Raw genomic sequence first — 115,343 nt, 5'->3', positions numbered from 1 at the left:
GATCATTATCGCCAGTACTTGGGCGTCTACCGGTTTTTATATGCTGATTTACATTGGTGCTTTATCGGGGATCGATGAAGAAATCGATGAGGCAGCTTTGTTGGATGGAGCGACTGGCTGGAAGAAATTTTTCCATATCACCGTTCCATTGATTAAGCCTACTACATTTTTGGTTTCACTCTTAAGTATCATTAGTTTATTGAAGGAATATGCGCTGATTCAAGGGATCACCCAGGGGGGACCAGGGACTTCCACTACGTATATCGTTCAGTACATTTTGTCTGAAGGATTCGATAAGGCAAGATATGGGTATGCGAGTGCTGCCTCTGTGATCGTCATGATTATTTTCGCAGCTATCGCCTTTGTTCAATTTCGATTTAGTCGAGGAGGAGAAGTGAATGGATAAACAAGTGAAGCATCAAAAATGGTCTTTCCTTCAGACCACTGTCAGTTTAGCTGCAGGGATCTTGATCTTTTTCCCAGTACTATGGTTAATCATGAGCTCATTTAAGTCTTCTGGTGAATTGTTTTCCTATCCGTTAAGCTTTTTCCCAGAACAATTCTCGTTAGAAAATTACCAAAATGTGATTGAAAATGGTTTTTTTCAATATATCTACAATAGTTTCTTCATAGCGGTAGTTGGCACCTTGATCACTGTTGTGATTAATTCAATGTGCGGGTATGCTTTAGCGATCTATCGTAAGCAGTTGGGATATACCGGAATCGTATTTGGTGTTTTTTTACTAGGAACCTTAATTCCAAGCGAAGCTTTGATTATTTCTCAATTTACCGTTATTTCCTTTTTGGGCCTATACAATAGCTTGTTAGGGGTTATTTTACCTGTCGTCACCACAACAACTGGTATTTTTATGTATCGTCAATTCTTCATTGGTATCCCAGATTCCTTTTTAGAGGCAGCACGAATGGACGGGGCATCTGAGTTTCGCATTTTCATGAGTATCATGATTCCACTTGCTAAGCCTACGACGATCACCTTGATTATTTTTAGCTTTATGTGGCGTTGGAATGACTATATCTTGCCATTGCTCGTTTTGTCACGGCAAAATCGCTACACGATCCAGATTGCTATCAGAAATTATATTGGTGCTTGGAATACGGATTGGCAATCCATTTTAGCCGCTTCAGTGATTTCGATTATTCCTGTAGCGATCTTATACATTTTTTTACAAAAATATATTGTTGGAACGAATGTTTCATCAGGTAATAAATAGAAAAGGAAGAGATTATGACAGACAAAGATTATGAAAAAATTGATGAACACACAACAAGAAAGGTTCTTGCCTACGGCGAACAGTTGATGGTCGTTGCTATTGCGTTTAACGGTTCACCTGAAACACTGGAACTACATGATCATCCTCATGAGCAGATCACCTATGTACAGGAGGGGAGCTTTGAGTATGTGATTGAAGAAACGACCCAGATACTTCATGCAGGTGAAAGTATTTATGTGCGCCCTCATGCGAGACATGGTGCGCGGTGTATCTCAGGAAAAGGACATTTGATCGATGCGTTTAGCCCAATCAGGGAAGATTATTTGACAAAAGGAGAATGAAGATGAAAAAAATTGTTTCAATGTTGATGTTGACTAGTGCTTTATTAGGACTCGCCGCTTGTGGGAGCCAATCAGATGATTCGGCAAATGAGGGAACGATTACGGTCATGTTAGATTCAGAACCTGGTCAAGACGATCCTGTCGTTCATACAATGGAGAAGTGGAAACAAGAAACAGGAAATGATTATGAAATTTTAGTCGTGGGATATGATGATCAATTAACGAAATTTCCGCTAATGATCAAAAATGATGATCTGCCAGATTTACTAATTACGACGCGGCTGCATAAAGAGTATCCTGAAGACTTTGTTGATTTATCACAAGAAGTCGATATGGATTATTTTGACCCAGATCTCTTGAGAGTCGCATTAGGAAATTACAACGAAGGTATCCAAATTTTACCTACGCAAATTACGGTCACTAATTATTTTTACAATAAGGAAGCTTTTGAAGAAGCAGGGATCACACCTCCGACACCAGACAATCTATGGACGCTTGAGGAACTATATGAAAACGCAGAAAAACTTGTTGAGTCTGGCGCGGTAAACTTTGGATTAGCAGTTGATTATTCTCGTGCAAGATACGATAACTTAATGTATTCTAATGGTGGAAGTATTACTGAAACAATTGATGGTCAACCCGTAGTTGCTGTCAATTCACCTGAAAATATCGCCACGCTTCAAAAGTTTATCGAAGCAAACGATGAGGGGATTGCTCCTAAAAATATTTGGGCTGGGGGCTCGCCGGATAATCCAATGAATTATTTCGAAAATGGGGATGTAGGGATCTATTTATCAGGTAGCTTTAATTATGCGAATATTGCTAGAGATGCCAAAATCGAATTTGGTGTTATGCCTTCTCCAATTGGAACCAAACAACAATCGGCATTAAATGGTGGACGTGGCTGGGGCGTTCCGAAAAATAGCCCAAATGCAGCATTAGCAACTGAATTTGTTAAGTGGTTTTATAACTCTGAGTCCACGTATCAGGAGTTCTTAGACTTAGATTTTGGCTTGCCGTTTATGGAAAATTATACGTATGAGCCAACTTCAACTTTCCAAGCGGATGATTATCAATTGTACGTACAAGAGTTAGCAAATATTCCAGAAGAGTTCTTAGTTGATGAAGCCAATCAATGGGGCTTGTATTTGGAAGATGACTATCGTCAAGCGATGTCACAGGCTGTTAGTGGAGAACTTTCGGCAGAAGAAGCATTGAATAGAGTTGCGGAAAGAATTGCACAAAATGCGGGTTGGGCTATGAAATATCAAAATGAATAAAGAAAACGGTAGGTGATCATAAGATGGGAAAAGTGACCATTATGGACGTGGCGAAATCTGCTGGAGTGTCTAAAAGTACTGTTTCTCAATATTTAAATGGACGTTACTCTTTTATGAGTAAGGCGACACAAAAGAAAATTCAGGCGGCAATAGAGGAGCTCAATTACATTCCAAATGAGATTGCTAGAAGTCTTACGTTTAAAAAGAGTAATACAGTAGGGGTTATTGTTTCGAATATTGCGTCTCAATTTACGATTGATCTTGTAAGAGCAATTGAAAGGAAGTTTGCACAGGAGAATATTCAATTGCTTCTGTGCAATACGGATAATAACCCTGAGCGAGAGCAGCAATATCTGTCTTCACTAAGCGCTCGCCAAGTCGACGGGGTCATTTTATTTCCCAATTCCGAAAATAGGAGTTACTACCAAGCACTCAACGAATCGGAGTTTCCTTTAGTTTTTGTCGATCGAACGATCCCAGACCTAGAGGTTTTATCTGTGACTTTGGATAATGAATGTGCAACTCGACTTGCCACGCAACATCTCATAGATAATGGTCATCAAGCAATCGCTTTAGTCACTTATCCCTATAGCAAAAGTGGGGTATCAAACCGAAAAGGTCGGGTGATCGGCTATCTCGAGACGCTTAAAGAAAATGGGATCGATGAATCGCAAGTGAATGTATTTGAGATTGAGGAGTATCAAAGTGAGTCAGCATTTAAACAAATACTGATGGAGCCATCAATTACCGGGTTAGTTTTAACGAGTGATGTCCTCTTGGAAGCGTTTTTGATTTTCGCTAAAAAAGAAGGGACCAGGATTCCAGAAGAGCTCTCCATCGTTTCAATCGACGATGCAACATTTGCGATTTTTCACAACCCAATGATTACCACCATCAAACAACCAGCTAGTCAAATTGGTGAGTTAAGCGCTGAGTTATTATTGGATTTGATGAATGGAACCGACAAAGAAATGCTTTTAAAAGAATCACCTTATCAATTTCAACCAGAGATTTGCTTGCGCGAATCCGTGTACCGGCTAAGGGAGCAATAGAATGTAAAGGAGAAAATCATGTTTAACGCAGAATTCTTAAGGAATCCTCAAGCGCTTTCTGAAGGGAAGGCCTCAGCCAGAGCTTATTATGTCCCTTATGGACTAGACGATCAATTGAACGCCTCATCACGTAAAATCTCCTTGAATGGTTCTTGGGGCTTTCGTTATAACGAAAAATTACATGTGTTTACGAAGGAAGAAGTGGCGGCGCTTTCCTCAAAGGATTTTCAGCAAACGATAACTGTACCAAGCAACTGGCAGATGGAGGGGTATGGAAGGCCTTGGTACACGAATATCCAATATCCGTTTATTTGTGATCCTCCGTATACGTTCTCTGAGATCCCGTCTGCGGTTTACCAAAAGACGTTTGAGGTAGATGCCATAAACATGCGTAAGTTTTTGCGCTTTGAGGGGGTAGACAATTGTTTTGTCGTCTATCTTAATGGGGAATACATCGGTTTTAGTAAAGGGAGTCGGAATGCTTCTGAATTTGATATTACAAAACAGGTACTTGTTGGAAAAAATACAGTAGTCGTGCAAGTATTTCAATGGTCGGATAGCTCTTATATTGAAGACCAGGATATGTGGTGGTTGAGTGGTATTTTTCGCGAGGTGAGCTTGCTTTATAGACCGCACAAAGCTATCTGGGATTTTAAAGTTGAAACACACTTTGACTCGCATTACCAAGATGCACAACTAAAACTTTCTTTTCTTGCTATTCAAGGGGAAGATTTACCATGTGAGATTCATTTAGAACGCAATGGAATGAAAATTTTTGAAGAGCATGGCTGTTTTACATCAGGGGATGTATTTAAGAAAACGATCGTTCACCCGGATCATTGGACTGCTGAGACGCCGAATCTTTATAGGTTAACGATCAAAACTGCTGAAGAAGTGATTTATCAATCAGTCGGCTTTCGTGAAATTGAAGTGATCAACGGCGAGATTTGTGTGAATGGTACGCAGATCCTTCTTAAAGGAATCAACCATCATGAGTTTCATACCGAAAAAGGACGTGCGGTGACACCAGAATTCCTTGAAACAGAAATACGTATGATTAAGGACGCGCACTTTAATGCGATACGAGCTGCCCACTATCCGCATATCCCAGAGTTCTATCAATTGTGTGATACGTATGGCTTGTATGTTATGGATGAAGCTGATTTGGAATGCCATGGTATGCTACAGGCAAAAAATAAAAATCATATAAGTGATTCAAAAGAATGGCAGCAAGCCTATCTAGATCGTATGGAGCAAATGGTCAGCCGCAATAAAAACCATTGTTCAATCTTATTTTGGTCTGTCGGCAACGAGTCAGGGAACGGCTTGAATCATCAAGCGATGATCCGATGGTGTCGCCAAGCAGATCAAACCCGTCTGATCCACCATGAAGGGGAGTCCAGAGATTGCTTATCCGCCGATGCAAGTTCTTATGAAAAAGATGTTGTCTATGCTGATTTTAATTCACGTATGTATGCACCATTAGATGAATTGATCGACGTCGCAACAAATAGGGAAATAAAAAAACCATATATTCTTTGTGAGTATGGGCATGCTATGGGGAATGGTCCAGGTTCTTTAAAAGAATATTGGGAACTTTTTGAGAAATACCCTAAGCTGCAAGGGGGATTTTTGTGGGAATGGAAGGACCAAGGGATCAAAGCAGAGCGTGATGGACGAGAGACGTATTTATATGGAGGGGACTTTGGCGATCAACCGAATGACTATAATTTCGTTTTAGATGGGTTAGTCCAAGCCGATTTAACCCCATCCCCGAGTTATTTTGATATTCAACGATGGCAAGCACCGTTGCAGTTGGCGCTGGACTTTACTACTGGAGAAATAAAAGTCACGAATACGAATCGTTTTCTCTCATATCAAAAGGTTACAATCGAATGGGCGTATAAGGTGATGGAGACTGTTTTAGAAAAAGGAACACTTGTGCTTTCCGTTCCCGCTAATGAAACAGTGGTGAGCCGTGTAACCTTTGACCGCACAGCTTGCCAAAAAGCTAATTTATTTAAAGCAACGATCACGGACGATGCTTTAAATGAAGGGGATTCATTGCCCTTGTTCGTGCAATCGGTAGAAAGACCTTTAGCAGTCGTGAGCGAAGCTGATCATTCGTTGCCATTTGATCACTTTGAAGAAAACGACGAAAGGATCCTGGTAAACTTCGGTGCCTATACGTTGCGAGTGAATAGAATAAATGGTCAATGGACACTAAACCATGCAGAAAAACTACTCGTGAAAAGTCCTAAAAGTGTGTTTTGGCGTCCGGTGACAGACAACGATTTTGTATCCGCAAAAAACTGGCGCAAATTCGGTGTCGATCGGATACAAACAAACCTCGTCGCTATAGAATGGTTCTTAGAAAGTTCGAATCATTTTAAGCTTTTGATCGAGGAGAAGCATGGTTCTGCTGGGAATTACTGGCACATTCACGAGAAAAAAGAATTGGTGTTTTATTCTGACGGTCGGATCGAGTATCGAGTTAGTGGTTTACCGAAGCACCAATATCCAGAAACATTGCCGAGGATTGGGTTAGAATGGGCGCTATCAAAGGAGTTCGTAAGAACCCGATGGTTAGGAAGAGGACCGATCGAGTCATATCCAGATGCTGAGAATGGCACCTATGTTGATGTGTTTGAACAAGCAAGTGATAAAATGAGTTTCCTCTATCATTTTCCTCAAGAGAGCGGCAATCATATGCAGACAAGTTGGGTAGAAGTGAGTGCTGAGAATCAGTTAAAGCTTCGATGGGCAAGTCACCTACCGTTTCATTTTAGTCAACATCAACAAGCGTTAGCAACGATCGATACGGCACAACATATTCATGAACTCGTCGATTCAGAGTGTATCTGGTTTTATACGGATCATAAGCAGCATGGCGTAGGCTCAAGAAGCTGTGGTCCCGATGTATTGGACAACTATCAGTTAAAGCTCGAAGAATATCATTATGAACTGACATTTTTCTTTGAAGGAGAGTAAGGAGGAACAAAGCGCGGATTCAAGGAGCGCGTATTATTTTCAGCAATCAGCTTCAGTTGATTCAAATGATGGATGTTGAACCGACGCCCAAAAGGTTAGTTTTCGATCTAACCTTCTGGGCGTCGGTTTTTGGTGAAAATGGCGGTTCATTAAAGGAAACGAGGACCGCTTCTTTATTCGTAGAGTTCAAAAAGATACTTGGGTAACTTCATTTTTAACCCTCTTTTCCCGAAAATCATTAAAGTTTCTAAATTTTTTGTGAATGCTCATGGACAATCCTTTCTTTTCTCCTCAATTATCACTATAATGGATAAAGATTCTACAGAAGAGAGTGTGGACATGGAAAATTCACGAATAAAAACGAACGATAATCGAATTGACTACGGTGTGATTCTACCCGTATTTTTATTATGTCTGATTGGTTTGGCGTCCCTGTATGTGGCGCTGACACACGATCCGAATAATCCGAATATGCTGCGAATGTTAGGGTTTCAAGCTTTATGGTATGTGTTAGGCGTTGTTGCCGTGATCATTATCATGCAGATCAAATCAAAATGGCTCTGGAAATTGACGCCCTATATTTATGGGGCTGGGCTAGCCGTTATGCTGGCGCTGCTGAAATTTTACAACCGGACGATGGCTGCCTCGACAGGGTCGAAAAACTGGTTTAGTTTTGGTCCCTTTACCTTGCAACCTTCAGAATTGATGAAGATCGCCTATATCATGATGTTGGCGTTAGTCGTCACGCAGCACAATGTCAAGCATCGGGAACGGGATCTGAAAACAGATGGGTTACTGATTGCAAAAATGTTAGCCGTCACGATCCCAGTCCTGATCCTGATCACCTTACAAAATGACTTTGGTACGATGTTGGTCTTTCTAGCGATTTTCGGTGGGGTCTTCTTGATGTCAGGAATCTCATGGCGAATCATCGTGCCAGTGATTGCGGCATTTGTGATTCTCGGCGGTGGAACGATTTTCTTAGTGACTACCGATGTTGGTCGCGAGTTTCTGTACAATACAGGAATCTTTAAAGAATACCAATTCGCCCGTATCGATTCGTGGCTAGATCCTTTTCATGATACCCAAGGGCAATCCTTCCAATTGGCGTATGCTCTGATGGCGATCGCCTCTGGTGGGATGTTCGGGAAAGGATTTAATGTCAGCGATGTGTATGTACCAGTCCGAGAATCCGATATGATTTTTTCGGTGATCGGTGAGAATTTTGGGTTTATTGGCAGCGCGTTTGTCATTTTATTGTATTTTATTTTAATCTATCGAATGATCCGCGTATGTTTCGATACCAACAATGAATTTTATGCCTACTTGGCAACTGGGATCATTATGATGATTCTCTTCCATGTGTTTGAAAACATTGGCGCAAACATCGGTCTCTTACCGTTGACGGGGATTCCACTGCCGTTTATCAGCCAAGGAGGATCTGCCCTATTAAGCAATATGATTGGGATCGGTTTGATTTTATCGATGCGCTATCAAGCTGAGACCGCACCAAAAACACTTTAAGGAGTTCACATGATTACATTTTATTGGTACCCAAAATGCAGTACATGCCGAAATGCGAAGCGTTGGTTAGAAGAGCACGAGATTCCCTTTGAAGCGATCGATATGGTAGCTACACCGCCTCAACCGGAACAATTGCTGGCTTGGATCCAATCAAGCGAAGCACCGTTAACCCGTTTCTTTAACACAAGCGGCATGAAATACCGTGAATTGCAATTAAAAGAAAAAGTGCCGACCATGACTGCCCAAAACGCAGCCGATGTGCTGGCAACCGATGGTATGTTGATCAAGCGCCCACTGCTGGTTAGCGGCGACCGCTTTTTGATTAATGGATTTAAAGAAAATGAATATGAAGGAGTCTTACTAGAATCATGGAAAAGAAATGCTTAAGAAAAAAAGATAATTTGTGGGTTTTGTTTAACGGGAAAGAATATTGTGTCGGTTTAACAAAAGAAGCGCAAGAAGAACTTGGTGCGGTCACGTTTGCTTCGATTCAAAAAGCAGGAACTGCTTTAAAACAAGGAGAGACCCTTGTTGAGCTGGAAGCGGAAAAAGCAGTCAGTGAATTTCCAAGTCCATTGACGGGCGTGATTTCTTCCGTAAATGAAAAAATCGATCAATCGATTGATACCTTAAATGATGAAGACGAAATGAACGCTTGGCTGGTCAGCTTCAAAGAGGTTGACCCAAGTCAATTTGAAGCCTTGTAAGTCAAATCTGTAAAAACGACTATTTTTTCAAAAAGAATTGACAGTCGGATAAGACGTTGCTATAATTTGCTCAATAAATGAATGCTTTGAAAAGAAGAGTACATGTTCTTAACGTACACAGAGAGCCCTGTTTGGTGCAAATGGGCAACGGAGAGAGGATGGAAGATGGTCTTTGAGCATGATAGGTGAGTGGAAACAAGCCTATCACGGGAGGCACCCGTTACAGTGCAGCAGTATGCGAAGCAATTCAAGTACTGAGCGAGGCTGTTGATGCGAATCGACAGTAAATCAAGGTGGTAACGCGGAAGTTGTGCTTTCGTCCTTTGTAACAGTATAATGTACAGAGGATGAAAGCTTTTTTTGTGTTTAACCAACCAAAGAGGAAAGATGGGAATAACATGGCATTAATCGAATTGTCGCATGTAAAAAAGTCATTCGGCAAAAAGCAAACGGCTGTCCACGCCGTCAATGATGTTTCACTGCAAGTGGAAAAAGGCGATATCTACGGAATCGTCGGTTACTCTGGTGCTGGGAAAAGTACATTAGTACGTTTGTTGAACGGCTTAGAATTGCCGACAGCAGGAGATGTAGTCATTAACGGTCAAAACATTTTGGCATTGAAAAACAAAGAATTGAGAAACTTCCGCAAAAAAATCGGCATGATTTTTCAGCACTTTAATCTTTTATGGTCTCGAACGGTGGCGGAAAACATTGAATTGCCATTGGAGTTGGCTGGCGTTGAAAAAGCAAAACGCCGTCAACGAGCGCAAGAGCTGATTAAATTAGTTGGGTTGGAAGGACGGGAGAATGCCTATCCGGCACAATTGTCTGGCGGACAAAAGCAAAGAGTCGGGATTGCTCGTGCATTAGCGAATGAACCAGAAATTTTGCTGTGTGATGAAGCAACGAGTGCGTTAGATCCACAAACAACAGAAGAAGTGTTGGATCTCTTGCTTTCCATCAATAAAAAATTGCATTTGACAATCGTCCTGATTACCCATGAAATGAACGTCATTCGCAAAATCTGTAATAAGGTCGCGGTGATGGAGCATGGGCAGATCGTGGAAGAAGGGTCAGTACAATCGGTTTTCCGTAACCCACAGCAGGAAGTGACCAAACGTTTTGTTCAGCAAGATTTGGAGCCAGAAGAAGATGCTGAAGAATTACGGCAAGCCTTCCTACGAGAAAATCCGCAAGGACATTTAGTGACCTTGACTTTTACACAGGACAACGCCAATGAACCAGTGATTTCACAAGCAATCCGTCGCTTCCAGATCGATGTCAATGTCGTTTACGGAAAGATCCAACAAACCAATGAGGGATCCTTTGGCGGCTTGACGGTTTTATTGACAGGTGAAGCAAGTGAGATCGAAAAAGCGATCGCCTTTTTCAAAGAGCAGCAAGTAGGCGTGGAGGTGATTGAACGTGGATAAGTCATTTGTAGAAACCTATTTTAATTTTGAAAAGGTCGACTGGACCAATATGCAGCAAGCAACCCTAGACACCTTGTTTATGACTTTCTTCTCCATGGTTTTAGTGGTTGTGATCGGTTTGCTTCTAGGATTGGCGCTTTATTCACTAGGGCGTAAACAAACAGCGGGAGCCAACATTTTCTATAACGTGGTTTCCATCATCAGTAACGCCTTTCGTTCAACGCCATTCATGATTTTGATGGTCTTGATCATTCCGTTTACAACATTATTAGTCGGTTCATTCCTAGGGGCAAAAGCAGCGATCCCAGCATTAGTTTTATCGGCGGCACCGTTTTATGCTCGGATGGTGGAAATTGCTTTTCGTGAAGTCAATCCTGGTGTGATTGAAGCAGCGGAAGCGATGGGTGCTAGTTACTGGGAGATCATCTACAAGATCGTGATTCCCGAAAGTGTTCCAGCATTGATTTCAGGACTGACGGTCACAACGATTTCAATGATTGGTTATACTGCCATGGCAGGCGCGATCGGTGCCGGCGGGCTAGGCGCTTTGGCTTGGCAAGAAGGATTTCAACGTGGAAATTACACTGTTACGCTTGTTGCAACAGTGATTATTTTAATTATCGTTTTCATTATCCAAGGAATCGGCGATTTCCTTGCGAAAGCCACCGATAAACGGTAAATGAAACGAAGAACAAAAAGTGGAAAATATGGGAGGAAATGGATATGAAAAAGATTTTTGGTATTGCAACAACCTTATTGTTAACTGCCGCTTTAGCTGCTTGTGGCACAGGCTCAAATTCAGGAAGCTCTGACTCATCTGCGGCTGAGGGAGAATCAACAAAATTAGTGATCGGTGCATCAGTTACGCCTCATGCGGAAATTTTAGAACAAGCCAAACCTTTACTAGCAGAAGAAGGCATTGATCTTGAAATCAAAACCTTCGATGATTATGTGTTGCCAAACAAAGCATTGGAAAATGGCGATATCGATGCCAATTACTTCCAACACATTCCTTACTTGAACAAACAAATCGCAGACAATGGCTATGATTTTGTCAATGCTGGTGCGATCCATATCGAGCCAATGGGTCTTTACTCAAAACGAATCTCTGATATTTCAGAACTAGAAGATGGTGCAACGGTTCTTACTTCCACTTCTGAATCTGACTGGGGTCGTATTCTAACGATTTTACAAGATGCTGACTTGATCACTTTAAAAGACGGCGTTGATACAGAAACGGCAACCTTTGATGATATTGCTGAAAATCCGAAAAACTTAGAATTTAAACATGACGTTGATCCATCTCTTTTGGCAACTGCTTATCAAAACGACGAAGCAGACCTAATTGCCATCAATGCGAACTTCGCATTCGGGATCGATTTGAACCCAGCGGATGATTCTGTTTTATTAGAAGCGGATAATTCGCCTTATGTCAACGTGATCGCTGTCCGCAGTGGTGACGAAGATAGCGACAAAATCAAGAAATTGATCGAAGTGCTGCATTCAGACGAAATCAAAGACTTTGTGGAAGAACAATGGCAAGGTTCAGTGAAAATCGTTGATGCTGACGCAAAATAATTCACTGATAGTAAAATGATTTTAAAAAGAGCGTGTCGCTACTTAAGCGGACGCTCTTTTTTTTGCGGAAAGGCAATGATGGGTTGGAAGAAAGAGACGTCTTGCCAAATGCATTCATAGAGCAAGGGCAACTCGGGATGCTTCTTTAAAAGTTTTTCGTAGTGGGGAAGCTGTGTCAAGAAAACACGGACCAAGCATTGTGACCGTTCAGATAAGCGAGGATTTAATGGCGGATAGACAAATAAATTGCCCTCCAATAATGCCCCCAGCAGATGGGCTTGGAAAATTTTCGGCAAAAGAACCTCTAACGGCTGCTCGATTGGATACTGCCTCAAAACTGGGGTGATGATTTGGCATAAGAGGACAGATTCTTCTGCAGGTACATAGAAAGGCTCCAATGTTAGAAGCTGTTTCCATAAAAACAAATAGCTGCGTTCACCGACTAAGTAGAAACTTGGAACAAAGTGTTTGGGAAAAACTTGTTGAGTAAACGTGATTGATGTGTTGGGATAAAAAGCAGTTTTCCGTAACTGATGGATTTGTGTCAGCTCCTGAAACGCTTGATTGGGGGAGATAAGCGCTGGGTTTGCTAAGAGGGTAAGGCGAAAAAGCACATAGCGCAATTGTCGTTCGTTGCCAGTGATTAAAGGATAACTGCGGCGATCGATAGCTAGTTGATAAGGTGCTAAAAAGTTAGAAAAGGATGAAAAGCGCCGATGCAAACTGGATGGGCTGAGATAATAGCGTTTGTAGAGATCTGCAAAGGAAATAGTCGGCATTTTTAACAAGAGCAAGAGTAGCTGATAATTTGCACTTTTATTGAATAATGCAGCAATCATTTCCATATGGGGGAGGGAGCAACTGGCTGATTGCTGCAAATGACGGTCTGCACGAATGTGTCCTTGTTGTACATCATAGTGGAAGAATGGGTCCTCGTTTAAATAGCTTGACAGCAGCCGACGGATCGTTTTGACAGAGATTTTTTGGGCGGCAGCAGCTTTATTCAAAGGCAGGGGATTTTCGGTTAAAAGTGTTGTGGAGAGTCGCAGCATTTGCATAATATCTTTTTCAAGGATATTTTTCAACATCATGCACCTCTTTCAGCTAAATTTTGCAACTGTCCTTATTATAAGGGAACTTCATTCGTTATTTTCACTCACAAAAAATAGTCAATAAAACGTAATAAAAAACGATGTTTTTGTCGAGTATTTATTTGAAATTGCTGCTAGACAGAATTAAATGAAAGGAGGTATGCAAAAAAAAACCACCTTCTAAAATAAAAAGGGTGGTTTTTTATATAGGTGTCGTTATAAAAAGAGAAGGGCGAATGGGCGTTAACGAGTCTCGCTAGGCAATAAAATCGTTTGCCGCTGCCCATCGTCATACACATAGACTTTTTGGGGATAGAGGTCGGAATAACGGTAAGGCAGATCAACGCCGAGTTCGATTTGACTTTGTACTTGAGAAAAAAGCAGTGTGACACGACCGTGATTGTTTTGGACTTCAAAGGTGAGCAGATTTGTCAACGGAATAAACCCTTTTAAATCGAGATCGATGATTAACCAAATACTATCGATCAGTTCGCCAGGCAGTGTTTGAACAATCCCGCCAGAAGCGTAGCGGCTGCGGTGATCATCAAATGTTTCAAACATAAAAACCCCTCCTTCAAGTAGGCTTGCCAATAACATCAAATTTGTCTATTTATCATAATGAAGAACCGTCAAAAATGCAACTACTTCTGCTTTTCTTTTTGGGCAGCGACGCATTTTAACTATTTTCTTAAAAATTTGTTGGGTTGGCTGGACCAAGCTTTCCCATGGCGTCTTTCAGTGGAAAATAGTCAGTTGCAGCTCACCAGCTCTTCGTAAGAATGAAAAAGACTCTTAAAGGAAAAGCCCTTCAAGAGTCTTGCATTTCTTAGAAGTGTCTGTTGATTGAAGACGCGATCTTAAGAACGATGTTCTATGATTATTCTTCGTCTTCACCGATAACTGCTGGTTCAGCAGCTTCGCCAGCTTCTTCATCTTCAGAGATTTCTTGTGGTTCAGTAACCGCAACGATTTGTTCTTCTGGATCGGTCACGATCGTGTACTCGTCGTTCTTAGGCAGATCAGCCACTGTTAATGAATCGCCGATCTCTAATGACGTTACATCGATTTCAACACGTTCAGGCAATTTGTCTGGTGTTGCTGATACAACGACTGTATACAAGTTTTGTGCTAGAACACCACCAGCTTTGACACCAGCAGATTCGCCAATTAAGGTTACTTCTGCTTCTACTTCTGTTTCTTCATTCATATCGACAGATAGGAATTCAACGTGGGTTAAATTGCGTGTGAAGGTATCTGATTGATACTCTTTGATCAGTGTATTGACTTTTTTGCCTTCTAAGCTGATCGTGATTACGGTATTCAATCCATTTTCACGCAAGATTTTTTCTAATTCTGCTGCATTGACAGCAATCGGTGTGCTTTCTACTTTGTACCCATTGACAATTGCAGGTACTTTTCCTTCGTGGCGCAACTTGTTCCGTAAAGAACGTGGGCGAACTTCTCTTTTCGTAACTTCTAATGATACTGACATAACTCAATTCCTCCTAAAATTTTCTCGTTAATAACGAGATTTTTTAAGCAAATTTTGTTAACTCTGCACATTAAGTGGTACGTGAGTGAAAACACGCAAAAGGGCAGTTGTGTACACAACTGCCCCAGAAAGTTTTGGTTCAACTTTTCTCCACCAGGTCATAACGCTGTGTATGAGAAACTATATTTACTTTACTCTTTAACCTTACGCAAAAAGACAAAGAAAGTCAAATCATTTGAAATCCTGGCAGTTTCCTTTCACTAGATCCTGAGCTATAATAGCCACTATGGAGAAAAATTTATGCGTTTAGATAAAGTGATCGAGCAACAATTGAATACTTCTCGTAAAGAGATGAAACGGTTGTTTCAGCAAGGAAAAGTCCTCGTGGACCAAAGGATTGAAGGGCGACCTGAGCGCAATGTCGATAGCGCCATCCATCAAATCATCGTTGCGGGTCGTCAGTTGGAGACGCAGGAACGCTATTATATCGTCAACAAACCCAATGGTGTTGTTACAGCGAATGTTGATCAACAGCACCAGACAGTGATCGATTTGATTGCACCAAAGGACCAGCACCCAGATCTTTATGCCGTCGGTCGATTGGATCGGGACACGGAAGGGTTGGTATTAGTTACGACGAATGGTCAGTTAGGCTATGACTTGCTGCATCCCACTAAAAAGGTGACCAAGCGATATGAAGTGGTGGTCAATGACTTGGTGACTCCTGAAGATGTGGCGGCATTTGCCACAGGGATCACCTTTCATGGTGGTGTCACTTGCAAACCAGCTGCCCTAACGATCATCGATGCCCGAGCGGCTCGTTCCTTTGTTTCGTTAGAAATTGCTGAAGGCAAGTTCCATCAAGTGAAAAAGATGTTTTTAGCCCGAGGGAAAAAAGTCATTCAGCTGAAACGAACAGCGATGGGTTCGCTAGTTCTACCAGATGATTTAGCAGTGGGGAGTTATCGCTCGCTGACGCAAGAAGAATTAAGAGGACTGGCGGCGCATTTCCGCTGAGAAAGAGGGAGAAAATGAAGTATAAAACATTATTATTTGATGTCGATGACACGATCCTCGACTTTCAAGATACCGAAGATCAAGCCTTAAAAGCACTATTTGAAGCTCATGGCTTGGAAATGACCCCAGAGCGCAAACAAAGCTATCAAACGATCAATCATGATTTGTGGCAGCAGTTTGAGCAAGGGAAAATTACGAGAGACCAAGTCATCAATGAGCGTTTCGGTTTGTTTTTTGAAACGCAAGGCATTCAGGTCGATAGTCCAGCAGTTGAATTGGCCTATCGGGAATTTCTAAATGAAGGACATAAACTGTTAGACAACAGTGATGAGATCTTAGCGGAGTTGGCGCAGCATTTTGACCTATACGTGGTGACGAACGGGATTTCTGAAACCCAATATCGCCGCTTGGAAGATGCCAAATTAAAGCCGTATTTCCGTGATATTTTTGTTTCAGAAGATACAGGGTATCAAAAACCAATGAAAGAATATTTTGACTATGTGTTTGCTCGCATACCAAACGTTAAAAAACAAGAAACAGTCATCATTGGCGATTCACTGACTTCAGATATCTTAGGCGGACAACTGGCAGGGATCGATACGATTTGGTTCAATCCAAAGAAAAAAAACAGTGGTGAGATTCAGCCTACTTATGAGATCGAACGTTTGCAGCAATTACTTCCTTTATTGCAGCACTGATTCTACAGAAACAGTAGTAATTTGCCGAATTTTCGCTATAATAGAACCAGTGTGAATTTTTTAAGATGAAAGAGGTTAATTGAATGACGAATGGCAAGCCCATTATTATTGGTGTGACAGGTGGATCAGGTAGTGGAAAAACAAGCGTGAGTCGGGCGATCTTTAATCATTTCCCCAACCATTCTATTATGATGCTTGAACAAGATTCCTACTATAAAGACCAAAGTGATCTGAGCTTTGAAGAACGGTTGAACACCAACTATGACCATCCTTTTGCATTTGATACTGATTTGTTGATCGATCACTTGCAACAGCTGCTTGCATATCAAACGATCGAAAAACCCGTCTATGATTATGTTGCGCATACCCGCAGCGAAGCAACGATCATTCAAGAACCCAAAGAAGTCATTATCTTGGAAGGGATCTTGATTCTAGAAGATGAGCGATTGCGTAATTTAATGGATATTAAACTTTATGTTGATACAGACGATGATATTCGGATCATTCGCCGAATCAAACGTGACATGGAAGAACGTGGCCGGACATTGGATTCTGTGATCGAACAATACTTGACGGTGGTAAAACCGATGTATCATCAATTCATCGAACCGACCAAACGGTATGCCGATGTCATCGTACCAGAAGGCGGCGAAAACCACGTAGCCATCGATTTGATTACGACCAAAGTAGCGACCTTCTTATCCTAAGTTTTTTTATCCATCAATTGGAATGTTTCTATTTGAAAAGTAACAATTGATTCATGAAAAACTGCTGATAGGCACTCTTTCTTGAGAAATGCTTATCAGCAGTTTTAATTTTATAAAAAACAGTAGTATTCCGACTAAATTTATGGTAAAGTAATCCTCATGCGACGAGTCGAGAAGGTCTAGCATTAGCTGACCAGATTGATAGCAGAGGCACACCGCGTAAGCAACCTACCGGATTTGTAGGGTGTCGGAATATTCCTTTTGTGGAGATAGGGTATTCTACTAGCAATAGTACTGTGAGTAAAGAAAGCTGTGAACATTTTTGTTCACAGCTTTTTTTTGTTCATTTAGGTGAGAGAACAGCGATAGATGGTGGAAGACTCTCCCCAAGGATGGTAGCCCGTTCCGATCGGTTCAAAAGCAAACTTCTCATAAAAAGTAGAAAGATCCGTACATAGATACAGAGAATCAAAACCAGCTCCAGCAGCACGTTGCTTGGCTGTTTCGATCAAAAGGGGGGCACCGCCTTGGCCACGCCACAAAGGGTCCACATACAAGGCGCAAAGCCAAGGGGTTAAATCCATCCGACTGATGAAGTCGTTGGGGATCAAGCCACCGCAGCCGATGATTTGATAACGTCCGTCTGCTGCGATTTCTTCGTTGACCAGCAGTAGCCATTGCGGCAAAATGCTTGTTGAAAAACTATGGGTCAGGCTGTCTTCATAAACCATGAGGGAGTCGGGACCAGCCCACTGTTTTTGGAAGTAACGAATGGCTTCTGCTAAGTAGTCAGGGTGTTCTTTAAGGGTGATGACCTGCATTTGTTTTTCTCCTTTATCCTTCTTTAGGTAAACGAATCTGAAAAATAACCCCTCGTGGCTGCAAATCTTTGACCTGGATTTGGCCCTTGTGCTCTTCAACGATTTGCTTGGCGATCGCTAAGCCTAAACCATAGCCGCCGGTCTCTTTGGAACGGGAACGATCCTCGCGGTAGAAGCGATCAAAGATACGGGCTTTTTCTTCATCGGAAATGGCTGGTCCCGTGTTTTTGACCTCGATCAGCCATTGCTTGTTAGAAATCTCCGATAAGAGGGTGATTTTATCACCGCTGCTGGTATATTTTAAGGCATTATCTAGGAGGATCACGAGGACCTGATGGATTTTCTTTTGGTCAAAGCAAGCGGTCGTTTTGGCAAAGTTTTCGACAACAAAGTGTTTTTGATCCAATTCGGCAATTTCTTTGAAAGGTTTGACTAAGTCATCGATAAAAGGAGCTAGCTCGATGGTTTCTTTTGTCAAAAGCAATTGATTGGAATCACTGCGGGCGATCGTCAGCAAATCCGCCGTTAATCCAGTCAGTCGCCGAGTTTCCGCTAACGCTTGGGCAATGCTTTCAGATTCTTCAATGATCGTATGATTGGGCTTGGTAAACAGGCGTTCCAGACTGTTTTGAATGATCGTCAATGGTGTGCGCAGCTCATGGGATGCATTTTCGACAAATTCCTGCTGTTTTTTCCAGGAGGCTAAAATGGGGCGCATGTTCAAGCTGGAAAGCAAATAGCTGATCCCGATCGAAAGAATCCAGAAAAAGATCATCGATAAAATTAAAATCGTTTGGAAATTGTTCATCGCATTTTTGATTTGGTTAGTGTTCGCCAAGACTTGGATATAGCCGACACCAGCATCATTTGTTGGTGCTTTGGTGGTGATCGAACGAAACAAAAGGGTCTCTTCTTCCTCTGACAAGGACTGATCCACCACTGAAAAAGATGTGATACTGTCTAAGTGGCTTGTATCTAAAGATAAACTTGCCAGTTGTGAAAAGCGGCCGCCCAAGGTCTGCTTGTTTAATATCTCACCGTCTTCAGACCAGAGAATCAACTGGGTATTGAAGCGATTGGTCCCAGGGATCTTTGGCATGGCACTATCTGGTGGCAATACCTCTAGATTGGATTGCGAAGCGCTGATCTCTGCTTGGATCAAGCGGGTATCTTTGACTGCTTGTTCCAAAGAAATGTCGGTTTGCCGATAAGCCGACTGGTTGAACAATTGGAGGACGATGGTTCCTAAAAGTAAGAAAACCAACGCAAAGGCACTGACATTTAGGAGAAAGGAGTGCAGCCGTTGTCTCTTAGAGCGTTCTTTATTCATAGACTAGGCTCCTTGCATAATATAGCCGACATTTCGCAACGTACGGATCTCTTTGTCGATCCCTGTCTGGCGCAAGTGTTTCCGCAGATTGCTCATATAGACTTCGACGACAGTCAAGGTCGTTTCTGAATCAAATCCCCAGATGCGATCAAAAATCTGTTCCTTAGTCAAAATAATGTTTCTATTTTGTAGAAAATAAAGCAGCAGCTCAAATTCTTTCCCTTGGATCGGCAAAAGCTGCCCTTGGTAACTGACCTCATTGGTGCCAAGGTTGCACAGCAATCCGTTATATTCCAAGGTATTTTCATTGAACAAACCTAAGGAGCGTTTTAGCAACGCTTTGATCCGCATCAATAATTCTTCCCGATAAAAAGGCTTGGTCAAATAATCATCTGCCCCTTTTTGAAAACCGGTCACTTTGTCTTCTAAGCCGTCTTTGGCTGTTAAAATCAGGACGGGTGTTTGGAGTCCTTTTTTTCTTAGGGCAGAAAGCACCTCATAACCGTTCATCTCTGGCATCATCAAGTCGAGAATAATCAAATCATAGATCCCCGTTTCTGCCTCGTATAAGCCTTCACTGCCATCATAGGCTTGTGTGACGTCACCGATCTCGCTGACGATTTCTTTCATATTATCAGATAATGTTTTGTCATCTTCGATCACTAATAGTTTAATCATGTTCCCACCTCTTTAAGGATAAGAATAGTACGAATAGCATAAAAAATGCTTAAAAAAACTGTTTTGCCTTAAGCTGCATTTAAGATAGCTGCCGTAAATTCAGTGCATGGATTTCAAGGGAGGAACATTTTTATGAAATTGAAAAAAGTCTTTCAAAGAAAAGAGACAAAATATTTAATAGCCAAGGAACAATTTCCTGCATTTCTTGCTGAGCTGCAGCAAAGAATGGCGATCGATGAATATGGGCAGCACACGATTATGTCCTTGTATTACGATACCCACGATTACCGCTTTATTCGTCATTCGATGGACAAACCGAAATACAAAGAAAAATTTCGGGTCCGCAGCTATGGCATACCGACAGAGCAGCAGTTAATTTTTTTAGAGATCAAAAAGAAAGTCAATGGCGTGGTCTACAAACGCCGAGTCCCGATGCCCTATGCTGACTATTGCGGCTGGTTGCAAACAGGGGTCTTGCCGTCAATGGCAGAAGCACCGCAAATCGCTGCAGAGATTCACTGGCTATTTAAGCAAAACCCAGACTTGCTGCCGAAAGTGTTGATTGCCTATGATCGCTTGTCGCTGTTTATTGATGATGATAGTGAATTTCGCGTGACATTTGACCAAAACATTCGCTTTCGCACCTATGATCTTATGTTCGGTTCTGGCAGTGAGGGGGCGCTGGTAGCACCTGAAATCGTGGTGTTGATGGAAGTGAAAGCCCTCGGCGCTTATCCATTATGGTTTGTGGAGCTGTTGAACAAATACAGCGTACGCAAAGGCAGCTTTTCAAAATATGCCCAAACGTATCAACGGCATTTGTTCAAGAAGGAGGAATGGTTACATGTTATCTAGTCTGTTTTCTGGCGATACGAGCACCTTGGAATGGCGTAGCTTATTGATCTGTATCGCCGCCTCATTGCTTTTAGGAATATTGGTAGCTGCGATCCATATGATCCGCAATGTCTACACAAAAAACTTCGTCATTACCTTGGCTGTTTTACCGATCCTCGTTCAATCCGTGATCATGCTAGTCAACGGCAATCTTGGCACAGGTGTGGCGATCTTAGGCGCCTTCAGTTTGATTCGTTTCCGCTCGGTTCCAGGAGGGTCTAGAGAGATCACCAGCGTCTTTTGGTCGATGGGGATCGGTCTGGCAACTGGGATGGGCTATGTCGGCTATGTCGTGATTTTTTCCATCATCGTGGCGCTTTTCTTGACCCTTTTATACACGGTACCCTTTGGCGATCGACAAGCCATGAGTGAACGAGAACTGAAAGTCACGATTCCAGAAGATTTGGATTATCCGCAACTATTCGATGATCTCTTTGAAAAATATACGCATTCTGCCAAACTGACATCGGTTCGAACGACCACGATGGGGAGCTTATATGAGTTGCGTTATCAGTTGCTGTTAAAAGACCAAGCGCAAGAAAAGCAAATCATTGATGAAGTTCGGGTTCGTAATGGCAATTTACCTGTTGTTTTAGGCAAGCTCACCGCTAACCGCGATGAGCTGTAGAAGGAGGAACCTTTTATGAAAAAACTCATTTATCCACTCTTGCTCTCTTCGCTGCTCTTAGGCGCTTGCGGGCAAACCGATAAAACCGATAGTACTAGCACGAGCAGCAGTTCCAGTTCCGCAGCAGCTGTTTCCGGTTCGGCCGCAGTGACCAACGTTGCAACGACTCTTGATGATGCTACGGACTATTATGGCAGTTACGAAGAAGAAGACGTGGATGCCTCCTACGATGAGGCGACCGCCACGCAACTTGAATTGAATGACGGCGATACGACGGCTGTTGATGGCGTTGCAGTGGAAGACCAAACGGTGACGATCACGCAAGCTGGTAACTATGTCGTCAGCGGTTCCTTAAGTAATGGTCAACTGGTTGTCAACGTCAATAAAGAAGAAAAAGTCCATCTGATCTTTGCGGGTGTCACGATCACCAATGAAGACGGGGCGGCAGTCGTCATCGAACAAGCAGAAAAAGTCATCACGACCTTAGCCAGTGATACGACAAATACTCTGATAGATGGCAGCAGCTACACCTTGGCGGAAGGTGAGACGGAACCAGATGCCGCTTTTTATAGTAAAGAAGATTTGTCCATCAACGGTGATGGAACGTTGGTGATCACAGGAAATTACAGCAACGGGCTGCGCAGCAAAGATGATTTGGTTTTAGCTGGTGGCACGATTGAGATCACAGCGAAAAACAATGCCATCAAAGGAAAAGATTCCGTGTCGATCTTGGCAGGGAACTACACACTGAACACCACTGAAGGAGATGGCATCCAAGCGAATAATTCGGAAGATGCGGAAAAAGGCTACGTTGCGATCGATGGCGGTACCTTTACGATCCAAAGTGGGCGTGATGGCATCCAAGCAGAAACAAATTTAAGCATCCAATCAGCCGATCTCACGATCAAAACGGCTGACGGGGCACAAAGTCAGTCGCTAGTGACGGATGAAAGCTACAAAGGATTGAAAGCTGGCGGTGTGATGACCATCAGCAGCGGTACCTTTGCGATCGATAGTGCAGATGATAGCCTGCATGCTAACGATACCATCAACATCACAGGTGGTACGATCACTGCCAGCAGTGGTGACGACGGCATACATGCGGACAATGAATTGACGATCTCCGATGGGACGACTGCTATCGAAGAATCCTATGAAGGACTAGAAGCAAGTGTGATCACGATTGCTGGTGGTACGACACACGTCGTGGCTAGCGATGACGGGATCAATGCCGGTGGTGGCAGTGATACGGAGGAAACCACTGGCCAATTTGGGCAAGACAGCTTTGGTGGCGGTCCTGGCGGTGGCGATACCGCAGATGACAGCAAACAAATCATAATCACTGGCGGGACGTTGGTGGTCGATGCCGAAGGGGATGGATTAGACAGTAACGGCAATGTCACCATGAGTGATGGGGTCGTCATCGTAAATGGTCCAACGACCGGTGGCAATGGCGCTTTGGATTATAACGGGACGTTTGAAATCACTGGCGGTGTCTTGTTGGCTGCTGGTACGACCGATATGGCCATGAATGTCAGTGGAGGAAGTCAACAGTCGATCGGGATCAGTTTCGATCAAACCCAAGCAGCAGAGACCCTTGTGACCTTAAAGGATAGTCAAGGACAGACGATCTTGTCCTATGCACCAAGTAAAAGCTACCAACATGTGGTTCTTTCTAGCCCAGATTTGACGGATAGCAGCTATACATTGGTCAGTGGGGGAACGAATGATGCGCAAGCTGTTTCTGGTTATTATGCTGGTGGGACCCTTAGTGATGGGACGGAATTAGGAACGTTGCCCGTCACGGAAACGATCGCCAACTTGACCCAATCAGGAGCGACAGCGACAACCAATCAAATGGGCGGCGGCTTTGGCCGTTAGTTGAAGGTTCATCGATCATTCCCTGGGGGTCATCAATAAAACGTGCAGATCGCAGAAGACAGCTGCGGTCTGTTCCAACGTTTTGAAAAATCTGGGGAAGATTTAAGTTCAATTTAAGCTAAGGTTCTTATAGTCGAAATACAATAATTTGCCATTCAGGAGGAACAAAGATGAATTTTTTGAAACGAGGGCTCCAAAGTTTATGGGCGAAAAAAGGCCGGAGTCTGCTGCTGATCGCCGTATTTTCTGCAATCTTGATTTTTGTATTGGCGGGTTTGACGATTCGCAGTGCAGCGCTAGTAGCGACTGAAAATGCTCAGAAAAGTGTCGGCGCAACCGTGACGTTGCAAGCCAACCGTGAGCAGGCTTTTCAGCAAAGAAGTTCTTCATCTGACAGCGATGACCAGAGCACACGTCCAGATCCAGGGAGTTTTCAATCGACACCCGTAGCGATCACAGATGCCCAAGCAATCGCTGATTTAGACGGGGTTGCTTCATATAGTTTTGAAGTCAGTACCTCGGCTGATGCCGTCAGCGGGATCGAACCGATCTCTAGCAGTGACTCCTCGACAGAGTCAGAAGCAACCGATAGCAGTGAGTCGGGGCAAATGGGCGGTATGCCAGGAGGTATGCCTGGTGGGAGTATGAGTACAGGTGATTTCCAAATCACTGGCGTATCAACCAGTGCGGCGTATACGACTTTTTCGGAAGGAACAGCGACGATCACGGATGGAGAAGGAATTACTTCTGAGGACGAAGGCACAAACCAAGTCTTGATTGAATCCTCACTAGCTGAAGCGAATGATTTAGCGGTCGGAGATACGTTTTCAATCACTGATGCAGAGGACAATGAAGTAGAAGTGACGGTCAAAGGAATCTATGAAACGAGTGAAGTTGGCAACAGCATGAGCCAAATGTTTAACTTTCTCAACCCAGCCAACACGATCATTGCCTCTTATACCCTTGCCAATACGTTGAGCGGCAATGAGGACACCATTGATTCAGCAACCTATACCTTGAGTGATCCGTCTGAAATGACGGCATTCGTGGAAGAAGCAGAAGGATTGATCGATACAGAAACCTATAGCATCCAAACCAATGATCAGATGTATCAATCGATGCTGACACCGTTGAATAATGTCGCGAGCTTTGCCAAAAATATTATTGTGTTAGTTGCTGCTGCCGGTATCATTATTTTGACGTTGATCGTGATGATGTCGATTCGGGAACGTCGCTATGAGATTGGCGTATTGCTCTCTTTAGGCGAGTCACGAGCCAAAGTGATCCTACAGTTTTTCACAGAGATTTTTGTCTGCATGGTATTTGCTTTAGGGATCGCGGCCGCTAGCGGCAATCTTGTCGGTAATGCCGTCGGAGAGCAATTATTGGCACAGCAAACCGAAACGACGACGGATCAGGCAGCTGCTGAAAACGCTGGACCTGGAGGCGGAGAGATGCCGCAAATGGGCGGTAACCGTGGCGGTTCTTTCCCATCCTTCACCCAATCAGCAGAAGTGGAGTCCTTAGAAATTACCGTTTCCCCTCAACAAATTGGTCTATTGGCATTACTCGGTCTAGGGATCAGCTTTGGCTCGATCTTACTCTCGTCGGCGGGCATTTTGCGGCTGAACCCGAAAAAAATCTTGGTTTCTTAGGAGGAACGACATGACATTACGAACAGAACAATTAGGCTATTGGTATCAAAGCGAAGCAGAAGCCCTGTTTCGTGGCGTTGACTTGACCTTCGAGCCTGGCAAGATGTATGCGATCTTAGGTTCCAGCGGATCGGGGAAAACGACCTTCCTGTCGCTGATCACAGGCCTAGATACCCCGAAAGAAGGAAAGATTTTCTACAACGAAGAAACGTTAGCAAAAATCGGGCTGCGGGAGTACCGCCGCAAAGATGTGTCCATCGTGTTCCAAGCCTATAATCTATTGCCTTATCTGTCGGCATTGGACAATGTGGTGACAGCGATGGCGATCGCGAAGTCGCAGCAAGCCGATAAAAAGGCCTACGCTTTAGCAAACTTAGCCAAAGTTGGCATCACGGAAGAGCTGGCACTGAAAAAAGTGACCCAATTATCGGGTGGGCAGCAGCAGCGGGTGGCGATCGTTCGCGCATTGTGCTGTGAGCATGAGCTGATCGTAGCCGATGAACCGACTGGAAACTTGGATGAAACGACGTCCAAAGAGATCGTCAAACTGTTTCAAGAAATTGCTCATGAGCAAAAAAAATGTATTATCTTAGTGACCCATGAGCAAGAAGTAGCCAAGGCTTGCGATGTCGTTTATGAGCTAAAAGAGCGAGCCTTTTCTAAAGTTGAAGGATAAGCTTTGCTTAGGGTAGCTGCTAGTTATTAGGGCGGAGGCAGTTGCTCTTCTTGAGGCTTTAAATACATCCTCAAGGAAACGGCTGTAAAGTCTGCTTGCATCTTCGCCTTGCTCCTCTTACAATAGAAGTAATTGTAAACGAAGAAACTTGTGAGGGGAGTGTGGAGATGCGACTTTTTATTGACGGCGATGGATCGCCAGTGAAAAACGAAGTGATCGAGCTGGCTCAGCAATATCAGCTGCCGGTGGTGATCGTCACCAGTGTCGATCATTACACGACCAAAGATTATCCTGCCCATGTTCACTTTGTCTATGTCGACAAAGGCTCGGATCGTGCGGATTATGAAATCGTGAAGGAAATAGAGCCCGGTGATTTTCTCGTTACCCAAGATTATGGGTTAGCCTCTTTGGTCTTGCCGAAAAAAGCGCGGGTTTTTCACCATAACGGCACAGAGTATTTGCCAGAAACGATCGATTTTTTACTTGGACAACGCTACTTAGGTGCGCAGATGCGTAAAGCAGGCAAGCGTACAAAAGGACCGAAGCCCTTTACGAAAGAGGATCGGGAAGCCTTCAAACGAATCTTTGAAAACGAATTGCGACAGACTCTTGCAAAATAAGCACCCTCAAGACCCAGCTTCTGCATGAACCACGGGAATTGAAGGTGCTTATTTATTTCTTGCGAAAACGATCATAGAAGTATTTGCTGACTAAAGCCACGATCGCGAAAAATGCTAAGGTATATCCGAAGATTCCCATCTGATGGACGAAGGCTCCTTGTTGCGGGCTGGCGACCACCAATAAGGAAGAGCCAAGGATGACCGCAGCTAGAATAATACCGATCACCAGTCGATTGACCATCTGATCAAAGCGGTCCAATAGCTGCTTTTGTTCGCGGATCTCTAGATTCAATCGGTGTTTACCAGTCGCAAAAGTGTCTAAGACAGCCAAGGTCCGATCGGGAATATGGCTAAGTGCCCGCAAGCTTTTTGCGGTTGCCAAGGCGCTTTTTTTCACCTCGTCTTCAATACTCAGCTGCTGCAGGAAATATTTTTGTGCAAAAGGCTGAGTGACTTCCATCATTGATAATTCGGGATCTAAGGCTTTGATCACACCTTCCAAGGTACCAAAAGCCTTGATCAGCAAGGTGATGTCTCGATGCATCTGCAGTTGGTTATCATGGCAGATCGTGATGACTTCCGCCATCACTTTTTGCAAGTCGATATCCTTTAGCGGCATATTATAGTAGTTTTCAACAAATTTTTGCAGGTCTTGGTAGAAGGCGACTTCGTCAAAGGAACTGCCGCTGCTGTTGCACAACCGCAAGACGGCTTTACCGACTTCTTGGGTGTCTTGGGTATAAAGAGCAATCAACGCATCGGCTAAACGGCTGCGTAAAGACTGATCCAAATGACCCATCATCCCAAAGTCCAAGAAAATCACTTGGTAAGGCGGCATGACAGCTTCTTCTTGCCATTTCAACGAATAATCGACCCCGCCGAGGACACCGACGCGCTGCTTGACTTGAAATGGTTGTGGGCGGTTGGCTTGATCCGTGAAGACATGCAAGAAAAGATTGCCAGGATGTGGATCAGCGTGAAAGAAGCCATCTTCAAAGACTTGTTTCATAAAGTTTTCGACTAATAGCGTCCCCACTTGTTTTTTCACGGCTTTCACGGACTGATTGTCATAAACGATGTCTTGATTTTTGCGGGTCAGTAAGCAATTCAAGCTTTCACCTGCCATGTAATCCATGACTAATACTTTTTGGGTACACCATTCGGGATAAACTTTTGGCAATGCCAACTGCGGGTCTTGGTGATTGTTGCGGTAGAATTCCTGTGCATTTTTCATCTCTTGCAAAAAATTCGTTTCATTGGCAAGTGATCGTCGGACTTCGCTTAGCACGCTTTTTAAATCCACCACATTGGCTTCTGGAATTGCGCGAACCAACGGCAGGGCTTTTTCAAAAAGATCGAGATCCACTTGAATTGCCGCAATGATCCCTGGATGCTGTACTTTGACGATCACTTCTTTGCCGCTGAGCAAGTTTGCTCGATGAGCTTGTCCGATAGAAGCTGAGGCGACTGGAATTTCATCAAAAGCGGAAAAAACTTCCGTTAGCGGTTGCTGCAGTTCTGTTTCCAGCAGTGCTTTGACCTTGGGAAATGGATCGCTTTTGACATTGTCCTGCAGCTGCTTGAATTCATCGACAAAGGTGCTGGAAAGCAGATCATTGCGGACCGAAAGCATCTGCCCGATTTTGATAAATGTTGGTCCTAATTCTTCAAACGCTTGACGCACCATTTCGGGGTGCTGCTGTTTGCTGATATTTTGAACGACTTTGTATTTCAAAAAGACTTGAACGATTTGTTTTAATCGTCCTTTTCTAGAAGGAGCGGTTTGTTCTGTCATAGGTCCCACCTCTTTAAACGTGCCGTGATATATTCATAGTACTGACAAAATGAAAAACATTCAACTAACGACTGTGTAAGCTTAAAGAAATTTCTGCAAGATTTAATGCCGGTTGGTCGATTTTGTGCTAAAATGTGGAAGACTTAGTTTGGTAGAATCAATGAATACAGGAGGAAATTCTTTTGAAAATCATTTTATTATACGGGGGACGCAGTGCAGAACATGAGGTATCACTGTTATCCGCTTTTTCAGTTGTTAATGCTGTATATTATAATTACTACCAAGTTCAATTAGTAATGATCACCAAAGAAGGACGCTGGTTAAAAGGCCCATTATTGACTGAGGCACCAACGTCTCCAGATACTTTGGCATTGACCAATGAAGAAACCAAAGGGGAAGAAATTTCACCTGGGGCAATCTACGAAGAAGACGCGATCGTCTTTCCTTTACTTCACGGACCAAATGGCGAAGACGGCACGATCCAAGGATTTTTAGAAACCATCGGAATGCCTTATGTCGGAGCCGGTGTCTTGACTAGTGCCTGTGGGATGGACAAAATCATGACCAAGTATATCTTGCAAGCTGCAGGGATTCCACAAGTTCCCTATGTACCAGTCTTGAAAAATGCGTGGAAAGAAAATCCGAAAAAGATTTTCGATCAATGTGAAGGCAGTCTGCTTTATCCAATGTTTGTCAAACCTGCCAACATGGGCTCAAGTGTCGGTATCTCGAAAGCCGAGAACCGTGAAGAACTGCAAAATGCGCTACAAGAAGCGTATCGCTACGATACCCGAGCGATCGTTGAACAAGGAATCGAAGCCCGTGAGATCGAAGTAGCCGTTCTTGGAAACGAAGACGTTCGGACCACAATGCCGGGAGAAATCGTAAAAGATGTTGCCTTTTATGATTACAATTCCAAATACATTGACAACCGAATCGAGATGCAGATTCCTGCACAAATTCCAGAAGAAACACAAGCCAAAGCTCAAGAGTTTGCGAAAAAAGCCTATACGATGTTAGGCGGCAGCGGATTGAGCCGTTGTGATTTCTTTTTGACCAATAAAAATGAGCTCTTTTTAAATGAGCTGAACACGATGCCAGGGTTCACTGAATTCAGCATGTATCCACTGCTATGGGAGAAGACCGGCTTGCCTTATGGGGATTTGATTGAAGAATTGATCCAATTAGGGATGAATCGTTTCAATCAACGACGTTCGTTCTTGACCAATGTAGAAGCAACAGAAAAAGAAGCAGAAAACGAAGCAGAATAAATAGCAGGAAGAAAGCCAGCTCAACTCAAGGAAAATACTTGAAGCGATCTTGTGCTTTCTTTTTTTAGGAAAAAGGAGCGAACCTGATGAATTTTACTGTAAAAGAAGCCGCTGCCGTATTTGGTCAGCAAATTGAAAATGAAACACCACTTGCCTCTGTGGAATTCGACAGCTGTCTGATCAAAGAAAACAGTCTTTTTGTTCCCTTAGCGGGGACCCGTGACGGCCATGAATTTGCCCAACAAGCCAAAGACAATGGTGCGATCGCCACACTGTGGAGCCATCCTACGATCGAACCGCCGCAAGACATCCTTGTGATTCCTGTCACGGATACCGTCAAAGCGTTCCAACAATTGGCACGAGCGTATAAAGAAAAGCTTGCACCGAAAATCATCGGTATTACTGGAAGTAACGGGAAAACGACCACCAAAGATATGGTGGAAGCGGTCATGGCCCAAAAGTACCAGACCTATAAAACCCAAGGCAACCACAACAATGAACTAGGCGTGCCTTTGACTATCTTGCATGCGCCAGAAGATACCCAAGTGTTGATTTTAGAAATGGGAATGGATCATGCAGGAGAAATCGAAGTCCTTTCGCGCTTAGCAGAACCTGACGCTGCCGCTATCACGTTGATTGGCGAAGCCCACATTGAAAACTTAGGGTCTAGAGAAGGGATCGCCAAAGCGAAAATGGAGATCACCGCAGGATTGAAAAAAGACGGCTTCTTTATGCTGCCAGCTGATGAACCATTGTTAGAGCCCTTTGTTCCCAATTTAACGCAGACCATTGAAACTTTTGGCTTAACTGAGGGAGATCTACAAGGAGATATCGTGGAGGAATCGCAAGATCAGACGATTTTTACGGTTGCAGGTACCACCTTTACCTTACCGGTCTTAGGCGGCTATAATGTCAAAAATGCCTTGATCGCGATTGGGATAGGACGTCATTTTGGTGTAGCAGATGAAGCGATCAAGGAAGGCTTGGCGCATTTTCAATTGACGAAAAATCGGACCCAATGGGTGACTGCTGGTAATGGGGCAGCGATTTTGAGCGATATTTACAATGCCAATCCGACGGCCATGGGTCTTGTATTGGATAGCTTCCGCAAATTGCCTTTAGCAGGACGACGGATCGCCGTATTGGCAGATATGCTTGAATTAGGACCAGATTCTGCACAAATGCATGAGCAGATGGCCGCACACTTAGACGACTCGTTCCAGCTAGTTTTCCTTTATGGCAAAGAAATGCAGGCATTGCAAAAACGACTAGCGAACACTGCCCTTGCTGATAAGGTGCGCTATTTTGCGATTGATGAAAAACCACAGCTGATCGCCTCCTTAATGGAAACTTTAGAACCTTCCGATAGCCTAGTGATCAAAGGCAGCAATGGCATGGGCCTGAGTGAAGTCGTTGATGCACTAAAAGGAATGTAAAAGGGAGTTGAAATCTTGCTGAAACTTTCAAAGCGTGTTATACTTATCTAACGCCGAAAGATGAAGCACAGAATGATTACTGTAAAAAACATTGACGTTTTGAGATAAAATGATGGCTGAGACAAACAACACTTGTTTTAGCCTTTTATAATGCCTTCGTGAAGCGGTTTTTCGGTACCGAGAGAAAGATAAGAGTAAATGGGACTACTCTTGTGTTTCTGAAGAACTAACCTACGCTTCGATGATAGAAAAACAGGCATCGAAAAGATGACCAGCCTAGGAGGATCCATTTGAAATTTAAAGATCTAGAATTATCCAACGAATTATTGACTTCTGTTGAGCGTGCCGGCTTTGAAGAAGCAACACCCATCCAAGAAGCAACGATTCCATTAGCCTTAGCAGGCAAAGACGTGATCGGTCAAGCACAGACCGGTACTGGTAAAACCGCCGCATTTGGTTTGCCAATGTTAGAAAAAATTGACCCAACGAACCATCAACTACAAGGATTAGTGATTGCCCCAACCCGTGAATTAGCGATCCAAACCCAAGAAGAATTGTACCGTCTTGGTAAAGACAAAAAAATTCGTGTACAAGCAGTTTACGGTGGAGCCGATATCGGCCGTCAAATCCGTCAATTAAAAGATCGTCCCCATATCGTAGTTGGTACGCCAGGACGTATGTTAGACCATATCAACCGCCACACCTTAAAATTAGGTACGGTTGAAACGCTTGTATTAGATGAAGCAGACGAAATGTTGAACATGGGCTTCTTGGAAGATATTGAAAAAATCATCAGCCAAGTGCCAGATGTTCGTCAAACGTTACTATTTTCAGCAACAATGCCGCCAGCAATCAAAAATATCGGCGTGAAATTCATGAAAGAGCCTGAACATGTTCAAATCAAAGCCAAAGAAATGACCGCTGATTTGATTGATCAATATTATGTTCGCTCAAAAGATTACGAAAAATTCGATGTCATGACTCGTTTGTTGGATGTGCAATCACCAGAATTGACGATCGTTTTCGGTCGTACGAAACGTCGCGTTGATGAATTGGCACGAGGTTTAGAAGCCCGTGGCTACAAAGCTGAAGGCATTCATGGGGACCTTTCTCAACAAAAGCGGATGAGCGTTTTACGTTCATTTAAGAGTGGGCAATTAGATATCTTAGTTGCCACAGACGTAGCAGCTCGCGGATTAGATATTTCTGGTGTTACACACGTTTACAACTACGATATCCCTCAAGATCCTGAAAGCTATGTTCACCGGATCGGACGTACAGGTCGTGCCGGAAAAGGCGGAATGTCAGTGACTTTCGTTACACCAAACGAAATGAGCTACTTGCATGTCATTGAAAACTTAACGAAGAAACGGATGACACCAATGCGCCCACCAACCGAAAAAGAAGCATTTAAAGGTCAATTAGGTGCCGCAATCGAATCTGTTGAAACAAAATTGGATGAAAATGGTTTGGATAAATACTTGCAAGCAGCCGACGATCTTTTGGAACGTTATTCTGCACAAGATTTAGCAGCACTGCTTCTAAAAACAATGGCGAAAGATCCAGCTGATTTAGAACCAGTCAAAATTACACCAGAACGCCCATTACCTCAAGGAAAAAAATCATTCAACAAAAATGGTCGTCGCAGCAACAATAGCAACGGCAATCGTAACCGCAAAGAAAACGGTGGGAACCGTGGCGGCAACGGCAATAAAGCCCGCGGCAACTATTCAAAAGATGGTGCCCGTAAAAACAATCGCCGCAGCAACGACAAAAAACGCGGTTTCGTAATCAGAAATAACCAAGACTAATTAAGTTTGTGGACCTTGTAAGGAAACTTGCAAGGTCTTTTTTTATATAAAAAACAAATACGAGCGATTAAAAATCTTAATCTCCGTATAAACTCGTCAGATTTGAATGGTAATTCGCCATTTTTTTGGTAGAATGGTAACTAGCTGAACAAGGGGTATTTCCAATTTGGAAAACCCTATCTTAGGTGAAGGTAGAGAAAAGAATGATCAAAGGAATCGGGATTGATGCAGTCGAGCTGCCTCGAATGAAAGAATTAATTGAAAAAAAACCTCAGTTTATAACGCGTATTTTAACAGAGAAGGAAGCAAAATTATTTGCACGCTTGCCGCTGAAACGTCAGGTAGAGTTCCTTGGCGGGCGCTATGCCTGCAAAGAAGCGTTCTCGAAAGCTTGGGGGACAGGGATCGGCAAAGTTTCTTTTCATGATATTGAAGTCTTGACCAATGAATTCGGTGCACCGATCATAACTAAAGCACCGCATCCTTTAGAAAAAACGTTTGTCAGTATCACCCATACAAATGATACTGCTTTTGCACAAATTATTTTAGAAGTACTAGATAGTGAATAAACCAAGTTGAAGTAGTCTGTCAGTCAAGAAGACTTTGATACTTCATGGACGAACAGCCGACTACATAAAACCAACTTAATTTGTTCGTCTGATCAAGCATTAGTAGAAAGAAGGAACTGGAAATGGTGGTTGCTTACCATAGACCAACGAAAGCGATAATTGATACAACTGCGATTACCGAAAACATCAAACATGAGATTGCTCACTTACCAAGCGAGACATTTCTTTTTGCGGTGGTCAAAGCGAATGGTTACGGACACGGAGCGGTTCAAACCGCTCTTGCAGCCAAAGAAGGCGGCGCAGATGGTTTTTGCGTTGCGACGATCGATGAAGCGATCGAATTGAGAGAAGCAGGGATCACTGACCCGATTTTGATCTTAGGTGTCGTGAACGTGTGTGATATTGCCTTGCTGACGACCTATGATTTGTCATTTCCAGTCGCTTCGATGGACTGGCTGATAGAAGCAGGCGCTTATTTAGAGGAGAACCCTCTAAATAAGCCGCTTAAAGTGCATATCAAGGTGGATACTGGTATGGGGAGAATCGGCTTTTTGACTGTCGAAGAAGTGCGCCAAGCCGTTCTTTGGTTAGAAGATCACCCCTCTTTTGAGTGGGAAGGGATCTTTACCCATTTCTCCACAGCGGATCAAGCAGACACGAGCTATTGGGAAACCCAGCACCAACGTTTTAAAGAAGTCTTAACTGTTTTGCCCTATTTGCCGACATATATACATACAGGCAATAGCGCAACCTCTTTATGGCACAAAGAAGCAGTAGGAAATATGGTCCGTTTTGGGATCGCAATGTATGGGTTGAACCCATCAGGTCATGCGCTGAGCGAACCATTTTCCTTAAAACCTGCGCTTTCGCTCGTTTCTGAACTGATACAAGTGAAATTACTTGAAAAAGGAGCGGGGATTGGCTATGGTGAAACATATATCACTCCACGTCAGGAATGGATCGGCACCGTGCCTATCGGTTATGCTGACGGCTGGTTACGAAAAATGCAAGGCTTCTCGATCTTAGTAGAAGGCGAGCGTTGTGAGATCGTCGGTCGAGTGTGTATGGATCAATTGATGATTCGTTTGCCGCGGGCATTTGCTGTCGGTACACCAGTCACCTTGATCGGTGAGAATCATGGGGAACAAATTACGATGCAGGATGTTGCAGACCAGTTAGAAACGATTCACTATGAAGTAGCGTGTACCCTTTCAGCAAGGGTTCCGCGAGAATATAAAAGTTAGGGTGGTCCTATGGTAAAAAGGGGAGATATTTATTTTGCCGATCTTTCACCAGTGGTTGGATCGGAGCAAGGCGGGATACGTCCGGTCTTGATCATTCAAAATGACTTGGGGAATCACTTCAGTCCCACTGTGATCATTGCGGCGATCACGGCAAAAATGGCGAAGCCGAAATTACCAACGCATATTGGGATTTCCGCTTCTTGCACAGGGATTGGCAAAGACTCCGTCATTTTGATGGAACAGATTCGCACGATCGACAAAAGCCGTTTGAAAGAAAAGGTTTGTCACTTAGACGATAAAGTGATGTGTGAAGTCGATGCTGCCTTGATGATCAGTATTGGTGTTGAGCCGACTTTTGCCACATCAACGATCGAGGTGTAAATCTGTCAATGGGGTATGTAGTATTAATAGCAGTTGTCATTTTATTGAGTTTCTTTACGTATAAACATATTCGCCGTTTTCTTTCAGAAACAAAAAAGCGCAACGAAACCATGGAACAAGGATATTATCTTGTGAGTCATACATATGAAGAAAAGCGGGAACAGTCACATTATTACGGCGTTTTTCAGCAGGGAGACAAAGAGCTGATACTAGAAATGTCGCTACAACTTTATTTGCAACTGCAGCCGCCGCAACGGGGCATGTTGACCGCCAAAGAAGGCAGATTGCTTTCTTTTGAAATGTGATCATGTAATGAAAGTAATGCGCACGAGGAAACAGCCCCCTCATGAAAACAAGCAGGAAAGAGCCGCTCCGTTTCGTACATCGGAGCAGGTTCTGTCACTGCTTTTTTTTTTATGCAGGTCTTTGTGAGAGGTTTCCTATGGCCAAAGATTCAATGAATGGAAGAAAGAGCATCTTCAAAAAAGAGGAATACCACAAAAGCGTGGGGCTAGAATGCTTTGAAGAACAGCCAATGTACGGTTGCTTTTCACAAAGAATTCAGTTATAGTATGTAGCGACTAGTTTGAAAAGAGGGAAAAAAGTGAACCCATCGATTTATGGACTTACCAAATCAGATTTATCTTTGTGGATAACTGAACAAAATGAAAAGAAATTCCGTGCCAACCAAGTGTGGGAGTGGCTCTATGAAAAACGAGTAACCAGCTTTGAAGAAATGACCAATCTACCGAAACCTTTGATTGAGAAACTGTCGGCAGCCTTTGTGATCAATCCCCTGAAACAGATGGTGGTACAAGAAGCCAGTGACGGAACCGTCAAGTATTTATTCCAATTGCCAGACAATCACATGATTGAAACGGTCTTGATGCGTCAAGAATATGGCATGTCCGTTTGTGTGACGACCCAAGTCGGCTGCAACATCGGCTGTACGTTTTGTGCCAGTGGGTTATTAAAGAAGCAACGAGACTTAACGGCAGGCGAGATCGTGGCTCAAATCATGTTAGTACAACACTATTTTGATGAACGCAATGAGGGGGAACGAGTCTCTCACGTGGTGGTTATGGGGATTGGCGAACCCTTTGATAACTATGACAATGTGATGCATTTCTTACAGATCATCAATGACCCGAAAGGCTTAGCGATCGGCGCGCGGCATATTACTGTGTCAACCAGCGGCTTAGCGCATAAAATTAGAGAGTTTGCGGAGAACGGCTTGCAAGTGAACCTAGCGATTTCGCTGCATGCCCCAAATAACGAAGTCAGAACCTCCATGATGCGGATCAATCGGAGTTTCCCGATTGAAAAGCTGATGGCAGCGGTCGACTATTATTTAGAAAAAACCAATCGTCGGATCACATTTGAGTACATCATGCTGGATCATGTCAATGACCGGCCAGAACATGCCCGTCAGTTGGCTGCTTTATTGAAGGATAAAAAGAAATTGTCATACGTCAATTTGATCCCATATAACCCAGTGAGTGAGCATGACCAATACGCTCGAAGTAAAAAAGCCGATGTGCTAGCCTTTTATGACATTTTAAAGAAAAACGGCATCAATTGCGTGATCCGTAAAGAACACGGGACAGATATCGACGCAGCTTGCGGACAGCTGCGAAGCAAACAAATGAAAAAAGAAGCCTCCGCTTCTTAAACGTAAAAAGCAAAAGAAGGACTGCACAAGCGCAGTTCTTCTTTTTTTTATTTACTATCAAAGTAATTAAAAAACACATTAAAGAAAGCGTATTCCTCGAAAGAAAATTCAAAAAACATTGTTTTACAAGAAAAAAATAGATTATACTAAAAGCTGGTATCCATTAAAAATAACTTATCGTGAAAGGATGATTTGATGGAATGGATTAAATTAATTGGTATTCTAGTTATTTTAGTCGGCTTTTTGCTGAAGCTAGATACTATTGCTGTCGTAATCGTTGCTGGTTTTGTCACCGCGCTTGTGTCGGGGATTTCTGTTGTTGATTTTTTAACAATGTTAGGAGAAGCGTTTGTCAATAATCGACTCGTTACGCTGTTCTTACTGACACTACCGATGGTCGGATTGTCAGAACGTTTTGGCTTGAAGCAGCAGGCAGTCATATTGATTGAAAAGATCAAAGGCTTAACACCAGGGAAGTTCTTGAGCTTGTACTTGTTTATTCGAGAACTTGCTGGCTTTTTCTCTATTCGGATCCAAGGACATACACAATTTATCCGCCCGATCGTTAACCCGATGGCGCAAGCTGCTGGGGAAAACAAATTTGGGGAACTGGATGAAAAAGATCAGGAAAAAATCAAAGCTCGGGCTGCCGCTAACGAAAACTTCGGGAATTTCTTTGCCCAAAATACCTTTGTGGCTGCTTCTGGTGTGCTATTGATCGTAGGAACATTGCAATCTCTTGGCTACGATGTGGCAGCTAGTTCGATCGCGCAAGCCTCATTGCCGATCGCATTGATCGTCTTAGTCATTGCTACGTTGTCGAACCTGCTCTTTGATCGTAAATTAGCAAAAAAATATGGCAAGAAGGAGGACAAATAGATGGAAGGAATCGTTAACGGATTACTGGAATTCTTTTATATCTTGATCGGATTGCTGTCGATCATGACGGCTGTACGGGTTTTTCGTGAAGCGGATCATCCCACCCGATTAGGCACCTCTGCTTTTTGGTTACTGCTAGGGATCGTCTTTGCTTTCGGGAATTTCTTGCCGTATCTTGTGGACGGGATTTTGATCGTTTTGATGGGCTGTTTGACTTTCTTCAAACAAGTGCAGATTGGTAAAATCGTGGACGTGGATGATGAAAAAGCAGAAGCATCGGCTAAACGGATCGGTAGTACGATCTTCGTGCCATGTATCAGCTTAGCATTGATCGCTGTGGTGATTTCTTATACACCATTAGGAGGCCAAGTTGGAATCGGGATCGCATCGATCTTAGCGCTCTTGTTGGCAGTCGTGTTGACTTCCGCTAAACCGAAAACAGTGCTGGACGATTCCGACCGGATGCTTCGTCAAGTCGGAACTGCCGGTATCTTGCCGCAGTTATTAGCAGCACTAGGTGTCATTTTTAACGCTGCTGGTGTCGGTGATGTGATTTCTCAAGGAATCTCTGGTGTCGTGCCAGAAGGCAATCGTTTTATCGGTGTCGTTGCTTACTGTTTAGGAATGATGATCTTTACTATGATCATGGGAAATGGTTTTGCGGCATTTACCGTTATTACTGCAGGCATCGGTGTACCTTTTGTGATGGCGCAAGGCGGCGACCCAGTCGTTGCTGGTGCGTTGGCAATGACCGCTGGTTTTTGTGGCACATTGCTGACTCCGATGGCAGCCAATTTCAACGCATTGCCAGTGGCCTTGTTAGAGATGAAAGACCCCAATGGCGTCATTAAAGCACAAGCCCCAATTGCATTCTTGTTGTTAGTGATCCACATCGCTTTAATGTACTTTTGGGCATTTTAGTGGTAAAACAAAGAGGGAAGGATGATGGAAATGAAACTATTAATTACTGGATTTGATCCATTTGGCGGAGAAGCAATCAATCCTGCCTTAGAAGCAGTGAAATTACTGCCAGATACAATTCATGGTGCACAGATCGTGAAAGCAGAGATCCCCACTGTATTTGGGAAATCAGCAGCGATCGTCGAAGAGAAAATTGAAGAGATCCACCCAGATGTCGTTTTAAACATTGGCCAAGCGGGTGGACGGTTTGCCATCTCACCAGAACGAGTGGCGATCAATGTGGATGATGCCCGGATTCCTGATAACGAAGGCAATCAACCCGTCGATGAAGCGATCCAAACAGAAGGGAAGCCTGCTTACTTCACACAATTGCCGATCAAAGCAATGGTAGAAAACATGAAAAAAGCAGGAATACCTGCAGCCGTTTCTAATACTGCTGGAACCTTCGTCTGCAACCACATCATGTATCAAGTACAATACATGATCGATACAAAATACCCTGAAATGAAGGGTGGTTTTATCCACGTGCCGTTTATTCCTCAGCAAGTCGTCGATAAAGCAGGACAGCCTGCAATGAGCATCGAAGACATCGCCAAAGGATTGACTGCAGCGGTGGAAGCCATCATTGATTATGCCGACAAAGAAGATCTAAAAGCAATTGGCGGCGCGATCCATTAATCATTAAAGAGGACATCCTTTCGGGGATGAAACAAATGTCTTTAAGGCGAGAAGACCTGATTAGCAAGCATGCGATCAGGTCTTTTTTTGGACTATTTTGATAAAAATCATTGGCGATTTCTGTATGTTTACCCTTCTATCAGACATTTCTCATTTTGACGGATCAAATGAAAAAGAAAGACAGAAAATGAATGTAAGTTACATTTAACCATGTTTTTTTATTATTTTTTTTGCTTTATTTCTTATAAATAAAGAAAGGAAAAATAGCATTTAACGAATGTTTGATGAGAGTAAGGTAAGTAAATACCAAGAAAACTTTCTGCCAGAGGTGTTTTTTATCGAAAAAAGGATTGCTTTTTTAATAATTATTAATTAAAATCTTATCTAACTTCAGAAATCGCATGATTATTCTGAAAATTAATTCAATTAAGGGGTAGGACAGGATGAAGAATAAATGGGCCTATGGTTTAGTGGCTGTGTGTGGCGTGGCGTTAGCCGGTTGTACAACGGGCGGAACAAATAGTTCAAGCAATGACACAGCAGCAAGCGGCGACAGCAGTGCAGAACAAGTGTTTAACGTAGTGGTTTCACAAGAAATGCCAAGTGCGGATCTCTCATTAGCAACCGATACGATCAGCTTCAGTGCATTGAACAATGTATATGAAGGACTGTATCGTTTGGATGCTGACAGTACACCACAACCTGCTGGTGCAGCTGAAGCAGCTGAAGTCAGCGAGGATGGACTGACTTACAAGATCAAATTACGTGAAGATGCGAAATGGTCAAATGGTGACCCTGTTACAGCAGCAGATTACGTCTATGGTTGGCAACGGACAGTCAAACCTGAAACAGCATCAGAATACGCGTATCTATTTTCACCAGTTAAGAACGCAGATGCCATCACAGCAGGCGATACGGATCCATCAGAGCTAGGCATCAAAGCAGTGGGGGATTATGAATTAGAAATCACCCTAGCAAAAGCAACACCTTACTTTGATTACTTATTAGCATTCCCATCCTTCTTCCCACAAAATCAAAAAGTGGTAGAAGAAAATGGCGATCAATATGCGTCAACTAGCGACAATGCTGTCTATAATGGACCGTTTGTCTTGACTGGGTTTGATGGACCAGGAACGGATACGGAATGGGCTTATGAAAAGAACGACCAATATTGGGACAAAGATACTGTTAAATTACAAACGATCAACGTAAGCGTCGTGAAAGAATCCTCAACTGCCTTGAACCTTTTCCAAGATGGACAAGCAGATGATGTCATCTTAACAGGTGAATTAGCGCAACAAATGGCTAACGATGAAGCCTTCGTTTCTCAACCAGAAGCAACGACTTCTTACCTAGAATTGAACCAACGTGATGAAGATTCACCTTTCCGTAACGAAAACTTACGTAAAGCGATCTCTTATGCGATCGACCGTGATGCCTTAGTGACATCGATCTTAGGGGATGGTTCGATTGCTTCAACTGGGTTGGTACCAGAAGGCATGACCTTCAGCCCTGGTGATCATACAGACTTCACGGAAGCAGCTGGCAGCGTCATTGAATACAATGAAGAACAAGCCAAAGAACATTGGGAAAAAGCCAAAGAAGAATTAGGGATCGATTCATTAGAATTTGATATCTTAGCTTCTGATACAGACTCAACGAAGAAAATCATTGAGTACTTGCAAGATACGATCGAAAAAACATTGGACGGTGTGAAAGTCACGTTAAGTCCAGTACCATTCTCTGTTCGTTTGGATCGTTCAAACGCTGGTGATTTTGATACAGTAATGGGCGGTTGGGGTGCTGACTATGCCGATGCAAGCAGCTTTACTGACTTGTTTACGACAGGCAACTCATACAACCGTGGACAATGGAGCAACGAAGAATACGATGCAGCCGTTGAAGCAGCGGGTACAACCAATGCCAATGACCCTGACAAACGTTGGGAAGACCTAGTCAATGCAGAAAAAATCATTATGAATGAACAAGGTGTCATTCCAGTTTATCAAAAAGCGGAAGCACACTTACGTGCAACAAAAGTCAAAGGTGTTGTTGCTCACGCAGCGGGCGCACAATACGACTACAAGTGGACATCAATCGAATAATCACGAGTAGTTGACTTGAAATGCCGAAGAAAAGGCTGGGACAATTTCTTGTCTCAGCCTTTTGCTTCTCATTTCAATGAGTAAAACTATAAGAATGAAATTAACTAGTAGCAATCATTAAAAAGAGCAATGAAAGGAATAACAAGAAGACACCAGGCCATAACCAAAAGGCGTAGCTCTGTTTGCCGACTTGGGATAATTTCAGATAATCTGTTTTATTTTTGGAAAAAGCTTTCTTCATAGAGTATTGAAAATGGTCAAAGAAACCAGAAGCAAATACCCATAAAAAACCGCCAATGATCAAAAAGAACAGCGCCCACAAGAAAAGGGCATCTGAAAGAGCTGCTATGGAAAATTCATTTTTTATGGCTAACCATCCGCCAGAAATTGCGAGGCATAGGAGGGGTATGAGCCCACTACTTTTTTTTATTTTCATGATCTGACTCCTTTTTAATGATTCGTACTATGTTAATTTACATAATTATTGAATAGAAGTCAAAATACTTAAGGGGGAAACTGCGTGAACAGCTTTTTGAAATATTTATTGAAACGAGTGTTCTACATGGTCTTAACATTATGGCTGATTGCCACGATCACCTTTTTCTTGATGCAATTTTTGCCAGGAACACCATATACGAATGCTGAAAAATTAAGTCCAGAACAAATTGCCTTGCTAAATGAGCAAGCAGGATTGGACAAACCGATCATTACCCAATATTGGCTTTATTTGACCAATTTACTAAAAGGTGACTTTGGGATCTCTTTCCAATTTAAAAACCAGCCAGTAGCGAATTTATTATCAGGAAGAATCGGACCTTCACTGCAACTAGGGCTACAAGCGATCATCTTTGGTACGTTCTTTGGGATCATTTTAGGAACGATCTCTGCGATGAAACAAAATACTTGGATCGATACAACGTCTACCTTAGTGGCGATCTTAGGACGTTCGATCCCTAACTTTGTCTTTGCCGTGTTGCTGCAATACATTTTTGCCATCAAACTAGGGATCTTACCGATTGCTAAGTGGGAGACTTTTGCCAGCACGATCCTACCGACCGTCGCCTTGGCGATGTCGCCGTTAGCGGATTCCGCCAGGTTTATTCGAACCGAGATGGTGGAAGTGCTGCATAGTGATTATGTCGAGTTGGCACGAGCAAAAGGGTTGAGCCGCTGGGAAATTGCCTTCAAGCATGGTTTGCGGAATAGTTTGATTCCGTTATTGACGCTGTTAGGACCGCTAGCTGTCGGTTTGATGACGGGTTCTCTTGTCGTAGAAAATATTTTTGCGATCCCAGGTATCGGTGAACAGTTCGTAAAATCAATCATGACCAATGACTATCCAACGATCATGGCGGTAACAATTCTTTATTCCGCGATGTTGGTCTTTGTTATTCTTGTTGTTGATATTTTATATGGAATCGTTGATCCGCGGATCCGAGTTTCAGAAGGGAGTCGTGGCTAATGGCAGAGAAACCTTACACAGCAAATGATGTTGCTGCCATCGATGCAGCCAAATTTCAACCGTTACAAAAAAATACCAATGAAGAGCGTGAAGCGATCGCAACCCCTTCATTAACGTTTTTCCAAGATTCATGGCGTCGTCTGAAAAAGAACAAAGCCGCTGTTTTCTCAATCATTTTGTTGCTGATCATTATCGCGATCTCAATCATTACGATTTTTGTCTCGCCGCATGATCCAACCGCGCAAAATGTAACCTTTACAAATCTGCCGCCGAAAATTCCTGGTATCAACATCAATGGCTTAAACGGCTATGCGATGGTGGGAGGCGAGCTAGTAGATAAGTATGCAGCTGCCAATGTTCCTGACGGGACGTATTTCCTTTTAGGAACGGATGGCTTGGGTCGTGACCTATTGAGTCGTCTATTTGTAGGAACACGTATTTCCTTGTTGATCGCGTTTATCGCGGCAATGCTTGACATTATCTTTGGTGTAACCTATGGCCTGATCTCTGGTCTTTTAGGTGGACGGATCGATAATGTGATGCAACGTTTTCTAGAAATCTTATCTGGTATTCCAAACTTAGTGGTAATGATCTTGATGTTGGTGGTTTTTGAACCTGGGATCTTCTCGATCGTGGCAGCAATGGCGATCACTAACTGGATTCCAATGGCGCGGATCGTACGGGCCCAAACGATGAAACTAAAAGATCAAGAATTCGTTTTAGCCGCAACGACGCTGGGTGAAAGTCGCCTCAAGATTGCGATGAAACACGTATTACCGAATATTTCCAGCGTGATCATCGTACAAATGATGTTCAGTATCCCCTCGGCGATTTTCTTCGAGGCCTTCCTAAGCTTTATTGGGCTAGGATTAAAACCACCTTCAGCATCTTTAGGGATGTTACTAAGCGATGGCTACAAAACCTTCTTGTTCCTGCCTTACCAAATGTGGGTACCAGCTGTGACCTTGTCTGTGATTATGATTGGGTTCAACTTGCTGGCAGACGGTTTGCGTGATGCCTTTGATCCGAAAATGAAAGAGTGATTGCTATGAAAAAAGTCTTAGAAGTGAAAAACTTAGAAATTTCTTTTGACACCTTTGCTGGGAAAGTCCAAGCGATCCGCGATGTCAGTTTCGATCTATACAAAGGAGAAACCTTGGCGATCGTGGGCGAATCTGGGAGCGGCAAGTCCGTGACGACCCGCAGTATCATGGGGTTGTTAGCCAGCAATGCCAATGTCGATAATGGCCAGATCCTCTTCAATGGGACGGACATTTTGAAAAAATCCGAAAAAGAACTGCAAAAAATCCGTGGCAAGGAAATCGCCATGATTTTCCAAGATCCAATGACTTCATTGGACCCAACGATGCCGATTGGCAAGCAAGTGGCAGAATCATTGATGAAGCACAACAAAATCAGTAAAAAAGAAGGCTTGCGACAAGCGTTGGAACTATTGAACCTTGTCGGCATCCCGAATGCTGAGAAACGCTTGAAAAATTATCCGCATCAATTTTCTGGTGGTCAACGGCAGCGGATCGTCATTGCGATCGCGTTGATCTGTTACCCGCAGATCTTGATTGCAGATGAACCAACGACTGCATTGGATGTAACGATCCAAGCACAAATCTTAGAGTTATTAAAAGATATCCAGAAGAAAATCAATTCGTCCATCGTCTTCATTACCCATGACTTAGGGGTCGTTGCCAATGTGGCGGATCGGGTGGCCGTGATGTACGGTGGGAAAATCGTCGAAGTGGGGACCGCAGAAGAGATCTTCTATAACCCACAACATCCATACACTTGGGGCTTGTTAGGTTCGATGCCGACGTTAGAAGGAACAGGCGATCGCTTGTACGCGATTCCTGGTTCACCTCCAGATTTGTTAGATCCGCCAACAGGTGATGCTTTTTATCCACGGAACGAGTTTGCCTTGCAGATCGATGCTGAACAGCAACCGCCATTCTTTGACGTCTCACCGACGCATAAAGCGGCCACTTGGCTGTTAGCGCCACAAGCACCGAAAGTGACTCCGCCGGATGAGATCTTGATTCGCTGGAAAAAATTCCAAGAAAAAAATACTCAGGCATCTGTCTAAAGGAGGAGAAACGGTTGGAAAAAGTTTTACTTGAAGTAAAGAATCTCAAACAATATTTTAACGTTGGCCGCAAAGACGAAGTCAAAGCCGTCGATGATATCTCCTTCCAAATCTATGAAGGAGAAACCTTTGGTCTAGTCGGTGAATCCGGAAGCGGAAAATCGACGACTGGACGGACGGTGATTCGTTTGAATAACCCTACCGGAGGCGAAGTTCTTTTTGATGGACAAGATGTTATGAAAATCAAAGGCAAGAAACCACTGGCTGATTTTCGTCGAGAAGTTCAAATGGTCTTCCAAGATCCTTATGCTTCCTTGAATCCACGGATGAAAGTTCGGGACATTATTGCCGAAGGGATCGATATCAACGGACTAGCCGAAAATGAAAAAGAACGCAATGATCGGGTGGATGAACTTTTGCGAACCGTCGGACTAAACCCAAGTCACGGGACCCGTTATCCTCATGAATTTTCAGGTGGACAACGTCAGCGGATCGGGATCGCCCGCGCGTTAGCCGTCGATCCAAAATTCATCATCTGTGATGAACCAATCTCGGCATTGGATGTTTCGATCCAAGCCCAAGTCGTCAACTTGCTGCAAGATCTGCAAGAAGAACATAAATTGACGTACTTGTTTATCGCCCATGATTTATCGATGGTCAAACACATCAGCGATCGGATCGGCGTGATGCACAACGGCAAACTGCTAGAAGTAGGCACCAGCGATGAAATCTATCATTACGGGGTCCATCCGTATACTGAAAGTCTTTTATCAGCGATTCCGCTGCCAGATCCTGACCATGAGCGTCAACGCAAACGGATCAAATACGTCAGCGAACCAAACGATAACCAAGAACGAGCAATGGAAGAGATCGCACCAGGACATTTCGTTTATGCCACGAAAAAAGAAGCCAAGATCTATCAAGAAAAGTTAGCACAAAAAAAGGGGAACTAGCGTCAAAGGTATAGGGAGTGTTAGGAGGAGATGAAACTGGGTGTTTTAAAAGCATACAAATTTCGGATCTATCCTAATGGACAGCAAAAACAGTTTTTCATCGAAACCTTCGGCTGTGTACGTTTTACGTACAATCAACTGCTGGAGGCAAAGATGGAGGAGCTGGCCAACAATGAAGCAAAGCAAGGGTTGACGCCAGCCAAACTAAAAAAGGAGTATCCTTTTTTGAAGGAGACCGATAGTTTGGCATTGGCGAATGCACAACGGAATCTGGACCGAGCGTTTCGAAATTACTTTCAAAAGCGGGCTGGCTTTCCAAAAATGAAAACCAAAAAAAGTATCTGGCAATCGTATACCACCAATAATCAGCAGCACACCATTTATTTTAAAGACGATCAAATCAAGCTGCCAAAGCTTAAAACATTGGTTCCCGTAAAAAAGCATCGGGCGATCAAAGGGAAGATCAAATCGGCAACGATCTCAGCAAAAAACAACGAAGAGTTTTACATCTCGATCCTTTGTTTGGAAGAGATCCCGCAATTGCCGAAGCAGCAAGCCTCTGTCGCTGTTGTTTATGATCCGCAGCAGTTGGTCAAAGCCAACCAGCCGATACCCATCACCTGTGAGCATGCCATCCAAACGAAGCAAAAGCTGACGCGAGCAGAACGCAAACTTCAGGTGAAAGCGACGGCGGTCAAACGGAAGAAAATCCTTTTGACCCAGGCGCGAAATTATCAGAAGCTAAAAGGAAAGGTCGCTCGCCTTTATCGTTTTCACTGCTGTCAAAAGCGGGAATTCATCGATCAAGTCAGCTACCATCTCGTAAAACAGTACGATACGATCTATTTGGAACAAATCGCAGAAGATACGGTTTTAAAAGCTGGTCATTACAGCATCAGTGATTGGCATCAATTCGTTCGCAAAATCCAGTACAAAGCGCAGTGGTACGGCAAAGAACTGCGTTTTGTCACGTTGGATACGCAGGACCAACAGAAGCTAGAACGGCTCTCAGGCGAAATGAGCAGCTGAGTCGCTTGAACTGGAAGGAACGCCAGGGATCGCCTAGGGTATAGAAAAAATCTTTCTGATTTTTGTTTCTAGGAACCACGTTCACTAATTATGATTAACCAGCAACCCCCTGCCAAACTACGGTCTGACAGGGGGTTGTATTTTTTTACATTTTGTCACCTAAAAATGCGTCATTTAAGCGATAGATCTTTGAGGGACGCCCGATGCCGACGGGCTTTTCGCCAACTTCCGTAAAATATTGGAGCATGGATTTTTTAAAGTTGGAATGATCGATCATTTTAAAATCGATCCCTAAAAACTTGGCGAATACTTTACGGGCTTCCGTGATCGTAAAGTCTTTGCCTAACACGAGCAGCACTTGTGGCTCGTGTTCCATCTTGTTGGCAACCCGTTTGAAAGCTTTGAGAATGATCGCGCTGTGGTCAAAAGCCAACGTATCTTTTCCAACAGAGGCGCCAGTCACTAGGTCAAGAATGATCTCGATCTCACCGCTGGTCAAATAAATTTGATTGGCTTTTCTTTCTAGAGAGAACCAGCGTACTTGGTTCGCATCGTCACCGGCACTTAAGGGTTCTTCACCGATAAAAGCCAAATAGCTGACGGTGATCACCCAACCGCGAGGATCGCGATCTGGGGTGCTGAAGGTATGCAGCTGTTCGATGTTTTGCTTGGAGATGGTGACCCCGATCTCTTCTTGCGTCTCACGGATCACACTTTGCCCCGTCGATTCATTGGGATTGACGAAGCCTCCCGGCAATGCCCAAGAATTACGGAAAGGGTGGCCCTTTCTTTGGATCAGCGCAATTTTTAATTGTTCTTCTTCTTTGTTGTAACACATCAAAACCATATCGACGGTTACGGAAGGTTTCTCGTATTTCGGCTGATCTTGCGCCTGATACCATGTAAGAAACTCTGCTTCTGACGCTTCTTTTTCATAGTAGTGTTTTTCAGCTGATTTTGAGGTAAATTCTTTCATTGGTTTCTCCTGCCTTAGATAAAGTAAGTAGCTGAACGCGACGGTTTTCCTTAACGGAAAAAATAAGGAACGATCAAATTAAGGAAAAATAATGCGAGATAAAGCCAAGAAGACGGCGGGTGTTCTTTGAGTGCTGAATAGCCCCAAAGAGCGATCCAGAGCAAAAAAAGCACACGGAGGACTGCCATCGCTGTTGCAAAGAGCGCAGCATAATCATGGCTATTGAAGTACGCAAACAAAAAGGGGTAACTTGTGGTTGAAAAAAGCAAGTGTCCCACAGAAAGCACAGTTAAAAGCAAAAAATGCTGTTTGTTTTTTCGAGTCATAGCGTTCCTTTCTATAAGTGAAGTCTTCCTCATTATAGCAAAAGAAGCACCTGTTAATCAAAGAGAGATAAAACACCTTTATTTCCTAAGAGATTCGTTGTCAGGATCAGATTCTTCCCCTAGAACATTGAAGTGAACGGCTATCTGCGCTATGATAACTAGTAGAAAAGAAATGCTCAAATCTGCTGGTTTATTTGCTGCGTGTTAAGGACCAAAACGATTCCTTTGTTCCTTGTAGACCATGGAAAAAGGTCTTAGGTTATCCGCTTTTTTGATTAAAATTATAGCATTTTTGGGTTGCGAACTGTATACTACCTAAGTATACACTTTACTAGTGAAAAGGAGGACTTGCGTCCATGGCTGAAAAAGAAACATTCTATATTACGACGCCAATTTATTATCCAAGCGGCAAGCTGCATATCGGGAATTCTTACACGACGATCGCTTGTGATGCGGTAGCACGATACAAACGATTGATGGGCTTTGATGTCTTTTATTTGACGGGTGTCGATGAGCACGGTCAAAAAATCGAGAAAAAAGCAGAAGAACTTGGCGTAGATCCGCAAGAATACGTCGACAAAATGGCAGCTGACGTCAAGAAACTATGGAACACACTAGACATCAGTTACGATAAATTTATCCGCACAACGGATGATTACCATAAAAAAGCCGTTCAAAAAATCTTCCAGCAATTGCTTGATCAAGGAGATATCTATCTTGGTGAATATGAAGGGTGGTATTCCGTTTCTGATGAAGAATACTTTACTGAAACGCAATTAGCAGAAGTTTACCGAGATGAAGAAGGCAAAGTCATCGGCGGTAAAGCGCCAAGCGGTCATGAGGTAGAATTGGTGAAGGAATCTTCTTATTTCTTCCGCATGAGCAAATATGCCGATCGTTTGGTTGAATACTATGATGAGCACCCCGAGTTCATTCAACCAGAATCACGTAAAAATGAAATGCTGAATAATTTCATCAAACCAGGCTTAGAAGACCTGGCTGTTTCCAGAACGACCTTTAAATGGGGCATCCCAGTCACTGCTAGTCCTGAACACGTGGTGTATGTGTGGATCGATGCGTTATCCAACTATATTACGGCATTAGGCTATGGCTCAGACGACGATTCCTTATTCCAAAAATACTGGCCAGCTGACGTGCATATGGTTGGGAAAGAAATCGTGCGTTTCCATACGATCTATTGGCCAATCATGCTGATGGCATTAGACTTGCCATTGCCGAAAAAAATCTTTGGCCATGGCTGGTTGATGATGAAAGACGGCAAGATGTCGAAATCTAAAGGCAATGTCGTTTATCCAGAAATGTTAGTGGAGCGCTACAGCTTAGATGCGTTGCGTTATTATCTCTTACGGGCGGTTCCTTTTGGCAGCGATGGTGTGTTTACACCAGAAGATTTCGTTTCTCGTTTGAACTACGATCTAGCTAATGACTTAGGCAACCTGTTGAATCGGACGATCGCTATGATCAATAAATATTGTGATGGCTTAGTGCCAGATTATGCCTCAAAAGTGACGCCTTTTGATAGCGAGCTGTCAACGACTGCTGCCAATGTTGTTGGTCGTTACCATGAAGCCATGGATAAAATGGAATTCAGTACGGCATTGTCAGAAGTATGGACGTTGATCTCCCGTGCCAACAAATACATTGACGAAACTCAACCATGGGTGTTAGCCAAAGAAGAAGAAAAGCGTGCGGAATTAAACAGTGTAATGGTTCATTTAGCGGAAAGCTTACGCATCGTTGCGATCTTATTGCAACCGGTGATGACAGAAACACCAGCCAATATTTTCCAACAATTAGGATTGGCTTCTGTTGCCATGGATCTGAAAGATTTACGCTTTGGTGAATTTCCAAGCGGCACGAAAGTCGTTGCCAAAGGCACACCGATTTTCCCACGTTTGGAACTTGAAACAGAAGTAGCCTACATCCAAAAGAAAATGGCTGAAGGGACGCAAAGTCCAGAAGAAACAGTCAAATGGAATCCAGAAGAAACCACATTGCAATCCGAAAAAGCCGAGATCAAATACGAAGACTTCGACAAGATCGAATTAAAAGTGGCAGAAGTCGTTGACTGTCAAAAAGTCAAAGGCGCCGACAAGCTGCTGCAATTCCGCTTAGCTGCGGGAGATGATCAAGATCGTCAAATTTTATCGGGGATCGCTGAATTTTATCCAGAACCGCAAGATTTGATCGGTAAAAAAGTCGTGATCGTTGCTAACTTGAAACCGCGGAAAATGCGGGGACAAGTCAGCCAAGGAATGATCCTTTCAGCAGAAGACAATGACGGTCGTCTGCAAATCGTGGAAGCACCAAAAGGCATGCCAAACGGCTCGATCATCGCCTGATTCTTAGGAGAAATCCTTCTGCTAGTTTCAGCAAAAATAAAATTGCCAGACCTGAAAAGTTTTTGTATAATGTAGGTTATTGACATGAACATGAGGGAGTAATTGGCGGATTTCATCTGCGGCAGTATCACCATCCTGAAAGAAATTTCTGGTGCTGTCTTAAACAGTGAGACTTATGTATGCTTAGACAGTGCATACATAAGTCTATTTTTTTTCATATCATGTACAATAAAGGAAGAGTAAATATAAAAGGAGGAGAAACATGTCAGAAGAAAACAAAAAGGAACAGCTATCGCAGGCGTTTTATGCGCAAGAAGCGCAGCATGTTCTGGAAGAAATGCAAACAGATGCCAATGGATTAACGAACGATGAAGCACAAAAACGCTTATCTGAGTATGGTCCCAACGAATTAGAAGAAGGCAAAAAGAAATCGATGGTACAAAAATTCTTTGAACAATTTAAAGATTTGATGATCATCGTTTTGCTAGCGGCGGCGATTATCTCAGCAGTCGTTTCCCATGAAGTCGTGGACTCAATTATTATTTTAGCAGTTGTCATTATCAACGCGATCATGGGTGTCGTTCAAGAGGCGAAGGCGGAGCAGGCGATCGAAGCACTAAGAGAAATGTCTACACCAAATGCCAATGTGTTGCGTAATGGTCATACCGTCACCATCAAGAGCGATGAATTGGTGCCGGGGGATATTGTTCTATTAGAAGCTGGCGATGTCGTACCGGCAGATTTACGCCTTTTAGAAGCAAGTTCTTTAAAAATTGAAGAAGCTGCTTTGACCGGTGAGTCCGTACCAGTCGAAAAAGAATTGACCGTCATCGAAGGGACGGATGTCGGGATCGGCGATCGCGTCAATATGGCATATTCAAACAGTAATGTGACCTATGGCCGCGGCAAGGGGGTCGTGGTCAATACAGGGATGGGAACTGAAGTTGGGAAAATCGCTGGCATGCTGGCTAGCGCCCAAGAAACCGAAACACCATTGAAGCGTAACTTAAATGAACTAGGAAAATTCCTGACGATCGCCATCATTATCATTGCAGTGATCATGTTCTTTGTTGGAACGATCTTTAACAATACGTCATGGGTCGACATGCTATTGACTTCGATCTCATTAGCAGTAGCGGCGATCCCAGAAGGGCTGCCAGCGATCGTAACGATCATCTTAGCCTTAGGTACGCAAGTAATGGCGAAACGAAATGCAGTGATCCGTAAATTGCCAGCGGTTGAAACCCTTGGGGCAACCGATATTATCGCTTCTGATAAAACTGGTACGTTGACGTTGAATCAAATGACCGTGGAAAAATTGTATGTCAATGACAAGCAACATGCTGCTTCAGAAGATATTCCGTTAGACAACATGGCATTAAAAGTCATGAACTTTGCCAATGATACAAAATTTGGTGAAGAAGGCAACTTGATCGGTGATCCGACTGAGACCGCATTGGTGCAATTCGGGATGGATCAAGGATTCCATGTGCGAGATCTTGTCAATCAAGAACCACGGGTAGCAGATCTGCCATTTGATTCTGACCGAAAACTTATGAGTACGATCCACCAACAAGAAGACGGTCGCTATTTAGTTGCTGTCAAAGGCGCACCAGATGTCTTGCTAGGCAGAACCTCAAAAGTACTACTGGACGGCCAAGAGCTGCCGATGACCAATGAAGAAAAAGAAAAAATCTTATTCAACAATACCGATATGGCAAAACAAGCACTGCGGGTATTGGGGATGGCCTACAAATATGTAGACCAAGTACCAGAAAACTTAGAATCAGAAATCGTCGAAAATGATTTGGTCTTTGCTGGCTTAGTCGGAATGATCGACCCAGAACGGGCAGAAGCAGCCGATGCGGTACGTTTAGCCAAAGAAGCTGGGATTCGTCCAATCATGATCACCGGAGACCACCGCGATACAGCTGAAGCCATTGCGGGACGTTTAGGGATCATCAAACCGGGCGATGATGATGCCGTCTTGACTGGCGCTGAACTCAATAAAATGAGCGAAGAAGAGTTTGCCCAAAAGGTAGCGAACTACTCAGTCTATGCACGGGTATCACCTGAACATAAAGTTCGGATCGTCAAAGCTTGGCAACAAGAAGGCAAAGTCGTTGCCATGACTGGTGACGGGGTCAACGATGCACCGTCACTGAAGCAAGCCGATATTGGTGTCGGCATGGGGATCACAGGTACCGAAGTTTCTAAAGGTGCTTCCGATATGGTCCTAGCAGATGACAACTTCGCTACGATCGTCGTAGCAGTGGAAGAAGGACGAAAAGTCTTCTCCAATATTCAAAAAGCGATTCAATACTTGCTAGCCGCTAACCTAGGGGAAGTTTTGACCTTGTTCTTAGCAACCTTGTGGGGTTGGGACTCGCTATTGCCGATCCACTTGCTTTGGATCAACCTAGTAACGGATACATTCCCAGCAATTGCTTTAGGAATGGAGCCTGCTGAAAAAGATCTAATGAAACATGCACCGCGGGGACGCAGTTCCAACTTCTTCTCTGGTGGTGTGATGAGCAGTATCATCTACCAAGGGATCTTAGAAGCGGCAACCGTGCTGTTCGTTTATTGGTCAGCGATCCAATGGCCCGTTCACAATACGTACGATGCGATCCATGCCGATGCCTTAACGATGGCCTTTGCCACGTTAGGATTGATGCAGTTGTTCCATGCCTTCAACGTCAAATCGATCCATCAGTCGCTCTTTAAAGTAGGGGCATTTAGAAACAAAGCCTTCAATTGGGCGATCCTGTTGTCCTTTGCGTTGATGCTGGTGATCTTCATCGTGCCAGGATTAAATGATATCTTCCGTGTTGCACACCTTGACTTGTATCAATGGGGCATCGTTTTAGGCGCCTCCTTTGCGATCATTCCAGTCGTTGAGATCGTCAAAGCGATCCAACGAGCAATGGGACGCAAATAAGCCAAAAATAAACGGAAAAACAATCAATGGTCTGCTGTCCTTCTCCCTAGGCAGCAGGCCTTTTTTTGCTGGCTTATTTTCGATAAACCCTGCGGCTGTTACTTGACCTTTTCATTTGCAGTAAGAAACGGTAAAATAGGAGATAATAACAAAGAAAGTAGGGGACCCACTGTGCGACCAAACTTAGGTTTTTATGTACAAACAATCAACGATCTTGTCAAAGAAACAGAAGCGATCGGGGAGAAAATGAATCCCAATTATGAAGAGATCCGCAAAGCGATCGACGAGAAGAAAGAAGCCGAGGTAACACCTGAGCGGCTAGCTGAGATTACCAGAATTTTTAAAGAAGGCACGGACAAATACCGCTTGATGCTGGAAAAAATCAGCAAATTGCGTCCCCCAGCGAATGTGATGGGGATCCATAAAAAATTCGAACGGGCGTATATGAAATATGTTGCTGGCTGTGATGAGATGATTTTGAGTCTCGATAACAAAATCGACCAAGAAGCCTTTGATGCGGCAGAAGCCAAGCAAGATGAAGCAACCGACGAAATTTCTTTTGCCATTCAACGGATGACGGCTTTATTGTTAAAAAAATGATAAACATTCAAGTTAAACAAGAGTTATTTAATTTAACTGTTATGTTTTTCACATGTAAAGTTTTTTTATCGGAGGTATAATGAATTCACAACCAACAACCTTTTTATTTTTCATTTTACTCCTTTTGCCATCAGGACTAACCAACCTGATGGTTTTTTTGTGTTTTAAGTGTTTTTTAATGAAACGTTTCCAGCAATAACGGGTTTAGTTTGTGAATAAAATATAAAGGAAAGCAGCAGGGGGTACTGAACTTGCGCTTTTTTGCCGATCAATGCTATACTTAGGGTACTATTAAACGAAATGAGGGATCCTCCATTGAAAAATTAACCAATTTGTTGAAAGCTGCATGAAACTGTTCCTCCAAGGGGATAGTCTGCAGATTTTCAGGATTGGTTGACTTTTTCGATGGGGGATCTTTTTGTGTGCCTCTAAAAACTGATTCTGAAAATAGCTTTAGGTCTACTCTATTCCGTGAATAGAGACGAGGTATATTTATGTCGAATATCAGTATTAATCATTTAACTTTTGGCTTTGACAGCCAGGAACGGTTGCTTTTTGAGGATGCCAACTTGAACCTTGATACACAATGGAAATTAGGGTTGATTGGCAGAAATGGTCGCGGCAAAACGACCTTGCTGCGTCTGCTGCTCAATGAATTGCCTTATAGTGGCTCGATCACCCATGAGCAGCAATTCGTTTATTTTCCCTTACCTGTCGCTGACGATAAGCAACTGACGCTTTTTGTTTTACAGGAATCTGGCGAATTTGAGCAGTGGCGTTTGGAACGGGAATTGAACCTGCTGCAGCTTGATCCAGAAGTTCTTTGGCGGCCCTTTGCCACTTTATCTGGCGGCGAGCAAACGAAAGTCCTGTTGGCGCGGTTGTTCGTTGATGAAGAGAATTTCCCTTTGATCGATGAACCAACCAACCATTTGGATGTGACCGCTCGCGAACATGTTGCCCGCTATTTGCAGCAAAAAACCGGGTTTATCGTTGTGAGCCATGATCGACAGTTTGTCGATGAAGTCGTCGATCATGTGTTGGCGATCGAAAAAAGCCGCTTGGTGTTGTACAAAGGGAATTATTCAGTCTATGAGCTGCAAAAGCAGCAAAAAGATGCGTATGAGCAAGAACAAAACAGCAAGTTGAAAAAAGAAATCGGTCGTTTGAAGCAGACGGCAGCCGAGAAAGCGGAGTGGTCCCGAGGACGCGAACGGGACAAATTAGGGTCGCCGACCAAAAAAGGCAGCGGGGCAATCTATGATACGGGGGCGATCGGTGCCCGAGCGGCACGGACCATGAAGCGCTCGAAAGCGATCGTTAAACGGATGGAAGATCAAATTCAAGACAAGTCTGCGTTGTTAAAAGACATTGAGTGGATTGATCCTCTGAAAATGACTCCGCTTGTTAGCCATCATGATGTGTTGCTGGAAGCAGAGCATTTTCAGCTCGGCTATGAGAAGCCTTTGTTTAAACCGCTGACGTTTGCGATCCGTCAAAAAGAGCGCTTGGGGATTCAAGGGGCCAACGGATCTGGCAAGTCCAGTTTGATTGCGAGTATTTTAGGTACTTTCGATGGACAGCAGACAGGGACGATCAAAACAGCCCATGGGATCACCATCAGTTATGTCCGACAAAACTACGAGGACAACTGTGGGATGCTGACAGAATTTGCCCAAGAGCATGGCTTGAATTATCAAGATCTGCTAAATAACTTAAAAAAGCTTGGCTTGGAAAGAGCTGTCTTTCAAACGCCGATCCAGCAAATGAGCATGGGGCAGCGTAAACGCGTGGAACTAGCCAAATCATTAGCGACACCAGCAGAATTGTTTATCTGGGATGAACCGCTAAATTATTTGGACGTCTTCAATCAGAAGCAATTAGAGGAAGTGATCCATTTGGTGGAGCCTTCTATGCTAATCATTGAACACGACCGTTATTTTCTTGAGCAAGTTTCAACGAAATTGCTGACGCTGACGGGTGACTGAGGCGAAGGATAGAATGAAAAAGGATGATTGTTTTTTAAATAATCATCCTTTTTTTGTTATTTTAAAAGAAGAAATACTGATGGTCTTAGTAAACAATTACTAAAGGTGCTTTTGGACAAAAAGTCGCGTAAAAATAGTGTTAACATCAATGGATACTAAAGGATTGATAATTTTTACCCGTTTTTCATGAAAATTTTCTAAAAACGTTAAAATGTTCGTGTTTACTGGCTAGAAACTGCGTTGTTTGGCTCATTGTTTTCTCATTAAAAGGTAAATTAATTAAAAATTCTTTCATAATTCCCAATGATTTTTACAAAACATTTACAATAATGGTATCGAATAAAAACATTCGTTTGTTATGATTAAAATCGAATTTCTTTGAGCGTTTGACCGAAACATCAAGAGTTCGTTTTTTTTGTGACTTGAAATGCCAGTCAACTATTCGGAGGAAAAAGAGAAAATGGAGGGGCAGTTTTGATAGAAGTAGTCGGGTTGAAGAAGGTTTTCGATAATAAGTTTGAAGCCTTGAAAGCAGTAGATTTTACAATAGAAAAAGGCGATTTGGTTTGTTTGTTGGGACCAAGTGGTTGTGGGAAATCGACGATATTGAATTTGATCGCGGGGTTGTTGAGTCCCACCGATGGTGATATCCGCTTTAATGGTTCTTCCGTTGTTAAGACCGAGCCAAAAGACCGCAATATCGGGTTTGTTTTTCAGAATTATGCCCTTTATCCCCATATGACTGTTTTAGAAAATGTCATGTTTCCACTGACAGTCGGAGAGAAAAAGATCAAGAAAAACGAAGCACAGAAAATTGCTGAAAAGTTCATGAAACTGACCAATATTGAAGAGTTAAGTCAGAAAAAACCAGGAACCCTTTCTGGCGGACAGCAGCAACGGGTAGCGATCACGCGTGCCTTGGTGCAAAGTCCAGAAGTCTTACTACTGGATGAACCATTAAGTAACTTAGATGCCCGTTTGCGCTTGAAGATCCGTGAAGAGATCCGTCGGTTAGTCAAAGAAGTAGGAATCACTACGATCTTCGTGACTCATGACCAAGAAGAAGCTCTTTCTATCAGTGATAAGATTATTTTGATGAATGAAGGGATCATTCAACAAAATGATGATCCGCAAAACCTTTACTTAGAACCAAACAATCTTTTCGTAGCGAAATTCATTGGTAATCCAATCATCAACATCTTGCCAGTAGAAGTCAAAGAGGGACAAATGATCCATCCAGCATTCACGATCCCAGTTGACCGCTTTACCGACATTCGCTTCAAGAAACCATTGACAGACGGCCAATATACGTTAGGTATTCGTCCAGAAGATGTGCTGACCACCTTACAAATGGGGTTGTTCCAAACAGAAATCAAGAGTGTGGAGCTGATCGGACGAGAACGAATCTTGAACTTTGATCTTGCTGCAAAACATATGAAATCGATCGTTAGTATTGAAGAGATCATTGAAGAAGGCGCGCAAGTGTCATTTGATTTTCATTACAAAAAAGCCTTTATCTTTGATGAAAAAGGAGAGCGGGTCTACTAATGTTCAAAAAAAATTATAACCCTGAGAATCAACCAAAGGCGTGGCTGTTTTTACTGCCTTCATTGGTCATTATTTTCTTATTCAGTGTGTATCCGCTGTTTCGTTCTTTCATCATGAGTTTCCAAAAAGGAACCTTGATTAACCAACAGTATGCTGGGCTTGAGAACTATCAAAGGGTTTTAACGGACCCCGTATTCTCTCGAGCACTGCAAAACACAGCGCTGTTTGCTTTTGCGGTCGTGCCGATCTCGCTGGTCCTCTCATTAGCGATCGCGTGGATCATTTTTGAAAAAGTCAAATACAAAAGTTTTTTTGAAACGATCTTCTTTATGCCCTATGTCACAAGTACGATTGCGATCGGGATCGTGTTTCGTTACTTTTTCAACGGCTCTTACGGGATCATTAATTATCTGCTAGGTCTTGTCGGCATTGCGCCAGTTAACTGGCTAGATAACGTCAATATGAGTATGACGACCTTGATCATCTTTGGCGTTTGGACGAGCCTCGCCTTCAACATTATTATCTTGTTGGCAGGAATGCGCAACATCGACAAAGAACACTACAAAATCGCAAAAATGTTTGGCGCCACCGATGGCGAGATTTTTCGGAAAATCACCTTTCCGCAGTTGATCCCGACTTTTGCCTTCTTGTTAACGGTCAATCTGATCAGTGCCTTTAAAGTCTATACTCAAGTATATGCCTTGTTTGGCGGACAGCCAGGGATCGCCCGCAGTGCAACCACGGCAGTCTTTTATATTTATGACAAATTCCATATCGCCGGACGTCCGGGGATTGCAATGGCGGCAACCGTGATCTTGTTCATCATTATTTTGCTCGTCACCTTTATCCAAAATAAACTTTTGAAGAAAGTGGGCGAATAAACGAATGAAAAAAATTGTCACGATTGTTTCGATGCTGTTTTTAGCAATTTTAGCAGTGATCACGCTGTTTCCCTTTGTCTATATGATTTTAGCTGGTCTAATGACCTACAGTGAAGCAACCAGTATTCCACCGACGATCATGCCAGAGTCTTTCCAGTGGAGCAACTACGGGGAAGTCTTTACCCGAGCACCGTTTTTACGCTACTTCTTCAATACGGTCTTTGTTTCAGCGGTCACTACCATAGCGACGCTGATCACGGCAATTTTAGCTGCTTTTGCATTAACGAGCCTTGAATTCAAATACAAGCGTCTCGTGATTGGTTTGATGATCTCCTTACTGATGGTTCCATATGAATCCATCATCTTTACCAATTACAATACGATTGCTCGAATGGGCTTATTGAATACGTATAGTGCCTTGATCATTCCGTTTCTGACCAGTATTTTTTACATCTATTATTTAAACGGTTATTTACAAAGTATTTCTAATACCTTTTATAAGGCAGCCAAAATTGACGGTGCCAGCGACCTAGCTTATATCCGCCGAATTTTGATCCCCATGTCTAAACCAGCCTTGGTGACAGTCGGGATTCTGACGTTCATCTCTAGCTGGAATTCTTTCTTATGGCCGTTGTTAGTGACGAATGAGAAAAAATACCGTCTCTTAAATAATGGATTGGCTGCCTTTACCACAGAAAGCGGCAGTGACGTTCATTTACAAATGGCGGCAGCGACCTTGACCGTCATTCCAATTCTGATCATTTACTTGATCTTTAGAAAAGAAATTATCAAAGGAGTGGCTAAAGATGGCATCAAAGGATAAAACGACGATTACCTTTCATAGCGGGATCTTAACGATTGGAGGGACCGTCATCGAAGTTGCGTACAAAGATGCCCATATCTTTTTTGACTTCGGTTCGGAGTATCATCCAGAAACACCCTTACCAGATGAAGAATTACAAACGTTAGTTGCGCATCGCTGGATACCAGAACTGAAAAATGTCTACGATCCACGCTTAGATTACACGTACCAAGGAAGCGAAACGAAAGAATACCAAGAAACAGCAGTTTTTCTTTCCCACGCCCATCTGGATCATTCCAAGATGATCAACTTTTTAGACCCAAATATTCCTATGTACACCTTGAAGGAAACCAAAGCGATCCTCGAAGTGTTGAATCAAAAAGGGGACTTCTTGCTGCCCGTTCCTCATGAAGAAAAAAGCTTTGTCCGTGAATTGATCGGCTTAGAACCCCATGATGTGATTCGGGTCGGGGAAATCGAAGTCGAGATCATTCCAGTCGATCATGATGCGTACGGTGCGGCAGCTTTGTTGATTCGCACGCCAGATCATTTTATCGCTTATACCGGTGATTTGCGTTTGCATGGCTATCATCCAGAGCGTACCAAAGAATTCTGTCAGTTAGCCAAACACACGGATTTATTGATGATGGAAGGGGTCAGCATCAGCTTTCCAGAAAGAGAACCGGACCCCAAAGCGATCACAGTGGAAAGTGAAACAGAATTGATCGAGACCTTCGTGCGTTTGGTCAAAGAAAATCCCCAACGACAAATTACTTTCAATGGCTATCCAGCCAATGTCGAGCGCTTTATGGCGCTTGTTGAAGCCGCGCCGCGGACGGTTGTTTTAGAGGCGACGCAAGCTGCTTTGTTGAAAGAAATTTTCAATAAAGATGTACCGTTCTATACGATCGATGATCAAGTACCAGCGACTCTCGATCCAGCCTTCGCCATTTCTTATCAGGCATTATGTGCCGACACGAGCCAGTACCTTTGGCAAGCAGTCGCGCATTTTGAAAACTTGCAGACGGGTGGTTTGTATATTCACAGTGATGCGCAGCCGTTAGGCGATTTTGATCCAGCTTATCAAGTCTTTTTGGATCAATTGGCAGCACTGGAGATCGAATTTGTCCGTTTGCCAAACTCGGGACATGCGAAACCAGCTGATTTAGATCAGATCATTGCATGGATCGAGCCCCAACGATTGGTTCCAATCCATACGCTGAAACCAGAAAATCTGGTGAATCCGTATGGTGAAAGAATATTGCCGCAACGCGGTGAAAAAATTATTTTAGAGTGATAGAGGAGAGGAAAAAATGAAAACAAAGAAACTTGCATTTGCAGCAGCTGCAGCCGCGACATTGGTATTAGGGGCTTGTGGAAACAACAACGATTCATCTGGTTCTACCGAAAGTGATGAAATCGTTACAGAACTAAGCGAAGATACGACTGTCACCTTTTGGCATGCAATGAATGGTGCGCAAGAAGAATCATTGACGAAATTGACCGAGCAATTCATGGACGAAAATCCAAACATCAAGATCGAATTGCAAAACCAATCAAGCTATCCTGATTTGCAAGCAAAGGTGAATTCAACCTTGCCTTCACCAAAAGATCTACCAACTATCACACAAGCATATCCTGGTTGGTTATGGAATGCTGCCCAAGATGACATGTTAGTTGACCTTGGCGAATACATCAACGATGATACTATCGGTTGGGGTGACCAAGAAGAGATCCGCAGTGCCCTTTTAGATGGTGCACAAATCGACGGCGTGCAATACGGGATTCCTTTCAACAAATCTACAGAAATGCTGTTTTACAATGCAGACATGTTAGACGAGTATGGTATTGACGTACCAACAAACCTGGAAGAATTAAAAGAAGCTTCTCAAGAAATCTATGAAAAATCAAACGGTGAAGTCGTAGGTGCTGGTTTTGACTCATTAAACAACTACTATGCCATCGCAATGAAAAATCAAGGCGTTGATTTTGACAAAGACTTGCAATTAGACAGCGATGAATCAAAAGAAGTCATCAACTACTACCTAGATGGTGTCAAAGACGGCTACTTCCGAATCGCTGGTTCTGACAAATACTTGTCTGGTCCATTTGCCAACGAGCAAATCGCAATGTATGTCGGCTCAATCGCAGGGGAAGGCTTTGTTAAAAAAGATACCGAAGGCAAATTTGAATATGACGTAGCAGCTCGTCCAGAACCAATCAACTTGCAACAAGGAACTGACTTGTATATGTTCAACAGCGCAACACCAGAGCAACGCACCGCTGCTTTTGAATACATGAAATACTTAACTTCGCCAGAAGCGCAAAAAACATGGGCGATCGATACCGGCTACATGCCAGTTGTTGAATCTGTTTTGGAAAGCGATGAATACAAAAACAATCCTGAAACAAAAGTCGCTGCCAAATTAGAAGATGCAACCAAAGAGTTGTTCTCGATCCCAGTGATTGAAAATGCTGATCCTGCTTACAATGAAATGCGTTCAATCATGGAAAACATTTTGTCTAATACAGATCAAGATGTCGATCAATTGATTGAAAACGCGAAACCACAATTAGAAGATGCTTGGAACCAATAATTCTGAATTTCTTCGTCAAAATAGGGTATAATCAGGGAAACACCTGAGAATGAAAGACAAAAGGGTTTGTGCCATAAGGTTTAAAGACACAAGGAAGCAGAAAATGCTGGCTTTCGAGGGTTTTCGACTTATGCGCATGCCCTTTTGGTCTATTGAGGGGAAAAGGAGTCTTTTGAATGAAAATCACGTTTTTAGAAACGAGCGATATGCATGGCTATGTCTATCCAACCAATTTTGCCGATGACACGGAACAAGGATTCGGCGTGGCAAAAGTTGCTACCAAAATGAAAGAGCTACGTCAAGCAGCCACCGGACCGGTCGTAACGATCGAAAATGGCGACTTTATCCAAGGCTCGCCCTTAAGCTATTACATCGCCAAAAGCCAGCACTCCGTTGCCGCATTGACCGCTGTCGTCAACCACCTGGACGTTGATGTCCATGTCTTAGGCAATCATGAGTTCAACTACGGTCTGCCTTATTTGCAAGAAGCGATCGCCAGCTACCAAACACCAGTACTCGCAGCGAATATTTTAAATGAAGCGGGAGAACCATTCTTTGGCCGAGCTTACACCATCATTGAAAAAGAAGGGGTAAAGATCGCGATCTTAGGAATGGTGACGCCATATATTCCTCATTGGGAACAGCCTGCGACGATTCGCGGGATGCAGTTTGTCAGCATCGTTGAGACAGCGAAAAACTATGTGCCTTACTTAAGAGAGCAAGCCGATATCGTTGTCGTCAGCTACCATGGCGGCTTCGAGCGTGATTTAGTCACTGGAGAACCGACCGAATTATTGACTGGTGAAAATGAGGGCTATCAATTATTGCAGGAAGTCTCAGGAATCGATGCGTTCTTCACAGGACACCAGCACCGTGAGATCGCCACAAAAATCAATGGTGTCCCCGTTGTACAGCCCGGTTATCGTGGAAGCTTTATCGGCGCCATCGAATTGACGGTTGAAAAAAATCAGACAGGGGTTCATGTCACAAACAGTACGGCTGCGTTGATCCCTGTTGCAGATGCTGTCCCAGATCAAGAGACGTTAGCTTTGTTAGCACCCATCGAAGAAGAATTACAAACCTGGCTAGATCAGCCGTTAGGCAAAGTCAGTGGGGATATGCGAATCACCGATCCGATGGGGGCACGCTTGAAAGAGCACCCTTATATTGAATTTATCAATCGTGTTCAGATGGCTGCCAGTGGCGCCAAAATTTCTGGTACTGCTCTTTTCAACAATGAAGGCAAAGGCTTTGGCGCAACTATCACGATGCGGGATGTGATCACCAATTATATTTACCCAAATACGTTAGCTGTAGTCAAAATAACAGGTGCCGAATTAAAAGCCGCTTTAGAACAAACGGCGGATTATTTAGCCGTTGTTGACGGTCAGATCGTCTTCAATCCTGCTTTTATTGAGCCAAAACCGCAATATTATAACTACGATATGTATGAAGGCATCGAGTATACGATCGATCTTAGTCAACCCGTCGGTCAGCGAATCACCCGCTTGGACTTTGAAGAAAAAGCCATTGCGATGGATCAAGAATTAGAGATCGTCATTAACCAATACCGTGCAGTAGGTGGCGGCAACTACGCCATGTTTTCTGCCGAAAAAATCGTTCGTGAGATTCAAGTCGATATGACGGAACTGATTGCTGACTATTTAAAACAGCATCCTCAGATCGAAGCTACGACGAATCAAAACTTTCTAGTGACGTTATAACAGTAAAACAGCCTGCGATGCTTCTTTCATCGCAGGCTGTTTCTTAATTTTCTACATTGCGTACATAGTCATCAAAGTATTTTACCAAATCCGCTTTGACTTGTTGATAGTCTTCTTCGGAATACTCTTTGTCTTCTAGTTTTGCTTCGAAAAACGGCATGGCCAATTCTTCTCGTAAACGATCCAACACTTGTTCTTGGTTCATAACGTCACCTTTTTCACATTTGATTTGATTTCATCATAACAAATGAAATGAGGCTGTCAATGCTTCGTAAGTGTCTTTCATTTTTTCTAAACGATTTTTTAAAGAAACAAAATCATCGTCATCATGAAAAAGGACTTGTTTTAATTCAAAATAATAGATCTCAAAAGCATCAAAGAAAGCAATGACTTCCGCTGTTTGCAGCTCTTTGGCAGTATCGCAGCGAATATAGGCTTTTTCAGCGATCGCATACGTTTCTGCAGTTGTTAATAGGACCAATGATTCATTGTATTTGCGGCTCGTCACTAGTTCAAAGGTTGATTGACATTTATTGTAGATATTAGAAAAATCTTTGAGCACAAGTTCCTTTGGTGTTTTATCAAACATGGGGGAATCCTCCAAAACTTTATTTTTTGAATAAGACGCAGACACATTCTGGTGCGTAGATGTCTTTTTCTAAGACAGTCAATTTGCCAGTGGCTTCATCGCGTTTGTATAACGTTAGGTTATCAGAATTTTGGTTGGCACAAACGAGATAATCGTTTGTCGGGTCCAAATCGAAATCGCGAGGGAAGTCGCCTTCAGTCGAGATTGATTGAACAAAAGTCAGGCCAGCGCCTTCATCGGTTACTTCAAAAACAGCGATTGAATTATGGCCGCGATTTGAGCTGTAAACAAAACGGCCATCGTTCGAGATACGTACCGCAGCGCCACTGTTGAAATCCGTAAAGTCCGCAGGGATCGTTGGCACCTTTTGGATTTTCTCAAAACTGCCATCTGCTTCATTGTAGCGTAAAACAGTCAATGAGCTGTCTAATTCGCCCACTAAGTAAGCGTATTGGTTAGTTGGATGGAAGACCAAGTGACGTGGACCAGTTCCGTCTTCTGCCACGTAAACGGAAACTTCTGTCAGTTTGCCATCTTCTGAAATATCATAAGTATATACCCGGTCTGTTCCAAGGTCACAAACTGCTAAACGTTGGTCTGGTGTTAAGTCAGTATAGTGGACATGAGGTTTGTCTTGGTTTTCATGAGAGCCGACGGGTTCATCATGGTAGATGCTGTCCGTTGCTTCGATGCTGCCATCCTCTAGAATTTTATAAACATTCACTTCACCTTTATGGTAGTTGGCACCATATAAAAGCTGACGGGTTTCATCAACTGCTACATAGCAAAGTGGTGCGCCTTCTTCCGTTGCGGTATTCAGCAAGGTAAAGTCTGGGGTATAAGCAGCTGCGCCGCCGTTGCCATCTACTTCTGTGACGCTGTAAACTGCTTCTTTTTTACTGCGGGCAAGATAAGTCGGACTTTTTTCTTCCGCGCATAAGGTCAAATCGGTCAGTGTTCCTTTTTCCGTATCTAAAGCGATCGAATAGATCCCTTTACTTTCGCGACGAGTGTACGTACCTAAATAAATCGTTTGCAACATAAAAAAACCTCCTAATAGTTTCATTCCTATTTAATTCTACCATAGAATGCGGTTTTGGGCGGGTAGAAAAACTCTTTATGTTATAATAAACAAGAAGATAGAAAGGGGAGTTTGTCATATGAAAAAAGGGACGATCAAAGAAATCGGTCCACAAGCGATCGATTCGCAAGAAAGAATGATCATCTTTTTTGGGGAAGAAGCGACCGACACACTGCGAGAATATTCAGTCATTCAAACGATTCCTGATTCGCAAGCGTTAGTCGTCACAAAAGGGGACCAGATCACTTTTGGTGATCAGACCTATCAAGTCCAATATGTAGGGACGGTCGTAAACCAAATCCTGCAAACGATCCAGCATGTGACCTTTGTCTTTGACGAAGTGCCGGCTGAAGATCAGCTTTCAAGTGCGATTTATTTAACGCCAACTGTTTTGCCGAAACTAGAAGTCGGCATGCAGGTGACGTACGACTAGGAGGCAAAGAATGTCATGAAAGAAACGCAGAAAAAGCCGCATTCCTGGTTTTGGAAATGGTTTTTAAACAATCAAGCAGTGACCAGCTTGCTGGTCATTTTATTGATTCTCTTGATTTTGCTGCTCTTTACGAAAGTGTCGTATTTGTTTGAACCCGTCTGGCAATTTTTAGCCATCGTCGGATTGCCAATCATTTTGGCGGGGATCTTGTATTACTTGATGAACCCCACCGTCGACTACTTAGAACGCAAGGGAATCAAACGAATCTACAGTATTTTTGGTCTCTTTATTTTAGTGGTTGGTCTGATCGTCTGGGGTGTGGTGGTGATCATCCCTAAGATCCAAGAGCAATCCATGAGCTTTGCGGATAATTTGCCAGGCTACTTGACGATCATCGAGAATAAGGTGAATGAGATTCTCTCTGATCCAATCTTCTCGCAAGTCCAAGAGCAGATCGAAGCCTCGAATGAGAAGCTGATTTCTTCTTTGACGGATATCGTCCAAAACCTTTCCCGCAGCACGATTCAAAATCTAGGCAGTTTCTTCGGCGCCGTTGCAACGATCGTTTTAGCGGTCATTACCATGCCATTTATTTTGTTCTACCTACTGAAAGATGGCCGTAAACTAGCCCCTTATTTTGTTAAATTTCTGCCAACCAAAATGCGCCAGCCATCACTGGTCGTCTTAAAAGAGATGAACGATCAAGTATCCTCCTATATTCGGGGACAACTGACGGTGGCGTTTGCGGTCGCAGTGATGTTTATGATCGGGTTTAGTATCATTGGCTTAGATTATGCCATCACACTGGGGATTGCAGCGGGATTTCTAAATTTGATCCCTTATTTAGGATCTTTTTTGGCCATGATCCCTGCGGTCTTTTTAGGAATCGTCGGTGGACCCGTGTTACTGATCCAAGTGCTGATCGTCTTTGTCATTGAGCAGACCATTGAAGGCCGCTTGATTTCGCCATTAGTTCTAGGAAACGAGTTGTCGATTCATCCTGTCACGATCCTGTTAGTCCTCTTGACTTCAGGAAAACTGTTTGGCCTTGTTGGGGTCATTTTAGGGATTCCTGTGTATGCGGCAGCTAAAGTGGTCATTACCCATGTGTTTGAATGGTATACGCGGGTTTCCTCCTTGTATGAAGAGGAAGAACCGATCCCCGAAGCGCCACCAGAGAACACCCCAGAAGTGTAGCAGCTTCGAGTGTAAAAGAGTCCATACGTATTATCTACGGTACAGCCTTTTTCTGTGGGCTGTACCTTTTTTGTGCGGATAAAAGAGCCAGCAATCATTGGAAAGTAACGGAAGATTTACAACCTATGAACGATGATTTTTGAGAAATAGACAACTCTTTATTCAATAGAAAGAGCGAGGGATAGTGGCCTGGACCCAATTGACTTCGAAGGAACTAAATAATATAATCGATTTATATAAAGAGTTTATATAACGCAACTTGTGCTTAGGGAGGGCAATGAATGCCGAAACAACGAATAACAAAGGAAATGGTGGTTGATGCCGCCTTTGAGATTGCACGAAAAGGCGGTATGGAGCAAGTGATCGTCAAGAACATTGCCGAGAAGTTAGGCTGTTCAGTCCAGCCCATTTATAGTTACTGCACCAATATGGAGGGCCTGCGAACAGAAGTGGAGCAGAAAGCACGGCAATTTTTACAAGCGTATCTAGAAGCCCATAGCGACCCCCAGGATCTGTTTCGCAGTACCGGACACGCGTATTTGCAATTGGCGAAAGAAGAACCCCATATTTTGAGTATTTTTGTCTTACAAAAAAGAGCGAATGTTTCGTCATTAGAAGATCTGTATCAGTTGGAGACGAATCCTCAAGTAGCCCAAAGGATTGCCGTCGATTTGAATATCAGTATAGAAACCGCCAAACAGCTACACATGCATATGCTCATTTACACGATCGGAATCGGTACGATTTTCTCAGTAACGACACCCGGTATTCCACTAGATGAAATCTATGCACAACAGGAAAAAGCGTACGAAACGTTTTTAGAACAAGCAATTGCTGGCACAAAACCATAAGGTGCAGTCCTAACTGCAGAGAGGAGTTCCCCCATGAAAAACGGCATTATTGTTTATCAATCGAAATACGGCGCTGTCAAAAAGTATGTCCACTGGCTTCAAGATGCAACAGGTTTTTCCAGCCTAGAAACCCCAAAAGCGAAAATAACTGAAGTAATGGATTATGACACAATTATCTTCTGTGGGGGAATCTATGCATCGGGTATTGCTGGACTGTCCTTTTTAAAAAAGAATACCAACCAGCTAAAAGACAAAGAGATACTTATCTTTTGTGCGGGAGCCTCTGCTCCAGAAGAAGATGTTGTGAAAAAACTCAGAGAACAGAATCTCACGGGTCCGCTAAAAGACATCCCCCTTTTTTACGGCAGAGGACAATGGCAGGAAAGCAAAATGAATTTCTTTGATCGAAACTTAGTGAAAATGTTAAGAAAAGCTGCGGCTAAGAAAGCGCCTAACACCTATGATCCGCAGATGAAGGCGCTCATGGAAGCCAACGGACAAGATTGTGATTGGACAGATAAAAAGTACTTGGGTCCGTTGGTGGATTATTTGGAGCAGGGACTGTTTCAATAGTAAAGGCCAATTGCAGCTCAGCTGATTTTTCTTTTGTAGTAGTGTAGGGGAGCGAAACATCATTGGGAAGCTGGCTCTTTTTCCCATTCACATCCTTCCAGAAAAGTTATAACGAATCGATCGACAACTACATGAGAATTGTTGGCTTTACTGGGATGATCGTTTGAATAGGCAATTAACCAACATACACAGGACCGGCTTTTCTGACTAGTACTTATTAAGAAATCTCTCAAAATGAAAACGTTCTTATAATCAGGTGTTATGATAGAAAGGAACCTTCATAAAAGGGAACAAATTATTAATTGTACTGGGAGAAACGAAGATGAATGAAGCACACAATGAATTCCTAGATTATAAAAAAGCAACCGCTCTTTTTGCAACAATGGGCTGGCAAATGCCAGACCACCAACCCCAAATCGTTCTCAGGCCATCACTTGATGCGGATTTTCGTTTTGAGAAGCAACAGATCATTGTCTCAACTCCTGAGAAGGTCTATCCTGCTACAACGAAATATTGGCGAGATTTCTTTACTGATCAATTGCGGGAAGGTTCTTATACGGCGGCTATCCCCGAACGTTGCTTAATGATCGATATTGGTCGCAAATTTTACTCCTTGATGGATTTAAAAGCTGTCGTTCGTAGTATGGCTTGTTTCCAGTTTACCCATCTACAGCTACACTTTTCCGAGAATGAAGGATTTCGCATTGAATCAGAGCAATTTCCAGAAATCGTTTCGGAGGAGTATTTGACCAAACAAGAGATCCGTGAATTGATCGCATATGCCCACGAACATCGCATTGCCATCATTCCGGACTTTGATTCTCCTGGTCATTTGCGGCAAGTGTTGGCTCAAAAGCCCGAGTGGCAATTACCGACAGCCGATGGCACGCGTGATGATCGAGCACTGAACATTTTGGATTCAGAAGCGGTAGCTTTTATTCAGGAAGTTTATCGGGAATATGCGCAACTGTTTGAAGACAGCACCTATTTTCATGTTGGTGCCGATGAGTTTATTGATTTTGATCATTTAGAAAACTTTCCGCAAATGATCGAAGTAGCCCGCGAGCGCTATGGGGAAAAAGCTAGCGGAATCGAAGTTTTTATTGATTATGTCAATGAGCTAACGGCCTTTGTTGAAAGTCTCGGCTTTGTTGTGCGGGTCTGGAATGATGGGTTTTACCGCTTGAATCGCCAAGAGCAGACAACGTTGATGGAGAATTGCCAAATCTCCTATTGGACCCGTTGGAACCAGAATATGGCGCCGGCAGATGTCTTTTTTGAAAAAGGCTATACCATGATCAATCACAATGATAATTTTTTCTATTATGTCTTAGGTGAAGCGGCAGGCTATACTTATCCAACCTACGAAAAAATCAGCAATGAATTCCAGTTGACGACGTTTGCCAATGGACAACAAGTTGCACAGGAACAGCTTGCCCAAACACAGGCGATCGCTTTATCCGTCTGGGCGGATGTACCTGAGGCTCAGACTAGTCGTGAAGTGATCCAAGCGATTTTTTGGCTCCAAGCGGCCATCGCACAAAAGGTGTATCAAGAAAAAGACCGCCCAAAAGCTGCGTATCAAAAACTATTTGATTCGTGGGTAGTCTCGTATTTGGAGGAGGGGCAATGAGGAAAGTAGTCGCGAGCAAGGAGAAAACAGGAGCGGATTCTATCTAGCGAGACAGAGTAAGAATGAATGCAACGTCCAGTTCATTCTACAACGGGGATCATTGCTCAGCATAAAAAAATAGAGGCTGATGACATTCAGCCTCTTGTCTTTGATTGGTAAAAAACGTTTCATCAATGGGTAGAGTCATCGCTTTAATAAAGAGTAGGAGGCTATAGCTCCCTAACATTTTACAAATACTTCTCACGAAAATCAGCGATGGCTTGGCGTGACGCGTAGATATTGCGTGCCAGCTTTTCATTTTTACTTAAAAAGACATAGAAAAGGACATCGACCGCTAATAGGTGGGCGATGATTGAATTGGTAGCAGCACTCCGCTGGTTGGCTTCTTTGGAACGGGACACTTGCAGGGGAACATCCGCCAACTTCGTCAACGGATTGCTACCAAAGCGGGTGAGCGACAGGATCGGAACGCCAAGATTTTTAGCGATTTCGGCTAAGTGAACCATCTCAGGCGTGTGTCCACTGTTGGAAATGACCCAGACCAGACTTTTTTTCTCGTTTTTGACAAGTTGCGGCAACAAGAGATTGTAGTCATTTTCAAACACGACGATCTTGCCTAAACGAGTCCATTTTTGCTGGATATCTTGTGCGATCAATGAGGAAGCACCGATCCCGCAGACAAAAATGCGTTCACGAGTCGCGATCAGTTCAGCGGCAGCCAACATCAGCTGTTCTTCTAATAATTGGGCCGTCTCATTCATGGTCACCTGGGCATTGTGGCTCAATTTTGAGGTGATGGCATGAAAGGGCTCGTTTAATTCAACATCGGCATAGCCTAAATGCTCACTGGCATTGTGGCGCAAGCCGGATTCGGCAGATAATTGTATTTTTAAATCTGTCAAACTAGCAAAGCCGGTTTTTTTCGCAAAACGTACAACGGTTGGTGCACTGATCCCAGTGGCTTCTGCTAATTGACTCGCAGTCATCGACGGCACTTTTTCAGGATTGGCCTCCATGAATGCGAAGAGTTTCTTCTCAGAAAGCGATAACTCATTTTTCATGCTCTCGATTCGGGAAAGAACGCTCATCCTTACACTTCCTTTAGATAGAGTAGTATCCTAAGTATAACATAAGTTTTGGAGGAGCTTTCAAAAGAAACGAAAAGAATAGGTAGATAAACTTGCTTTTTTACTTAGAATCAAGTAAAGTAATTACGTGTGAAAAGCACAGTACCTGTTACTTGGTTTAACGAATCACCAACGTTTTACTCAGTCGCAGGGGAAAAAGAAAAAGAGGTGAAAAACATGGCAATTTCAAAAGAACGCAAAAACGAAATCATCAACAAATTTGCACGTCATGAAGGAGATACTGGTTCTCCAGAAGTTCAAATCGCTGTTTTAACAGAAGAAATCAACCATTTGAACGAACATGCACGTATGCACAAAAAAGACCACCATTCATACCGTGGGTTGATGAAAAAAGTTGGACATCGTCGTAACTTATTAGCTTACCTACGTCAAAAAGACGTACAACGTTACCGCGAATTAATCCAAGCTTTAGGATTACGTCGTTAATCAAACAAAGAAAAGTGAGGTTCAACCCGAATCTCACTTTTTTGCTATGAATCACTGCGACTGGGCGGCGCAAGCCGCACAGAGCAGATGATGAATAGTACTAGGCGAGAGCAACGAGCGTAGTGACCAAGCAGCGGAATCACTGCGACTGCATTGTCGGCTAAAACAGCTGATGCAGTTTGACAGGTAAGCTCGAGCCATCTAAAAAGTGAAACACCGAAATAGCGGCCTTTTGACTGGTGAATCAAAAAGCGCAGCCAAAAAGAATTTTGGGTCCTTGTAAGCAGCATCCTACTAACCAAATGAAAGCAGCGGAACGACATTCCGATTTTTTCATTTGTTTAGTAGTGACTTGCTGGGATCCGATGAAAAGGAGCAGAACATGACAGAAAAACAAGTATTCAAAACAACTTGGGGCGGCCGCCCATTAGAAGTAGAAGTTGGCCAATTAGCCAAGCAAGCAAACGGAGCTGTATTGGTTCGTTATGGCGACACGGTTGTCCTAAGTGCAGCGGTTGCATCTAAGGAAGCAAAAGATACCGACTTTTTCCCATTAACGATCAATTACGAAGAAAAAATGTATGCCGTAGGGAAAGTACCTGGTGGCTTCATCAAACGTGAAGGACGTCCAAGTACGGAAGCAACATTGACTGCCCGCTTGATCGACCGTCCGATCCGTCCAATGTTTGCGGAAGGCTTCCGTAACGAAGTACAAGTTACAAACATCGTAATGAGTGTTGAACAAGATTGTACGCCAGCAATGGCGGCAATGTTAGGTTCTTCTTTAGCGTTATCTATTTCAGATATCCCGTTTGACGGACCGATCGCTGGTGTCGATGTCGGTCGGGTCAATGGCGAATACGTCTTGAATCCAACAGTAGAACAAGCAGAACAAACCGATATCGAATTGACAGTAGCTGGAACGAAAAAAGCCATCAACATGGTTGAATCAGGAGCGAAAGAAGTTTCTGAAGAAGACATGTTAGGTGCGTTATTATTCGGTTTTGATGCTATCAAAGAATTGGTTGCCTTCCAAGAAGAAGTTGTCGCAGCTGTGGGCAAACCAAAAATGGAAGTCAAATTGTTACAAGTAGATGCTGACTTGAAAAAAGAAATTTTCGACGGCTACTACCAAACAATGAAAACTGCTGTTATGACGGAAGAAAAATTGGCTCGTGAAGACGAGATCGATAAAGTCAAAGACACAGTGAAAGAAGTGTATGCAGAAAAATTTGCTGGACATGAAGAGGAAGCACAATTCTTGAAAGAAGTGAAACAAATCGCAGAAGATCTTGAAAAAGATGTGGTTCGCGAATTGATCACCATCGACAAGATTCGTCCGGATGGCCGTCAATTAGACGAAATCCGTCCATTGGCATCAGAAGTTGGCTTATTGCCACGTGTTCATGGTTCTGGTCTATTTACTCGGGGACAAACCCAAGCCTTGTCTGCTTGTACGTTAGCACCTTTAGGTGAACACCAAATCATTGATGGATTAGGGGTTGAAGAATCAAAACGATTCATCCACCATTACAACTTCCCTCAATTTTCTGTTGGTTCGACTGGTCGTGCTGGCTCACCAGGACGTCGTGAAATCGGTCATGGTGCATTAGGCGAACGTGCTTTAGCACAAGTGATTCCTGATGAAACAGACTTCCCTTACACAATCCGTCTAGTTGCAGAAGTATTAGAATCAAATGGTTCTTCTTCTCAAGCAAGTATTTGTGCAGGAACCTTAGCATTGATGGATGCAGGGGTGCCAATCAAAGCACCAGTTGCAGGTATCGCAATGGGACTTGTATCTGATGGTGAAAACTACACGATCTTAACGGATATCCAAGGCTTAGAAGATCACCTTGGCGATATGGACTTTAAAGTTGCTGGAACCAAAGATGGGATCACTGCGTTACAAATGGATATCAAGATCCAAGGAATCACTGAACAAATCTTGACAGAAGCATTAGATCAAGCGAAAAAAGCGCGGATGGAAATCTTAAATGAATTGACATCAACATTGGCTGCTCCTCGTGAAGAGTTAAGCCAATACGCACCGAAGATCGAAATGATCCAAATCGATCCTGCGAAGATCAAAGATGTAATCGGTAAAGGCGGCGACACCATCAATGGCATCATTGATGAAACTGGCGTGAAAATCGATATCGATCAAGACGGAAAAGTTTCGATTGCTTCTGCTGATGCAGAAATGATCCAAAAAGCCATCAAGATCATTGAAGAATTGACGAAAGAAGTAAAAGTTGGCGAAGTGTACCTTGGGAAAGTTGTCCGTATTGAAAAATTCGGTGCGTTTGTCAACTTGATCAAAGGCAAAGACGGCTTAGTTCATATTTCACAACTTGCGAACGAACGGGTCAACAAAGTGGAAGACGTTGTCAAAGAAGGCGACGAAATCTTAGTGAAGGTTACAGAAATCGACAAACAAGGTCGTGTGAACCTTTCAAGAAAAGCACTATTGAACGAAGACAAAGCAGAGAAAAAATAAGCTGCTACTTCTAAATCATAAGCAAAGTCTAGGAAACTGGACTTTGCTTTTTTTGTGTCTAAGTAGCAGCTCTTCAAGAGGGTCTTACTTGACAGGAGTTATTTTTTGCGTTACCGCGAAAAATAAGAGATAATTCAGAATATTGTCTTTGCCATGCAAGCAATAATTCTAAGATGTCAAACGCATCTTATTTAGGATAAGGAGTACGATATGAAACAGACATTTCCAACCGATTTTTTATGGGGAGCATCGATTTCCGCGCACCAAACCGAAGGGGCATATCAAACCGACGGCAAGGGGCTGAGTGTCCAAGATACTCGTCCAAGAGACAACCATGAGATCGCTGATTTTACAGTGGCTGTCGACCATTACCACCAGTACAAAGCGGATATCGCCTTGTTAGCAGAAATGGGGATCAAAATTTTCCGCTTTTCGATCGCTTGGTCGCGAATTTTTCCAGAAGGGCGCGGTACCGTCAATCAAAAAGGATTGGATCATTACAGCGATGTCATTGATGAATTGCTGAAACACGGGATTCAGCCCTTTGTGACGTTGAACCATTTTGACTTGCCGCAAGCATTGGAAGACGAAGGCGGCTGGACAAAACGCAGCACCGTTGAGGCATTTGCCGCATATGCCAAAACGCTGTTTACGGCCTATGGGGATCGAGTGACGCACTGGCTGACGATCAATGAACCAAATATCATGCTGCTGGTGGATCAAAAAATATTAGGGAAAAAGATTCCATTATCAGAAAAATACCAGCAATTTCATCACCTGATGATCGCTGAAAAATATGCCTTCGAAGCGTGTCATGAAATCGTTCCAAATGGCAAAATCGGACCGGTCCCGAATATTTCGTTGGTCTATGCGGCGACTAGTAGACCAGAAGACAACCAAGCAGCGTTGTATTTCAACAGTGTCCGGAACTGGGCTTACCTTGATTTTGCCTGCTTCGGTCGTTACAACACGGTCTTTCAAGATTATTTGAACCAAAACGGGCTCACGATTGACTTTGGTCCGGAGGATGAGGTGTTGATGAAACGGGCTCTGCCTGACTTTGTCGCGATGAACTTCTACACCACAGTGACAGTGGAGCAGCCGACGGAAGCCGGGGATATGAAAAACGGTATCAGCGATCAGCAAAGTGAAGACATTATGGAGCGTGGTTTTTACAAAGGGTTCACCAATACGTTCTTGAAGAAAAATGCCTTCAATTGGACCATCGATCCCTTGGGGCTGAAAACGACGTTGCAGACTCTTTATGATCGTTACCACTTGCCGATCATCATTACCGAAAACGGCTTAGGGGCAGAAGATCATCTAGAAGCAGATGGCACGGTTCATGATCCGTACCGTATCGATTATTTGTCGCAGCATATCAGCCAATGCTTAGCCGCGATCAATGCTGGGGTGGATCTGATCGGATACAGTCCGTGGTCTGCCATTGATTTGATCAGTGTACATGAGGGGATTCGAAAACGGTATGGCTTCATTTACGTGGATCGCAATGATGCACAGGAAAAAGAACAAAAACGAGTGAGAAAAGACAGCTTTTATTGGTATCAAAAGCTGATTGAAGAAGGGGCGATCCCTTCGTTGGAGGAGTAACGATGACAAGTGTTTTTACCTTTTTAGAAACGCGTTTGATGCCGCCTTTGAATAAGTTGGCGAATTTACGCTTTATTCGCGCAATCATGCAAGCAGGGATCATTACGGTCCCTTTTACGATCGTCGGATCGATCTTTTTGATCATCAATAATTTACCGCAGATCATTCCACCACTGGCTGGCTTTTTCGAACAAACGATTTTACGATTTTCACCGCTTTATAGTGTCGTGACCACGATGTCTGTCGGCTCGATTGCTGTTTTTTATTGTTTAGCAACAGGGTATTATTTAACTGAGATTTATCATAAAGAAGATCATTTGACTATGAGCAGTTTTGTAGGGGCGTTATTAAGTTTGTTTGCCTTTTTAATGACGATCATTCAAGTCGACATTACCGATGGGGCAGCTCAATTGCTGCAGTCAGAAAGCGAAACCGCCATTGTTTACAATGGGATCGCCATAGGCGGTTGGATCACACGCTTTAGCGGGGTAGGCATCTTTATTGGGATCATCACCGCAGTGCTTGCTACGTCGGTCTATCGTTTTTGTGTAAGAAGAAAGATCACCATCCAGATGCCTGAAGGAGTTCCTGATGGAGTCAGCAAGGCATTTGCGTCATTGATCCCAGCGATTTTGATCGCCTTTTTGATGGTGGCGATCAATGGAGTACTGGCGGTTTTCCACACGGATCTTCACGGATTGCTGTCCAAACCATTTGAATTTGTGAAAGAGTTGACGGGATCTTGGTTAGGAATCATCGTGATTATGCTCCTTATCCATCTCTTATGGGCAGTGGGGGTTCATGGGACGGCTGTTATTAAAAATAGTTTCATCAATCCCATCCTGTTGGTGGCTCTAACGGAAAATATCGATGGTGCCAATAATATTTTTGCTGGGGATTTCGTGAACATGTATATTTTTATGGGCGGCGCAGGAAGTACGCTTGGATTGGTTTTATTGATGCTGTTTGTGGCAAAATCACAACAGCTCAAAGTCTTAGGAAAAGCAGCGATCTTACCAGGACTTTTTAATATCAATGAACCAGTGATCTTCGGGGCACCGATCGTCTACAATCCGTATTTGATCATCCCCTTTATCATGACCCCTTTGATCAACGTCACGATTGCTTACTTTGCTAGCTCATTTGGCTTTGTCGATAAAGTCATTACTGGCATTCCCTGGATCTCGCCAGTCGGAATTGGGGCGTTTTTAGGAACCGGTGGTGATTTCCGAGCCATCCTGATCGCTTTGATCAACTTAGGGGTTTCCATTCTCTGCTATTATCCATTCTTTAAGATGTACGATGGCAAACTCTACACGGAACAACTTGCCAATCACGCATAAATAGGAAAAAACAGCAAAACGCCCGTTGATGGACTTCTAGTGAAGTGCCAACAACGGGCGTTTTTCTAATGCAAGTAGTGATCACGTATGCAAAGACTGTTGATACAAGACGCAATCATCACAATCTTTGCGAGTTGGTTTGGCTTGATGGGGTGTTTCTTTGTGTAATGGCAAAAGCATACGCAACCCGTTTAAGATAACTAAGATCGTGCTTCCTTCATGACCCACGACCCCTAGAGGCAGCGTGAGAAATTCAAGGAAGTTTGAAGCAATCAGCAACAAGATGACACTGATAGAAAAGACGATGTTTTGTTTGATGATCCGCTGTAATTTTTTAGCCAAACGGTGACTGTCGACCAAGCGCAGCAAATCATTTTTCATCAAGACGATGTCCGCCACATCCATTGCGACGTCAGTTCCTTCGCCCATCGCGATTCCTACACTTGCGGTCGCTAAGGCGGGGGCATCATTGATCCCATCACCGACCATCGCATTGATTTTGTAGGTTTCTTTCATTTCTTTGATCCGAGTGGTTTTCTCATCAGGCAGGCAATCACTTTCGTAGTCAGACAATCCGATTTCTGCTGCGATCACTTTAGCAGTACCTAAATGATCACCCGTCAGCATCGTCGTGTGAATCCCCTGCTCATTGAAGTAGGCAAGACTCTCGCGAGCTTCAGGACGGGGCTGATCCAATAGCGCTAAATACCCTGCTAACACACGGTCACGATTGATATAAATCAAGGTTTTTCCAGCTGCTTTCAATTCGTGGATGCGAGTTTGCTCACTGGCAGCAACAGAGGTTAGATCGACTTCTTTTCCAATCGTCCAATGGGCAGCTTGGTAAGTGGCGGCTAGACCGACCCCCGCTTGTTCTTCCACGGCTAATTCCAATGGCTTTTCATCGTGAAAATACGCCAAGATCGCTTCAGCCAATGGGTGATTTGATTGTTTTTCCATCCCGACGATCAGTTTGGGAATAAAGGGTTCATCCAGCAACAGATGGACATCAGTGACAGCAGGTTTGCCGCGAGTCAGCGTCCCCGTTTTGTCAAAAGCGATCGCTTTGACATTGGCAAAGGCATCTAAGGCTTGTCCGCCTTTGCATAAAACGCCTAAACGAGCAGCGTGAGAAATGGCTGCTAAGGTCGCAGGAGTAGCAGAGGCGACTAAGGCACAAGGAGATGCCACCACCAGTAAGACCATGCCGCGATAAAAGCTTTCTTGGAACCCCCAATTCGTGAAAAACGTACACAAAACGATCATTAGCGGGACGGCGATCAAGACGATCGGCACATAGATCCGTTCGATTTTTTCAATCAGGGTCGCCGTTTGACTTGGCATTTGCTGTGCTTCTTCCACCAATTGAATGATTTTTGCAAAGCGAGTGTTTTCACTCGTTTGGGTAACTTCAATGTACAATGGCTGCCCGAGGTTGATGGTTCCGCCAAAGACTTCACTGCCTAAACGTTTCTCGACAGGAATGGATTCGCCACTGATGGCCGCCTCATCAACGCTGCTGTTTCCTTGGATCACGATACCGTCGATCGGGATCGCACTGCCTTTTGCCACCATAATCGTATCTTTTAACTGAAGGGCTTCGACTGGTACTTCGACGAGCTCCCCAGATTCAATCATTTTTAAGGCAGTCGTTGGTTGCAGTGCCATTAATGAACTAATTTCTCGCGTACTTTTGTTGGTCGTATATTCCTCAAGGGCACCGCTCAAACAAAAGATAAAGGTCAACATCGCCCCTTCAAACCAATGGCCAATGATACAGGCACCAATGGCGGCTAATGCCATCAGTAGATCGACGTTCAACCGTTTGTCGTGCACCAATTCTTGCGTGCCTTCCCAGGTTTGTTTCCAACCCCCGGCAAGTATCGCTAACAAGTAGGGGACAAAGCTATAAGGGATAGAAAAAGATGCCATAAGAAAGCCAGTTGCCATCAATAGCAAACAAGCGATCGTTGAAAAAACAGCCGACGATTCTGATTTACTCATAAGAAACGCCTCCTTTTGAATGTAGTCTAGGAATGAAAAACCGATCCTTTTCTCAAGGAATAATCGATTGTTCCTCCCTCAACTTGAGCATAGCACATTCGAAACCAAGATGGTAAAAAAACAACGTACCTGATAATGAAAGTGATTATCAAGTAGCGATTAAATAACGTTTATGTTCGGATTGCAAATGGAGAATCCGTTATTATAGAAAAATAAACACAAAAAAAGCAGTACAATAAAAAACGAATTGTACTGCTTTTACTTATTTGATGTGGTAGTCAGCGATTGGATTGCTTAACGCAAACTATACTTTGCTAAGGGAATCTGACGTGCTTCACACCACTCTTTGACAGCACCAGAAAAAATCAGCTGAACCTTGGTAAGGTCTTTGGTGCTTGTCTGTCCTGCCATTGTGTAGAGCAGCTGCAGCTGTTCCTTCCATGATTGTAAGGTGGCGATAGTTTCTTCTTTGCCTTTTGACAAAAGCAGCACGAGGATCGTGGCGGATAGTCCTACGCTATCGGCACCAAGGCAAAGTGCTTTGAAGATATCGTAAGCATCTCGAACCCCGCCTGAAGCGATGCGGGTAAAGGGCTGTTGGAGCTCATTTGCTTCCAGCAAGGAAATCACGGTGGATTGACCAAAGGTGTCTAAATACGCCAACTCACGTTTTTTTCGACGAGCATTTTCGATTTGAGTAAAACTTGTGCCGCCGCTGCCAGCAACATCAATCGTTTGTACGCCGATCGCCAGTAACTGCTGAATCGTTTCACGGGACATCCCAAAGCCGACTTCTTTGACGACAACCGGAACGGCAACGGAAGCAATCGTTTTTTCCAATAAGGACAGCCATTGGCTAAATTGACGATCGCCTTCGGGCATCACTAATTCTTGCGGTGCATTAAGATGGATCTGCAAGGCATCGGCATCAAAGAGCTCCACTGCCCGCTGTGCATTTTCAACGGGACTGCCCGCGCCAATATTGGCTAATAAGAAGCCGTCAGGATTGGCTTTACGGACGATACGGAAAGAATCGGCGACACTTGGGTCTTTTAAGGCAGCCGAAACGGAGCCGGTTGCCATCATCAAATCACAGGCTTGCGCGATCTCTGCTAACTCTTGATTGATTTTTAAGGTTTTTTCACTGCCGCCTGTCATGGCATTGATGAAAAAAGGGCTGGAAAATGAGCGGTCAAAGACAGTCGTCGTAATTGACACATCAGCCACGTCAATTTGCGGAAAGGACTGGTGGACCAAGCGAACTGCATCAAAATCGTTGCTGTGTTCTTTATGGAACGCTTTTGCTAAGGAAACATGTTCATCTTTTCGATTCATGATAGGTCCTCCCGGTAATGGTAAACATGCAGCGGCAATGGGGTGATCTCGGCTTTTTCCCACGCACTCATCAATGGTAAAATACCGGTTTTTTGGTCAACGATCACGATACCGCAATCGCCGCCGCCGGCACCGGAAGATTTGGCTGCACCACAATAATTTTCTGCTAGATCACAAAGCTTTTTAAGTGCTGGAGTTTCAATCGGCACACCAGTCAGTGCGGACAACTCCCGCAGGAGCTTTCGATTTTCTGTGATCATTTTTTTGATCGTGCGACTGTCTTCATTTAAGAAGCCGTCGATCAATCGATTGACGCAGTCTTTGCTGGCTGCTAAAAAGGCGGCATAGGCGTTTTCTTTTTCTTCTTTGGATTGATAGACTTGATCCACTAAATCAGAAGTAGAGGCAGGAGAGCCTGTCCAACCAATCAATAGTCGAAGCGATTTCGGAACCGTCAAGGGACGGATCGATAATCCTGGCCAATCGAAAGCGATCAATTCTGTTAAGGTATGGTCCTTTTGTTTGGCTAAGACCCAGTCGTGATCGAAGGTTGAAAAAGCGATCCAGCCGCCATAACAAGAGGCTGCAATATCACCGCACGACCCATTGCCTTGAACAGCGAGATGGGCAAGAGCCGCAATTTTGAATTGGGTCAACCGATCCATTTCCATTTGATAGTACAGATTCAATGCTTTGACCGTGGCAACAGTCACGGCGCCGCTGGAACCGAGGCCATATTTGCGGCCGTTCGAGTTATCCAGTTCACTGGTCACTTTTAAATCGTAAAAGGAAAGGGGAATGCCTTTTTCTTGGGCATATTTTTCCGTCAGACGAATGGCTGCCAAAATATAGTGGAAAGGATTATCCCGATGGTCTAAGACTAATTCGCCTTTGCGACGCGTCCAGCGAATCGGCAGGTCGCTGTATTGGGCAGACTGGATGCTGCCGTTTTTACGGGCCTCTTCCACATTGACCGTAATAAATTGGTCAACGGCAACGATGATTGCAGGATGACCAGGTTCGACAACCGCGTATTCACCAGCAATAAATAGTTTTCCGGGAACAGATAGTTCAATCATTTCGACACTCCTAATCGATGGCTTCTTAATGGCTTCTTAGTTGATGGCAGAAGATTCTTCCACCGGTAAAAAGGCTAATCCTTTGCCCGCATGAGCAGTTACTAATTGTTCTGAGGCAAAGTGAGCACTTAATTCACGTAAAATCGTTTGTTCTTCTTGTTTTTGGCATAAAACTTTGACATTGGGACCAGCATCCATCGTGAAATAGCAAGCCAATCCTTTTTTTCGCAGCATTCGGACACATTCCATGGCTCGTAAAGATTCAGAAGACCAATAAGTAAAAGGTGGTTCGGCGGCTAAGGTCGTTCCATGCATTTTCAAGGCGTTGGCCTCGGTCGTTTCACCTAAAGCAGTAAAGTCTTTCTCGGCAATCGCTTGTTTCATTTTCACGAGATCAGTTGCGGTGGCAGTAAGCCAACCCGGATAAAAGCTCGAGGTTTCAACGGTTCGGCGCATCCCCTCACGACTGGAAACTTCTTTGGCTTGTGCGTTGATCAAAATAAAGATCATACTCAATTCTTCTTCCCAGCCATTCGACGGCACTTGCGTGGCAAAAGAAGTCTCATCGGTGCCTTGATGCCATTCAGCAAAGCCGCCGTAGATACTCCGACACGCCGAACCAGAACCGCGACGGGCCAAACGGGATAATTCTTGCTCCGACAAGTTTAAGTCCAGTGCTTCACTACAGGCACCCGCCAATGCCGCTAATCCACTGGCAGAAGAGGCAAGTCCGGCAGCGGTTGGGACGAAGTTTTGACTTTCCACCGTGGCATACCACGGGCAGTCCGCTTTTTTTCGTACCAGATCCAAAAAGTCCGCAACTTTTTTTGTGGCAGCGTCTGTTTGCACCACGCCATCCAGCGTAAAGCGATCCTGTGGAAAATCGGGTGAAAAAGCCACCGTTGTTTCTGTGTAAAAAGCATCGAGGGTCAGGGACAAACTATTGTTCATCGGTAAAATGAAAGTTTCATCTTGTTTTCCCCAATACTTGATCAATGCGATATTCGTGTAGGCACGAGCCTTTCCCTTATACATGTTCATAAACTCCTAATCCTTGTATCCATGCCGCACGAGCGCCATCGGACAATAAAATACGGCTGATATTCTCAGCCTGTTCCTTCGTTTTGGTTAGTGCGATCATACAGCCGCCTCGGCCCCCGCCGGTCAGCTTCGCCCCATAAGCCCCGTGTGCCAATGCTGAGGAAACCAACTGATCCAGTTGCTGATTGCTGACCCCTAACTGCTGCAGTGCCTGATGGGCATTGTTCATGCTTTCGCCTAATATTTCTAATTGATTGGCTATGATGGCCTCTTTGGCTCTTTTGGTTTCGATCCCTAAACGCTGGATCGCTTGACTAGCCAGCTGCTTGCTAGTTTCAAAAAGATGGGCGACACTTTTGACAGCTTCTCTCGTTTGCCCTTTGATGCCAGTATCAGCGACGAGCAAATAACCGTCGATCGTGAGGGGAAACGAAGTGATGGGATGCCCTTTGATAAAGTAAATGGCATCTGTCCCACTGGCTGCCGCAGCATCGATCCCGCTAGGATTGCCATGAGCGATTTTTTCAGAAAAGTTGACATAGGTCATCAATTCTTCTTTTGTAAAGTCTTTTTTGATCCAATCAAAAAAAGCGCGAGTCAGTGCAACAGCGACCGCCGCGCTAGAACCCATTCCCCGTTCAGAAGGGATAGTGCTGACGATGGAGGTTGCAAAAGGACCCGTGTGGAAGTCTTGTTGCAGACGATGCAGCAAGTCTTTGACATTTTTTAAGTGGCTGGGGACTTCTTCAAGCAGACCGTGATAGTAACTTGAAATCAAGGTGTTTGTTTCATTTGCTGTGATCTCGACTTGTACTTTTGCTCCCGCAAAAGGGAAAGCAATTGCTGGTTCACCGTAAACAACTGAATGTTCACCCATTAAGATGATTTTTCCTGTAGCTATGCCAGTACCAATTGACATTATTTTCCTCATTTCTCTAGGGAGCTTACCCCACATGATTCGTTTATCGTTTGTCAGTCAATTGTAACTATCTCCTGACAAAAACACAATTTAATTAAAGATCCTTTCCTATTTTACTAGAAGAAGGCTCTTTCGTTAAGCATTCCGTATGAGATTTCAAAAAAAAGCAAAAATCTTTAAACTTTTATTGAAAAAATTCTTGATCTGTGCTTCAAAAGTTTTAATTGACGGCACAAGATATAGTGTTGTATAGTTGATATCGCAAATGCAACATACAATATTTAGTGATGAGTGAGTTGGGGGATATGAGCGTGATCGTATTAGCAGGAACGATTGGTGCCGGTAAATCAAGTTTGACCGCATTGATCGCCAATCATTTTGGCAGTCAAGCCTTTTATGAATCGATCGATGACAATGAAGTGTTACCATTATTTTATGCAGATCCAAATAAATATGCGTTTTTACTGCAAATCTATTTCTTAAATAAACGATTTGAAAGTATCAAGCAAGCCATGAAAGACGACAATAACGTCCTGGACCGTTCTATTTATGAGGATTCACTGTTGTTCCATTTAAATGCGGACCTTGGGCGAGCGACCGATACCGAGGTCAAAGTCTATGATGAATTGTTAGCCAATATGTTAGAAGAGCTGCCGTATGCAGCCCACAAAAAGCATCCAGATCTTTTGGTGCATATTCGCGTTTCTTTTGAAACGATGCTCGAGCGTATTGAAAAACGTGGGCGGGAATATGAGCAGTTGACCTTTGATCCTTCGTTATACGACTACTACAAAGAGTTGAACAAACGCTACGATCAATGGTACGAAGAGTACAATGAGAGTCCAAAGATCCAGATCGATGGCGATCAATTCAATTTTGTCGAAGACCCGCAAGCGGCACAGGCCGTTTTAACAATGGTGGAAGATGCTTTGAAAGACGCCCGCAAATAGCAATAGCCGATACAGCCAGAAAAGTCCTTTGATTGGGCTTCTGGCTGTTTTCTTTTATAATAGAAGAAAGCAAGAGTGGAGGATGGACTGTGGAAAACAAACATGTCTTTTATGATGGAAACTATGAATGGATTCAAGTCGACCAGCAAGACGCAAAAAGCGTGATGGCACTACAAAAACAATATCATCTTTCGGATGAGATGCTTACGTATTCTCTAGATAAAAACGAACGCGCACGAGTCGAATACGATGCCGAAGAAGAAGCATTGCTGCTGGTTTTCAACGTACCTCAGCAAGAAAAGCGAGACAATCATTTTGAGACCAGCCCGATGACGTTTATTTTAAAAAAGAAGCAGATCTTTACTTTTGCCTCCCATGATACCCGTTATGTGATTCCGATGATGGAGCGCTTGATCCTGCAAAACCCGCTGCAAACACCGCTGCACTTTTTGTTTCAAAGCTTATTCTTGATTTCAGGCACGTTTTTTCCGCTAGTCGAAGAAGTCAATAGTGAACGGATTCGCTTGAATCAGCGACTTCGGGAAAAAACCACCAATAAAAACCTGCTGCAAATGTCCGATTTGGAAGTCGGTTTAGTCTTTTTAGTGTCTGCCACGAAACAAAATGCGGTCCTCTTGGAGCAGATCAAAGCGTTATCCATTTATCGCTTGATGGATGATGACGAGCGGGAACAGCTGGATGATGCCCTGATCGAAGCCAAACAGGCAGTGGAAATGACGTTGCTGGCTTTTCAAATTTTAGAGCAACTATCTGGAACCTATAATAATCTGTTAAACAATAACTTGAATGATACCATGAAGTTTTTGACCGTTTGGTCCCTCTTATTGACTGTGCCTTCCATCGTCACCAGTTTCTTTGGCATGAATGTTCCACTGCCTTTTACCAATAGTATTTTCGGTTGGGGGATTGCCTTATTGATCAGTTTAGTGTTATCCATCTGGATGTTGATTGCTTTATGGCGCAGAATTCGTTAATCGATCACCAAACCTAGACCTGCGGCGATGACCAAGGCTTGTTCTTGATCGACCGTTAGCCCCTGCAATTGTTCAAAGGACAACGCGATCTTTTGAAATTGATTGGTCCGAAAATCTAAAGTTGCTAATTTTGTGTGAAACCAGTTGCTATTGTTCAACTGGTTTTCTTGTAGCGTCAAGTGTTTCCAATCCATTTCATAAAACTCACTGTCGTTTAGCTGGCACTGACGAAACAGCATCGTCCGTAAATTGGTGTTGCTAAAAGAAGCAAAGTTCGCCACGCAATCTTCAAAGGTGCAGTCACGGAAATAGCTTTCCGCAAAATTGGTGCCAGTCAATTTGCATTGTTTAAAGTGAACCCGATGAAAGCTGGCGCCAAAACATTCCAGATTAGAAAAATCGCAATTCTCAAAAAGAACGTTTTGGCATTCCCATTGACTCAAGCGTGTTTTTTGCATCGTCACTTTCTTGAAATGACATTGCTTCAAGATGAGATTTTTGCAAGCATCATAGCTATAGTCACCGCCTTCGAAGAAAGCACCTTCGAAAAGCAGTTCTTCTTCTAAATAAAAATCCTGTGGCTCTAATGCCGACAATAAGGGCAGTAGTGGCAATACGATTTTTTTCTTCATCAAGATCCCATCCTATCTGTTTTTCTCTTCAGTATAACACGGCGAATCGCTGCCGCAATAGGTACGAAAAAGCGGTAGAATATTGTGAAATTTATTCAATCGGTTTACAGAATGCTTTTATAACAAGGAAAATCCTTAGGTTTAAATACATAATTTTTCACAATATTTTTACTTGCAAGACGAAAATAATTTTGATATAGAAACTCAACCCGCTGAAAGTGACGTATATCAACGAAAAACTGTCATAAATTTTTAAAATCGCGAAAAAGTTGATAGTTTTCAAATTCACAAGCAAGCTATAATGACAATGTAAACAAAAGGAGGAAATTTTCCATGACAAAAACAGTTATTATCGGTGCAAACCACGCGGGGATTGCTGCTGCCAATACACTATTAGATAACTACAAAGACCAAGAGGTCGTAATGATCGACCGTAATACAAACTTAAGCTACCTAGGTTGTGGGACTGCTTTATGGGTTGGACGTCAAATCGATTCATACGAAGGCTTGTTCTATACAAAACGTGAAGATTTTGAAGCAAAAGGTGCAAAAATCCATATGGAAACAGTGGTTGACCATATCGATTTTGAGAAAAAAGAAGTGCACGCTGTAACCAATGACGGTGAAACGATCGTTGAATCTTATGATAAAGTTGTCATCGCAACTGGTTCTGTACCGATTTCACCAAAAGTACCTGGACGTGACTTGAAAAACATCCATTTCTTGAAAAAATTCCAAGACGGACAAACGGTTGATAAAGAGTTAGCATCAGAAGACGTGAAAAACGTTGCCGTTATCGGTGCTGGTTACATCGGTGTTGAAATTGCTGAAGCAGCAAAACGCCGTGGCAAAAATGTGTTGCTTTTTGATGCAGCGACACGGGCATTGCCAAACTACTACGACAAATGGTTTACAGAAGATATGGACAAAAACTTAGCTGACAATGGCATTGAATTGCATTTCGGTGAATTAGCACGTGAATACAAAGGAACAGAGAAAGTAGAAGCAGTTGTAACAGACAACGGCGAATACCCAGTTGATCTCGTGATCAACGCGATCGGTTTCTTACCAAACAACGAGCTAGGCAAAGATCATTTGGAATTGTTTGCTAACGGCGCGTACTTAGTGGACCGCCATCAACGGACAAGCGATGCAGATGTTTACGCAGTCGGTGACTGTGCAACGGTGTACTCAAATGCTTTGCAACAAACAACGTATATCGCATTAGCAACGAATGCCGTACGTTCAGGGATCGTCGCTGCCCATAATATCGGCGGAACGTCTCTAGAATCAACAGGCGTTCAAGGATCAAACGGGATTTCGATCTTCGGCTACAACATGGTTTCAACTGGCTTGTCAGTCGAAGCTGCCGAACGTAATGGCATGAAAGTGAAATACTCTGATTACGAAGATACCCAAAAACCAGGCTTCATGAAAGAAAATGCGACAGTTAAGATCCGCATCGTCTATGAAGAAGAAACACGCCGCATCGTTGGTGCACAAATGGCGTCACGTACATCTGAAATCGCAATGGGCATCCACATGTTCTCACTAGCGATCGAAGAAGGCGTAACGATCGACAAGATGAAGCTATTAGATATCTTCTTCTTGCCTCACTTCAACCAACCATATAACTACATCACGATGGCTGCATTGAAAGCAGAATAAGAAACACGAAAGTCGGAGCGTATGCTCCGGCTTTTTTTTGAAACAATCATGAAAACTGTTGACAATAAGAGAAAAAAGCAGTATACTATAAAAGTTGAGAAATAAAAGCAGAAGCACCCGCTTCTCGCCTGAGTGAAGATATCGCTGGGCAGAATAGGATTCCTACCATTTATTTGTGTGGAGTACGTGCGGGTTCGTGAAGAACTCGTTTTTTTATTGTCTGATTTCGAATCGACAAGCTTTTCTTTCTCTCAAAAAACTCGGAGGTGAATGACCATAGCAAAGGATATGATGGTAAACGACGGCATTCGTGCACGTGAATTGCGTTTGATTGATCAAAACGGCGAACAACTTGGTGTAAAGAGTAAAGCTGAAGCATTGCAAATTGCAGAACGAGCAAACCTTGATGTGGTATTGGTGGCACCAAATGCTAAGCCGCCAGTAGCAAGAATTATGGATTACGGGAAATTCCGCTTTGAGCAACAGAAAAAAGACCGTGAAGCTCGTAAGAAACAAAAAGTAATCAACATTAAAGAGGTTCGTTTAAGTCCAACGATCGACGTCAATGATTTCAACACAAAATTGCGTAATGCACGTAAATTCCTTGAAAAAGGGGACAAAGTGAAAGCTTCGATCCGTTTCAAAGGCCGTGCCATTACCCATAAAGAAATTGGTCAGAAAGTGTTAGATCGTTTGGCGGAAGAAACTGCTGATTTGGCAACTGTTGAGCAAAAGCCAAAAATGGATGGCCGCAGTATGTTCTTAGTATTAGCACCAAAAAACGATAAATAATGACTCACTGAGTTTCAGTTTAAAGTCAGATAACGAAAGATTTTGAGGAGGAAATTAGTTATGCCAAAACAAAAAACACACCGCGGATTAGCAAAACGCGTAAAACGCACTGGCGGCGGCGGATTGAAACGCTTCCGTGCCTTTACCAGTCACCGTTTCCACGGCAAAACAAAAAAACAACGTCGTCAATTGCGTAAAGCTTCAATGGTTTCAGCTGGCGATTACAAACGTATCCGTCAACAACTAGCACGCATGAAATAATTGCGTAACCCAAGCTTCACGTATACAAACAATTATCGATTTTCATATTAGGAGGAATTATACATGGCACGTGTTAAAGGTGGAACAGTAACTCGTAAACGTCGTAAAAAAGTGCTTAAATTAGCAAAAGGTTACTACGGTTCTAAACACACTCTATTTAAAACAGCAAAAGAACAAGTAATGAATTCATACAACTACGCATACCGCGATCGTCGTCAAAAGAAACGCGACTTCCGCAAATTGTGGATCGCTCGTATCAACGCAGCGGCTCGTATGAATGGCTTAAGCTACTCAAAATTGATGCACGGCTTGAAATTAGCTGAAATCGACATCAACCGCAAAATGTTAGCTGACTTGGCTGTAAACGATGCAACAGCATTTACTGCATTAGCTGACCAAGCAAAAGACGCTTTAAACAAATAATCCATCGTTGGCAACAACGTTAGCCCCGCTCTTGAGCGGGGTTTTTTGTTTTTTCTCGATGACCGAAGAATGGTTTCTCACTATCTTTCATATGTTTCTTTCCATTAAGCGAAAAATAGATTATACTTTTGAAAACGTTTGTTTTATTTATCTTACGATTTTTCCACGAACACTGCAGCAAAAGGAGCATACGATGGCAATTGATTTATGGCGGCATTTTAAAAAAGGATTGACGGTATATGTTGGGATTGGAATTGCGGTCTCATTTTTGAGTGCCGCGAATGTTTTTTATTTTCAAAAACTACTCGATTCATTTGGCAAGACACTTGATTGGCCAGTTGTTTTTATCTATGGGTTAACGCTAGTACTGGTACCGCTTTTGTCCTATCTAGAGCAGAAACCAAAAACAACATTGTACAACAGCATGTATTTCTATCTCAAAGAACAAGCTTTAGTAAAAATCAGCAAGATTGCCTATTCCGAGTACTTGCAGATCGGCTCTGGAGCACTCTTACAGAAAACCGAAGCGGGAGCAGCGGCTGGCAGAAATATCCATTTGAATTTTTATGGACGCTTGTTTAAAGAATTGCTTCCCGAAACACTGTTTAACTTAGCTTTTATTGCTATGATCGATAAAAGGTTGATTCCAGCGATCCTTGTGGGCTATCTAGTGGTGTTTATCGTGACCAATCTGCTTTTGAAAGTTTTACGCTCTCTCAAAGAACGTGCGCTAGTTTCAGAAGAAGCCATGAACAGCACCTTTATTCGCGGACTAACGGAAATGGTCACGTTTCGGATCAATAAACGGTTTGAAAAAGAGATCGCACAATATAAAAACATGTCTGCTGACACAACAGAACGTTTGACAAAAATGACGATGATCCATGAGTTTTTCTTTGGTTTTTTTGCAGTTTTAGTCGCATTGATCAAAGTCGCAATTGTGGTACTGGCATTTACAAATCAGATTACGGTCAGTTTGGGCGGTTTAGCAGCACTGATTATTTATGTGGATCGAATCTACACGCCTGTTGCAATATTTAACGTGATTTTTGTTCAATACAACTTAGATAAAGTTGCCTTTGCACGGTTAAACGAATTTTTCTATCTGCCAGAGGACAAAGCATTAACACAAGGCGATGCATTGTCTGAGACCATCAACTGCATCACAGTTAAGGATCTATCCGTCACACTTCAAGAAAAGCAAATCTTAACCAATAGCACACTGGAGCTGAAGCGGGGAGCGATTTATGGGTTAGTAGGAGAAAGCGGCGCAGGAAAATCAACGCTGGTCAAAACGATTTTAGGCTTGTATCAGCCGACGACCGGTGCGATCCTGATCAATCACAAAAATTTAGCTGCTTACAACTTAAATGATTTCTATGAGCATATCTTTTATCTATCGCAAGATGCGCCAATCTTCCAAGGAACGCTGAAAGAGAATATTATTTTTGATAAGGAAATCGCAGACGAGGAAATCATAGCGGTATTAGAAAAATGTCAGTTAGGCGCATTCTATCAGACACTCAAGGGAGGACTGTCTGCTGAAATTGGAGAAAAAGGAGCCAACCTTTCTGGTGGGGAAAAACAGCGAATCGCTTTTGCCCGATTGTTTTTCTCAGACGCAGAAGTCATTGTTCTTGATGAAGCCACATCTGCTTTAGACGAAACAACAGAAGAAAAGCTTTTTGCAGTGATCAAAGACCAATTGAAAAATAAACTAGTCATTATGATCACCCATCGCCCGAAAAATTTGATTTATGCGGATGAGATCATTGAATTGAAAAAAACACAGGTTGAAGCGGCTTCATCATAAAAGCAGCTTCAACCTGTGTTTTGATCAGTGCATCAGTAAATGCGGCAGTGTACTAAGCCATGCGATGATGCCGACAATCAAGGCAAAGACCAAGACGATGACTGTTTTTGAGAGGAAATCTTTTTTGATGTCCCGCTTTTTCCTAATGGCATCGAGGTCTTGATTTTCCATGAAGGCAACGATCTCTTTATACGTTTTGATATTTTGGGTTTTCTTGATTTTTTCGATCTTTAATGCGGCATACATGGAGACGAGCCAAAAACATAGAGGAGGGGCAATCCACCAGTGTCCTGGTAAAAAGAGAGCAGGCCCAACAGATAATGCGGCCAACAATGTAAAGACCAACATTATTTTCGTGTAGTGATCCATTGCTGTTTTCTCAATCGTTTCTTTCATTTGTTCAATATCCCCTTTGACTAATTCATCTAAAGAAACATCAAATAGAACACTGAGCAATAATAAGTTGTGAACATCAGGATAACTTTTTTCATTCTCCCAATTTGAGATCGTTTGTCGGGAGACATAGAGTTTTTCTGCCAGCCCTTCCTGAGAGAGACTTAATCGTTCCCGATGTTTTTTTATTTGTTTGCTTAAGTTCATTTTATCCGCTCCTTCTACCATTAGTGTAGGCCAATGTCTGCTTTTTAACGATCAAATGTCTTTGACAACGCCTTGAAGTCAAGTGTCAAAATGTTTTTACAGTTGGGTTTATGCTGTTTACACAGCAGTACAGCGTTGATTTTCTTCAACGAATAAGCGACAGTCAGCTTTCTTATTGTTTTTTTTTAGAAGCACCTGCTGGTTTCTTAATAAAGAAAATGATGAAGAGCATGTGCTGATTTTTAATGTTTGTCTTTATCTATTATTCATTAATTTCGCAAAGATGGGAAGAGGAGAAAACAACTAAGCGTGTGAAAGATTCATTTTTCCATTAGTGATTCTTTAAAGGTACCTGTGTGTTGAAATGGAGCCATTCAGAAGTGACGTCTGTTTGTTGGTTCTGTTCTAGAAGAAAATCGACTGTTGATAAGCATATCTCCCCATAAAAACGTCTGCTTTGTGCTATACTGAGGCTTTGTAAAAATAAGTTTGTACAAGCAAGCAGCAACGGTTTTTTCATTGATTGCTTGCAAGAAGGAGCGTATACGCAGTGAAAAAACTAAAGGTTCAAGATTTAATTGCAGTGGGGATCTATACAGCGATCTATTTTCTTTTAATGAGCGTCTGTCTATTGATTTTGCGTTTTGTGATCCCAGGTTTTCATAATTTATTTATTCCAGCAGTCACCGCTTTGTTTTCTGGCATTATCTATCTGATTTTATTGAATAAAGTACCGAAATTTGGCGCAATCACCATTATGGGTACCGTGGTAGGGCTCTTTTTTTTGATTTCAGGACATTTTCCATTGGCCTTTTTGCCCAATATGATTTGTGCCTTAGCAGCTGATTTGATCCAATACAAAACAAAGCTCAAAGAGAACGTTCGCGTACTGGCGAGTTATATCGTCTTTAGTTTTGGCTTGATGGGTCCGATCTTACCCCTGTGGTTTATGAAAAATGCCTACATCGATTCATTAGTGGCTCGCGGAAAAGATGAAACCTACATTGCCGGCGTGTTTGCTCATACCTCCAATTTGATGTTAGGGCTTTGTGCATTGGCGGTTTTGATTGGTGCGGTGGCTGGTTTAGGTATCGGCAGTCGCTTGATGGAAAAACATTTTCAACCAACGATCCAATCGCATAAAGGGTGAGGAATGTGTCGAAAACAAGGTTTGATCCCCGCAGCAAATTAGCGGTGATTCTCTTTGCTAGTTTTACTATGATGGTGACCATCAGCTGGATCGATGAGTTTGCCTTTGTCACTTTCTTACTGCTGCTATTTATAGTCAGCGGCTTTTGGAAAAAAGGCTTGCTGCTCTATGGCGTGTTTGTCTTGCTGACACTGGCAGATAGTTTTTTGTTTAGCCAAGGAAACCACGCATTGATCGTGTTGCTGGATTTCTTTTCCGTCGGTTATCGCCGCTTATTGCCAACGATCATGGCGGCGGCTTTTGCCATTAGCGGAACGAAAAACAGTGAGTGGATGGCGGCATTGCAAAAAATGCACGTGCCCAATGTATTATTAGTCCCGTTGGCTGTCTTATTTCGTTTTTTCCCAACACTGGTACAAGATTTCAAAAGTATTCGCCAAGCGATGCGCTTTCGCGGCATCTCGCTGTCGGCAGGATCGATCTTGCTTCATCCACTGCAAAGTGCGGAGTATTTTTTGATCCCATTACTGATGTCGGCTGAAAAGACCGCAACCGAACTGTCGGCTACGGCGCTGGTTCGCGGGCTAGCATCAGAAACTCCCCATACCACCGTCCACGAACTGAAGCTGCGCTGGTGGGATGGCTTGGTCTTTTTAGCATTATGCGGCTTTATCGTGAAAAGGATGTGGCTTGGATGATCACATTAGAACAAGTGTCAGTGAAACGAGAAAATCGGACCGTATTATCTGAGCTCTCTTTGACGGTCGCAGCTGGGGAAGTCATCGTTTTGTGCGGCGCTAGCGGCAGCGGAAAATCGACCTTGCTCAATGTTTTGAATGGCTTGATCCCTGAGCTGTATCCCGCCGAAGTGCAAGGAAAGATCCGTGTCGGAGAAACAGACTTGCCAGTTGCCGATTTCTCCCATTATGCCCAGACGATTGGCGTCGTCTTTCAAAACCCCAAGACTCAATTTTTCACAACGGATGTCTATTCGGAGTTGGCTTTTTCAATGGAAAATGCGGGCGTCGCACCAGAAAACATTCGACAGCGAATCACCGAAGTAGCGCAGCAGTTTTCCTTGACCCCGTTGCTTGATGCTAGTGTCTTTGACCTTTCTGGTGGGGAGAAACAGCTGATTGCTCTCGCTGCAGCCACGATGTTGCCCCATGATGTGTTCCTATTGGATGAGCCTTCCAGCAATTTGGATCAAGAAGCGATCCAAAAGTTGACTCAAGGGTTGGCTTCTTTAAAACAACAAGGGAAAACCATTGTGATCGCCGAACACCGCTTGGCGTATTTGGCGCCACTGGCAGATCGCTTCTGTCTATTAGAAGCAGGACGATTGCGGGCGTCTTATCCAGCAGCTCAGCTTTTGTCACTATCAGAGGAGGCAATTCACGAGTTGGGATTGCGAAAAGTAGGCGAGTCGGCATTGGAAACTCAGCACTGCCGAGAATCTTTGCCAGAAAAATCTGGATTAACGGCAACGCATCTTCAGATCAAGCAATCAAAACGCTCGGCAAACAGCAGAAATTGGGCGCTCAACTTGCCTGAACTACAACTGCCGATGAAGCAAGCTGTGGGGATCGTTGGACCAAATGGTGCTGGCAAAAGTACGTTGGTGCAAGTCCTGTCAGGATTGAAAAAATGCCCAGAAGCAGTATTTGCCATCAATGGACAAAAGCGAACCCAAAAGCAGCTGCTGCAGGAAAGTTTTCTTGTGATGCAGGATGTCAACTTGCAGCTGTTTTTTGAAACGGTGGAAAAAGAGTTGCTGATCAAAGCCCAAAACCCAGCGCGCTTTGAAGAAATTGTCTCATTGTTGCACTTAACACCACTCCTTGCCCGTCATCCACAAAGCTTGTCGGGTGGGGAAAAACAACGAGTTGCGATTGGCAGTGCCTTGCTTTCTGGCAAACGTTTGTTGTTTTTCGATGAACCAACGAGTGGGTTGGATTTGCAGCAAATGGAAGAAGTCGCAAAACTGTTGCGAACAGTCGCTAAGGAAGTTGATCTGTTAGCGGTGATCAGTCATGATCGTGAGTTTTTAGCTGAAACATGTCCTTACGTGCTTCAACTCCAACAAGGGGAACTCGTTGGCACGTATCAGCTAGCAAAAAATATGGAATAAATGAAAGACGGAGTGGACCTTGGTTCATGCCGTCTTTTTTTGTTGAACATGAAAAAATCTTCATGATTTTTTTCTTTCAATCAGTTAGGAAGTTTCGAAAAAATCCGTTATGATAGAAGCAAAACAGGAGGAGGAGCGCATATGGCCTTGAAGATCTTGCTAGTAGAAGACGAAGAAAGTTTAGCCAGTTTTATTCAGACCGAATTGACTTTTGAGGGATATGACACGGTCTGGGCCAAAGATGGGCAAGAGGCATTGACCTTGTTCAATCAGCAAGCAAATGCTTTTGATCTGATTTTATTGGATTGGATGCTGCCAATCTATGACGGCATCACAGTGGCGCGGCGGATACGTAAAGAAAGCGACATCCCGATTTTGATGATGACCGCCAGAAATCAAACCGCCGATGTGGTGACGGGGCTTGATGTCGGATTAGATGATTATTTAACGAAACCTTTTGAAATCGAAGAACTGTTTGCCAGAATTCGGGTGATCGAGCGGCGGTTGCAACGAGAAGCCAAACAACAAAAGAACCAGCAAAACCAATTAGTGGCGGGGGAGCTGATGATGGACATCGCCAAGCACTTAGTTCAGGTTGCCGGTGAAACCATTGAGTTGACGCCAAAAGAGTTTGGCATTTTATATGAATTGATGAAAGAACCTGAGGTCGTCAAAACGAGAGATGACCTATTGAATGAGATTTGGGGCTATGAATACGACGGCCAAACGAATGTTGTAGATGTCTATATCCGCACACTGCGGAACAAGCTGGATGTTTGCGGCAAAGGCAAAATGATCGCAACCGTTCGTGGATTAGGCTATGTCTTGAGGACCGATCATGAAGAATAAATCAGCCAACCAACGTAGAAAAACAGCCCAATTTCAATTGACGAGCCGCTTTTCCTTGATTCTCTTTGGTCTGCTGATTCTCTTCAATCTGCTGTTTATTTTATTATCCGTAGGTTATTTGTTTGAACATATCGAAAATCGTGCCAGCAACATCCTTGAAGCCATCGAAAAAGGTGAGGCATCAGGGGATGCCTGGGACTTTCTCGTCAATGCCTATGTCTCGGCAGATGAAGAAGACGCCCTGCAAGTGATCTTAGCCGATGGCAGTGTCGTTTCATCAGAAGATGCGGAAGAGATTTTTGCCGGTATCAATCAAGGGCGAGTGATTCCTTTTCTCGAAGACATCGTTTTTACAGAGGAGGGCATCTATTACACGAAAACCCAAGAAGTCGATGGGGATCAGGTGACGATCGCTATCAATGGGGAGGATAGTGTGGAATTAGCCTATGGCCTCTTTATGATCAGCAGTTTCTTGAATCTGATCGCTGTTGTCGTGGGCAGTCTGCTGATTTATTGGAGTGTCGGGAAATGGAGTCAGAAACTTACCGGCATGGCGCAAGAAATTGCTGCCATTGAACAAAGCCGAACAGGAGAACTGACGGTTTCTGAAGAGCCCATCGAGATTCGTTCGGTGGCATTGGCTTTCAATAAATTATTGAAAGAACAGCGAGAGACGATTGAGCGGGAAAAACGGTTCGTTGCCGATGCTTCCCATGAGCTGCGAACACCTTTAGCTGCGATTCGCGGACATGTCCAATTGATCCAGCGGCGTGGAACCAAACATCCCGAAGTCATTCCTTCCTCAATGGCGTTTATCGACAAAGAGTCGAAGCGTTTGGAAACATTGAGCAATCAATTGCTGGACCTAGAAAAAAATCAATCCCAAGATGAAATGACCCTCGTTGATGTTTCTCAGATCGTCCGAGAAGAGTGTGAAAAACAAGCGACGATCGTTCCGCAATCGATTGAATATTTTGTGGAGAACCAATGTATGAAACGTGGGCATAAACGTGACTTCCAGCAAATCATCCAAAACCTGTTAGAAAATGCCGCGAAGTATTCGCCTGTTGATCAGCCGATTCATGTGACCTTGACACAAGAGCAAAGGCAGTTGTCTTTAACCGTCGCCGATTTTGGCATTGGGATTCCCGATGACAAGAAAGCCTTGATTTTTGAACGGTTCTATCGGGTAGAAGATTCTCGTTCTAGCCAGATTGCCGGTTCAGGCATTGGGCTTTCACTGGTAAAACAGCTGGCAGACAAATATCATGCCAAAATCACCGTGATAGACAATCAACCGCAAGGCAGTATCTTTAAACTTGCCTTTCCAAATGAAAGAGAAAGATGAAGATTTTTTTAGATTTTCTTCAAGCATTTTTGATTCTTTTTCATGAGGAACTTGTTATTCTAAATATATAGAAAAAAGGAATACACAAACAATTGGAGGAATGAAACATGAAAAAAACAACTATTTTATTCGGAATTGCCGCATTAGGATTATTGGCAGGATGTACACAAAACAACACGGGAAATTCAGAACCTGCGCAAAACAGCAGCTCAAGCACAGCAGTTGCCTCATCGAGTGAAACAACGTCGTCACAAGCAACAGACAGCTCTTCAAGCAGTGCAGCGATCGCCAATGGCGGCTTACCTACGGTGACCGTAGAAGAAGCGATCCAAATATTCCAAGACAAATACCCAGATGCAGCGATCACTTCGATTGATTTGGATACTTCTTTTGGCAATTACTTCTACCAAGTAGAAGGGGTGGGTGACACGAATGAGTTTGAATTAAAGATCGATGCAGAAACCAAAGAAACTTCTGAAGAAAGAACGGAAAAATTGGATACCGATGAACAAAACGGTGTCAAAAAAGATGCCGATCAATTGGACCTAACCAACTTGCTTTCATTGGAAGAAATTTCTGATATCGCCGTGAAAGAAGCTGGCGGCGGTCAAGCAACAGATTGGTCATTAGACAAAGAAATGAATGTAACCTATTGGGAAGTCAAAGTAGAAGATGGCAACAAACAAACAGATGTGAAAATCAATGCCCAAACAGGTGAAGTACTAGAAACCGAATTGGATGACTAATCCTGTTTCGCAGTAAAAAAGATAAGCCGCTATCGTCTATGCGCAAAAGACGATAACGGCTTATTTCTTTACGTATGCTGTTTGACTTCAGTTAACGGTTTGACGCGACCACCAATTTTATCTGCAAATGCTTCGGACTGCTTCCGATCTTCAAAGACCCATAACTTGTCTGGAATTTTTTCACGAGTGCGACGACCATCTTTGCCAATGTAACCATGCAAAACTTTAATCACGTACATCGCCATCATCCTTCCCTGAAATTACTTTTGATTATACGAAAGCCGTTTCAAAAAGCAAGGATTTTGACTTAAATGAGTGATCAGAATTGATTATTCCCCTGACAGGGCAGCATAATCAGCAAATCGTTGATGGATTTCAGGAAAACTACGCTTCAACTGCACGATGCGATTGGTCTCTTTTGCTAAAAAACAATGCTTTGAAGTCCCCGTCGTAGCCAACTGACCATCGCTAGTTTTGTAGATCTCATAGCGAAAATCCAAACGCGTGCCCGTATATTTGTCGACCAAAACATCGATTCGCACCTCATCTTCGTAACGAATCATCGTTTTGTATTGCGCACTGACTTCCAGCACGGGAACGATCAAGCCAGCTTCTTCGATCGTATGATACGGTAAATCCAAAAACGCCAGCAATTCCACGCGGGCCTCTTCAAACCAGCGGATATAATTGGCGTGATGGATGATCGCCATTTGATCGGTCTCATAGTAGTGTGGTTGACGGATATAGCCTGAATATAAAGACATAAAAACAGCTCCTTTCATAGAAACAAAACCTTCGTTATTCAGCATAACGCAAAAAGGAAGAAAAGCAAACAGAAGGAGAGCTTCTTTCTGTTGACCACTTGAGAAAATGCTACTAGAGAGCAGCGGAGTGAAAAAGACAGTGAAACACCTTGACTTTTTCATAGCTTTCTTGTAGTTTATAGATAATATCAAAAATCAGTGAAGGATCGAGTACTTTATTCTATTCCTTAAAAGAGAAAACTGCCCCGGCTGAAAGCAGTTTAGGACGTGTAAAGGAAAGACAATCTGGAGATGAACAGAAGAAAAGCTGTTCCGTGACCGAGCGTTAATCGAGCGAAGGAGAAGAATATTTCTCGAATTTAGGTGGTACCGCGTGTAATCAAAACTCGCCCTTGTATAAAAAAACAAGGGCGAGTTTTTTGCTGTGAATCACTATGATTGGCTTGCGGAGCAAGCCAGAATAGATGATGAACAGTACTAGGCGAGTGCAGGGAGCGTAGTAACCGAACTAGGAATCACTATGATTGGCTTGCGGAGCAAGACAGAATAGATGATGAAGAGTACTAGGCGACCGTAGGGAGCGTAATAACCAAACTAGGAATCACTGGGATTGGCTTGCGGAGCAAGACAGAATAGATGATGAACAGTACTAGGCGACGTAGGGAGCGTAGTAACCGAACTAGGAATCACTATGACTGGCGTAAGAAGTGAGACATGAAAGCTGTACTTGGCATTTTTTGCTTCGTTCAATTGCAGTCGAAGCCAACGAAATGATGACCAGCAACCAACGACAAAGAGCGCAATAACCCAAAAGTCAAACACGAGAACAACCCACCCACATCAATGAGCAACAAGCAATAGGTGAATAAGCAAACAAGCAATGAAAGCAAAGAACATGGGCAACCATGAAACAAATAGGAGGATGCATACGATGAGTTACCAACGTCCAAAAGGAACCAACGATATTTTGCCAGGAGAATCCGAAAAATGGCAATTTGTGGAAGAAACAGCACGCTTAGTGTTTCGCGATTATCAATTCAACGAAATTCGGACACCGATTTTTGAGCACTTTGAAGTGATCGCCCGCAGTGTCGGGGACACAACGGATATCGTTTCAAAAGAAATGTATGATTTCTACGATAAAGGAGAGCGTCATGTGACGTTGCGTCCAGAAGGCACCGCACCGATCGCTCGTTCTTATGTCGAAAACAAACTATTCGGACCAGAACATACGAAGCCTTATAAAGTGTTTTACATGGGACCAATGTTCCGTTATGAACGTCCGCAAAAAGGCCGTTTGCGTCAATTCCACCAAATCGGTGTCGAAGTTTTCGGTTCAGCAAATCCAGCGACCGATGTTGAGACAATGGCGATGGCAATGGATTTTTATCGTCAATTAGGACTGAGTCAATTGCGCTTGGTCATCAATTCATTAGGCGACAAAGAAACACGCCAAAACTATCGGCAAGCGTTGATCGATTATCTAGCGCCCCATGAAGCGGAGCTTAGTGAGGATTCAAAACGCCGCTTGCATGAAAATCCTTTGCGGGTCCTTGACAGTAAAGATAAGCGTGACCAAAAATTCGTGGCGGATGCACCATCGATCCTAGACTACTTAACACCAGATGCCAAGGCACATTTTGAAACCGTAACGAGTATGCTGGATGCGTTGGAGATCCCTTATGAGGTCGATTCAAATATGGTGCGCGGTCTGGATTATTATACCCACACGATTTTTGAGATCATGAGTGAGGCACCAAAAATGGGGGCGCAAGCCACCATCTGTGCCGGCGGTCGTTACAATCATTTAGTGGAAGAGCTAGGCGGACCAGAAACACCTGGTTTTGGTTTTGCTTTGGGGATCGAACGTTTATTGATCACTATGGAAGCTGAAGAAGTTGTGATTCCTGCTTTGAATGAGTTAGATGCGTATGTGGTTGGTTTGGGACAAGAAACCAATTTAGAAACGCTGAAAGTCGTGCAAGCGATTCGTAATTTCGGTTTTTCTGCCGATCGTGATTTCATGGATCGTAAAGCCAAAGCCCAGTTCAAATCTGCTGATAAGCAAGGGGCACGGTTGGTTCTGACTCTAGGCGAAACAGAATTAGCAGAACAAGTGATCAATATCAAATCCATGGCAAGCCGTGAAGAAAAACAATTTCCGTTAGCGGATCTTTATGCCCGCTTCGATGAGATCTACGATGAAATGACAACCAAAATGTTTGAGTGAGGAGAAAAAGAATGACAAAACGTACAGTATATTGCGGGTTAGTAAATGAGACCCATTTAAACCAGACAGTGACTCTAAAAGGCTGGGTGCAAAAGCGCCGTGACTTAGGGGGCGTGATCTTTATTGACTTGCGCGACCGAGAAGGGATCGTGCAAATCGTCTTCAATCCTGAGGTTTCGAAAGAAGCCTGGGAAATCGCGGACAAATGCCGCAGTGAATATGTGTTAGAAGTAACAGGTCAAGTCATCAATCGTGCACCAGAAGCCATCAATCCGAAAATGGTGACAGGTGCCTATGAAGTGATGATCAGCGAAATCACGATTTTAAACACTGCAAAAACACCAGCCTTTTTGATTGAAGATGATCAAACCGTTGGCGATGAGATTCGCATGAAATACCGTTATTTAGACTTGCGTCGTCCAAAAATGACGAACAACATCGTGATGCGGGCGAAAACGACGCAAGCGATCCGCAATTTCTTAGACACGAACGAGTTCTTGGATATCGAAACACCTTATCTAGGAAAATCAACACCAGAGGGCGCGCGGGATTATTTGGTTCCTTCACGGATCTATCCAGGTCATTTCTATGCGTTGCCGCAATCACCACAAATTTTTAAACAGTTATTGATGGGCGCCGGCTTCGATCGCTACTATCAAATCGTACGTTGCTTCCGTGACGAAGATTTGCGGGGCGACCGTCAACCAGAATTTACCCAAGTCGATATCGAAACCTCTTTCTTGACGGCAGAAGAAATCCAAACCTATACGGAAGAGCTATTGGCAAAAGTGATGCGAGAAGTCAAAGGCATCGAAGTTACCTTGCCATTCCCACGGATGACCTATGATGAGGCAATGGGACGCTACGGCAGTGACAAACCAGATACACGGTTTGACATGGAGCTTATCGACTTATCAGAAGTTGTGAAAGACGTTGATTTTAAAGTCTTCCAAATGGCTCTTGAAAAAGGCGGCGTTGTGAAAGTCTTGAATGCCAAAGGGGCTGCAGACAAATACTCCAGAAAAGACATGGACAATCTAGGCCATTACGCTGGCCAATTTGGTGCCAAAGGATTGGCATGGGTCAAAGTTGAAGAAGATGGATTGAAAGGACCGATCGCTAAATTCTTGACGGAAGCAACCGACGCGATCATTGCAGCAGCCAATGCGGAAGTTGGCGATATTCTGATGTTTGGTGCCGATTCCTTTGCGATCGTTTCAGCAACATTGGGGGCGATCCGTAATAAATTAGGAAAAGAATTAGGCTTGATCGACGAGAGCAAATTCAACTTCCTATGGGTCACTGATTGGCCGCAATTTGAATACGATGAAGAAGCAGGCCGCTACGTTTCTGCTCACCATCCATTCACATTGCCAAAAGAAAGCGATCTGCCGTTGTTAACGACAGACCCTTCAAAAGTCTATGCGCAAGCCTACGATATCGTGCTAAACGGTTACGAGCTAGGTGGCGGATCATTGCGTATCCATACACGGGAAGTGCAAGAGCAAATGTTTGAAGCGCTGGGCTTCTCACGTCGCGAGATGCAAAATCAATTTGGCTTCTTATTGGATGCTTTGGATTATGGTTTCCCACCACATGGTGGCATCGCCCTTGGGTTAGACCGGTTAGTGATGCTCTTGGCTGGTGAAGAAAACATTCGCGAAGTCATTGCCTTCCCTAAAAATGGGAAAGCGGCTGATCCAATGTCACAAGCGCCAAGTACCGTTTCGCCAATGCAACTGTTTGACTTGAGCATTGATGTAACAACGGTTGAAGAAAACGAATAAGCGTTAAACCCATGATGAAATGAGTGATGAAATAGAAATTGGTGAATGAATGAAAAAAGTTCATGAGAATTCACCCATTTCTTTCATTGCTCGTTTCTTTTTTTATGTGCTGAAGTATAATAAAGGCAAATCAAAAAAGTGAGGCTATGAAATGCAATGACTCCTCTGTTTAAATGGCTCCCTCATCCGGAATATGCCAACAAACTTTCATTCTCGATCGTGTACGCACTGCTGGCATCGATTGCGGTCAATTTTTTCTATCAGCCGGGCAATATTTATTCCAGCGGCATTACCGGTGTCGCTCAGATCATTACTACGATCTCAAGAGAATGGATCGGGTTTTATATCCCCTTATCCCTTGCGCTATTATTGTTGAATGTGCCATTATTTTTTCTAGGTTGGTTTAAGATCGGCCACAAGTTTACGATTTTTACTGGAATTACTGTTTTACTCACCTCCTTATTCGTGCAAATTTTACCCGAAGAAACCGTTACGACGGACCCGATGATCTGTGCGATTTTCGGTGGTGCCATCAACGGGGTGGGGATCGGCTATGCCTTGAAGAATGGTCTTTCTTCCGGCGGGCTGGATTTTGTCAGCATTGCCATCCGCAAACGGACAGGGAAGACGATCGGCTCGATATCGATTTTCTTTAACATTGTTATTTTGTTCGCCGCAGGGATCTTGTTTGGCTGGCAATATGCGTTGTATAGTGCGATCGCGATTTTTGTCAGTGGAAAAGTGACGGATGCGGTCTTTACGAAGCAAAAGAAAATGCAGGTGACGATCATCACCCGCAACCCAGAAGAAGTCATTCAAACGATCCAAAAACATATGCGGCGAGGGATTACCATCATCAATGAAGCCGAAGGGGCGTACAAGCATGACAAACAAACGGTTTTGCTGACGGTAGTGACACGCTTTGAACTGCCGATGCTGCGCAGTGCCATGAAAGAAGCTGATCCAAAAGCCTTTGTCAGTATTGCAGAAAATGTCCAGATTTTGGGTCGCTTTTATGAAGAAGAACTGTGAAAAAGGAGTTGAAAAAAGTATTTCTTTATAGAAGTACTTTTTTTTCGCCAAAAATTAATTTTTTTGAAATATAGCAGATGTTGCTAGCTTTATATGGGGGATTTCTGGTAAATTATGAGAGTATGGAATCAATAGCGTTCATGCTGAAATTGTTTTTTTATGAAACAATTGGATCAATTAGAGAAAAGTGGTTGAAAAATGAATAAACGTTTAAGCACAAGCCGCTATATTACCGGGTTTGACGGCATTCGAACCTTGGCAGTCATCGGCGTTATTTTATATCATTTACTACCTACTCATATGCGAGGCGGGTATTTAGGAGTTCCAGTATTCTTTGTCGTATCAGGTTATTTAATCACTGACTTGCTGAGGCAAGAGTGGGATCAAAACGGCAAAATCAAAGTCAAAGATTTTTATGTTCGGCGGATGAAACGGCTCTATCCAGGAATGGTGGTGATGCTGCTTATCTCAGCAGCATATATCACGTTGTTCCAGCGAAACCTGTTGAATAATTTGCGCGGGGTTTTTGTTAGCTCGTTGCTGTATTACAACAACTGGTGGCAGATCAATCATGGGTTATCCTATTTTGATCGGTTCGGTAATGAATCCCCCTTTACCCATCTGTGGTCGCTGGCTGTAGAGGGACAGAACTATCTGATTTGGCCTTTAGTGTTTATTTTGTTGATGAAAATCGGCAAGCAGAGGCATCGCGCCTTTAAATTTACTGCCGCAGTCACGATTTTGTCGGCAATTCTGTTAGCAGTCCTTTACACACCAGGCGCTGATCCGACACGGGTCTATTATGGAACGGATACGCGGCTCTTTTCGATCTGGATGGGGAGTGCCTTAGCATTCATTTGGCCAAGTACTCATTTGAAGAAAGAGATACCGCAAAAAGCCAAACGGGTCTTGAATATCTCTGGCTTTGCTTCCTTGGCTGGTCTGATCGCAGCGTTCTTTTTCTTAGATGATCATTTGACCTTTGTCTATTATGGTGGCATGTTCTTGATCAGTATCCTATGTACGATTCTTGTGGCAGTCACCGCTCATCCCGGAGCCAGCTTGAACCGGGTATTGAGTAATCCGATTTTCAGTTATATCGGCAAGCGTAGTTATGGGATCTATTTGTATCAATTTCCAGTGATGATTTTTTACGAAGCAAAAGTTGGGAACATCGGTGAGAACGTGCTGATGCACACGTTAGTGGAACTATTCTTGATCTTGTTTATCAGTGAATTGTCCTATCGGTTTATCGAAAACCCAATGCGTAAATTCCAGTACAAAGATACATTCAGAACGGTCCGCGGTTGGTTCAGCAAACCAATTTTTAGTTGGAAAAAACCATGGTTAGTGCCCAGCTTACTGATTACCCTCGTTGCTTTGTTTGGCGTCGTGACCGCACCGACGAATTATGTCGATGCCCAGCAGCAGCAGTTGAAAGACAACATTGCGGCCAATAAAAAAGCGGCAGAGCAATCGCAAAAGAATGCGAATGCTGAAGGCAATGAAGCAGACGATGAGGCGAGCACGAGTGAAGATGAAAAAAATATCATGGAAAAATATGATTTAACAGCAGCTCAAGTGAAAAAAGCAGAATCTCTTGAAATCACGGCTTTTGGTGATTCCGTGATGCTGGATGCAACGGCTGACTTGAAAGAAGTCTTTACCCAAGCGGTAGTTGATGGGGATGTTGGGCGCCAGCTGTATGCGAGCCCTGAATTGATCAAAGACTTGAAAGAAAAAAATCTTTTGCGGGATACCGTCCTTGTGGGGCTAGGGACGAATGGTTCCTTTACAGAAGCCCAATTTGACAGCTTTATGAATGAGATCGGTGATCGCAAAGTCTACTGGATCAATGTGCGGGTACCGACACAGCGTTGGCAAAATGAAGTCAATCGGATGTTGGAGCGCATGGCGGAAAAATACGACAATATGACCTTGATCGATTGGTATGATTTGAGTAATGACCAAGAATCATGGTTCTATGAAGATCGGGTCCATCCAAATCCAGATGGCATGGATCAATACGTGAAGCTAGTTGCCCAAACGATTTTACAAGAGGAATAAGCAAGAAAAAGACAAACCTTACGTAATCATAAGGTTTGTCTTTTGTCTTAAACGGTGCTTTGTAAGAGCAGCGTTTTTTAATTCTTTTCTATCACCGTTAATAGTGAGTCAAACAAAATCGCACTAGAAGCCGATCCGGGATCGATATGACCGATGGCACGTTCACCAACATAAGAGGCGCGGCCTTTTTTAGCAACGAGTTCTTTGGTATGTTCTTTCGCTGCTTCGATCGTGTCTTTGGTCAATTCACCTTTTTTCAAGGCTTCTGCGACAGGTTGCCAGACATCGATCATGGTCTTATCCTCAAACTCAGCTTTTCCCCGCATTTTGATGCCCGTCAAGCCTTCTTCAACGATCGTACCTAATTGTTCAAAGGAGTCGATCGTTTCTAGTTCCTTCGTTGCTTTAGTCATATTCATAAACGCCGAACCATAAAGGGGACCTGAAGCGCCGCCGACTTTTGAGATCATTGCCATCGAGAAGACTTTAAAGGTATCACTGATCGTCGTTGGCTGTTGTTTGGCATAAGCTTCTTGATAAGCAGCTACGCCGCGTGCCATATTGTTGCCATGGTCTCCGTCGCCGATCGGTGTATCTAAATCGCTCAAATAGGCTTTGTTTGCTTCGATTTCTTTCGTGAAGGTATCTAACCATGCTTGCACCGTTTCTATTGTCAATTGCATCTCTATTCGCTCCTTTACCAGGCTATTGTTGTGACGGCTTCATTTAACGCATCGGTGTGATCCGTTTCGCTGAAGTCGATCAAGGTCAGTGAAAGTCCCTGCATATCGATGGAAGTCATGAAATTGCCGACTTTATGGAAGGAGACAGGGATGTCTTTTTCTGCGAGTAATTTCGCGACATCATTGGCAAAAACGAACAGCTCCATTTGCGGCGTACCACCCATACCGTTGATCAAGACACCGACTTTTTCTGGGGTCTTTTCATAATCCGCTAAGATTTTTTCCACCAACTCTTGTGCTAGTTCACGTGAGGGTTTCAGTTTTTCACGACGGTAACCAGGTTCGCCGTGGATGCCCACGCCATACTCGATCTCATCATCGGCTAAGTCAAAACCTGGTTTCCCAACTTCAGGAACTGTTGCCGCTTTTAATGCGACTCCAATGGTTTTGATCGATGCAACCAAGGCATCGCCCAATGTTTTTAATTCGCTTAAGCTGGCACCATTACGAGCAGCTGCGCCTAAAATCTTGTGGACTAAGACCGTACCGGCAACTCCTCGTTTGCCAGCAGTATAGGTGCTATTTTCAACAGCGATATCATCATCCACGACCACGATCTCCGTCGTGATCTCTTCCATTTCTGCCATATCTTTGGCCATCTCAAAGTTCAAGATATCGCCAGTATAGTTTTTGACGATCAGCAAGACGCCTTGTCCTTGATCAGAATCTTGGATAGCCGTCAAAATCTGGTCGGGGGTCGGGGAGGTGAAGACATCGCCTAAAACGGCGGCGCTAAGCATCCCATCACCGACAAAGCCAGCATGGGCCGGCTCATGTCCGCTCCCACCGCCAGAAACAAGACCGACTTGTTCTTTTTGATTATTCTTAGCGATCACCCGTGAGTCGGCGACTTGATGGACCAGTTCAGGATAACTGCCTACGATACCAGCCAACATTTCTTCTACGATCATTGAGGGATCATTAATGATTTTTTTCATGCTTCATGCCATCCTTTCTCGGCTGCTTTTTTTGCTTCTGCAACGATTTGTGCCAAATCATCACTGAAACCAGCGGTGATCGCTGCAGCAAAGGCACCTTCCACCAACGGCGCGTCGATCAGGTGATAGCGTTCTTGTTGCTGAGGTTCCAGCATGTCGTAAGCAAGTTCGGCATTCAAAACGGCACTGCCTAGATCGGCAAAGACTAAGATCAGTTCAGCATCTGCGGATTCGTTGACGGCATCCACGATTTTCGTGGCGTCAGAACCCAGCTCTCCTTCTGCTGTCCCGCCTAAAGAATAGATCGTGACTGACTCGCCGTCAGCCATTTCTTCGATCATCTGTTTTAATCCTTCGGTGAGTTGCTGACTGTGAGAAACGAGTAAAATACTTTTTTTCATCCAATTTCACCAACACTTTCTGATTAAATTTGGCTGTTTGACAAGGGGGTTGCCTTTTCCAAAGAAACACCGTCCTTGTTGAAACCGCCTACAGGTTCAGTATACCAAATTTCTTTCTTCTTGTATGGTTGCACCTATGGAGAGGACAAAAAAACAGCATCGTCTTTCTGGACAAAGCAAGAAAGAGCGATGCGGTAAAATCAATTAGGATTGTTTAACGAGCACTTTGGCTGAAAAGCGCTTCGTTAGGAAAGAAAGCCCCACGTACAGGCAGATGTTCAATGCCATCATGCCAAGGAAGTAAGGCAAGGTTACGGCGGTCAAGAAACCGACTTCCAGCAATCCGTGGAAAAGCATTGCGGCGACATAGATCCCCACGGTAGTGGTAATCGCTAAGAACAATCGCAATGGATTTAATGGCAAGCAAGCGCGAATCACAGCGATACAACTGATCCCGATCAACAAATAGTACAACAAGGTCGTCGTATCAAATTGCGACCAACCGTAGTCGGTTTGTAAAAAGCGGATCGCAAAGTAATTGACTAACACCAACAGGGCGTTTGGCAACGCATTGAGCAAGACCGTCGGCAAGTAGCGCCCCTTGATCGGTGCTTTGTTTTCTTCAAAGGAAAGGAAGAAAGAAGGATAGCCTTCAATTGCTAAGTCGATCAATGTGATTTGGATTGGCAAGAACGGAAAGGCGCTGGATGTCAGGATACAAACCAAAGAGAGCAAGAAGCTGTAAATCGTCTTGATAAAGAAGATCCCCGACGCTTTGGTGACGTTATTGACGACGCGGCGTCCTTCAAATAAAACATCTGGCAACGTAGTAAAGTCAGAATCCAATAAGACAAAGTTAGCGATTTGACGAGCCGCACTGTCGCCAGCAGCCATCGCAATACTAACGTCGGCTTCCCGCAGCGCCAACACGTCATTGACGCCATCGCCCGTCATAGCAACGGTCCGTTGATTGGCTTTTAATTCTTGGACAAGCAGTTTCTTTTGTTCAGGGGTCACACGACCAAAGACCGTATAGCGTGTCGCAGCTTCTCGGACTTCTGCTTCGGTCGTTAAGGTAGAAAGATCGATGGCTTGATCGGCATTCGCAAGACCTGCACGATGGGCGATCGCTGCGACAGCTACTGGATTATCGCCAGAGATCACCTTTAGATCGATGCCTTGATCGGCTAAGTAAGCCAAGGTTTCTTCAGCGTTTTGGCGGATGATATCAGATAAAATCAAGACTGCCACCGCTTGTGCATTGCTTGGGTCAAAGGATGCTGGCGCTTTTGGATCGGTCTCTACAGCTAAAATCAACACCCGCAGACCTGCTTCTTGCGCTTCTTTGACTTGCGGCAAGGCAGCAGAGCCAGCGACTTTTTCAGGTGCGCCAAGATAGACATTTCCTAGATGTTCAAAAGCTACAGCACCCCATTTGCGCTGTGAAGAAAAGGCAGCGACTTCGATCGGCTGATGATCCGTTAGCTCAGGGCAGCCTTGACGCAATGCTTGCATCGTCAAATTGTTATCTGTGCTGGCTGCCAAATAATTCCCTAAGAGCATGTTAGGGTCGCTGTCGGCTTGGAGAGGAACGATCGATTCGAGAACCATATGGCCTTCCGTCAACGTCCCCGTCTTATCCAGACAAAGGGTATCGACATGCGCTAAGGTTTCAACGGCATACATGTCTTGGACCAAAATCCGTTTTTTGGCCAATTTAATGACACCTGTCGTCAAGGCGATACTGATCAGCAGGACAAGTCCTTTTGGTAACATTCCTAATAAGGCAGCGGCAGAAACGACGACGGATTCCTTGATTCCAGCATCTCGCATCATAAAGGCTTGGAAGAACAAGATCACCCCTAAAGGAACGATCACATAGCTAGTGAATTTGGACACACTACGGATCGAAGCAAGCAGCTCAGAGCGGATCGGTTTGTGGACCTTCGCCTCATTGCTTAGTTTCGCTGCGTAGTTTTCAGCACCGACATGAATGACTTTTCCTGTCACTTCACCGCTGACGATGAAACTTCCTGAGAGTAAGGAAGCACCTGCTTCTTTGACAACCAGATCGGCTTCACCAGTCAGCATCGCTTCATTGACTTCGACTAGTCCAGAAAGCACCGTCATATCAGCAGGGATTTGGTCCCCAGCACCAAGAATGACTGAGTCTTCTAAGACCAATTCTTTGGCTGAAATCTCATGGATTTGACCATCTCGAATCACTCGTACCGTTTGCGGTGAAACAAGTGAGAGTTTTTTTACTAAATTACGTGCGTGCAATTCTTGGCTGATCCCAATGGTGATATTCACAAAAATAATCGCTAAGTAGAACATGTTGGAATAGGCGCCTACGGCAAATAAAAAAACGCCAATCAATAGGTTGAGAAAATTGAATAACGTCAGTAAATTGTCCTTGATGATCGCAGCAGTTGATTTACTGGTTTTGGTTTCATAATCATTGTGCAGCCCCTCTTGGGTTTTCTTGGCGACTTCTGCTGCAGTCAAGCCGGTGGGTAATTGAGTCATAAGCATCTCCATTTCATTTGTTCATTTCTTTCTGATTCCTTTATCTAGTCTAGCATTCGAAAAAGGCAATGCAATCGTTGCGAGGAAAATAACGATAAAATTAATTAAAATCTTAAACAATCAACACGTGTTCTTTTAAAGAAAGAAAAAAACTGGGGGAACAAACCGCACCATCGACTTTTTTCAGGTGCTTACGTATAATAGGGGAAGAGAAAAAGCCGAGAAGCAGATGCTTAGCGGACAAAAGAGGGTAGTGAGTATGTCTTTAAAAGAAAAAATTATTGCAGAAAGCAAGCGGCTTGGCATCGACAAGATCGGGTTTGCTTCAGCGGAGCCGTTTTTGGCATTGGAGCCTTCCTTGCGGGAACAAAAAGCCAAAGGCCATACCTCTGGTTTTGAGCATCCCGTGATCGAAGAGCGGATCTATCCTGAACGGACATTTGAAAATCCGCAAACGATCATTGCGATCGCTTTAGCTTATCCGACAAAAATCAAAGAGAAAGTCCCGCGGGATGAAAAACGTGGCATGTTTGCCCGTGCCTCGTGGGGCATCGATTACCATGATATTTTGCGAGAACGATTGGATCGCTTGATCGCCTTTATCAAAGAACAAGCGCAAACGATGGAAGAACAAGTCAAATGGCGTTTCGCACCGCAAGTCGATACAGGGGAATTGGTGGATGTGGCGGCAGCGCAGCGGGCGGGTCTTGGCTTTATCGGTCGTAATGGCTTGCTGATCACAGAAGAATTTGGTTCGTTTGTTTATCTCGGGGAGATCGTCACTAATATCTCTCTTGAACCAGATGAAGAAGTCCCGTTTGGTTGTGGGGATTGCATGCGTTGTGTGACGGCTTGCCCCACTAAAGCGTTATTGGGCGATGGTCGGATGAATACCCAGCGTTGTTTGTCCTATCAAACCCAGACGAAGGGCATGATGCCAGAAGAGTACCGCAAAAAGATGCATAACGTGATTTACGGTTGTGATATTTGTCAGCTGGTCTGCCCTTATAATCGGGGGAAGGACTTCCATTTTCATCAAGAGATGGAGCCTGAAGTCGATACCGTTTATCCAAAACTGCAACCGATGCTGTCTTTATCAAACAAAGCCTTCAAAGAACAATTTGGCCATCTATCTGGCTCTTGGCGGGGGAAAAAACCGCTGCAGCGTAATGCCATCATCGCCTTAGCCAATGTGGGAGACCGGAGTGCCTTGCCAGCGATTTGGCGCTGTGCGACAGAAGACGTGCGCCCAGTGATTCGAGGAACGGCTTATTGGGCCATTGGTCAGTTGGGCGTCAAAGAACCAGAGATGTGGTTAGAGCGACTGCAACGGTGCGCAGAGTTAGAACCCGAAGAAGAAGCACAGCAAGAATTGCAGCCTGCTATCGAACGATTGCAAGCAGTCATTACCAAAAAGCAGGAAAAAGAGCTATAAAAAAAGCAAAACGTGCCCGTGGCCGTTTTGCTTTTTTGTTTAATCTAGTACGTCATCACTTTCAACGATTTCTTCTGAATCGAGTTCGAAATCGGGTGCTGGATGCACACGCTCAGGCAGCTCCATTTCTAACTCGCCTTCTTCGGTGTATTGGTTGTCGGTATCAGCAACGTCAACTAAAATTTCTTCAGGAAGCTCTTGTTCCAACCGATAGCCTTCTGCATGACGTGCATCGAGTAATTCCAAAAGATGTTGCCACTCGTCTTTCGAGATCACTACAACGTCAATGCCATCTTTGTTTTGTACCTCTACAACAGAGGAAAGATCGGTGCCGACCGTTTTAATGATCGATTCCAACGACCATTTACTCGTTTCTAAGTCAATTTTTTGTGCCATAAGAATTACCCCTTTTTTGAGAAAAATTTTGTCCTACCTTAATTGTAACGGGAAAGTTGCAGAAAACAAAATAGCTTGATTGGGAATCGTCGCTGATATGCGCAAGAACATTTGCACAGCGGCTTTAACCAAGGTAAGATAAGAGCAAGAAGGGAAGGAATAAAAATGACAGAAAAACAGACATTTCATGTGAATGGGTATTTAGCACTGGTTGTGCTGATCGGGTTATTGGTTGGCGGCGGTTATTTGTTTTATCATGGGTTCGTAAATGAGAGCGTTCTCGAAATCGTTCTCAGTATTCTTTTATGGATCGTTTCGTTTCTTTTCCTTAGTTCGTTAACGATCGTACAACCCAACCAAGCCAAAGCGATCCTCTTTTTTGGGCAATATTTAGGAACCATTAAAGACAACGGCTTGTTTGTGACAACCCCATTAACCCAAAAAATCAATGTTTCATTGAAAGTCCGCAACTTTAACAGTTCGCTGTTGAAGGTCAATGATTCAGACGGAAACCCGATCGAGATCTCGGCGGTGGTGGTTTTTAAAGTCGTAGATACGGCGAAAGCATTGTTTGATGTCGATTATTACCAAGATTTCATTGAGATCCAAAGTGAAACAGCGATTCGTCATATTGCGACGCAATACCCGTATGACACGTTCAATGACGATGATCTGACGTTGCGAGGCAATACCAATGAAGTTTCGGAAGAACTGGCAAAAGAATTGCAAGAACGATTGGCTGTTGCCGGGGTCGAAGTCATAGAGACCCGCTTAAATCACCTCGCGTATGCGACTGAGATCGCTAGTGCGATGCTGCAGCGCCAACAAGCCAAAGCAATTTTATCAGCACGGCAAATCATTGTTGAAGGGGCCGTCTCCATGACACAAATGGCGTTAGAACAAATCGAAGACGGACAGGACATCAATTTCACGGATGACCGCAAAGTCCAACTGATCAATAATTTATTGGTATCGATCATTACCGATAAAGGCACGCAGCCGGTGATCAATACGGGCGATGTCAAAGAGAAAGGAGTGTAGCATTTGAAGAAACTTTACATCAAACAGAAGGTTTTCAGCATTGGCGAAAAATTTACCGTCACCGATGATTTACAAAACCCTCGCTATTATGTCGAAGGCAGTTTTTTTAAGATCCCGAAAAGTTTTACGATCTTCAATGAGCAGCAGCGACCGATCGCGGAGATCACCAAAAAAGTGTTCAGTTTATTACCAAAATTTTTTGTGGAAGTCCACGGCCAAGAAGCGATCGTTTTAGAAAAACATTTCACATTTTTTAAAGCCCGCTATTCCATCAGTGCAGAAGGCATCGATGTGGACGGCAATTGGTGGGATATGGATTTTGTGGTCAACCGCAACGGCAAACGGATCGCAGAGATCCACAAAAAATGGATCTCTTGGGGCGATACCTATGAAGTTGTGATCTATGAAGAAGATCTAGATGACCTGATCATTGCATTAGTGGTAGCCATCGATCGCGTCAAAGCAGATGATGCCGCAGCGTCAAGTTCAGCAAGTAGTTAGAAAAAAAGGAGCGATGTGCATGTTATACGGTTCGATTGAAGCAGGCGGCACAAAATTTGTGTGTGCCATTGGCGATGAAGAAATGACGATCAAGGAAAGAGTGAGCTTTCCGACAACGACACCTGAGGAAACAATGCCTTTAGTCATTGATTTCTTCAAACAATACCAAGCAGATTTAGCAGGGATTGGGATTGGCTCATTTGGGCCTATCGATATCCATCGTGATTCTGCCACTTATGGGTACATTACCTCGACCCCGAAATTGGCATGGCAAAATTTTGATTTCATCGGTACCATGAAAAAAGAATTTCCGATCCCGATTTCTTGGACAACAGATGTCAATGCGGCTGCCTATGGTGAGTATGTCTTCGGCAGTGGCAAAGGATTGAGCAGTGTCGTTTACTATACGATCGGTACAGGTGTTGGCGGCGGTGCCTTACAAGAAGGGCGCTTTATCGAAGGGTTTAGTCATCCAGAAATGGGGCATATGCTGGTCGTCCCTCATCCAGAAGATGACTTTGCTGGCAGCTGTCCATTTCATGGCAACTGTCTAGAAGGGATGGCCGCTGGACCCGCCATCGAAAAACGCTTAGGGAAAAAAGGACAAGAGGTTGCAGAAGATGATCCTTATTGGGAAATCGAAGCCTCCTATATTGCTCAATGTGCCTACAATACAACCTTGATGTTTTCTCCAGATGTGATCATTTTTGGCGGTGGTGTGATGAAACAACGCCATATGCTGCAAAACGTCCACGACGCATTTGCAAAATTGGTCAATGGGTATGTCGAAACACCTGAGTTAAGCAAATATATCGTGACCCCAGCATTGGAAGACAATGCTGGAACCCTCGGTTGTTTGGCATTGGCTCGAGAAGCGGTCTTACATTCATAAACGAAAAAACGGATCATACTCTTCGGGTATGGTCTTTTTTTACAGCGTATCAGTGGCGCTTTTGGCGACTTTTTGTATACTTAAGCTGAGGTGGAAAAGAATGAAATTAGCTGTTCGAAAAAGAAAAATCGGAAATATTCCGGTCTTAGAAGTCGTACCTGAAGAAATGATTTATGAGCCGCTGCCATTGATTATTTACTATCATGGCTGGCAGACGAGTAAAGAATTAGTGTTGACACAAGGCAGAAAGTTGGCTAGAGAAGGTTTTCGGGTGGTCTTGCCAGATGCAGCCAATCATGGGGAGCGCAAGACCCAGCTATCGGAGATTCCTTCTTTAACTTTTTGGCAAAGTATCCAAACCAATCTATTTGAGTTTTCTTACTTAGTCGATTTTTTTGAAAACCTTGGTTTGGTCAACGGTCAGATCGCAGTTGGCGGAGTCTCCATGGGAGGGATGACCACGTGCGGTTTATTGTGCCAGCATCCAGAAATTACAGCGGCAGCTTGTATCATGGGTTCTCCTTCCATGTTGAAATACCGTGACCGCATCCAAATGCACGCTGGCGCTGCTGGGTTCTTTGTACCCGAGGATTATGGTCAGCTTTTAAGCTGGATGGATGCTTACGATCTGTCTTCTCAATCAGAGAAATTGGGACAGCGTCCTCTTTTGTTTTGGCATGGTACCCAAGACGAGAAAATTCCTTATGGTGATGTGGAAGCCTTTGTGGCAGAAAATCCAGAAGCAAATTTGCAGTTTATCTCGCGAGAAGAACGCCATCTGGTACGTGGAGAAACGATGGATCAAGTCACAGCTTTTTTCGTGGCAGAGCTCAATCAAACCAATCCATGACACGGTTTGCGCAAGGAAAAAGATTGTGTGAAAAGGTACAAGCATAAAACTCGTTTTTTGTCACGTGATAACCTATACTGTAGGGTGCAAAAAAAGGAGGAATTGGTTTGACATACCGCGTTTTATTATTTTATAAATACACAACAATTGAAGATCCGGAAAGCTTCGCCAAGGAGCATTTAGCATTTGGAAAAGAAATTGGCATCAAGGGCCGTATTTTAGTAGCCAATGAAGGGATCAATG

Annotated in this window: 109 protein-coding genes and 3 other annotated features (2 of these 112 running past the window's edge); of the genes, 80 read left to right on the top strand and 29 right to left on the bottom strand. The window is 43.6% G+C overall.

Annotated features, from left to right (window positions below):
* The 12 genes from IGI82_RS15620 to IGI82_RS15565 all read left to right on the top strand — a co-directional run.
* Positions 1–406, top strand: the final stretch of a protein-coding gene (locus IGI82_RS15620; protein WP_087628043.1) for a carbohydrate ABC transporter permease. 503 nt of this gene lie to the left of the window's left edge; 406 of the gene's 909 nt are visible here — the last part of the coding sequence; its start codon lies off the left edge, out of view; it ends in the stop codon at positions 404–406.
* Positions 399–1,232, top strand: a complete 834-nt coding sequence (locus tag IGI82_RS15615) for a carbohydrate ABC transporter permease (protein ID WP_087628042.1) — start codon at positions 399–401, stop codon at positions 1,230–1,232. Before IGI82_RS15620 ends, IGI82_RS15615 begins: the two co-directional genes overlap by 8 nt.
* Positions 1,233–1,246: 14 nt before the next feature.
* Positions 1,247–1,573, top strand: coding sequence for a cupin domain-containing protein (locus IGI82_RS15610; RefSeq protein WP_115232844.1), 327 nt, complete (start codon positions 1,247–1,249; stop codon positions 1,571–1,573).
* A 2-nt stretch (positions 1,574–1,575) separates the two neighbouring features.
* Positions 1,576–2,853 carry an ABC transporter substrate-binding protein gene (locus IGI82_RS15605; RefSeq protein ID WP_087628040.1) on the top strand — a complete coding sequence of 426 codons (1,278 nt, stop codon included), beginning with the start codon at positions 1,576–1,578 and terminating at the stop codon, positions 2,851–2,853.
* 23 nt (positions 2,854–2,876) lie between these two features.
* Complete coding sequence (locus IGI82_RS15600) at positions 2,877–3,905, top strand: LacI family DNA-binding transcriptional regulator (RefSeq protein ID WP_115232842.1); 1,029 nt, start codon at positions 2,877–2,879, stop codon at positions 3,903–3,905.
* 18 nt (positions 3,906–3,923) lie between these two features.
* Positions 3,924–6,896, top strand: a complete 2,973-nt coding sequence (locus tag IGI82_RS15595; RefSeq protein ID WP_115232841.1) for a glycoside hydrolase family 2 TIM barrel-domain containing protein — start codon at positions 3,924–3,926, stop codon at positions 6,894–6,896.
* 339 nt (positions 6,897–7,235) lie between these two features.
* Entirely contained in the window at positions 7,236–8,420 is a 1,185-nt protein-coding gene (locus IGI82_RS15590) for an FtsW/RodA/SpoVE family cell cycle protein (protein WP_010749084.1), read from the top strand.
* Positions 8,421–8,429: 9 nt separating this feature from the next.
* Positions 8,430–8,807, top strand: coding sequence for an arsenate reductase family protein (locus IGI82_RS15585; protein ID WP_115232840.1), 378 nt, complete (start codon positions 8,430–8,432; stop codon positions 8,805–8,807).
* Positions 8,789–9,127 carry a glycine cleavage system protein H gene (locus IGI82_RS15580; RefSeq protein ID WP_010749086.1) on the top strand — a complete coding sequence of 113 codons (339 nt, stop codon included), beginning with the start codon at positions 8,789–8,791 and terminating at the stop codon, positions 9,125–9,127. The genes IGI82_RS15585 and IGI82_RS15580 overlap by 19 nt, the downstream gene beginning before the upstream one ends.
* 77 nt (positions 9,128–9,204) lie before the next feature.
* Positions 9,205–9,454: a binding site (T-box leader), on the top strand.
* A gap of 71 nt (positions 9,455–9,525) precedes the next feature.
* Entirely contained in the window at positions 9,526–10,560 is a 1,035-nt protein-coding gene (locus IGI82_RS15575) for a methionine ABC transporter ATP-binding protein (protein WP_005227918.1), read from the top strand.
* Positions 10,553–11,239 (top strand): methionine ABC transporter permease, encoded by a 687-nt coding sequence (locus tag IGI82_RS15570; RefSeq protein WP_081116877.1) that lies wholly within the window; start codon positions 10,553–10,555, stop codon positions 11,237–11,239. Before IGI82_RS15575 ends, IGI82_RS15570 begins: the two co-directional genes overlap by 8 nt.
* Positions 11,240–11,283: 44 nt before the next feature.
* Positions 11,284–12,138: a MetQ/NlpA family ABC transporter substrate-binding protein gene (locus tag IGI82_RS15565; RefSeq protein ID WP_010749087.1), complete on the top strand. Its 855-nt coding sequence runs from the start codon at positions 11,284–11,286 to the stop codon at positions 12,136–12,138.
* 38 nt (positions 12,139–12,176) lie between these two features.
* Here the strand turns inward: IGI82_RS15565 and IGI82_RS15560 are convergent, their stop codons facing one another.
* The 3 genes from IGI82_RS15560 to IGI82_RS15550 all read right to left on the bottom strand — a co-directional run bounded on the left by IGI82_RS15560 (position 12,177) and on the right by IGI82_RS15550 (position 14,721).
* Positions 12,177–13,229, bottom strand: coding sequence for a helix-turn-helix domain-containing protein (locus tag IGI82_RS15560; RefSeq protein ID WP_375818289.1), 1,053 nt, complete (start codon positions 13,227–13,229; stop codon positions 12,177–12,179).
* A gap of 243 nt (positions 13,230–13,472) precedes the next feature.
* Positions 13,473–13,790 (bottom strand): DUF960 domain-containing protein, encoded by a 318-nt coding sequence (locus IGI82_RS15555; RefSeq protein WP_438842463.1) that lies wholly within the window; start codon positions 13,788–13,790, stop codon positions 13,473–13,475.
* 316 nt (positions 13,791–14,106) lie between these two features.
* Positions 14,107–14,721 carry a 50S ribosomal protein L25/general stress protein Ctc gene (locus IGI82_RS15550; RefSeq protein ID WP_005227923.1) on the bottom strand — a complete coding sequence of 205 codons (615 nt, stop codon included), beginning with the start codon at positions 14,719–14,721 and terminating at the stop codon, positions 14,107–14,109.
* Positions 14,722–15,021: 300 nt separating this feature from the next.
* Between IGI82_RS15550 and IGI82_RS15545 the strand changes: the two genes are divergently transcribed.
* From IGI82_RS15545 to udk, 3 genes are all read left to right on the top strand, one after another.
* Positions 15,022–15,738, top strand: coding sequence for a 16S rRNA pseudouridine(516) synthase (locus IGI82_RS15545; RefSeq protein WP_016609902.1), 717 nt, complete (start codon positions 15,022–15,024; stop codon positions 15,736–15,738).
* A 14-nt stretch (positions 15,739–15,752) separates the two neighbouring features.
* Complete coding sequence (locus IGI82_RS15540) at positions 15,753–16,436, top strand: YjjG family noncanonical pyrimidine nucleotidase (protein ID WP_438842462.1); 684 nt, start codon at positions 15,753–15,755, stop codon at positions 16,434–16,436.
* 83 nt (positions 16,437–16,519) lie between these two features.
* The gene (gene udk / locus IGI82_RS15535) at positions 16,520–17,143 is read left to right on the top strand and encodes a uridine kinase (protein WP_005227927.1); all 624 of its coding nucleotides are present in this window, start codon (positions 16,520–16,522) and stop codon (positions 17,141–17,143) included.
* Between the two features lie 347 nt (positions 17,144–17,490).
* Here the strand turns inward: udk and IGI82_RS15530 are convergent, their stop codons facing one another.
* The 3 genes from IGI82_RS15530 to IGI82_RS15520 are packed head-to-tail and all read right to left on the bottom strand — an operon-like array spanning position 17,491 to position 19,972.
* The gene (locus tag IGI82_RS15530) at positions 17,491–17,964 is read right to left on the bottom strand and encodes a GNAT family N-acetyltransferase (RefSeq protein ID WP_438842461.1); all 474 of its coding nucleotides are present in this window, start codon (positions 17,962–17,964) and stop codon (positions 17,491–17,493) included.
* A gap of 13 nt (positions 17,965–17,977) precedes the next feature.
* Positions 17,978–19,294, bottom strand: a complete 1,317-nt coding sequence (locus tag IGI82_RS15525) for a sensor histidine kinase (RefSeq protein WP_005227932.1) — start codon at positions 19,292–19,294, stop codon at positions 17,978–17,980.
* Between the two features lie 3 nt (positions 19,295–19,297).
* Positions 19,298–19,972 (bottom strand): response regulator transcription factor, encoded by a 675-nt coding sequence (locus IGI82_RS15520; protein WP_005227933.1) that lies wholly within the window; start codon positions 19,970–19,972, stop codon positions 19,298–19,300.
* A gap of 132 nt (positions 19,973–20,104) precedes the next feature.
* Between IGI82_RS15520 and IGI82_RS15515 the strand changes: the two genes are divergently transcribed.
* The 6 genes from IGI82_RS15515 (at position 20,105) to IGI82_RS15490 (ending at position 26,326) form a co-directional block, all read left to right on the top strand.
* A complete protein-coding gene (locus tag IGI82_RS15515) occupies positions 20,105–20,827 on the top strand; it encodes a polyphosphate polymerase domain-containing protein (RefSeq protein WP_438842460.1) in 723 nt (240 codons plus the stop codon).
* On the top strand, positions 20,817–21,494 hold the full coding sequence (locus IGI82_RS15510) for a DUF4956 domain-containing protein (RefSeq protein WP_438842459.1): 678 nt from the start codon (positions 20,817–20,819) through the stop codon (positions 21,492–21,494). Before IGI82_RS15515 ends, IGI82_RS15510 begins: the two co-directional genes overlap by 11 nt.
* Positions 21,495–21,509: 15 nt before the next feature.
* Positions 21,510–23,375, top strand: a complete 1,866-nt coding sequence (locus tag IGI82_RS15505) for a carbohydrate-binding domain-containing protein (RefSeq protein WP_438842458.1) — start codon at positions 21,510–21,512, stop codon at positions 23,373–23,375.
* 170 nt (positions 23,376–23,545) lie between these two features.
* Entirely contained in the window at positions 23,546–25,030 is a 1,485-nt protein-coding gene (locus IGI82_RS15500) for an ABC transporter permease (RefSeq protein ID WP_005231794.1), read from the top strand.
* 10 nt (positions 25,031–25,040) lie between these two features.
* Positions 25,041–25,706, top strand: coding sequence for an ABC transporter ATP-binding protein (locus IGI82_RS15495; protein ID WP_016609898.1), 666 nt, complete (start codon positions 25,041–25,043; stop codon positions 25,704–25,706).
* 167 nt (positions 25,707–25,873) lie between these two features.
* Entirely contained in the window at positions 25,874–26,326 is a 453-nt protein-coding gene (locus IGI82_RS15490) for a YaiI/YqxD family protein (protein WP_015510428.1), read from the top strand.
* Positions 26,327–26,378: 52 nt separating this feature from the next.
* On the opposite strand, the gene IGI82_RS15485 is transcribed toward IGI82_RS15490, so the two are convergent.
* Positions 26,379–28,121, bottom strand: a complete 1,743-nt coding sequence (locus IGI82_RS15485) for an ABC1 kinase family protein (protein ID WP_438842457.1) — start codon at positions 28,119–28,121, stop codon at positions 26,379–26,381.
* 182 nt (positions 28,122–28,303) lie between these two features.
* Between IGI82_RS15485 and IGI82_RS15480 the strand changes: the two genes are divergently transcribed.
* The 12 genes from IGI82_RS15480 (at position 28,304) to IGI82_RS15425 (ending at position 41,088) form a co-directional block, all read left to right on the top strand.
* A complete protein-coding gene (locus IGI82_RS15480; protein WP_015510426.1) occupies positions 28,304–29,392 on the top strand; it encodes a D-alanine--D-alanine ligase in 1,089 nt (362 codons plus the stop codon).
* A gap of 86 nt (positions 29,393–29,478) precedes the next feature.
* The gene (locus IGI82_RS15475; protein WP_438842456.1) at positions 29,479–30,828 is read left to right on the top strand and encodes a UDP-N-acetylmuramoyl-tripeptide--D-alanyl-D-alanine ligase; all 1,350 of its coding nucleotides are present in this window, start codon (positions 29,479–29,481) and stop codon (positions 30,826–30,828) included.
* A 290-nt stretch (positions 30,829–31,118) separates the two neighbouring features.
* The gene (cshA, locus tag IGI82_RS15470) at positions 31,119–32,639 is read left to right on the top strand and encodes a degradosome RNA helicase CshA (protein ID WP_438842455.1); all 1,521 of its coding nucleotides are present in this window, start codon (positions 31,119–31,121) and stop codon (positions 32,637–32,639) included.
* 203 nt (positions 32,640–32,842) lie between these two features.
* Entirely contained in the window at positions 32,843–33,208 is a 366-nt protein-coding gene (gene acpS, locus IGI82_RS15465; protein ID WP_142967455.1) for a holo-ACP synthase, read from the top strand.
* Positions 33,209–33,330: 122 nt separating this feature from the next.
* On the top strand, positions 33,331–34,452 hold the full coding sequence (gene alr, locus IGI82_RS15460) for an alanine racemase (protein WP_015510423.1): 1,122 nt from the start codon (positions 33,331–33,333) through the stop codon (positions 34,450–34,452).
* Between the two features lie 9 nt (positions 34,453–34,461).
* On the top strand, positions 34,462–34,833 hold the full coding sequence (locus tag IGI82_RS15455) for a type II toxin-antitoxin system PemK/MazF family toxin (protein ID WP_005227961.1): 372 nt from the start codon (positions 34,462–34,464) through the stop codon (positions 34,831–34,833).
* An 8-nt stretch (positions 34,834–34,841) separates the two neighbouring features.
* Entirely contained in the window at positions 34,842–35,138 is a 297-nt protein-coding gene (locus tag IGI82_RS15450; protein ID WP_271770859.1) for a hypothetical protein, read from the top strand.
* A 299-nt stretch (positions 35,139–35,437) separates the two neighbouring features.
* Positions 35,438–36,505, top strand: coding sequence for a 23S rRNA (adenine(2503)-C(2))-methyltransferase RlmN (rlmN, locus tag IGI82_RS15445; RefSeq protein ID WP_015510422.1), 1,068 nt, complete (start codon positions 35,438–35,440; stop codon positions 36,503–36,505).
* A 195-nt stretch (positions 36,506–36,700) separates the two neighbouring features.
* On the top strand, positions 36,701–37,384 hold the full coding sequence (locus tag IGI82_RS15440; RefSeq protein ID WP_010749105.1) for a DUF969 domain-containing protein: 684 nt from the start codon (positions 36,701–36,703) through the stop codon (positions 37,382–37,384).
* Positions 37,385–38,305, top strand: a complete 921-nt coding sequence (locus tag IGI82_RS15435) for a DUF979 domain-containing protein (protein ID WP_123834489.1) — start codon at positions 37,385–37,387, stop codon at positions 38,303–38,305.
* Between the two features lie 30 nt (positions 38,306–38,335).
* A complete protein-coding gene (pcp, locus tag IGI82_RS15430; protein ID WP_438842454.1) occupies positions 38,336–38,983 on the top strand; it encodes a pyroglutamyl-peptidase I in 648 nt (215 codons plus the stop codon).
* A 443-nt stretch (positions 38,984–39,426) separates the two neighbouring features.
* Complete coding sequence (locus IGI82_RS15425) at positions 39,427–41,088, top strand: peptide ABC transporter substrate-binding protein (protein WP_005227982.1); 1,662 nt, start codon at positions 39,427–39,429, stop codon at positions 41,086–41,088.
* 100 nt (positions 41,089–41,188) lie between these two features.
* On the opposite strand, the gene IGI82_RS15420 is transcribed toward IGI82_RS15425, so the two are convergent.
* Positions 41,189–41,524, bottom strand: coding sequence for a DUF3899 domain-containing protein (locus IGI82_RS15420; protein ID WP_005227990.1), 336 nt, complete (start codon positions 41,522–41,524; stop codon positions 41,189–41,191).
* A gap of 84 nt (positions 41,525–41,608) precedes the next feature.
* On the opposite strand from IGI82_RS15420, the gene opp3b reads away from it, so the two are divergent.
* Genes opp3b through IGI82_RS15395 form a run of 5 tightly spaced genes read left to right on the top strand, consistent with a single transcriptional unit; the run spans position 41,609 to position 46,627 of the window.
* Positions 41,609–42,550: an oligopeptide ABC transporter permease gene (gene opp3b / locus IGI82_RS15415; RefSeq protein ID WP_005227991.1), complete on the top strand. Its 942-nt coding sequence runs from the start codon at positions 41,609–41,611 to the stop codon at positions 42,548–42,550.
* A complete protein-coding gene (locus IGI82_RS15410) occupies positions 42,550–43,593 on the top strand; it encodes an ABC transporter permease (protein ID WP_005227994.1) in 1,044 nt (347 codons plus the stop codon). The genes opp3b and IGI82_RS15410 overlap by 1 nt, the downstream gene beginning before the upstream one ends.
* Positions 43,593–44,645: an ABC transporter ATP-binding protein gene (locus tag IGI82_RS15405; protein WP_216593164.1), complete on the top strand. Its 1,053-nt coding sequence runs from the start codon at positions 43,593–43,595 to the stop codon at positions 44,643–44,645. The genes IGI82_RS15410 and IGI82_RS15405 overlap by 1 nt, the downstream gene beginning before the upstream one ends.
* A gap of 14 nt (positions 44,646–44,659) precedes the next feature.
* Positions 44,660–45,598 carry an ABC transporter ATP-binding protein gene (locus tag IGI82_RS15400; RefSeq protein ID WP_438842453.1) on the top strand — a complete coding sequence of 313 codons (939 nt, stop codon included), beginning with the start codon at positions 44,660–44,662 and terminating at the stop codon, positions 45,596–45,598.
* 30 nt (positions 45,599–45,628) lie between these two features.
* Positions 45,629–46,627: an RNA-guided endonuclease TnpB family protein gene (locus IGI82_RS15395; protein WP_438842452.1), complete on the top strand. Its 999-nt coding sequence runs from the start codon at positions 45,629–45,631 to the stop codon at positions 46,625–46,627.
* Between the two features lie 145 nt (positions 46,628–46,772).
* On the opposite strand, the gene IGI82_RS15390 is transcribed toward IGI82_RS15395, so the two are convergent.
* Together IGI82_RS15390 and IGI82_RS15385 are read right to left on the bottom strand one after the other, a co-directional pair.
* Positions 46,773–47,603 (bottom strand): NUDIX domain-containing protein, encoded by an 831-nt coding sequence (locus IGI82_RS15390; protein WP_005228002.1) that lies wholly within the window; start codon positions 47,601–47,603, stop codon positions 46,773–46,775.
* Positions 47,604–47,653: 50 nt separating this feature from the next.
* Positions 47,654–47,929 (bottom strand): hypothetical protein, encoded by a 276-nt coding sequence (locus tag IGI82_RS15385; RefSeq protein ID WP_005228003.1) that lies wholly within the window; start codon positions 47,927–47,929, stop codon positions 47,654–47,656.
* A gap of 356 nt (positions 47,930–48,285) precedes the next feature.
* Between IGI82_RS15385 and metG the strand changes: the two genes are divergently transcribed.
* The 10 genes from metG (at position 48,286) to IGI82_RS15335 (ending at position 63,373) form a co-directional block, all read left to right on the top strand.
* Entirely contained in the window at positions 48,286–50,292 is a 2,007-nt protein-coding gene (gene metG / locus IGI82_RS15380) for a methionine--tRNA ligase (RefSeq protein ID WP_005228005.1), read from the top strand.
* A gap of 262 nt (positions 50,293–50,554) precedes the next feature.
* Positions 50,555–53,233, top strand: coding sequence for a cation-translocating P-type ATPase (locus tag IGI82_RS15375; RefSeq protein ID WP_005228006.1), 2,679 nt, complete (start codon positions 50,555–50,557; stop codon positions 53,231–53,233).
* A gap of 171 nt (positions 53,234–53,404) precedes the next feature.
* Positions 53,405–53,833, top strand: a complete 429-nt coding sequence (locus IGI82_RS15370) for a hypothetical protein (protein ID WP_005228008.1) — start codon at positions 53,405–53,407, stop codon at positions 53,831–53,833.
* 494 nt (positions 53,834–54,327) lie between these two features.
* The gene (gene abc-f / locus IGI82_RS15365) at positions 54,328–55,821 is read left to right on the top strand and encodes a ribosomal protection-like ABC-F family protein (protein WP_086337849.1); all 1,494 of its coding nucleotides are present in this window, start codon (positions 54,328–54,330) and stop codon (positions 55,819–55,821) included.
* Between the two features lie 474 nt (positions 55,822–56,295).
* Entirely contained in the window at positions 56,296–57,369 is a 1,074-nt protein-coding gene (locus IGI82_RS15360) for an ABC transporter ATP-binding protein (RefSeq protein ID WP_438842451.1), read from the top strand.
* Positions 57,369–58,250 (top strand): carbohydrate ABC transporter permease, encoded by an 882-nt coding sequence (locus IGI82_RS15355; protein WP_438842450.1) that lies wholly within the window; start codon positions 57,369–57,371, stop codon positions 58,248–58,250. Before IGI82_RS15360 ends, IGI82_RS15355 begins: the two co-directional genes overlap by 1 nt.
* Before the next feature lie 4 nt (positions 58,251–58,254).
* Positions 58,255–59,073, top strand: coding sequence for a carbohydrate ABC transporter permease (locus tag IGI82_RS15350; protein WP_005228015.1), 819 nt, complete (start codon positions 58,255–58,257; stop codon positions 59,071–59,073).
* Positions 59,057–60,349, top strand: coding sequence for an MBL fold metallo-hydrolase (locus IGI82_RS15345; protein ID WP_005228016.1), 1,293 nt, complete (start codon positions 59,057–59,059; stop codon positions 60,347–60,349). Before IGI82_RS15350 ends, IGI82_RS15345 begins: the two co-directional genes overlap by 17 nt.
* Positions 60,350–60,365: 16 nt before the next feature.
* Entirely contained in the window at positions 60,366–61,649 is a 1,284-nt protein-coding gene (locus IGI82_RS15340; RefSeq protein WP_016609876.1) for an ABC transporter substrate-binding protein, read from the top strand.
* 176 nt (positions 61,650–61,825) lie between these two features.
* Positions 61,826–63,373, top strand: coding sequence for a bifunctional metallophosphatase/5'-nucleotidase (locus IGI82_RS15335; RefSeq protein WP_438842449.1), 1,548 nt, complete (start codon positions 61,826–61,828; stop codon positions 63,371–63,373).
* A gap of 43 nt (positions 63,374–63,416) precedes the next feature.
* Here the strand turns inward: IGI82_RS15335 and IGI82_RS15330 are convergent, their stop codons facing one another.
* From IGI82_RS15330 to IGI82_RS15320, 3 genes are read right to left on the bottom strand one after another with little or no spacing between them, the layout of a single operon-like run.
* A complete protein-coding gene (locus IGI82_RS15330) occupies positions 63,417–63,578 on the bottom strand; it encodes a hypothetical protein (protein WP_005228019.1) in 162 nt (53 codons plus the stop codon).
* Positions 63,579–63,611: 33 nt separating this feature from the next.
* Positions 63,612–63,962, bottom strand: a complete 351-nt coding sequence (locus tag IGI82_RS15325; protein ID WP_005233740.1) for a hypothetical protein — start codon at positions 63,960–63,962, stop codon at positions 63,612–63,614.
* A 19-nt stretch (positions 63,963–63,981) separates the two neighbouring features.
* A complete protein-coding gene (locus IGI82_RS15320) occupies positions 63,982–65,004 on the bottom strand; it encodes a lactonase family protein (protein ID WP_087628030.1) in 1,023 nt (340 codons plus the stop codon).
* Positions 65,005–65,122: 118 nt separating this feature from the next.
* On the opposite strand from IGI82_RS15320, the gene IGI82_RS15315 reads away from it, so the two are divergent.
* The 5 genes from IGI82_RS15315 to IGI82_RS15295 all read left to right on the top strand — a co-directional run bounded on the left by IGI82_RS15315 (position 65,123) and on the right by IGI82_RS15295 (position 69,730).
* On the top strand, positions 65,123–65,476 hold the full coding sequence (locus tag IGI82_RS15315; RefSeq protein ID WP_005228025.1) for a PTS glucitol/sorbitol transporter subunit IIA: 354 nt from the start codon (positions 65,123–65,125) through the stop codon (positions 65,474–65,476).
* Between the two features lie 15 nt (positions 65,477–65,491).
* On the top strand, positions 65,492–66,673 hold the full coding sequence (locus tag IGI82_RS15310) for an AI-2E family transporter (protein WP_115232822.1): 1,182 nt from the start codon (positions 65,492–65,494) through the stop codon (positions 66,671–66,673).
* Positions 66,674–66,954: 281 nt separating this feature from the next.
* Positions 66,955–67,524 (top strand): TetR/AcrR family transcriptional regulator, encoded by a 570-nt coding sequence (locus tag IGI82_RS15305; RefSeq protein ID WP_115232821.1) that lies wholly within the window; start codon positions 66,955–66,957, stop codon positions 67,522–67,524.
* Between the two features lie 33 nt (positions 67,525–67,557).
* Positions 67,558–68,097, top strand: coding sequence for a flavodoxin domain-containing protein (locus IGI82_RS15300; protein ID WP_438842448.1), 540 nt, complete (start codon positions 67,558–67,560; stop codon positions 68,095–68,097).
* Between the two features lie 322 nt (positions 68,098–68,419).
* Positions 68,420–69,730, top strand: coding sequence for a family 20 glycosylhydrolase (locus IGI82_RS15295; protein ID WP_438842447.1), 1,311 nt, complete (start codon positions 68,420–68,422; stop codon positions 69,728–69,730).
* Positions 69,731–69,957: 227 nt separating this feature from the next.
* Here the strand turns inward: IGI82_RS15295 and IGI82_RS15290 are convergent, their stop codons facing one another.
* On the bottom strand, positions 69,958–70,818 hold the full coding sequence (locus IGI82_RS15290; protein WP_121260722.1) for a MurR/RpiR family transcriptional regulator: 861 nt from the start codon (positions 70,816–70,818) through the stop codon (positions 69,958–69,960).
* A 216-nt stretch (positions 70,819–71,034) separates the two neighbouring features.
* Here IGI82_RS15290 and rpsO point away from each other — a divergent pair, with 216 nt between their 5' ends.
* The 4 genes from rpsO to celB all read left to right on the top strand — a co-directional run bounded on the left by rpsO (position 71,035) and on the right by celB (position 76,758).
* A complete protein-coding gene (gene rpsO, locus IGI82_RS15285) occupies positions 71,035–71,304 on the top strand; it encodes a 30S ribosomal protein S15 (RefSeq protein WP_005228072.1) in 270 nt (89 codons plus the stop codon).
* Positions 71,305–71,686: 382 nt separating this feature from the next.
* Positions 71,687–73,804, top strand: a complete 2,118-nt coding sequence (pnp, locus tag IGI82_RS15280; protein WP_005231801.1) for a polyribonucleotide nucleotidyltransferase — start codon at positions 71,687–71,689, stop codon at positions 73,802–73,804.
* Between the two features lie 210 nt (positions 73,805–74,014).
* Positions 74,015–75,415 (top strand): glycoside hydrolase family 1 protein, encoded by a 1,401-nt coding sequence (locus IGI82_RS15275; RefSeq protein ID WP_115232808.1) that lies wholly within the window; start codon positions 74,015–74,017, stop codon positions 75,413–75,415.
* 2 nt (positions 75,416–75,417) lie between these two features.
* Positions 75,418–76,758 (top strand): PTS cellobiose transporter subunit IIC, encoded by a 1,341-nt coding sequence (gene celB, locus IGI82_RS15270; protein ID WP_284590755.1) that lies wholly within the window; start codon positions 75,418–75,420, stop codon positions 76,756–76,758.
* 81 nt (positions 76,759–76,839) lie between these two features.
* On the opposite strand, the gene IGI82_RS15265 is transcribed toward celB, so the two are convergent.
* From IGI82_RS15265 to mvk, 5 genes are all read right to left on the bottom strand, one after another.
* Positions 76,840–78,762, bottom strand: a complete 1,923-nt coding sequence (locus IGI82_RS15265) for a heavy metal translocating P-type ATPase (RefSeq protein ID WP_375818250.1) — start codon at positions 78,760–78,762, stop codon at positions 76,840–76,842.
* Positions 78,763–79,056: 294 nt separating this feature from the next.
* Positions 79,057–80,097, bottom strand: coding sequence for a type 2 isopentenyl-diphosphate Delta-isomerase (gene fni / locus IGI82_RS15260; RefSeq protein WP_438842446.1), 1,041 nt, complete (start codon positions 80,095–80,097; stop codon positions 79,057–79,059).
* On the bottom strand, positions 80,094–81,176 hold the full coding sequence (locus IGI82_RS15255; protein WP_005233792.1) for a phosphomevalonate kinase: 1,083 nt from the start codon (positions 81,174–81,176) through the stop codon (positions 80,094–80,096). The genes fni and IGI82_RS15255 overlap by 4 nt, the downstream gene beginning before the upstream one ends.
* A 36-nt stretch (positions 81,177–81,212) precedes the next feature.
* Positions 81,213–82,211: a diphosphomevalonate decarboxylase gene (gene mvaD / locus IGI82_RS15250; protein ID WP_438842445.1), complete on the bottom strand. Its 999-nt coding sequence runs from the start codon at positions 82,209–82,211 to the stop codon at positions 81,213–81,215.
* Positions 82,204–83,136: a mevalonate kinase gene (mvk, locus tag IGI82_RS15245; RefSeq protein ID WP_015510390.1), complete on the bottom strand. Its 933-nt coding sequence runs from the start codon at positions 83,134–83,136 to the stop codon at positions 82,204–82,206. Before mvk ends, mvaD begins: the two co-directional genes overlap by 8 nt.
* 305 nt (positions 83,137–83,441) lie before the next feature.
* Between mvk and IGI82_RS15240 the strand changes: the two genes are divergently transcribed.
* Both IGI82_RS15240 and IGI82_RS15235 read left to right on the top strand, forming a co-directional pair.
* Positions 83,442–84,086 carry a deoxynucleoside kinase gene (locus IGI82_RS15240; RefSeq protein WP_010749130.1) on the top strand — a complete coding sequence of 215 codons (645 nt, stop codon included), beginning with the start codon at positions 83,442–83,444 and terminating at the stop codon, positions 84,084–84,086.
* 89 nt (positions 84,087–84,175) lie between these two features.
* The gene (locus tag IGI82_RS15235; RefSeq protein WP_438842444.1) at positions 84,176–85,081 is read left to right on the top strand and encodes a magnesium transporter CorA family protein; all 906 of its coding nucleotides are present in this window, start codon (positions 84,176–84,178) and stop codon (positions 85,079–85,081) included.
* Here IGI82_RS15235 and IGI82_RS15230 read toward each other — a convergent pair.
* Positions 85,078–85,713, bottom strand: coding sequence for a pentapeptide repeat-containing protein (locus IGI82_RS15230; protein WP_438842443.1), 636 nt, complete (start codon positions 85,711–85,713; stop codon positions 85,078–85,080). The two genes, IGI82_RS15235 and IGI82_RS15230, sit on opposite strands and share 4 nt — an antisense overlap.
* Before the next feature lie 333 nt (positions 85,714–86,046).
* Between IGI82_RS15230 and nox the strand changes: the two genes are divergently transcribed.
* From nox to IGI82_RS15205, 5 genes are all read left to right on the top strand, one after another.
* On the top strand, positions 86,047–87,381 hold the full coding sequence (nox, locus tag IGI82_RS15225; protein ID WP_005228102.1) for a H2O-forming NADH oxidase: 1,335 nt from the start codon (positions 86,047–86,049) through the stop codon (positions 87,379–87,381).
* A gap of 99 nt (positions 87,382–87,480) precedes the next feature.
* Positions 87,481–87,604 (top strand) — a sequence feature (ribosomal protein L20 leader region).
* 47 nt (positions 87,605–87,651) lie between these two features.
* Positions 87,652–88,173, top strand: coding sequence for a translation initiation factor IF-3 (gene infC / locus IGI82_RS15220; RefSeq protein WP_005228103.1), 522 nt, complete (start codon positions 87,652–87,654; stop codon positions 88,171–88,173).
* 60 nt (positions 88,174–88,233) lie between these two features.
* Positions 88,234–88,434 carry a 50S ribosomal protein L35 gene (gene rpmI / locus IGI82_RS15215; protein ID WP_003128650.1) on the top strand — a complete coding sequence of 67 codons (201 nt, stop codon included), beginning with the start codon at positions 88,234–88,236 and terminating at the stop codon, positions 88,432–88,434.
* Positions 88,435–88,497: 63 nt separating this feature from the next.
* On the top strand, positions 88,498–88,857 hold the full coding sequence (rplT, locus tag IGI82_RS15210; protein ID WP_003128653.1) for a 50S ribosomal protein L20: 360 nt from the start codon (positions 88,498–88,500) through the stop codon (positions 88,855–88,857).
* A 193-nt stretch (positions 88,858–89,050) separates the two neighbouring features.
* Entirely contained in the window at positions 89,051–90,670 is a 1,620-nt protein-coding gene (locus IGI82_RS15205) for an ABC transporter ATP-binding protein (protein WP_438842442.1), read from the top strand.
* 24 nt (positions 90,671–90,694) lie between these two features.
* Here the strand turns inward: IGI82_RS15205 and IGI82_RS15200 are convergent, their stop codons facing one another.
* Entirely contained in the window at positions 90,695–91,270 is a 576-nt protein-coding gene (locus IGI82_RS15200; protein WP_438842441.1) for a helix-turn-helix transcriptional regulator, read from the bottom strand.
* Positions 91,271–91,820: 550 nt separating this feature from the next.
* On the opposite strand from IGI82_RS15200, the gene IGI82_RS15195 reads away from it, so the two are divergent.
* The 6 genes from IGI82_RS15195 to IGI82_RS15170 all read left to right on the top strand — a co-directional run bounded on the left by IGI82_RS15195 (position 91,821) and on the right by IGI82_RS15170 (position 97,494).
* Positions 91,821–92,420 carry an MptD family putative ECF transporter S component gene (locus tag IGI82_RS15195; protein WP_016609843.1) on the top strand — a complete coding sequence of 200 codons (600 nt, stop codon included), beginning with the start codon at positions 91,821–91,823 and terminating at the stop codon, positions 92,418–92,420.
* Positions 92,417–93,118, top strand: coding sequence for an energy-coupling factor transporter transmembrane component T (locus IGI82_RS15190; RefSeq protein ID WP_438842440.1), 702 nt, complete (start codon positions 92,417–92,419; stop codon positions 93,116–93,118). Before IGI82_RS15195 ends, IGI82_RS15190 begins: the two co-directional genes overlap by 4 nt.
* Entirely contained in the window at positions 93,115–94,551 is a 1,437-nt protein-coding gene (locus IGI82_RS15185; protein ID WP_438842439.1) for an ABC transporter ATP-binding protein, read from the top strand. Before IGI82_RS15190 ends, IGI82_RS15185 begins: the two co-directional genes overlap by 4 nt.
* Before the next feature lie 141 nt (positions 94,552–94,692).
* Complete coding sequence (locus IGI82_RS15180; protein WP_008379528.1) at positions 94,693–95,400, top strand: response regulator transcription factor; 708 nt, start codon at positions 94,693–94,695, stop codon at positions 95,398–95,400.
* Positions 95,390–96,748 (top strand): sensor histidine kinase, encoded by a 1,359-nt coding sequence (locus IGI82_RS15175; protein ID WP_438842438.1) that lies wholly within the window; start codon positions 95,390–95,392, stop codon positions 96,746–96,748. The genes IGI82_RS15180 and IGI82_RS15175 overlap by 11 nt, the downstream gene beginning before the upstream one ends.
* Before the next feature lie 107 nt (positions 96,749–96,855).
* Complete coding sequence (locus tag IGI82_RS15170; RefSeq protein ID WP_438842437.1) at positions 96,856–97,494, top strand: PepSY domain-containing protein; 639 nt, start codon at positions 96,856–96,858, stop codon at positions 97,492–97,494.
* A gap of 68 nt (positions 97,495–97,562) precedes the next feature.
* Here the strand turns inward: IGI82_RS15170 and IGI82_RS15165 are convergent, their stop codons facing one another.
* From IGI82_RS15165 to IGI82_RS15155, 3 genes are all read right to left on the bottom strand, one after another.
* A complete protein-coding gene (locus IGI82_RS15165; RefSeq protein ID WP_008379536.1) occupies positions 97,563–97,733 on the bottom strand; it encodes a hypothetical protein in 171 nt (56 codons plus the stop codon).
* Positions 97,734–97,823: 90 nt separating this feature from the next.
* A complete protein-coding gene (locus IGI82_RS15160; RefSeq protein ID WP_008379539.1) occupies positions 97,824–98,258 on the bottom strand; it encodes an acyl-CoA thioesterase in 435 nt (144 codons plus the stop codon).
* A 189-nt stretch (positions 98,259–98,447) separates the two neighbouring features.
* Positions 98,448–98,655, top strand: a binding site (T-box leader).
* A gap of 197 nt (positions 98,656–98,852) precedes the next feature.
* Positions 98,853–99,080 carry a hypothetical protein gene (locus IGI82_RS15155; protein ID WP_438842436.1) on the bottom strand — a complete coding sequence of 76 codons (228 nt, stop codon included), beginning with the start codon at positions 99,078–99,080 and terminating at the stop codon, positions 98,853–98,855.
* A 109-nt stretch (positions 99,081–99,189) separates the two neighbouring features.
* On the opposite strand from IGI82_RS15155, the gene hisS reads away from it, so the two are divergent.
* The 4 genes from hisS (at position 99,190) to IGI82_RS15135 (ending at position 105,374) form a co-directional block, all read left to right on the top strand.
* Positions 99,190–100,488: a histidine--tRNA ligase gene (hisS, locus tag IGI82_RS15150; protein ID WP_115232797.1), complete on the top strand. Its 1,299-nt coding sequence runs from the start codon at positions 99,190–99,192 to the stop codon at positions 100,486–100,488.
* A gap of 11 nt (positions 100,489–100,499) precedes the next feature.
* Complete coding sequence (gene aspS, locus IGI82_RS15145; protein WP_438842435.1) at positions 100,500–102,275, top strand: aspartate--tRNA ligase; 1,776 nt, start codon at positions 100,500–100,502, stop codon at positions 102,273–102,275.
* A gap of 156 nt (positions 102,276–102,431) precedes the next feature.
* Complete coding sequence (locus tag IGI82_RS15140; protein ID WP_005233887.1) at positions 102,432–103,307, top strand: YitT family protein; 876 nt, start codon at positions 102,432–102,434, stop codon at positions 103,305–103,307.
* Positions 103,308–103,505: 198 nt separating this feature from the next.
* Positions 103,506–105,374 (top strand): acyltransferase family protein, encoded by a 1,869-nt coding sequence (locus tag IGI82_RS15135; RefSeq protein ID WP_074536791.1) that lies wholly within the window; start codon positions 103,506–103,508, stop codon positions 105,372–105,374.
* A 77-nt stretch (positions 105,375–105,451) separates the two neighbouring features.
* Here the strand turns inward: IGI82_RS15135 and dhaL are convergent, their stop codons facing one another.
* From dhaL to IGI82_RS15115, 4 genes are all read right to left on the bottom strand, one after another.
* Positions 105,452–106,057, bottom strand: a complete 606-nt coding sequence (gene dhaL / locus IGI82_RS15130) for a dihydroxyacetone kinase subunit DhaL (protein ID WP_438842434.1) — start codon at positions 106,055–106,057, stop codon at positions 105,452–105,454.
* A 14-nt stretch (positions 106,058–106,071) separates the two neighbouring features.
* Entirely contained in the window at positions 106,072–107,055 is a 984-nt protein-coding gene (gene dhaK / locus IGI82_RS15125) for a dihydroxyacetone kinase subunit DhaK (RefSeq protein ID WP_010750002.1), read from the bottom strand.
* A complete protein-coding gene (gene dhaM, locus IGI82_RS15120; protein ID WP_005228160.1) occupies positions 107,052–107,456 on the bottom strand; it encodes a dihydroxyacetone kinase phosphoryl donor subunit DhaM in 405 nt (134 codons plus the stop codon). The genes dhaK and dhaM overlap by 4 nt, the downstream gene beginning before the upstream one ends.
* 204 nt (positions 107,457–107,660) lie before the next feature.
* The gene (locus tag IGI82_RS15115; RefSeq protein ID WP_438842433.1) at positions 107,661–109,985 is read right to left on the bottom strand and encodes an HAD-IC family P-type ATPase; all 2,325 of its coding nucleotides are present in this window, start codon (positions 109,983–109,985) and stop codon (positions 107,661–107,663) included.
* A gap of 259 nt (positions 109,986–110,244) precedes the next feature.
* On the opposite strand from IGI82_RS15115, the gene queG reads away from it, so the two are divergent.
* Positions 110,245–111,420: a tRNA epoxyqueuosine(34) reductase QueG gene (gene queG, locus IGI82_RS15110; RefSeq protein WP_438842432.1), complete on the top strand. Its 1,176-nt coding sequence runs from the start codon at positions 110,245–110,247 to the stop codon at positions 111,418–111,420.
* Between the two features lie 39 nt (positions 111,421–111,459).
* Here the strand turns inward: queG and IGI82_RS15105 are convergent, their stop codons facing one another.
* Positions 111,460–111,816: a hypothetical protein gene (locus tag IGI82_RS15105; RefSeq protein WP_005228172.1), complete on the bottom strand. Its 357-nt coding sequence runs from the start codon at positions 111,814–111,816 to the stop codon at positions 111,460–111,462.
* A 165-nt stretch (positions 111,817–111,981) separates the two neighbouring features.
* On the opposite strand from IGI82_RS15105, the gene IGI82_RS15100 reads away from it, so the two are divergent.
* The 5 genes from IGI82_RS15100 to trhO form a co-directional block, all read left to right on the top strand.
* Complete coding sequence (locus IGI82_RS15100; RefSeq protein ID WP_010750000.1) at positions 111,982–112,857, top strand: SPFH domain-containing protein; 876 nt, start codon at positions 111,982–111,984, stop codon at positions 112,855–112,857.
* Positions 112,858–112,860: 3 nt separating this feature from the next.
* Entirely contained in the window at positions 112,861–113,358 is a 498-nt protein-coding gene (locus tag IGI82_RS15095) for an LURP-one-related/scramblase family protein (protein ID WP_005233908.1), read from the top strand.
* Positions 113,359–113,377: 19 nt separating this feature from the next.
* Complete coding sequence (scrK, locus tag IGI82_RS15090; protein WP_086337870.1) at positions 113,378–114,250, top strand: fructokinase ScrK; 873 nt, start codon at positions 113,378–113,380, stop codon at positions 114,248–114,250.
* 100 nt (positions 114,251–114,350) lie between these two features.
* Positions 114,351–115,100 carry an alpha/beta fold hydrolase gene (locus tag IGI82_RS15085; protein WP_438842431.1) on the top strand — a complete coding sequence of 250 codons (750 nt, stop codon included), beginning with the start codon at positions 114,351–114,353 and terminating at the stop codon, positions 115,098–115,100.
* A gap of 107 nt (positions 115,101–115,207) precedes the next feature.
* Positions 115,208–115,343: the 5' portion of an oxygen-dependent tRNA uridine(34) hydroxylase TrhO gene (gene trhO / locus IGI82_RS15080; protein WP_005228186.1), read on the top strand. 827 nt of this gene lie beyond the right edge of the window; only the first 136 of its 963 coding nucleotides appear in the window; its start codon is at positions 115,208–115,210; the stop codon falls past the right edge of the window.

The organism is Enterococcus sp. AZ067 (genome assembly GCF_051715005.1).
GTDB lineage: Bacteria > Bacillota > Bacilli > Lactobacillales > Enterococcaceae > Enterococcus_D > Enterococcus_D casseliflavus.
The sequence above is the reverse complement of the archived record's forward strand: the minus strand, read 5'-3'. Positions and strand labels throughout refer to the sequence as shown.

Coding starts and splice junctions, on each gene's coding strand:
- IGI82_RS15615 (WP_087628042.1), top strand. CDS start 399: ATGGATAAACAAGTGAAGCATCAAAAATGGTCTTTCCTTCAGACCACT.
- IGI82_RS15610 (WP_115232844.1), top strand. CDS start 1,247: ATGACAGACAAAGATTATGAAAAAATTGATGAACACACAACAAGAAAG.
- IGI82_RS15605 (WP_087628040.1), top strand. CDS start 1,576: ATGAAAAAAATTGTTTCAATGTTGATGTTGACTAGTGCTTTATTAGGA.
- IGI82_RS15600 (WP_115232842.1), top strand. CDS start 2,877: ATGGGAAAAGTGACCATTATGGACGTGGCGAAATCTGCTGGAGTGTCT.
- IGI82_RS15595 (WP_115232841.1), top strand. CDS start 3,924: ATGTTTAACGCAGAATTCTTAAGGAATCCTCAAGCGCTTTCTGAAGGG.
- IGI82_RS15590 (WP_010749084.1), top strand. CDS start 7,236: ATGGAAAATTCACGAATAAAAACGAACGATAATCGAATTGACTACGGT.
- IGI82_RS15585 (WP_115232840.1), top strand. CDS start 8,430: ATGATTACATTTTATTGGTACCCAAAATGCAGTACATGCCGAAATGCG.
- IGI82_RS15580 (WP_010749086.1), top strand. CDS start 8,789: ATGGAAAAGAAATGCTTAAGAAAAAAAGATAATTTGTGGGTTTTGTTT.
- IGI82_RS15575 (WP_005227918.1), top strand. CDS start 9,526: ATGGCATTAATCGAATTGTCGCATGTAAAAAAGTCATTCGGCAAAAAG.
- IGI82_RS15565 (WP_010749087.1), top strand. CDS start 11,284: ATGAAAAAGATTTTTGGTATTGCAACAACCTTATTGTTAACTGCCGCT.
- IGI82_RS15560 (WP_375818289.1), bottom strand. CDS start 13,229: ATGATGTTGAAAAATATCCTTGAAAAAGATATTATGCAAATGCTGCGA.
- IGI82_RS15555 (WP_438842463.1), bottom strand. CDS start 13,790: ATGTTTGAAACATTTGATGATCACCGCAGCCGCTACGCTTCTGGCGGG.
- IGI82_RS15550 (WP_005227923.1), bottom strand. CDS start 14,721: ATGTCAGTATCATTAGAAGTTACGAAAAGAGAAGTTCGCCCACGTTCT.
- IGI82_RS15545 (WP_016609902.1), top strand. CDS start 15,022: ATGCGTTTAGATAAAGTGATCGAGCAACAATTGAATACTTCTCGTAAA.
- IGI82_RS15540 (WP_438842462.1), top strand. CDS start 15,753: ATGAAGTATAAAACATTATTATTTGATGTCGATGACACGATCCTCGAC.
- udk (WP_005227927.1), top strand. CDS start 16,520: ATGACGAATGGCAAGCCCATTATTATTGGTGTGACAGGTGGATCAGGT.
- IGI82_RS15530 (WP_438842461.1), bottom strand. CDS start 17,964: ATGCAGGTCATCACCCTTAAAGAACACCCTGACTACTTAGCAGAAGCC.
- IGI82_RS15525 (WP_005227932.1), bottom strand. CDS start 19,294: ATGAATAAAGAACGCTCTAAGAGACAACGGCTGCACTCCTTTCTCCTA.
- IGI82_RS15520 (WP_005227933.1), bottom strand. CDS start 19,972: ATGATTAAACTATTAGTGATCGAAGATGACAAAACATTATCTGATAAT.
- IGI82_RS15515 (WP_438842460.1), top strand. CDS start 20,105: ATGAAATTGAAAAAAGTCTTTCAAAGAAAAGAGACAAAATATTTAATA.
- IGI82_RS15510 (WP_438842459.1), top strand. CDS start 20,817: ATGTTATCTAGTCTGTTTTCTGGCGATACGAGCACCTTGGAATGGCGT.
- IGI82_RS15505 (WP_438842458.1), top strand. CDS start 21,510: ATGAAAAAACTCATTTATCCACTCTTGCTCTCTTCGCTGCTCTTAGGC.
- IGI82_RS15500 (WP_005231794.1), top strand. CDS start 23,546: ATGAATTTTTTGAAACGAGGGCTCCAAAGTTTATGGGCGAAAAAAGGC.
- IGI82_RS15495 (WP_016609898.1), top strand. CDS start 25,041: ATGACATTACGAACAGAACAATTAGGCTATTGGTATCAAAGCGAAGCA.
- IGI82_RS15490 (WP_015510428.1), top strand. CDS start 25,874: ATGCGACTTTTTATTGACGGCGATGGATCGCCAGTGAAAAACGAAGTG.
- IGI82_RS15485 (WP_438842457.1), bottom strand. CDS start 28,121: ATGACAGAACAAACCGCTCCTTCTAGAAAAGGACGATTAAAACAAATC.
- IGI82_RS15475 (WP_438842456.1), top strand. CDS start 29,479: ATGAATTTTACTGTAAAAGAAGCCGCTGCCGTATTTGGTCAGCAAATT.
- acpS (WP_142967455.1), top strand. CDS start 32,843: ATGATCAAAGGAATCGGGATTGATGCAGTCGAGCTGCCTCGAATGAAA.
- alr (WP_015510423.1), top strand. CDS start 33,331: ATGGTGGTTGCTTACCATAGACCAACGAAAGCGATAATTGATACAACT.
- IGI82_RS15455 (WP_005227961.1), top strand. CDS start 34,462: ATGGTAAAAAGGGGAGATATTTATTTTGCCGATCTTTCACCAGTGGTT.
- IGI82_RS15450 (WP_271770859.1), top strand. CDS start 34,842: ATGGGGTATGTAGTATTAATAGCAGTTGTCATTTTATTGAGTTTCTTT.
- IGI82_RS15440 (WP_010749105.1), top strand. CDS start 36,701: ATGGAATGGATTAAATTAATTGGTATTCTAGTTATTTTAGTCGGCTTT.
- IGI82_RS15435 (WP_123834489.1), top strand. CDS start 37,385: ATGGAAGGAATCGTTAACGGATTACTGGAATTCTTTTATATCTTGATC.
- pcp (WP_438842454.1), top strand. CDS start 38,336: ATGAAACTATTAATTACTGGATTTGATCCATTTGGCGGAGAAGCAATC.
- IGI82_RS15425 (WP_005227982.1), top strand. CDS start 39,427: ATGAAGAATAAATGGGCCTATGGTTTAGTGGCTGTGTGTGGCGTGGCG.
- IGI82_RS15420 (WP_005227990.1), bottom strand. CDS start 41,524: ATGAAAATAAAAAAAAGTAGTGGGCTCATACCCCTCCTATGCCTCGCA.
- IGI82_RS15410 (WP_005227994.1), top strand. CDS start 42,550: ATGGCAGAGAAACCTTACACAGCAAATGATGTTGCTGCCATCGATGCA.
- IGI82_RS15395 (WP_438842452.1), top strand. CDS start 45,629: ATGAAACTGGGTGTTTTAAAAGCATACAAATTTCGGATCTATCCTAAT.
- IGI82_RS15390 (WP_005228002.1), bottom strand. CDS start 47,603: ATGAAAGAATTTACCTCAAAATCAGCTGAAAAACACTACTATGAAAAA.
- IGI82_RS15385 (WP_005228003.1), bottom strand. CDS start 47,929: ATGACTCGAAAAAACAAACAGCATTTTTTGCTTTTAACTGTGCTTTCT.
- metG (WP_005228005.1), top strand. CDS start 48,286: ATGGCTGAAAAAGAAACATTCTATATTACGACGCCAATTTATTATCCA.
- IGI82_RS15375 (WP_005228006.1), top strand. CDS start 50,555: ATGTCAGAAGAAAACAAAAAGGAACAGCTATCGCAGGCGTTTTATGCG.
- abc-f (WP_086337849.1), top strand. CDS start 54,328: ATGTCGAATATCAGTATTAATCATTTAACTTTTGGCTTTGACAGCCAG.
- IGI82_RS15355 (WP_438842450.1), top strand. CDS start 57,369: ATGTTCAAAAAAAATTATAACCCTGAGAATCAACCAAAGGCGTGGCTG.
- IGI82_RS15350 (WP_005228015.1), top strand. CDS start 58,255: ATGAAAAAAATTGTCACGATTGTTTCGATGCTGTTTTTAGCAATTTTA.
- IGI82_RS15345 (WP_005228016.1), top strand. CDS start 59,057: ATGGCATCAAAGGATAAAACGACGATTACCTTTCATAGCGGGATCTTA.
- IGI82_RS15340 (WP_016609876.1), top strand. CDS start 60,366: ATGAAAACAAAGAAACTTGCATTTGCAGCAGCTGCAGCCGCGACATTG.
- IGI82_RS15335 (WP_438842449.1), top strand. CDS start 61,826: ATGAAAATCACGTTTTTAGAAACGAGCGATATGCATGGCTATGTCTAT.
- IGI82_RS15330 (WP_005228019.1), bottom strand. CDS start 63,578: ATGAACCAAGAACAAGTGTTGGATCGTTTACGAGAAGAATTGGCCATG.
- IGI82_RS15325 (WP_005233740.1), bottom strand. CDS start 63,962: ATGTTTGATAAAACACCAAAGGAACTTGTGCTCAAAGATTTTTCTAAT.
- IGI82_RS15320 (WP_087628030.1), bottom strand. CDS start 65,004: ATGTTGCAAACGATTTATTTAGGTACGTACACTCGTCGCGAAAGTAAA.
- IGI82_RS15315 (WP_005228025.1), top strand. CDS start 65,123: ATGAAAAAAGGGACGATCAAAGAAATCGGTCCACAAGCGATCGATTCG.
- IGI82_RS15310 (WP_115232822.1), top strand. CDS start 65,492: ATGAAAGAAACGCAGAAAAAGCCGCATTCCTGGTTTTGGAAATGGTTT.
- IGI82_RS15305 (WP_115232821.1), top strand. CDS start 66,955: ATGCCGAAACAACGAATAACAAAGGAAATGGTGGTTGATGCCGCCTTT.
- IGI82_RS15300 (WP_438842448.1), top strand. CDS start 67,558: ATGAAAAACGGCATTATTGTTTATCAATCGAAATACGGCGCTGTCAAA.
- IGI82_RS15295 (WP_438842447.1), top strand. CDS start 68,420: ATGAATGAAGCACACAATGAATTCCTAGATTATAAAAAAGCAACCGCT.
- IGI82_RS15290 (WP_121260722.1), bottom strand. CDS start 70,818: ATGAGCGTTCTTTCCCGAATCGAGAGCATGAAAAATGAGTTATCGCTT.
- rpsO (WP_005228072.1), top strand. CDS start 71,035: ATGGCAATTTCAAAAGAACGCAAAAACGAAATCATCAACAAATTTGCA.
- pnp (WP_005231801.1), top strand. CDS start 71,687: ATGACAGAAAAACAAGTATTCAAAACAACTTGGGGCGGCCGCCCATTA.
- IGI82_RS15275 (WP_115232808.1), top strand. CDS start 74,015: ATGAAACAGACATTTCCAACCGATTTTTTATGGGGAGCATCGATTTCC.
- celB (WP_284590755.1), top strand. CDS start 75,418: ATGACAAGTGTTTTTACCTTTTTAGAAACGCGTTTGATGCCGCCTTTG.
- IGI82_RS15265 (WP_375818250.1), bottom strand. CDS start 78,762: ATGAGTAAATCAGAATCGTCGGCTGTTTTTTCAACGATCGCTTGTTTG.
- fni (WP_438842446.1), bottom strand. CDS start 80,097: ATGAATCGAAAAGATGAACATGTTTCCTTAGCAAAAGCGTTCCATAAA.
- IGI82_RS15255 (WP_005233792.1), bottom strand. CDS start 81,176: ATGATTGAACTATCTGTTCCCGGAAAACTATTTATTGCTGGTGAATAC.
- mvaD (WP_438842445.1), bottom strand. CDS start 82,211: ATGTATAAGGGAAAGGCTCGTGCCTACACGAATATCGCATTGATCAAG.
- mvk (WP_015510390.1), bottom strand. CDS start 83,136: ATGTCAATTGGTACTGGCATAGCTACAGGAAAAATCATCTTAATGGGT.
- IGI82_RS15240 (WP_010749130.1), top strand. CDS start 83,442: ATGAGCGTGATCGTATTAGCAGGAACGATTGGTGCCGGTAAATCAAGT.
- IGI82_RS15230 (WP_438842443.1), bottom strand. CDS start 85,713: ATGAAGAAAAAAATCGTATTGCCACTACTGCCCTTATTGTCGGCATTA.
- nox (WP_005228102.1), top strand. CDS start 86,047: ATGACAAAAACAGTTATTATCGGTGCAAACCACGCGGGGATTGCTGCT.
- infC (WP_005228103.1), top strand. CDS start 87,652: ATGACCATAGCAAAGGATATGATGGTAAACGACGGCATTCGTGCACGT.
- rpmI (WP_003128650.1), top strand. CDS start 88,234: ATGCCAAAACAAAAAACACACCGCGGATTAGCAAAACGCGTAAAACGC.
- rplT (WP_003128653.1), top strand. CDS start 88,498: ATGGCACGTGTTAAAGGTGGAACAGTAACTCGTAAACGTCGTAAAAAA.
- IGI82_RS15205 (WP_438842442.1), top strand. CDS start 89,051: ATGGCAATTGATTTATGGCGGCATTTTAAAAAAGGATTGACGGTATAT.
- IGI82_RS15200 (WP_438842441.1), bottom strand. CDS start 91,270: ATGAACTTAAGCAAACAAATAAAAAAACATCGGGAACGATTAAGTCTC.
- IGI82_RS15185 (WP_438842439.1), top strand. CDS start 93,115: ATGATCACATTAGAACAAGTGTCAGTGAAACGAGAAAATCGGACCGTA.
- IGI82_RS15180 (WP_008379528.1), top strand. CDS start 94,693: ATGGCCTTGAAGATCTTGCTAGTAGAAGACGAAGAAAGTTTAGCCAGT.
- IGI82_RS15175 (WP_438842438.1), top strand. CDS start 95,390: ATGAAGAATAAATCAGCCAACCAACGTAGAAAAACAGCCCAATTTCAA.
- IGI82_RS15170 (WP_438842437.1), top strand. CDS start 96,856: ATGAAAAAAACAACTATTTTATTCGGAATTGCCGCATTAGGATTATTG.
- IGI82_RS15165 (WP_008379536.1), bottom strand. CDS start 97,733: ATGTACGTGATTAAAGTTTTGCATGGTTACATTGGCAAAGATGGTCGT.
- IGI82_RS15160 (WP_008379539.1), bottom strand. CDS start 98,258: ATGTCTTTATATTCAGGCTATATCCGTCAACCACACTACTATGAGACC.
- hisS (WP_115232797.1), top strand. CDS start 99,190: ATGAGTTACCAACGTCCAAAAGGAACCAACGATATTTTGCCAGGAGAA.
- aspS (WP_438842435.1), top strand. CDS start 100,500: ATGACAAAACGTACAGTATATTGCGGGTTAGTAAATGAGACCCATTTA.
- IGI82_RS15140 (WP_005233887.1), top strand. CDS start 102,432: ATGACTCCTCTGTTTAAATGGCTCCCTCATCCGGAATATGCCAACAAA.
- IGI82_RS15135 (WP_074536791.1), top strand. CDS start 103,506: ATGAATAAACGTTTAAGCACAAGCCGCTATATTACCGGGTTTGACGGC.
- dhaL (WP_438842434.1), bottom strand. CDS start 106,057: ATGCAATTGACAATAGAAACGGTGCAAGCATGGTTAGATACCTTCACG.
- dhaK (WP_010750002.1), bottom strand. CDS start 107,055: ATGAAAAAAATCATTAATGATCCCTCAATGATCGTAGAAGAAATGTTG.
- dhaM (WP_005228160.1), bottom strand. CDS start 107,456: ATGAAAAAAAGTATTTTACTCGTTTCTCACAGTCAGCAACTCACCGAA.
- IGI82_RS15115 (WP_438842433.1), bottom strand. CDS start 109,985: ATGACTCAATTACCCACCGGCTTGACTGCAGCAGAAGTCGCCAAGAAA.
- queG (WP_438842432.1), top strand. CDS start 110,245: ATGTCTTTAAAAGAAAAAATTATTGCAGAAAGCAAGCGGCTTGGCATC.
- IGI82_RS15105 (WP_005228172.1), bottom strand. CDS start 111,816: ATGGCACAAAAAATTGACTTAGAAACGAGTAAATGGTCGTTGGAATCG.
- IGI82_RS15100 (WP_010750000.1), top strand. CDS start 111,982: ATGACAGAAAAACAGACATTTCATGTGAATGGGTATTTAGCACTGGTT.
- scrK (WP_086337870.1), top strand. CDS start 113,378: ATGTTATACGGTTCGATTGAAGCAGGCGGCACAAAATTTGTGTGTGCC.
- IGI82_RS15085 (WP_438842431.1), top strand. CDS start 114,351: ATGAAATTAGCTGTTCGAAAAAGAAAAATCGGAAATATTCCGGTCTTA.